Here is a 111,751-nt window from a genome sequence, read left to right as displayed (position 1 = left end):
GAGCTACGAGGTCCTCGAGTACGTCTACGGCTGTCTCGAAAACGGCGCCGACCCCGCTGCCCTTCGCGCGCCCGAGAAGCCGATCGCCTACCACAGCCACTGCCAGCAGCGAACGCTGGGACTCGAGGCGTACACGACGGCCGTCCTCGAGGAGCTCGACGCCGACGTCTTCGAGAGCGACGTCGAGTGTTGCGGAATGGCCGGCAGCTTCGGCTACAAGCAGGAGTACTACGAACTCAGCATGGACGTCGGCGACCGACTGCGCGACCAGTTCGAGAGCCCGACCGCAGCGGATCGACTGGTCCTTGCCAGCGGCACCTCCTGTGAGGATCAGCTCGACGACCTGCTCGAGCGCGAGGCGAGCCATCCCGTCGAAGCGATCGATCCAGGTGGCGGCGTCTAGACCCAACCCATCAGGGCTAGCACAATTAACTGAAATAGATAGGTTCGGTCGGTCGCCGGCGCATGGAATAAACCTATCGAGCCGCTTCTCGGGGACAGATCTCGAACCAGAAGTCGATGATCCTGCCGGTAAATGGTCCCCTACCAGGGCATATCTCTCCTCGAACGATCGTCTTCCGTAGCGTACAAAACTGTATTCGAACGAGAGAGGGACCAAACTATTTGATTTATTCATTCCGATACTATATCATTCCACTCTATACCGGAGACAACTTTCCAATCTGGACAGAACGGGCCGAATGCATTGCCGCGCGAAACAACCAGGTTTCGTCAACCGAACGCTTCCCGTCCCGGGAGCGACTACAGCAGTCGGTCGGCGATGATGTTCTTCTGGATCTCGCTCGTCCCCTCGTAGATCTTCGTAATCCGGGCGTCGCGGTAGTACCGTTCGGCCGGGTAGTCCGTGACGTAGCCAGAGCCGCCGTGGACCTGGATCGCCTCATCGGCGACGTCGACCGCGTGCTCGGAGGCGAACAGCTTCGCCATGCTCGAAAAGCGCGCGGCGACCTCCTGGTTGTCCTGCTCGACCTGGGTCGCGGCGCGGTAGGTCAGCGAGCGGGCGGCCTCGACGTTCGTGGCCATCTCGGCGAGCTTGTGCTCGATCGCCTGGAACTCCGCGATCGGCTGGTCGAACTGTTCGCGTTCCTGGGCGTACTCGAGTGCGGCGTCCAGGGCACCCTGGGCCGCTCCGACGGCCTGGGCGGCGACGCTGGTCCGTCCGGCAGCGAAGAACTCCATCAGCTGGTAGAAGCCCTCGTCGACCTCGCCGATGACGTTGTCTGCGGGGACGCGGAGGTCGTCGACGACGACCTCCGCGAGGTCGGAGGCGCGAATCCCGAGCTTGTTGTCGATCTTCTCGGTCCGGATCCCGTCGGAATCCATCTCAATGAGGAAGGCGGTAATGCCGCGGTGGCCCTCGTCGGGACTCGTCTTGGCCATCAGGACGCCGACGTCGGCGACGGTGCCGTTGGTGATCCACATCTTGTTCCCGTTCAGCACGTACTCCTCACCATCTTTCTCCGCAACCGTCTCGATCCCCGCGACGTTCGAGCCGTGTGCGGGTTCGGAGATCATCGAGCACGACGCCGTCTCGCCGTTGGTAATCTTCGGGAGCCACTCCGCTTTCATCCACTCGTCGCCGAACTCGAGGATCATGTTCGTCCCGAAGCCCGCGGAGCCGACCGCGGAGCCGATTCCGGGGTCGGCCCGCCACAGCTCCTCGGTGACGATCGTCGAGGAGAGCTTGTCCATCCCCGCGCCGTCGTACTCGAGCGGAATCCCGGGAGCGACGAGGTCGTACGTCGCCGCCTCCTTGCGGATCTTCTCGGGATACGTGCAGTTCCGGTCGTATTCCTCGGCGACCGGTTCGATCTCGTGTTCGCCGAACTCGCGGACGGCCTCGCGGATCGCGCGGTGCTCGTCGGACAGGGCGAATACCATACCCGGATGTCGGATCCTACGTACAAAATATCTCCGACTATACTAAACATCGTAAGGGCTTGTAAGATATATAAAACCGTCGTAAGATACTGTCGGTGAGGGAGGTCGCTTGAGCAGCCCCGTGGACTGGACGGACGACCCTGATCACGACGTGTGACAGAATGCGTACCACAATGCCTATTGGCTCGTTGGCGTACTATCCGGTATGCTGGATTTCGTCCAACTCGAGGCCGATCTCGACCAAGAGGAGCGCATGATCCGGGACACGGCCCGGGAGTTCGTCGAAGAACACGTCAAACCCGACATCGGCGATCACTTCGAGGCCGGAACCTTTCCCGAGGAGCTCATCCCGAAGATGGGAGAACTCGGCTTCTACGCGCCGAACCTCGAGGGGTACGGCTCGCCAAACGTCTCGGAGACCGCGTACGGACTGCTGATGCAGGAGCTCGAGGCCGGCGACTCGGGGCTGCGCTCGATGGCCTCGGTGCAGGGTGCGCTCGTGATGTATCCGATCCACGCCTACGGCAGCGAGGCCCAGAAGGAGGAGTGGCTCCCGGCGATGGGACGAGGCGAAGCGATCGGCTGTTTCGGCCTCACCGAACCCGAGCACGGCTCGAACCCCTCGGCGATGGAGACCCACGCCGAGGCTGACGCGGACGGCTACGTCCTGAACGGCTCGAAGACCTGGATCACGAACTCGCCGATCGCCGACGTCGCCGTCGTCTGGGCACGGGACCGCTCGAGCGAGAACGACCCCGTTCGCGGATTTCTCGTCGAGACCGATCGGGACGGCGTCTCGACGAACAAGCTCACCGAAAAGCTCTCCCTGCGAGCATCGATCACGGGCGAGATCGGGCTCAACGACGTTCGGGTTCCCGAGGAGAACGTCCTGCCCGGCGTCTCGGGGATGAAGGGGCCGCTGTCGTGTCTCACGCAGGCTCGGTTCGGGATCGCCTGGGGTGCGGTCGGGGCCGCCCGCGATTGTTTCGAGGAAGCCCGCGCATACGCTACCGAGCGCGAGCAGTTCGGCGGGCCGATCGGTCGCTTCCAGCTCCAACAGGAGAAGCTCGCCGAGATGGCGACCCAGATTACGCTCGCTCAGCTGCTGGCCTACCGCCTGGCGGAGCTCAAGGAACGCGGCGAGATGCAACCGCAGCACGTCTCGATGGCGAAGCGAAACAACGTCCGAACCGCCCGGGACCAGTCGCGAGTCGCCCGCGAGATGCTCGGCGGGAACGGGATCACGACCGACTACTCGCCGATGCGCCACATGGCGAACATGGAGACGGTCTACACCTACGAGGGGACCCACGACATCCACACGCTCGTCCTCGGCGAGGAGCTGACGGGCTTTCAGGCGTTCACGTAGCAGTGGCGATTCGCGACGACTGATCCGCCTATCGCCGAAAAGGGCGTCCGATCGAGCCGAACCGCTAGATCTCGGAGACGACGTCGTGGCTCTGGGCCAGCTGTTCGGCGTCCTCGTCGAGCAGCGCCACGACGAGGTACGGCGCGTACGATTCGAAGTACTCGACCAGCGCCGTGATCCGCTCTGCATCGATCGCCTCGAGGGAGTCGAGCAGCATGAACGGCACCGTCTCGTAGACGTCGTGGACGAGGTACCCTGCCAGTGCGAACACCAGTCCCGTCACCTCGCGTTCGCTCTCGCTTAGGTGTTCGATCGCGTCCTCGTAGGCTGCACCCTCCTCGGTGCTGCGGACGATCTTGAGGTCGAAGGAGGACCGCGAGACCTTCCGACGGCCCTCGCGGACCTCCCGCGTGGTGCGATCGATCCAGATCCGATCGAGGTTGCTGTAGCCCAGCGTCTCGAGCAGGTTCTCCATGTGCTCGTTAAACGCCTCGACAGCGTCCTCCTCGATGCGGTCGATTCGGGTTCGCAGGTCCGTCAGCTCCTCGGTCGTCTCCTCGCGGCGGCTCTCGAGACCCTCGCGGTCGCCGAGTCGGTCCTCGACGTCGGCGATCTCGTCTTCGATCTCGTCGCGCTCGCGCTCCTTGCGCTCGAGTTCGAACTCGAGCTGGTTGACCTCGCGATGCTGTTCGAGGATGTCCTCGGAGCCGTCGCTCTCGAGGTCGTCGATCTCGCTTTCGAGGTCGTCGATCTCCTCGGTGAGCGACTCCCGCTCGTCGGTGAGGTCGTCGATCCGGTCGCGCCGGCGCTCGATCTCGTCGTCGATCGAGTCGAGTCGTCGATCCGCTCGGTTGTACTCCGTTCGGTTCTCGTTTATTTCGGTGAGCGTCGCCCGCTTCTCGTCGAGCTCGTCGTCGATCCCCGAGCGCTCCTCGAGTCGGTCCTGGTGGACCCCGCGAAGCTGCTCGAGCGTGCTCTCGATCTGTTCGGTGGCGACCGACGAACCGCAGGTCCAGCAGGTGACCGTCTCGGAGTCGCTGTCGGCCAGCAGCTGGTCGGTAACGGCGCCGCCGTCGTGTTCGTGGCCATCGTCGTCGAGGAACTCTCCAGCCTCCTCGAGCAGCCGTTCGTTGAACTGCACGGTCCGCTGGAGCTGCGAGATCTCCTCGTTGAGATCGTCCTTCTGGGACTGTAGCGAGTCGATCTCGGCCTCCAGGCGGCCGACGTCCGTTTCCTCGCCCGTCGAGAGCTCCTCCAGCTGCGCTTCGACCTCCTCGCGTTCGTCCTCGAGGGCTGCGATGCTCTCGCGTTCGGTGTCGATCCGGTCGCGGGTGCGCTCGAGGTCGGATCGGGTCCCGCGAAGTTCGTCCAGCTTCGTCTCGAGCTCGGAGCGCTCCTCACGGCGGGTCTCGACGTCGACGTTCGTCGCCTCGAGCTGTGCTTCCGCTTCCTCGAGCTCCTCCCGGAGCGACTCGATCTCGTCGCTCACCCGCGTTCGCTTGGCCTCGAGATCGGGAAGCCGATCCTCGAGTTCGTCGAGTTCGTCGAGTTCGTCATCGATACGCTGCTTTCGCTGTTCGAGCTGCTGGATCTCGGCCTTGATTGCGTCGGTGTCGACCGGACGCATGATCAGATCCCGAAGCTCGTCGCCCCGAGCGACGGCCCGACGCGCTTCGTTGGACTCGAGCAAGAACGCGAACAGATCTGCAACCTCCGGATCCTCGAGGTAGGGATCGCCCTCCGTGACGACAGTCCCGTTCTGACGGTGGAGCGTCCGGCGGTACGTCTCGTCGCCGAACTCAAGGACGGCCTCACCCACCTTCGCGTCGGCCTTGAGACTCGCTCGGTCGCTTCCGAGTGCGGCCATGATGCCCTGGAGCAGCGACGTTCTGTTCGTCGCGTTTCGTCCCGAGAGGACGGTGATCCCCTGCTGGAACGAGACGGTCGTCTCCTCGATGCCGCCGATGTTGCTCACCGAGAGCGTCGTCTGGTCTGGAGTCTCCCGATTCGATACGTTCTGGCTCGTCTTCATACAGCCCGGTAACGCGGCCGGGCAAATAGGTATTGTCCATTCAGCTTCCACCAGGGCCGGATTCAGCTCTCGTTAGGCCGAACAGTCGCAGGCTCGCTCGTCGAGGAGTTCGCGCACCGTATACTGCTGCTGGCACTCCTCGCAGGTCACCGTCACGGAGACGAGCACGTCGAACTTACCGATGTCGACGACGTCGTTGCGTCGCAGTTGGGCGATCGTATCGCCCGTGACCGCCTCGGTCCGGTTCTGAAGCGCACCCAGTTTCTCCTCGGCTCGTTCGAGCCGTTCCTCGTCGCTCGGGGTCGCGAGTTCGGCCTCGAGACACTTGGTGAGGTGGTTGTAGACGGTCTGGTGGGAGACGAAGTTCGATTCGACGTCGTCGACTGGGACGCCGTCGCGCTCGAGTTCGTTGCGCGTCTGGACTCGAGTCCCGCTCGTCACGTCGTCGGCGCTGAGCAGCCGATAGGTGTTCTCGATCTCCCCTTCCTTGTACGAGACGCCGGCCGTCTCGAAGGCCGCCTCGAGGATCCGCTGGTTGACGATCGTCGCCAGCTCTCGCGTGCTGTACTGTTCGTCGCCCGTCCCGGTCCAGTACGAGACCAGATCCTCGTCGAGTCCCGAGAGCGAGTACGTCTCGGCGACTCGGCCGAGCTTGCAACACGTCGCGTCACGGTCAGCCATTAGTACGGCGAACGGCGTACCAAGCAAAAAGGGTTCCGAGACCGCGGTGCGTTTACACAGGTATGTCCGTAATACGGACTGGAAGCTCAGCGACAAGTACCAGATATATATATAATACTAGCTTTCTATATCTATCGACACAAGATCGAACGATACAGCAACGATCCGATCTTCAGATTCGAAATATTCTATGAGAGTTACTCTAATTATTATACCTCTATTGACCCAAGTATCGTCCTTAGGCTCCAGAATGGCTTGTGGCCGATTCATCACCGAAGTGCCCTATTTAGACACCTCGTACTCGAATCCGGCTTTGCATATTTGTTTGTATCCGTAGTATTCTACCTATACATATGAAATCTTATTAGTCTCGGTGCTCGTGATCGAACTGTCCCTTCCGGTTCCACGAATTTATATATCAAACCGAGGCCAACCGAGGTATGACAGATCGAACGAAACTGTCGCGACGAACTGTCCTTCGAACTGCAGGCGCATTCGGAATCGCATCGGTCGCCGGATCGAGTGCGGCCGCTGCGCGATCGGAATCGGCCTCGAGCGAGGGCGTCGACCAGTACATCGGCGTCGTCGATCGGATCGTCGATGGCCGACACGTCGTGATCCTACTCGAGGAGGACAACCGGGTGGTCGACCAGCTCGTCGTCGACGTCGACGAGTTCGCCGAGATCGACGAACGGGACGTTTTACTCGTCGTCGTCGAAGAGAGAGCGCTCCGTAGCTACCAGCACCTTCCGGAAAAACCCGAGAGCACCGGTCAGCCCTGACGCTCTCGGGAGCGGCGTCGTGGATTCACGACGGACCAGCTCGGCAACGAGGCGATTCTCGATCGAAACGATGTCGACCAGCGAGGACACGGGCAGCGACGACAACAGTTCGCGCTCACGCGTCAGTTGGCCGCCCGAACGTCACGACTTCGGGCCACGGTTCGAAGGGGACTGCTCACCGGAGCGTCCGTGGCCCGTTTCGTCGTCACCGCCGAAGCCGGCGCTGATGATCCGCGTCAGCGCGGATTCGGTGGTCTCGTCGAGCTCCGTGATATCGTCGGGGTCGGCCTCGAGTACGAAGCCCGTGGAGATGTTCGGCGCCGTCGGCAGGAACAACAGTATCTGGTCGTCGTCCGTCTGGTGGCCGGTTTTGAACGCCGTCATTCGGACCCCGTGCCAGATCTCGAGTTTGACCGGTCCCTGGACGGAGTCGGAGCCGACCGTTACCTCGGTCGTCGTCTTCGAGGCGTTGTAGACGAGCCGCAACCCCGGGACGCGGTTCGCGGCGCGGTCGAGCCAGGCCTCGAACAGCTCTCCTGCCGTCGTCCGCGCGAGGTGGCCGAGCAGGTACATCAACGCGACGACGATCGAGAGGACGGTAACGACGCGCAACAATCCTGCGGCGACCTCGCGCGCTCGGTCGCCGACGCCGGGGAGGACTGGCTCGAGAGCGGCGCCGTCGAGCAGCATCGTCGGAACGAACGTCGAGACGAACAGGTAGAGCACGTAGACGAGAAACGCCGTGATCATGATCGGAACGATGACGATGAGTCCGCGCCCGAAGTCCCGCTTCCACGTGCTCAGGTCGGTTCGTTCCACACTCACGGGTAACCGCCTCGTCCTATGAATAGGTTTAGATCGCGACCGGTGAGGATCAAACCACCCGCCGGAGTTCCGCGAGCAGGGACGCCGGCAGATCCAGCCCCGCAAGCAGCGTCTCACGCTGGCTTCGGTTACCGTATCCGGCGACGAATCCGTTCAGTCGCGCGACGACCGTCGAGTCGACAAACGAGTCGCCGTACAGCGTCTCGAGTTCGTCCCCGACCGTCGGTCTCGAGCGGAGTTCGTACTTCTGGTGGGACGGCTCGGCCGAGTAGAACGCCGAGAGTCGTTCGATATCGGTCGCCGGCGACCGTCCGGTTCGGTCCGCGATCGCGGCCCGCTCCCGACTCGCGGTTTCGTACTGGTCGTCGTCGTGAGCGAGAACGACGCTGCGGTACTGTCGCTTCGGCGCGCTCGAGTGCCAGTCGTGGTTCGCCCAGAACGTCTCGAGGAGGTCCTCGTAGGACAGCAACTCGGGGTCGTAGACGACCCGGACGACCTCAGTGTGATCACCCAGCGCGAAGTACGTCGGATCGGGCTCGGTCCCGCCCGCGTACCCGACACGCGTTCGGGCGACCCCCTCGAGCGCGCCGAAGCGAGCCTCGGGACCCCAGAAACAGCCCATCCCGAACGTCGCCGTCTCGGTTCCGTTTGGGAGTTCCAGTGAGGCGTCCTCGAGCAGTGCCGGCTCGCCGGCCGCGGACTCCGTCGGTTCCATACCGACTCTTCGGGCCGATGCTGATGGGGATGTCGCCGTCTATCGAACGGCTCTGTGCCGTCGACACGCGCAGCCCCTAGTTTCTTGCTCCTCGTCGGTGGCTCTCCGGACGAACGAGAGTGATTGATATGGCCATCGGTGTCGACGCGGACTGCGTCGCCGGCCGGCTCGATTCGTACGACGGCGAGGACTCCCTTACCGACCTCTCTCGAGGCCTGTCGACAGGGAACGATGGAGGTCCCCGAACGCCCGCGCTGTTCGACGAACAGGACGTCGAGACGCTGGTTACAGGGATTCCGAGATCATCCTGCTGTTCGAGGAGTTCGTCCAGTACGTCAAGCGCCACGAGAACGCGCAGTTCGTCACCCTCGAGACGGTCGCGGAGCGGTTCAGGGACGATCCGTCGGTGTACGAAAGCGAGGGCAACTACGTTTGATCGGCCGAACCGAAGTCGACCTGCGGACGACGACCGTCAGCCGAGTCGCCGGCCGACGGCATCCCCGATCTCGTTGCGAACCTGCCGGACGGTCGGCATCGGATCGTCGCGGTGGAGGAAGTCGAACGACCGATCCTCGACGCACGATTTGGCGATCTCGCCGGCCCGTCCCGCGAGCGATGGCCGTTCGACGAACGGCGACTCCTCGCGGGCGACGCTGACGAGGTGCTCGAGTTCTCCGTAGAGATAGTGCGTGCTGACGCCGGTCTCGTAGGTGGGATCGATCAGCTCGCTGCGACCCGTCGCTGCGAGCCAGTACCAGGCCGGGAAGTCCGCGCCCGCCTTGACCGCACAGGCCAGCGACTGCCACATCCGCGGGTTGATCTCGACGATCGAGAACTCGCCGGTCTCGGCGTCCTCGATGTACTCGATGCAGGCCAGCCCGTGCCACTCGAGCTCGTCAAGGATCGCGCGCCCGGCCTCCTCGAGTTCGGGGATATGGACCGACTCCCGATAGACGCCGCCGCTGCCGGTGTAGGAGTCACCCCGGAGCTGACGGTGCTGGAAGGTGCCAAGCGCCTCGCCGTGTTCGTACATCGCGCCGAAGACGTACTCGTCGGCGCCCTCGACGTACTCCTGGACGATCGGCTCGTGACCCATCTTCTCGATCAGCGCGTCCGTATCGGGCGTCTCGCCGGGTGCGATGTGTTCGACGGATTTGGCGATCTTCGAGTCCTCGAGTTCGAACTCCTCGAGGTAGGCGTCGGTGAGCAGGTTGTAGCGGGACTTGACGATCCGGTTGTCGCTCCAGTCCTGGACCTCGGAGAGCAGTTGCGTCTCCGGGATCGCCACGCCCGCGTCGGTCGCGATCTCGGCGAGGCGCTTGCGGTCGTGGACGTTCCGAAGCATCTCCATCGGCGGGACGACGAGGTCGACGTGGCGGTCGAACGCCTCGTACTCCCGCGAGAGGATGTAGGTGTCGTGCGGGCGGTGGGGGATGATCGTCCGAACGTCGGGACGGGCGGCCAGTCCGAGCAGCGCATCCCGGTAGGCCGGGAGGTCACTCGGCGGCGGCACGAGCGCAGCCTCGTCGCAGTAGCGCGAGGCGGTGACGCTGAGATTCAGATCGTCGACCGCGGCGATCGTGTACACGCCTTTCGACCCCAGCGAGCGGACCGAGGTGTAGCCGTGTGGATACCGGGATGCGGGGATGACGACCGCGTCGCGTTCGTCACTCAACGTCGATCACCCTCGATTGACGGTACCGCGAGGCGTTCGGCTTCGCTCGGTTCGGGTCGGTCGTCTCGGAGTCGGTGAGGTGGGCGGTTACTGGCATGGTCAGGACGGTCAACAGCGTGTACAGCTCTCCGACGCGGTCCTCGTCGTGGCAGTGCGTGTGGTACAGTCTGCGGATCGCATCCGCGTTCGGACCGGGGAACGCGTCGGCCAGGTGACCGCGCTGCTCGAGGACCTCGCCTGTGAAATCGAACGACAGGAGCAGTTCGGCGTCGTCCAACCACGGACCGTCGGTCAGGTACGGCTTCGGCGGCGTCCGCTTGGTCACGTGCTTTCGCCAGAACTCCAGGAAGTGTTCGCCGGCGTACTCAACCGGGAACGATCGAGAGAGCGAGACGCCGGTGCTGGCGTGTGGGATTGCCGCGAGGTCGGGATCGAGCCGAGTAACGGCCTGTCCGATCAGATCCCGACGCAGCTTGTACCGGGGCGGCATCGACAGCGAGAGATCGAGCAGTCGGTTGTCGAGGAACGGCGATCGGTACGGAAGCATCCGGCGGAGATCGCTGTGGAACCGCATATCGTCGTCGTTCGAGAGCGGGTAGCAGTCGCCGTAGTAGACGACGTCCTTGAGCGATTCGTAGGTGACACCGTGGTGGACGACCTGATCGCCATCCCGGTAAATGTTCGACTCGAGGATCGTGCGGAGATCGGTCGGCATCTCGAGGTCGTCGGCTGCGGTCTCCAGCAACAGGTCGATGTACTCGTCGACGGAGTCGACCGGCCGTTCGATCGGGACCGTCATCGAGCCCAGGGGCCCGAGCGAGACGTTCGGCGATGGCACGCCGTACTCGCCGAACAGTGAGTCGCTGTACAGTCCCGATAGCACGCCGTCGACCCGACTGGTGATCTCGGTTTCGAACCCGCTGGTGTACGGCTGACTGAACCAGCCGTTGAACGAGTCGGCCCAGCGGTTCCGTTCGAGCGCACCGATTCGGTAGTCGGCCCCGCGCTCGAGCAGTCGGAACTCGGCGCCGGCCTCGAGGGCCACCCGCTCGGCGATGCGCGCCTCGCGGTTCATCCAGTCGTTCATGTGGAACGCGGTGGCGTTGTCGAGGGCGGCGAGGACGAGCCGGGAGTCACTGCCCCCCGACAGTAACACGCCGTACTCGCAGTCGTCGTGTGTCCACTCGTCGACGACGGTCCGGAACCGGTCGGTGAACTCCTCGACGAACCACTCGAAGGACTCGTCACGTGGTCGGTACCGGGGTCGCCAGTACTGGTCGGCCCGAACCGATCCGTTCTCGAGTCCGATCGACGTGATCGCTCCGGGCTCGAGCTTTTCGACGCCCTCGAGCGGCGTCTTGACACCGAACGTGCGTCGAAACGCGAGATACTCGTGGAGGTATGCCGGATGGAACGCGGTGTCGACGTCGGGGTGGAACGGAATCAGTTGGACGTTCGTCGAGAAGACGATCCTGTCGTCGTCGGTTCGCGTCCAGTAGACCGGAACCGTCCCGAATCGATCCGTACAGAGAGTAAAGTGGCGGTTCTCACGATCGTAGAGCAACAGCGTGTAGTTCCCGTTGAGTCCCTCAAGGAACTCGAGTCCCGTTCGTTCGTACAGAGACAGACAGTACTGTGCGGGGTCGATGTCGGCGGGTCGGGGCTCGTAGCCACCGGATCGACCCACGCCGCCGGCTTCGTAGCCGTAGACGTCACCGAGCAGCCAACAGCGAACGGACTCGTTCCCGGCACCCGCAGACTGACCCGACGAGTGACACTCGTTGGGGTCGGTCGCGATCGCAACGTGGTCGGTCGTGTACTGAATCGCCGGCTCGGACGGAAGCCACTCGTCGAACGCTCCGTCCGACAGCGATCCATCAGCACAGACCACACCGTTCGTACACCTCACGAAATGTCACCTCAGCTCCGGATCGGCGACACCGGTTCGGCCGATCGGTAGCAGTCGGTGTTTACGGACTGGCAACATCACAGTCAGGGAAAATCTATTCTGGCTGTTTATTATAGCGTCGGTAAAGATCACTCGGCGGGAATCGGGATGGCCGAAGATCGATGACACCCACGGTCGCGGACGGATTCGGTTCCAAACCGATCCTCGAAAACCGCTTAATTGACTGTTAACCGTCCAGACTGGAACATGGACGTATCACGGCGAATCGACTCGAACCGCTGCAACGATGGACGAAACGAATTGAAGAAGAAGCTATATTCTACCGGCACGACCACCAACAGTTCCTCACGGGCGGGCCACTCGATCAACCGATGGTCACCACCTCAAGACGCTGTCCGTAGAACGGAGTGACTCGAGCTGTCCGTCCGAGCGGATACCGGCCGGAAGTTCGGGGTCATGTCTTCACAACGGTTCGGTAGGGCCACTCGCGAACTCGGTCGCTACAAACGACGGACACGGTCAGACCGTAGTCAACTCGAACTCATTTCGCTCCCGTCCGCGAATCAGCGGCCAGCACGACAGCGTCTCAAATCTCGAAGCAGCACGTGCTCATCGTTTACGGAAATCAGTTCAGAGCAAGAAGTGCGCCAACTCGGATTTGAACCGAACGAAGACAGTCCTGCTCGCCTCGCTACGCTCGGCTGTCGGGCATGAGACTTCTCTACTTCAAGTCCGAGCTTCGCCACGGATTTCCGGCTCACGGTGTTGTTCGCCGGAAAACCAGTGGGCCAACTCGGATTTGAACCGAGAGCCTCCACCTTATCAGAGTGGCGCTCAACCTAATTGAGCTATTGGCCCGCGTCCGCATCAGTCAGTTGTGCGCTGGGATGGTTAAGTGTTTCTTTCTGGAAGAGGCGTGAGAATCGCTACCGGGCGTAGGGGTCGTCGGGATCCTCGTCGCTCGAGTCGGTACGTTCGTCGCCGAACTCGACCGTGTACGACTCCTCGCTGTCGACGCTGTAGTCGTCCTCGCTGAGGTCGTAGGTGTTGCCCCCGTCGGACCACTGGGCCTGTCCCTCGCTTCCGTTGGCGCTGCCCTCCGGGAAGCCAAACGTCCAGACGTTCCCGCTCGCGAAGCCGCCGGTCTTCTTGTCCGCGTACGGAACGATCACGTAGCGTTTGAGGGCGGTTCGGATCGGGATCCGGGTCAGCGGGACGACCAGCAGGAATCCGATCAGGTCCGTGACCAGCCCCGGGGTGAGCAGGAACGCGCCGGAGGCGATCAGGAAGCCGCCGTCGAGGAGTTCGTCGGTTGGCGGCTTCCCCTCGGCGAGCGAGCGCTGCATCTTTCGGATCGTTCGTCGCCCCTCAGCCCGGACGAGTAACATGCCGACGAGACCGGTCAGGACGACCAGCAGTACCATCGGCACCCAGCCGATGTAGGCGGTCGCGACGAACCCGAGGAGTATCGCATCGAGAAACGGGATCAGCAGTAGTGCGAGGATCCACCGGAGCATGCCCCAACGTAGCCGGCGACGAGTGAAAACCCTTTACACTCCCTCCCGACGGTTCGGAGAGAGCCGAACGAAGCGCTTACCCTGCCGACGGCCCGACGACCGGTATGAACGATTCGACGCGCGTCGAGTGGCGCGAGTGGGGTCAGGACGCCTTCGACGAGGCCGAGACCGCCGACGTCCCGATCCTGTGTGCCCTCACCGCGACGTGGTGCGATCACTGTCACGAGATGGACGCCGAGACCTACGCGGAACCCCGCATCGCGGCCCACATCAACGACGGGTTCGTCCCGATTCGAGTCGACGTTGACGCCCGCCCTCGCGTGCGCGATCGGTACAATATGGGCGGGTTTCCGTCGACGGTCTTTCTGGCTCCCGACGGCACCGTACTGACCGGCGCCGGCTACCTCGGGCCGGACGGAATGCGCCAGGTGCTCGACAGCGTCCGGACGATGTGGGAGACGAAGGGCAGCGGTGCCGGTCGCGTTCCCCGACCGCTTCGGGAAGACGCGCCGCCGGCCGGCAAGCTCTCGAGCGACACCGAGGCGTCGATGCTCGGCCAGCTCACCGAATCCTACGACGAGGTCGCCGGCGGCTGGGGAACCGAGCCGAAGTTTCCCCTACCGGACGCCCTCGAGTTCGCGCTCAAGCGCGACCGCGAGATGGCGTTGCGTTCGTTCGACGCCGTTGGCGCGAACCTGTTAGACGAGTACGAGGGCGGGTTCTACCGGTTCGCCGCCGAGCGCGACTGGGCGGGGCTGCAACACGAGAAGCTACTCGACTCCAACGGCGCCCTCGTGCGTGCGTTCGCGAACGCCTACCTCCACACGGGGAAAGACGAGTACCGCGAACCCGCCGAACGAACCGTCGAGTTCCTGACGACGACCCTGTGGAACGGCGACGCCGAGGCGTTCGCGAACAGCCAGGCGCCCGGTGACCCCGAGAGCCACGGGCTCGAGCCAACCGAGCGCGAGGCGGCCGACGATCCGCCGGTCGACAAACGGGTCTTCGCCGGGCCGAACGCGCTGGCGACCGAGGGGCTACTTACCTACTACGCCTACACCGACGACGAACGGGCGCGGCGATACGCCGAGCGCGCGCTCTCGACGCTTCGGAACGAACTGCTCGAGGACGGCGTCGCCAGGCATCGACTCGAGTCCGACACCGAAGACGGATCCGGCGAGGGAGGGACGTGTCTGCTCTCGAACCAGGCTCGAGCGCTCGCCGCGCTGACGACGGCGGCGAGCACCCTCGACGCCGACGCGGTCACCGAGGCTGAGGCGGTGGCGAACGCGACGATCGATCGGCTCCGTGACGGCGACTCGTTCCTCGATAGTGAGGGGGACGGCGTTGGTCTCTGCGATCGGCCGCTGCGACCGCTGGATACGAACGTCGCTCTCGCCGATGGGTTAGTCGAGCTTGCGGTGCTTTCCGGCGAAGATCGGTATCGGAGGGTCGCCAGAGAGACCCTCGAGGAGTTCGCCGGCGCCAGCGACCGCTTCGGCGTCCAGATCGCTCGGTACGCGACGGTTGCTTCGCGGCTCCTCGAGGGACCGCTGGTGATCCGGGTCGGCGGCGAGCCGGGTTCCGATCTCCACCGCGCGGCGCTGCGACTCGCGGACCACGAAAAGGTCGTCGTGCCCGACGATGGCGGTCTGGAGGTCGGGACCGGACGCGTCAAGCTCGGCGAGAACGTTTCGGCAGTCGCCGAAACTCCGGAGCAGTTGAGCGAGAGGACACAGGAGGTTCTCGACCGACACACGTAGTGAGCCCCCCGAGGGCAAATCGGAGGCAAACCACCACAGCGTTTTTGTTTCTCGGGTGAGCGTCTACGGTATGGCCAGTCTCAGGGATCTCGGGCTCTCCGAGTACGAAGCTCGTGCGTATCGAGCACTGCTGAATACGGGCCCCACAACGGCCAAGGAGTTGTCGCGCGCGAGCGACGTGCCGATGGGGCGAATCTACGACGTCCTCAACAGCATCGAACAGTACAACCTCGTCCGCAGTCAGACCGCGAGCCGGCCGAAAAAGTACGTCGCGGTCGAGCCCTCGACCGCGCTGGACCGCCTGCTCGAGGACAAGAAGCGCGAACTCGACGAGAAGGTCGACCAGTACGAGTCGATCGTCGACGACCTCGCCGACGAACTCGACGCAGCCGACCCCGTCGAGGAGCAGTTCTGGACCGCCGCCGTCGGTCCCGAGGAGACGATCGACCTCCTGCTCGAGCGGCTGGCGGCTGCTGACGACCACATCGTGATGGTCGCCGCCGATCCCGTCCCCGAACGGGATATGCAGGCCGTCAGCGAGGACGTCCTCGCCCAGCTCGAGGACGCCCTGGACCGGGGGGTGTCGGTCGATATCCTGATGACCCGAAAGATGGTCAACTCGCTCTCGGCGAACGTGGGCGAGCGCTACCGGACGGCGTTACAGAGCCGCGATGACTTCCACGTCCGGACGAACGACGACGTCACGGGATCGTTCAACATCATCGACGGCGTCGAGATCTGCATCCAGGTTCCGAATCCGCTTTCGTCGGGCGACGCGTTCGGCATGATCGACCTGAAGGATCCGGAGTTCGCCGCGAACGTCCACGGGGAGTTCGCGCCGCGGTGGGAGGAAGCGGAGCCGCTCGTCTTCTAGTCGTCGACTTCCGATCGGAGCTGGTCCATCTCGACGACGCGCTCGGCGTGGGCGTTGTGCTGGTGGATCGACTCGTCGTTCGATTGTTTCATCGTTACCACGGCGTCGTCCGGGAGCTGGTCGAACTCGTCGACGACGCCCTCGGCCATCGAGCGCACGCAGTCCTCGACGAACTTCGCGTCCGCGTGGGCCGCGTAGGTCATGTGGTCCTCGTCGGGTCGCTTCGCCAGGTTGTAGATCCGGGCGCTCATCGAGTCCCGGGCGATATCGATGACGTCGTTCAGATCGACCTCCGGGTCGCCGCCAGCTTCGACCGTCAGCGTCGCGTGGCCGCGCTGGGAGTGGCCGGGCTGGGGGACCTGTTCCAAGAACTCCGTGATCGTCTCTCCCTCGACGCCCAGATCCTCGAGCGTCTGTTTCGCGCGCGCGGCGGACATCCCCTGCGAGCAGGGACAGACCGTCATGCCGACGACCGTCGCGCCGATCTCCTCGCGGGTGCCGTCCTCGGTCGCCGTCGCCGACGCGATGATGTCGACAGTATGTTGGGTCTCGCGGTCGCTGGCGGGGGTCTGCTCGCGGCGCATGAACTCGGCCTCCATCGAGACCTCCGCACGGGAGGTGTAGTCGTGTTTCCCGAGCAGGCGCTCGGCGACCTCGCCACAGACCTCCTCGACGCGGTAGGCCTCGTCGCGGGTCGCGTCCTCTAAGATCTCGTCGATGACCTCCATGTTGCGGCTCATGTCCGCGCCCTTGCGCCACGATGGGAGGTCGACGAAGACCTCGAACTCGGCCGTGAGCACGATCGGGCGCTTGTCTTCGCGGGCGATCTTGACGAGTTTCTCGACGCCGGTGACGCCGACCTGGCTCAGGCCGACGGTGACGTCGGGCGAGGACGCCTGAACGTCCGGGAGCTGCTGACTCATTGTCCGTATTCAGGGTAGCGTGCGATTCAACCTTTCGGAAGCGGGGACGTTATCCGATCACACGGCGCTCCGACAGCGAGCGTCGCCGTTCGTCGGGATTCGATCGTGTCGCCGGGGCGGCTACGCCGACCGTTCTTTAAGTTCCTCTGGCAACAAGGTAGAGATACGACGGGAGGTCGTCGTTCTCCGAGGACTCCAAATTCGTGGAGCCCCGCGTCCGCCGTCCAGCCGTTTCGAGGGAATCCTCGAGCGCTCGCTCTTTAAGTATCTCTGGACACAAGATGGAGCTATGACGGGAAGCTGTCGGTTCTACGGTCTCCAACTCTACCACAGCCGCGCGTCTCGAGCGGGCTCGAGATTCGAGGCGTCAGGGAGCAACGGACGGTAGCGATGGCATCGGTCCCCCGCTACGTACGCGAGACGGTAGACCGACACCTGAACGAGATCGAGCGTTTCCAGGAGATGTCCGTCGTTCTGGCGGTCGCCCGCGGGAGCCACGCCTGGGGCGCGGCAGGACCCAACAGTGACTACGACGTCGGCTTCGTCTACGCGCCGACGGACCTCAGACGGTACGCCCACCTCGGCGGCGTCGAGGCGGTGTGCCTCGAGGAACGCGGGAACTTCGAGTACCAGGGGTGGGACGTCCGCAAGTTCGCGAGCCTGCTGGCCGACTCGAACGACGGCGCGGTCGACCTTCTCAGGAGCCCGAACCGGTACCGAACGCACTACGATCCCGACCCGCTTGCGGACTACGTCGAGCGGACGTACAACCCGATCGATCTCTATCACGCCTGGCGCGGGATCGCGACGAACAACTACCGGAAGTACCTCTCAGAACATCTGGTTCGGAACGACGACAAGATCTTTCCGATCCTCGAGCACCGCGAAGACGAGTACCTCGTCGAAACCGACGAGGGGACGACAATCGTCGCCGCGGACGACGAGCGATTCACCGAGACGGGGACGCGGCCGACGGTCAAACGGAACCTGACCGTGATGCGTGCCGCGACGGCCGCGCACTACCTGAAGGCAACGGGCGAACGCGGCGACCACGAACTGCCGGCACTCGAGTTCGAGACCTTCCTCGAGGCGCAGGCGCCCGCGGTGTTCGACGACGAACGGATCGACCGTGCTCGCGACCTGCTCGAGCGAAAGCGTGGCGGCGAGGGCGGCGTCCGGATCGGCGACGCCGTCGGTCGCGCGTTCGCCCACCCGCCGAAGCGCATCGATCCGGCAGTGCACGCTCGGGACGGCCCCGATCGGGCACGGCTGAACGACGCCATCGACGAGCTGATCGCGGCGAGTCGGTAGTGTGGGTCGCTCGTTCTTTAAGTGTCTCTGGCTACAAGATGAAGATACGACGAGAGGTCGTCGCTTCTCACGTTCCTCGCTTCGGTAGCCACACGTATTCGACGGGAATCCGACCGTACCGGTCGCCATTTAAGTCCCTCTGGTCACAAGGTGGAGCTACGACGGGAGATCGCCGCTTCTCGTGTTCCAAACTTCGGTAGCTACGGGTATCCGGTGAAAACCGGTAACATCGCTCCTTCTTTAAGTGCTTCTGGCCACAAGGTTGAGCTACGAAGGGCTTTTCGCAGACGGATTCCCAAGCCAAACCTCATCGAGCGGAGGCTCTCGGCCTCGGTAAAACGAGCAAGTCTTTTTCTGTCTCCCGGTCTGAGCGACACACGATGTACGACGGTGTTGACTCCGGGCCAGCCCTCCAGCGGGAATCCGCCCCCGACGGCCTCGAGGAGGACCGTCGCCTCGAGACGCGTCCCGGTTCCGGGGCGCTCTCCCGGGCGGACGTCCAGCGCGACTCGACCGTCCGCCAGTGGGGCGTCGTCACCCCGAGCGCGACCGTCATCGGACGTGCGGATTCACCCGAGGGGGATCTCCCCGAGAGCGTTCGACGGCTCCACGACGAACAACACGGCGCGACGCCGGGGTACAGCAAGCGCGCTCACAGGCTCGACCGACTGCGAACGACCCAGGCACTGTGTAACGCCCTCGATCTCACACCCTGGCAGCGGGACCTCGCGCTCGGCGTGATGGACGAGATCGACCTCACCGAGTTTGGCAGCCAGCGGGCGATCCCCAAGGTTGCTCTCGTGGTGATCCGCCACGTCGTCGACGTCGATCGACGGGCGTACTTCGGGCTCGACGAGGTCGACGTCTCCGCGCTCTCTCCCGATCGGATGGACAAGCTGTTCGGCCAGTACCGCGCCCACGACATCACCGACGAGGAGACGTTCAAGCGTCTCGCCGCCGACCACGGGCTCGATACGACAAGCTTGAACCGCCTCCGGCGCGTGCTGAAGGCCCAGCTCGAGGAGGAGCTGCCCGCCTACGGACGCAACCCCTACCGGGATCCGAACCTGCCGAGTCTCGAGGATCGTGCCGACGAGGAATCGGTGGACACGACCGAAAACGAGACGACCGACGATCCGGACGCCACCGAGTAGGTTCGGCCCGCGTCGCCCGCCCGGAGCCGTCGCCTTTTCCGTCGCGAGGGACTATCGCGATCATGTCAGCGACGAACGGCGCCGATCGACTCACGATCTACGCCGACTACGTCTGTCCGTTCTGTTACCTCGGAAAACGGTCCCTCGAGCGGTACCGCGAGCGGCGAGCAGAGCCGCTCGAGGTCGAGTGGCACCCGTTCGACCTGCGGCGGGACAAACGTCGGGAGGACGGCTCGATCGACCACTCGGTCGACGATGGAAAGGACGACGACTACTTCAAGCAGGCCCGGGAGAACGTCCGTCGGCTCCAGGCGGAGTACGACGTCGAGATGAGCCAGACGCTCGCGATCGAGGTCGACTCGCTGCCGGCACAGCAGGCCTCGTGGCACGTCTTTCAGCACTACCCCGAAGAGTGGCCCGCGTTCGACGCGGCGATCTACGAGGCGCTCTGGCAGGCAGAACGGGACATCGGCGATCCCGACGTGCTGGTCTCGCTCGCGGCGGATACCGGCCTCCCCGCCAACGAGATCCGCGACGCGATCGAGGACGACGGGCTCCGAGCGGAGCTCGAGGACCTGTTCACCGACGCCCACCAGCGGGGGATCACCGGGGTCCCGACGTTCGTCCACGATGGGTACGCCGCCCGCGGTGCGGTCCCGCCGGCACAGCTCGAGCGTCTGCTCGAAGGCGAGTGATCACTCGAGCTTCTCGAGGGCCTCGAAGAAGTCGGCCTGAGGTCCGGCGAGCGTGACCGGATCGACCGCGATCGAGACGTCGACGGTCGCCGGTGGCTCGAGTTCGCGTCTGTTCCGCCCGTCGCTGATCGCGTACGCGGTCTCGGCCTCCGAGACGGCGAGCGTGATCTCCGCACCGCGGTCGACGACCAGCGGAGGCATCGCGTCGCTCGCGGCCATCTGCGTAACCACCAAGGTATCGCCGTCGGGATGGACGAGCGGTCCGCCCTCCCCGAGGTTGTACGCCGTCGATCCCGTCGGCGTCGCGACGAGGACGCCGTCGGCGTGGCTCTTTGCGTACCGGTCGCCGTCGACGCGGATCTCGATCGTCGCGCCGCCGCCGTGACCTCGTCGCGGTCCGTGGACGACGACCTCGTTGAGCGCCGGCTCGAGGGTCCACCCCTCGCCGCCGGCCCGGAGCCGATCGAGTTCTCGACCGTCGACGGCACCCGTCCGCCGGAGTGTCTCGACGGCGTCGGCGACGGCGGCGACGGCCTCGTCGGGAGAAACGGCGTTGAGAAACCCCACCTCGCCGAGGTTAACTCCGAGGATCGGCGTCCCGCCGACCTCCCGGGCGACGAACAGCAGCGTTCCGTCGCCGCCGATACTCACGACGAGGTCCCGATCGGCCATCGATCCGACCGGGACGCCGTCCTCGCCGACCGTGGCGCTCGTCGCGTCGTCGACGACGGTGGAAACGCCGTCCTCGAGGGTATCGACGAGCGTCGCGGCGAGAGTCTGTGCCCGCTCGTTGTCCCGCTGGGCGACGATTCCGACGGCGACGTTCATCGTCACCGCATAGCTGCCCGCGGACAAAAAGGCCACCCGTCTCGCGTCGGTCCGTGCGCCGGTCTATGCAATGTAATCGCAGCCCATAGTTTCTTTTTCGGGCGTCCGTTAGCTGCGGATATGGCCGAACGAACGACCAGCGACGAGGTAATGAGCCGAAGCGAACTCGCGACGTACCTCTCGGAGCTCTCCCAACGGTTCGAGGACGGCGGAGATGGCGTCGATGTCCCGGTCGGCAACAAGACCGTCTCCCTCGGCCGCTCGGACGACGTATCCGTCTCGGTCGACGTCGTCGAGCGCTCGTCCAGACTCCGCGGGAACCGCGAGACGGTGACAGTGACGATGAGCTGGAAGCCCGAGTCGTAACGATCACGGAACAACCGGTGTCGATCCCGTGATGGGCCGGTAGAGATGTCGACGCCGTCGGGAGAGCTCCGGCCACAGCAACGGGTAGATTGATACGGTAGCTCTCACAACTGATCGGAAATGCGTCGTTCGCACGCGGTTGCAGTCGCCCTCGTCGTCGTCGCGGTGCTGTTTATCGGCGGCCCGTCGCTGCTGTTTGCCGACTCAGTGGACGAGCAGGTGACCGAGGATACCCAGGAGACGCCGGAGCTCGTCTCCCTCGAGGACTCCGAGAGCGAGTTCTGGCGGTTCCTGAGTCCCGAGGAGGAGTTCCACGAACGAAGCCCGATCAACGTCATCGTCCGCGGTGAAAGCGAGGACGTCCTGCGGGCGATGAGCGAGCAGGGCGACGGCGACTGGGAGGAGATCGAAGAGGTCGAGGAAGAGGTCGAAGAGGATGCCGAGGACGGTCCCGGGAACGGGACGGTCCTCGAGAACAACACCGTCCTCGAGAACACGACGGTGCTCGAGGAACACCACCGCCACGCGACGGGCATCGCGTGGGGTGAAGCCGATGGGACCACCCGCTACGCCTGGGTCAACCCCGGCGAGGGCGAGGACGGCTACTGGGCCACCGAGTCGCTCCAGCTCGAGGAGGGGGACTACTACGGCCAGCGCTACCACATCCGGCTCTACGAGAGTCCGAACGCCGACGACGAGTGGATCGCCATGCAGGCCCACACCGAGCACTTCGACTGGTTCACGCTTCGCCACCGCGTCGACGGCGTCGAAGCCGCCCAGACGAAAGTCGAGCAGGACTTCATGAACCTCCCCGGCGTCGACGCTGAGACGGACGTCCGCCGGATCCACATCGACAACGCCGGTCCCTCCGACGCCGACGGCTGGACGACCGTCGTCGACCTGACGTCGATGGTCGTCCTTCCCGCCGGCGTCGGTCTCGCGGCGGGCCGTCGCTACCGGCGCTCGGCCGCGGAGAGCGTCGGGAAGGAGCGACCGCATCCCGCCGAGGAGGGCGCCCCCGAGCGCGGGCTCACCGACGTCGATCGACGACGACTCGCGGCCGCCTACGACCGCCTCGAGGCGGGCCACCTCGTGCTCGTCTTCGCCATCCTCGCGCTGTTCCTCGGGGTTCGGATGGGCGGACTCCTGCTCGAGCGACGGGCGAGCTTCCTCACGCCACACATGATCGCGGCGCTGCTGTACCCGGTGATCGCAGTCGGGATCCCCGTCGCGACGTACCTGATCGCACGCGGGCTCACCAGCCGGCTCGATGCCGCGATCGCCGCCGCCGGCTCGCTATCGCTCGCGATCTGGCTCGACTACGGACTGCTCGGCGTCGACGTTATCCGGCTCGACGTCGTGCTCCAGCGGAGCCTCGTCGTCATCGCGCTCGGGCTGATCGCCGCCGGCGCGGCGAAACGCGCGACTCGAGAGAGCCGATTCAACGACCTGCTGCTCGCCGGCGTCGCGATGTGGGTGCTGGTGCTGGTCGGAACGCTGTTCGGCTACCTCTGAGCGCAGCCCGCCGGACTCTTTCGTCTCCCTCCGTGCCGATCGAGAGAGCGCATCTGCGTGCAGTCCGCATACGGAACTCGCCACCGTACCCGTGGTATGGCGATCTGTCCACACTGCGACGACGAACTGGAACTCGAGGTCGAGCCGGATACGGTGACGGTCCACGAGGGCGAAGCGAGTCGGACGATCGAGCCCGACGTGTTCACGTGTTACTCGTGTGATGCGGTGCTGTTCGCGACGGTGAGCCGGGAACTCGCCGGTGACTGACTCGAGGCGGGGCCGAGTCTCCGGCTGCGCTCTACGCTGTGGTCATCGGCTGCTGCTCGAACTCCTCGAGAACCTTACTGTCCCGAATTTTCGCGGTGTGACGAAGGATGCGCGGTCCGGGATTTGAACCCGGGCTAGCTGCGTGGGAGGCAGCTGTCCTACCGCTGGACCAACCGCGCCCTACATCGGGAGATTTCCGGTCTACGAATTTAAACGCTCCGTCTTTCCGAGGGCGATACTCCGTACGGTGAACTCGCTTTCTAACGTCGCGTTCTCCCTTGATACCGCGGCCAAAACTGACCGATTGTCAACATTGTGCCGTTTGGGGGAGCCTATTAGGGCAGTCCCGCCGTACTGCCGGTCGATGCTCGAGCTTCACTTTTCGGACGCGGAGCTGGACGAACGACACGATCACATCACGAACTTCGTTCGCGAACAGGTCGACACAGCGGGTGCCGAGGGGGCCGTTCTCGGGCTCTCGGGCGGCATCGATAGCACGCTCGTCGCACACCTCGCAGTCGACGCGCTCGGCGCCGAGAACGTTCACGGGCTCGTGCTTCCCGCGCGGGTCAGCGGCGACGACAACATGGGCGACGCCGAACGCGTCGCCCGTGATCTCGAGATAAGCTACGACGTGATCGAGATCGAGCCAATCGTCGAGTCGCTGCTCGAGACCTACCCCGAAGCCGAGGGCGACCAGATGGCGGTCGGCAACGCTCGAGCGCGCGTTCGGGGGGTCCTCAACTACCTCGTCGCGAACCACGAGAGCCGGCTCGTACTCGGGACGGGGAACCGAAGCGAGGGCGCCGTCGGCTACTTCACCAAGTACGGCGACGGCGCCGTCGACTGTCACCCGATCGGAAACCTCTACAAGGCACAGGTCCGCCAGCTTGCCCGTCACGTCGGCGTGCCGGAGGACCTCGCGACCAAGCCCGCTACCGCCGAGCTCTGGGAGGACCAGACCGACGAGGACGAGATGGGGATGGACTACGAGACGCTCGACTCGATCCTGGTCACCCATATCGACGGCCCGCTGTCGGCCGACGTGGCCGCTCGAGAGCTCGGCGTCGAGGTCGAAACCGTCGAGAAGGTACGGCGGATGTACGAGCAGAGCATGCACAAGCGTCGGGTGCCGCCGTCGCCCGATCCCCTCGAGTAGTCAGGCCGAGGCCCACTCCTCCTCTAAGAGCCCGTACCGGTGGACGTCGTGGTACTCGCCGTCGACGAACGCGGCGTCGCGGTGGACGCCCTCCTCCGTGAAGCCGACGGACTCGAGGAGGCGCTTCGAGCCGCCGTTGAACGCGAACACGCGGGCCGACAGCCGGTGGAGGCCGAGCTGATCGAACCCGTGCTCGAGCACCAGCTCCGTGGCCTCGGTTCCGTACCCTCGCCCGTGGTGGTCCGGAGCGACCCAGTAGCCGACCTCGCCGCTGCCGGCTCGCCAGTCGATCGCGTCGAGTCCGACCGTCCCGACCGGTGTGGAGTCGACCGCGATCAGAAGGTGGATCGAGTCGTTCGCACAGACGGCCTCCTCGAAGAACTCCCGTTCCTGCTCGGCGTTGAGCGGCATCGAGTTGCCGATCGGTCGCCAGATCGCAGGGTCGTTGACCTGCGTCTGGAGGAATTCGAGATCCTCCTCCTCGATCGTTCGTAGCGCGACGGTTTCACCGGTCAGAAAGGCGGGTCCGGGCATCTACCGGTAGCCTCCACGCCGGAGGGAAAAAGCGATTCGGCCGTCCGAAGGTCACTCGAGCAGTCCCTCGAGCGACCCGGCGTGTGCGTCCACGAGTTCGCCGAACGCCTCCGCCTCCCGTCGCTCCTGGGTCTCTCGGTCGGCATCGTCGCGGATTCGGCGCTTCAGGACGGTGAGTGCGCCCGTCTCGTTCGCGGCGAGCTCCTCGGCAACCGCCCGCGGCTCGGACTCGATCCTCGAGAGCAGCCCCATCCGCAGCGCCTCCTCGGCGTCGACGACCCGACCCGTGCAGGCGAACTCGAGGGCGTCGCCCTCGCCGACGATCCGCGGGAGCCGGACCGTCCCGCCCCAGGCGCCGAACAGGCCAAAGGTGGCGCCGGGTTCGCCGTAGGTCGAGTCGGGCGTGCCGACCCGCACGTCGCAGGCGAGCGCGAGCTCGAGTCCGCCGCCGCGAGCGGGGCCGTCGATCTCGGCGACGACGATCGCGTCGCTGTCTTCGATACGTCGGGCGACCCGCTGGCCCAGCCGAGCGAACGCCTCGGCCTCGTCCCGCTCGAGTTCGGCGACGACGGAGAGATCGGCACCGGCACAGAACGCGGGGCCGGTGCCACGAAGCGCGATGATGGGCTCGTCGGAGCCGGCGATGGCACGCTCGAGCGCCTCGAGTCCCGCCTCGGTCAGCGCGTTCCGCCGGTCCGGCCTGTCGATCGTGACGGTCCGGATCGATCCCTCGCTGTCGACGTCGATCATGGAACGAGTCTACTCGGCGTTTCCAAAGGTCTTTGCCTGCTCCCTCGTAACGGCCCTATGATGGAACAGGCGGACAGCTGTCGGCGTGTGGCCATCGAGGCCGTCACGGACGTCGAACCACCGGCGCTCTACGAGCTCATCGAATCCACGCTCGAGAGCGCGTCGATGCTTCCCGGCGCGCTCACGCTCGAGAGCGCCGGAGCCGTCGCACCGAGTGAAACGACCGCCCGAAACGGGGACGAGCCGGACGACGGGATCATCACCCACGCCGCCGGCGTCCAGCTCATCTACGAGGGACTTCGACTCACGCGATCGCTGGCCCACGAGGAGCCCTGGAGCGACGGCGACGAAACCGACGTCGACGGCGACATGGAGATTCTCGCGGCCGATATCCTCGTCGCCCGCGGCTTCTACCTGCTGGCCCGGACCGACGCTGCGGACAAGGCGGTCCGCACCGTCCAGGCGTTCGGCCGCGAACAGACCCACCGCCTCGACGAGCGCGACGACGGACACGCGGCGACGACCCGCGATGCGACCCTCGAGCGGGACGTCCTCGAGCTGGCCGTTCTGGCCGGCGCCGCGGCCGTCGACGAGAGCCCGTCGCCGTCGCTGCTCGAGCGCGCCGACGAGATCGCCGCAGCCGTGGGGACGTCGTTCCCCCCCGCCGAGCCGTCGACGGCCGGCTCCGAGAGCTGCGTCTCCGAGCGCTCCCTCGAGGAGTCGACGACCGACCGGGCGACCTCCGTGACCGACAGCTGACCGCGCCACGGCCACCCACGCCCGGTGGCGAATCGAAACCCCTAAAATGGACTCGACGCAACCAACGAGTGCGCCTGGGTAGCTTAGCGGTAAAGCGCGTCCTTGGTAAGGACGAGACCCCGGATTCAAATTCCGGCCTAGGCTCTCACAGATTCTCGCGTCGTCGTGATGGTCTCGAGTCGCTGGTACCGGACGGAAGCTGGTAGCTACGCTGGGTTACGTTTTTACGTCGGCTGTGGGTTCGCTCGACCGGTGACTCTCGCGGGACGGGTTTCGAAAGGGATAAATTCGCCTCGAACGAACCACGAACTACGCGCCTGGGTAGCTTAGCGGTAAAGCGCGTCCTTGGTAAGGACGAGAGCCCGGGTTCAAATCCCGGCCTAGGCTTTTTACAGATAACCGCGAGAGGAGTCGCTGATCGTCTGTATGGAAGGCCTCACCCCCCCCCCCCTGAGCCGCTCGAAAGCGACGAAAACTTTCGGCAGGAAGCAACGAGTAGGTCGAGGATGGATACGATGACACAAATGCCTATCCTCGAGCGCCAGACGTCCTGATGGAACGGTGGCTCTTGCCACATCACGGCTGTGAACTGACGTCGTCTCCACAGCCAACCTTTATACCGACTAACCATGTGATGTGGGTTGTTGGCATATGCCAATAGATGTGCTCCTATGCCAGAAACACGATTTAGCGTTGATACGGAACGAGGCCCGGACGAACAGCCCGACAAGACACCACACAATCGATGGCACCCGGACATTCCGGCAACCGTCTCCGTAAAACCGGGAGACACCTTCCGGCTGGAGATGCTCGACTGGACGGGCGGACAGATCCACAATGACGAGAATCCGAACGATATCCGAGACGTCGAACTGGAACAGGTCCACTATCTCAGTGGACCGGTCGAGGTAGAAGGCGCCGAACCCGGCGACTTGCTCAAAGTCGAACTGCTCGATCTCGGACCGCTCCAGGAGATGGAGTGGGGGTTCAACGGTATCTTTTCCCAGCAGAACGGCGGCGGCTTTCTGACGGATCACTTCCCGGACGCCGCGAAAACGATCTGGGACGTCGACGGCACCGTCGTCTCATCGCGACACGTCCCGGACGTTCGGTACGAAGGCAAGATCCACCCCGGACTGATCGGAACTGCCCCGTCACACGAGCTCCTCGAGGAATGGAATACGCGCGAACGGGAGCTGATAGAGAAACACGAGGAAGATCCAGAATCGATTCAAAACCATCCGACCGGTGAGGAAGACCCACCGGTTGCGAATCCACCGACCGAAACGGCTGCACTGATGGGTGAGATGGATTCCGACGAAGCCGAAGAAGCTGCGCGGGAGGGAGCCCGCACCGTTCCCGGCCGTGAAAACGGTGGCAACTGTGATATCAAGGAGCTCTCGCTCGGAACGACGATCTACTTCCCGGTCTACGTCGAGGGTGCCAAGCTTTCGATGGGCGACATGCACGCATCACAGGGCGACGGCGAGATCTCGTTCTGCGGTGGTATCGAAATGGCAGGATACGCCGATCTCCGTGTTGACGTCGTCAAAGACGGAATGGAGAAACACGGCGTCGATCATCCGATCTTCCAGCCGGGTCATCGCGGTCCCGACTTCTCGGATTGGGTCACGTTCGAGGGCTACTCCGTCACTGAAGACGGAGAGCAGCGGTACATGGACGCCCACGTCGCCTATCGAAGAGCCGCACTCGAGGCGATCGATTACCTCGCGAAGTTCGGCTACAGTCGTGAGCAAGCGTACATGTTGCTAAGTACCGTCCCGGTCGAGGGACGGATCAGTGGAATCGTCGACGTCCCGAACGTCTGTGCGACGCTTTCGATTCCGAACGAGGCCTTCGAGTTCGATATTACTCCCGACTCGTTGGGCGAGTCCGAAAATCGAAGCAAGAGTGTCGTTACTGACGATCCTCTCTAGTCTACTTGATTTTGAGAGTCGACTGAGCGTGCTTCGAAGTCGTCTATAGTAGCCACTGAACGTCAGTGCGCACCCGCTCGCACGGCGGCTGTACGATCGGTGTGCAAACCGTTTCAGTTGTTACTATAGAGTTCGGAGCGGTATCGATACGTCATCGCTCGAAATCACGTTCGCTCGAGACGGGATACTCTGACGTCTCGATAGACGGTACCGAATCGAGTATCAAACACCCCCTGTCGACACCAGTGAGTCGGCGTGACGGAGAACTCTGTGCTTGCCTCTAGAGTGGCTTGCTCTTCGACCAGCAAAAATATTGGAACGCGGTCACTGTTTGCGGGCGCTGAGCGAGATGCTCTTGACGCCGTACTTCCCGCAGGCGTTCGCCGCCTGCTCCGAGATGAACTCGTACTGCGTGTTCTCCCGGAGTTCCAGTACCTCGAGGCCGGCGGCTTCGATCGTTCCCGTGTACTCGTCGGTCTGTTCGGCGCCGCCGATACACGCCGCCCAGAGATCCGCGTCGGTCTTGATGCTCTCGGGTAGCTGCCGTTCGCTGATGATGTCGGAGAGGGCCAACCGCCCGCCCGGTTTGAGTACGCGGTTCGCTTCCTCGAAGACCCGGTCTTTCTCCGCGGAGAGGTTGATCACGCCGTTCGAGATCACCGCGTCGAACGACCCGTCCTCGAACGGGAGCTCCTCGATGTACCCCTCGCGGAAGGTGACGTTGTGGAAGCCGTTGTCCGCGGCGAGGCTGGTCGCCTTCTCGACCTGTTCGGGAGTCATGTCGACGCCCGTAACAGACCCGGTTTCGGTGACGTTCATCGCGGCGTAGAAGGAGTCCATCCCCGAACCGCTACCGAGGTCGAGGACCCGCTCGCGCGGTTCGAGAGCCGCCAGGTCGAAGTAGTAGCCGACGCCCGCAAATGAATCGATCGCCTCGTCGGGGACGTAGGTGAGCGTGTCCGGATCGTAGCCGAGGCGTTCGGCGAGGTCCCGTCCCGTCTCGAAGTGGAACTCGGCGTCAGCGGAGACCGCAACCTCCTGATACATCGATTTGACCTCGCGTTCGAGTTTCTTCGTATCGAGTGACTTGCTCATCGTTGCTCACCGTCGGTCGTCGCCCGTCGCCTCGACGGGCGTGTCGATGGGTGTCTCGAGGACTCTGCTGTGCGCGATTTGCTGGTCGTCGGTCATGGTGTTCATCTCCGGCCAGAGACAGTACGAAGCCGAGGATGGTGTAGCTATTTTGTGACAGTTCTGCAGTTCCTACCGTTCGTTCACCCCCTGCAATCGATGCACCAACTGCAAGCCGATCGAGGCCGCTATCGACCGGGTCTCGGTCCACGCTCGACGGCTAGCGCAGGATACGTATCGTGCTGAGGGAACTCAGTCGACGAGCTGGCGGGGCTCGATCGGCCGCGCCTCGGACCGATAGCGCTCGTAGATCGACTGCGCCCACTCGCGAACCGCCGGAACGTCGGTATCGATCATCGCTTGGGTCATCCCGCTGTCCTGCTCGTAACAGCTGATGACGACGCGATCGTCGAGCAGACCGGTGCCGTACGGCGGGAGATCGTCGTGCTGTAGTACCGTGAAGTTGGTCCGTCGCAGCAGTTCGGCGCTGCGCTCCGGGTACGTCGTAAGAAAGTACAGATGGCAGTTCGGGCGGTCGATCAGCGTCACGTCCACACCGCTGTCGACCCGTTCGTGGAGACGGTCGAGGCAGGGGTCCATCAGCGCGACCTCGGGCCGAACGAAACGCAGCGTGGTCGTCCGCTCGAGAAGCGACTCAAAGCGGTTTACCGGCCGGTACGGGAGTTCGGGGTCGGCGACGGTGACGGTCAGCTCCGACCACGTCTCGGTTGGGAGTTCGCCCACAACGTCGGGAAGCCGGTGCCAGACGTCGCGCAACTCCCGTTCGGTTTCGACTCGATCGATCGCGTCTTGCATCACGGATACGATCTCTTCTCCCGGCGGGGTTGCCACGTACTGGTGGCCGTCCTTACGGATCCAGCCCCGATCTTCGAACTCGTTCACCGTCCGCCGTATCGTAGAGGAGGAAACGCCGGTCTCCTCGCAGAGTTCGGACCGCCTCCGAGGGCGTTCCGTCAGCGCAGCGAGAGCCGGAATACGGTGTTCCGACCGGGCGAGATACGCGATGTCACCGATCGGCGAGTCTGCTGTCCGGCCCCAACCGGTATTGGGTACCATGGTATACGTACGCAAGGATCCACGAAAACCGTTGGGACTGTCCTTCAGCGTGGATCGTTTGGGACGAATCGGACTCGTCCTCGCTATCGTTCACCCGGCTTCCGGCAGTGATCGGACAGTTCTGGCGAGCGTCGCGTACGTCGTGCGTCAATCCATCTCTCCACAGGTGTCTTTGTCTCCTCCCAGCGTTCGAGAACCGACGGCTCCCTATATGGGCTGTGCAGTCGAACGATGTTGCATGAGGATTCTCGTTCCGCTCGACGACTCCGAACCGGCACGGGCAGCACTCGAGCACGCGTTCGAAACGTTTCCGGAGGCCGACGTCACGGCGTTGCACGTCGTCAACCCGTCCGTCTCCGCGTACCGAAACGACGCACCCTACAACTTTCCGCGAGCCGTCGAGCTCGAGGAAGAGAAAGCCGAGGGGCTGTTCGAGATGGCCCACGAAGTCGCCGATGAGCACGGTCGGTCGGTCGAGACCGAAACCGTCGTCGGCTCGCCGCCTCGAGGGATCGTCGAGTTTGCCGAGGAGCACGACGTCGACGGCATCGTCCTCGGTAGCCACGGTCGGTCGGGCGTCTCGCGCGTCCTGCTGGGAAGCGTCGCGGAACAGGTCGTGCGACGCGCACAGGTTCCGGTGACGGTCGTCCGGTAGCCACGCGGCGATCGATCGGACCGCTCGAGAACGCGTCGACCATCGCCACGAACGACGCGTCGGTCACCGTTCGTATCGCTATCGACGATTCCAGAGAATCGAGAATCGGGTTGCAGTTCACTACCGACGGTCCCCTCACTCTCGACTGATGGAAACGAACGAATTCCTCGACGGCGAGGCACTCACTGGAAAGCACGCGGCGATCGTTTTCGGACTGTGGATCGGACTCGTGGTCGTCGGCGCCTTCGTCCTGACGTTCGTGGTGTAGCGAACCGTCGCTCTCGGAGAGACCGAGACGGCTCTTCTTACAGTAATGTGACGGAACAGCAGAGAAGCGGCCGGTCCTAGCGCTGGAAGAAGTCGGGCACGGGACCGGTTCAGCAAACTCTACCCGAGATCCGTTGGTGCAAAAGGCGAGAATCTTGGGACGGTCTCGAGACGAGGCGAGTTCAGTCGCCGCCGCCAAGTCGTCTGAAGAGGACGTAGAGAACGGCGAACATCACGAGGAACGTGAGTAGTCCCTGTGTGGCCTTCGCGAACGCGCTCTTCCCGTCGGCCTCGGTTTCGGCTTCGGTCTCGTCGTCCTCATCAGCCGGACGCTCGTCCTCGCCGCCCTCGCCGCCCTCGTCGATCTCGAACTCGTCCTCGCTGCCCTCGAGCGCATCGTCGGCCGTCGGGGCTGACTCGTCGACCGAACCCTCGACGGCCTCGAGGATCGGCTCCTGTAGCGGCGTCTCCATTGCCGCGCGGACCGCCTCGTGGGCGAGTAGCTGAACCAGTTCGTGCTGCAGGTCGAGTTCCTCTATCGTCGGTCTCATCGTGACGAAGGCTTGAACGTACAGTCGGATAACTGTTGCAACTTGCGAGACGCCGGTCAGGCCTGCTCGAGAGCGTAGGCCGCGTTCAGCGCCGTGGCGTCGTCGAACCTCGAGGAGACGAGCATCAGTCCGACCGGAAGCCCGTCGACCTCGCCGGCGGGGACGCTGACACCGGGGTGACCGGTTCGGTTGAACGGCGTCGCGTTGTGGACGATGTCGCTCTCCCGCAGGCGCTCGTGTTGGTCCCGTTCGGGCTGGTGTTCGGGCGGTTTCGTCACCGCCGTCGGCATCGCCAGCAGGTCGTACTCCTCGAGGGCCGCGTCGTACCGTTCGGTGAGATCGACGACGAGGTTCATCGCGCGGGCGTAGTACCGGGAGTGGTACTCGGTGTTGGTGTACGACCCCATCAGCAACAGGAGCTTGAGCCGTGGCGGGAAGTCGTCGCTCTGAGCCCGTCGGTACTTGCCGAACGATTCGATCCACGAGCGGTTGTACCACGCCTTCCAGCCGTGACCGAGCCCCTCCCCGGAGATGGCGTCGAGCAGTCCCTCGGAGGTACAGACGTCGTGGATGTCCTTCGCGTCGAGGTGCATCGGTATCGAGACCTCCTCGACGGAGGCGCCCTCGGCCTCGAGTCGATCGATCGCGTCCCGCGTGGTGTCGAGAACCTTCTCGTTGGCGCCCTCGCGGTCGAACCCTTCCTCGAGCACGCCGATCGAGAGGTCGGAGACGTCGCCGTTCAGTTGCTCTTCGTACTGTTCGACGGGGACGGGGCTGTGGTTCCGGAGATCCCGTTCGTTGCTCCCCGCGATCACCGTGAGGGTTCGTGCGACGCTCTCGACGTCGGGCCCCATCGGCCCCGGATGGTCGATCGCGTGCTCGATCCCGATGCAGCCGGTGTAGGGAACCAGGCCGTAGGTGGGCTTGTGACCGACGATCCCGCAGAAGGCCGCTGGGACGCGGACGCTGCCGCCCTGATCGGAGCCGATCGCGACGTCGACCTGGTTTCTCGCGACGGCGACCGCGCTCCCGCCGCTCGAGCCCCCCGCGAGGTAGTCGTCGTCGTCGGGATGGAAGACGGGACCGAACGCGCTGTGACCGGTCGAGGTCATCGCCATGTCGTCCATGTTCGTCTTCCCGACGATGTCGGCGCCCGCCTCCAGCAGGCGCGTGGTGACCGTCGCGTCCCGGTTCGGGACGTAACCCTCGACGACGTAGGAGCCACAGGTCATCTCGACGCCCGCGACGGAGACGTTGTCCTTGATGCCGATCTCCCAGCCGTCGAGGTCGCCGTCGTCGTCGCCGCCGACGAAACACTGGGTCACCCAGGCGTTGTGTGGGTCCTCCTCGCTGGTTACGCGCCGGCCCGCGTTTCGTGTTCGGTTCTCGTCGCCGCCCAGCCGCGGCTTCGGATCGTACGACATGACCGTCTCGTACGAACCCATCTTCTCCTCGGCCATCTCGACGAAGAACTCTAACTCCTCGTCGGTGAGATCGAGAAACAGATCCTCCCCCAGCTCCGCGAAAACGTCTTCCGTCGGTACCCGCAGTGGCATGCTCGAACAGTGGGCCGTCCGGTGGAAATGAACGGCGGTGGCACGCGCAAGCAGCAGGTTCCGAACTCAGGAAGAGCGAGTGGCGGCGAAAGCGGTTCGTCGGCCGATCGGATTCGGTGTCCGACCGGAACTAGGTTCGTTTCAAGCGGATCTCCCGATCGGTAACCGCCTTTACGTTGTTGTTGTCGATCGGATACGACTTCTCGTCGTCCGCGTCACCCCAGCCGAGCTGGGATTTGAGCGTGTCCGTCATACCCGGGTCCGGGTTCACGTAGGCGGTTCCCGCATCGACCTCGCTGACGATTCCGATCTGGTCGCCGTTGGCGTTGACGACGTCCTTACCTTCGTCCTCCTGGGTGAACGTTGCACACATGCGTCGAAACCATCGGATGCTGTGTGGGAATAGCCACCGCAGGAGACTGCAGGGAGCCGTGACTCTCTCCGATCGGCGACAGTCGTAACTCCCGATCGATCCGAGGGGAACGCTTTCCTCGCTCGAGTTCGCATCGCTACCGATGACACGACTGGTCGAACTCGAGGCGAACGGGCCGCGAAAGCTCGAGCCGTCGGATATCGACGACGAAAAGGGCGACGTCGCGGTCTGCCAGTGCGGACTCTCGGCGTCGTTTCCGTTCTGTGACGGCAGCCACCGTCGGACGGGCGACGAGGAAGAAGCGACGACGTACGTCTACGACGACGACGGCGAGCGGTCGGTCGTCGAGCGGGTCGTAACCCGCGAGGACGCCGACGGAAGCGACGAGTAATCAGAGCGAGCGAGCCGAGTTCAGGACGACGAGCAGACTGCTCGTCGCCATCGCGACAGCGGCAAACAACGGGTTGAGCAGCCCGGTGATCGCCAGGGGGATCGCGACAGCGTTGTAGACGAACGCCCAGCCGAGGTTCTGGCGAATGCGCTGGTTGGTGGCGGCCGCGACGTCGAACGTCTCCGCGACCCGCTCGAGGTCATCGTCGACGACGACGGCGTCGGCGGCGTCCGTCGCCAGTTCGGTACCGCTACCCAGTGCGATACCGACGTCGGCGGCGGCGAGCGCCGGCGCATCGTTGCTCCCGTCGCCGACCATCGCGACCGACCCTCTCGAGCGGAGCCGTCGAACCGTCTCGGCTTTCGCCTCGGGCGGGACGCCAGCGAAGACCTCGCCGACGCCGTCGACGTCCCGAAACTGGTCCGCCGCGGCGCCCTCGTCGCCGGTGAGGACGACGACCTCCCGGCTGTCGGCGAGGGTCGCGACCGCCTCCTGCCACTCCTCACGGGGCGCGTCGCCGACAGCGATCACGCCGCGAGCGCGGCCGTTCCAGGCGACGACGACCGGGACGGCGCCACTCTCGCGAATCGAGTCGATCCGGGACTCGAGTTGGGACGGGATCGACTCCTCGAGGTCCCGACAGCAGTCGGGGTGGCCGGCGACGACGCGGTCGCCGTCGACGCGAGCGCTCACGCCTCGAGAGTGGCGTTCGAAGCCGTCGACGGCGGCGGGTACGAGCCCGGATTCGCCGTCGGCTTCGACCGCGTCGACGACGGCGGCACCGATCGGATGCTCCGAGAGCGACTCGACGGCCGCGGCCCGTCGGAGGAGGTCGTCAGCGTCGATCCCGCCGACGGTGTGGACGGCGTCGACCGACATCGTTCCCTCCGTGAGGGTGCCCGTCTTGTCGAGGACGACGACGTCGATCTCGGGCGCCTCCTCGAAGATGGTCTCCGCAGCGACGACGATCCCGCGTCGGGCCGCGTTCTGGACCCCAGAGGCGATCGCCAGCGGCGTCGCGAGCCCGAGCGCGCAGGGACAGGAGACGATCACGACCGTCAGGCCGACGAGAAATGCCGTCGAGACCGCCGAGCCGGTCGCAAGCAAGAGGACGGTGGCAACGGTCGCGAGGGCGAGGACCAGCGGCACGAAGATCGTCGCGAGTTTGTCGGCGAGTCGCTGGGCTCCCGGCCTCGAGCTCTGGATCGACCAGAGCAGCGAGACGAGTCGATCGTGGGTGCTCTCGGCATCGTCGCCGACCTCGAGGACGAGCGGAGTGTCGGTAACGACGGTTCCCCCACGGAGGGGATCGCCGGTCTCCTTCTCGACGGGGAGGGATTCGCCCGTGACCAACGACTCGTCGACGGCGGCCCGACCCTCGCGGACGGTGCCGTCGAGCGGAACGCGCTCGCCCGGACGAACGAGCAGGCGATCGCCTGGATCGACGGCGGAGATCGGCACGGTGTCGCCGGTGTCGGCGCGGCGGGCCTCGTCGACCTGCGACTCGGTGAGATCCGAGAGCAGGCCGGCCGCGCGGCGCTTGATCCGTCCCTCGTAGTAGCTTCCAGCGGTGACCGCGAGGACGACCGCGACCGAGACGTCGAAGTAGAGGTCGGTTCGACCGAGCCCCATCGCGAGGGTGCTGTAGGCGTAGGCACCGAGGGCGGCCAGCGAGACCAGCAGGTCCATGTTCGGCATCCCTGCCCTGAGGCTGACGTAGGCGCCCCGAAGGATCGGCAGGCCGGTGTAGAAGAGGACGAACGTCGTCATGAGCCAGATGTTGACGGCGACGTAGTAGCCGTCGTAGCTCCCGAAGTCGGCGAGTGCCTCGTAGCCGAAGTAGGTGGGGTAGAGGAAGACCGCGTACCAGATCATCACCATCATACCGAACATCCCGCCGCCGATCAGGAACTTCACGAGGGCGGCGTCGCGAGGCTCCTCGTCCCGACCCTCGCCCCGCTCCCGGGCCTCGTAGCCGTAGCCCGAGACGGCCTCGGGCAGGTGTTCTGGCTCGACCGCGTCAGGATCGTAGACAAGTCGAAGCGTGTCCGTGGCGTAGCTCGCTTCCGCCCCACGGATACCCTCGGCGTCGGTCGCCCGGGATTCGAGAAAAGCCTCACAGGTCCCACAGTGCATCCCCTCGACCGCGAGAAAGGCGTCTTCACCCTCGAGGTCGTCGAGCGACGGCGACTCGCGCTCGAGGCGGTCGCGAACGGACTCGGGGTCCGTGTCGTCGACCGCCCCGAGCGCTCGGTGGACGTCGAGACAGCCTCGACAGCAGAAGGCGCCATCGACGTCGGCGTCGGTAACGGGATCGGCCGGCGTCGGTAGCTCACAGAGCGTACACGCACCACTCTCGAGAGAACTACCGGCGGGATCGCGAACTGAATCGGCTCCGACCGCGTCGGAGCGGGCGTGTGAGGAAGTCATGGGGGCGGGAAACGATATCGCGTGGGGTACGGGGAGTGACACGGCTCGAGTCACAGGAACACGGACTCGACGGAAACCGGGAGCGAGCTACGACGTCTCGCTCGAGTCGTGGCCGTGACCGCCCGGAACCGGCGTGAACGCCACGTAGAGACAGGCGATGATGATCACGACGTTGATCGCGGAGACGACGCCGGCCGAGAGCGAACTGCCGAGACCATACCAGGTGACCGGCAGGAGCGCGAGCAAGCCGACGACGAGCGCGGCCCGCGGAGAGAGCGCCTCGAGATCCATACCCGCACTCGGGGACAGCTCAGGTTAATAATAACCCCCGTTCCTACGGGATGAGAATCGGCGCGGTCGATTATATAACGGCCTCCTTATCCGAGCGCATGTGTGCGATGACGGATGAGTCAGAACAACGGCGGGAGATCGGCCACGACGAGTACGATCCCGTCGGAACGCTGGCGCTGATAACGGTGTACTTTCTCATCATCGCGTTGCTGTGGGTGTTCATGTACTTCGTCGAGTTCCTCGGAAACGAGCCGACCGTCGTCGGGACGTTTCTGACGGTGGTGGGGCTCGCATGAACGTCCACACCTACGAAAAGGTGTGGCTGATCGGAGCGATGGTCCTGATCGTCGGCTTCATCGTGACGATTACCTACGGCTCCGTCGGCCTCGGCATCGCGATGGTCGACGACAGCGAGGAGACCATCGAGCCGAGCGAGCTGGACGAGGACGAGCGCTTCGCGGATCCGCGTGTCGAGCAGGTCGGCGAGAACGAGTACGAGGCCTACGTCGTCGCCCAGACGTTCATCTTCCAGCCCGATCCGATCGAGGTGCCGGCCGGTAGCGAAGTGACCTTTTACGTGACGAGCCCGGACGTGATCCACAGCTTCAGCATCGTCGGAACGAACGTCAACACGATGGTCATTCCCGGCGAGGTGGCGGCGATGACCGTCGAGTTCGACGAGCCCGGCGAGTACGGCGTTGTCTGTAACGAGTACTGCGGCTCCGGCCACCACACGATGGAGGGAGAACTCCACGTCGTCCCCGACGAGGAGTTCGACATGACCGAACTCTCCGTCGAGGCCGACGACGAGGTCGAAACCGGCGACGAGGCGACGATCGAGGTCGAGGTCGAGAACCGCATGCTCGAGGCCCTCGAGACGACCGTCGCGCTCGAGATCGGCGACGAGACGCTCGAGGAGGACGTTACGATCGACGGCGGCGAGGCCGAGACGACGACGTTTACGATCGACTCCGCGGACCTCGGCGAGGGTGACCACGACTGGACCGTTACCGTCGACGACTACGAGGACAGCGGGACGCTGACCGTGGCCGACGAGCTCGAGGAGGATGACGATGAGTAACGCGTACATCGACGACTTCCCGGCAGAGGCGAAGCTGGTCCGGACGGCCTTCTACAGTTCGTTCCTCGCGCTCGCGCTGGGCGGCGTGTTCGGGATCATCCAGACACTTCACCGGACCGGCTACTACCGGTTTATCGATTCAGCGGACTACTACACCGTCCTGACCGCCCACGGCGTCTTCCTCGTAATTTCGTTTACGATCTTCTTCCTCGTCGGCGTGTTCACGTGGGCGATAACGACCAGTCTCGACCGGGGTGTCGAGGACCTCCGATTTAGCTGGGGCTGGTACGGACTGATGGCGACTGGGATCACGCTGAGCGGCGTCGCGATTCTGGCCGGCTTCACCGACGCGACCGATATCAGCGCGTCCGTCCTCTTTACGTTCTACGCGCCGCTGCAGGCACACCCGATGTTCTATCTTGGGCTCGTCCTGTTCGTCGTCGGCACCTGGCTCGCGGGCGCCGACTGGTTCCGCTCGTGGTGGGCCTGGAAACAGGAAAATCCCGATTCGCGAATCCCGCTGCCGACGTTCATGGTGCTGACGACGATGTTGATGTGGTACATCGCGACCCTGGGGGTCGCTGCGGCGATCCTGCTGTTCTTGCTGCCGTGGTCGCTCGGACTGGTCGACTCCGTCAACCCGCTGCTGACCAGAACGCTGTTCTGGTTCTTCGGCCACCCGGTCGTCTACTTCTGGCTGATGCCGGCGTACATGATGTGGTACGTTTTGCTACCGAAGGTCTCGGGCGGGAAACTGTTCAGCGACCCCCTCGCACGGGTCGTCTTCGTCCTGTTTCTGATTCTCTCGGTGCCGACGGGAATCCACCACCAGTATCTCGATCCCGGCATCGCGGAGGGCTTCAAGTTCATTGCGATGACGAACACGATGTTCCTGTTGTTACCAAGTCTGCTGACCGCCTTTACCGTCGTCGCCAGCATGGAACACGGCGCTCGCCAGCGCGGCGGCGAGGGCTACTTCGGCTGGCTGACGGCGCTGCCGTGGCGCGACCCCGTCTTTACCGGGATGGCGCTGGCTGGACTGATGTTCGCCGCCGCCGGCTTCTCGGGGATGATCAACGCGGGGATGAACATCAACTACCTCGTGCACAACACGTTCTGGGTCGTCGGCCACTTCCACCTCACCGTGGGTACGGCCGTCGCGCTGACGTTCATGGCGGTCACCTACTGGTTCCTCCCGCAGATAACCGGGCGGGCGCTGTGGAGTCGTTCCGTTGCACTGGGACAGGTCGTGCTCTGGTTCGTCGGCATGACGTTCATGTCGAACGCGATGCACCGCGGTGGTCTGCTGGGCGTCCCTCGCCGAACGGCCGAACCCCAGTACGACGGGTTCGAGTTCGAGGCCGCCGTCGGAAGCATGGGCGAGCTCCAGGCCCAGATCGCGCTGGGCGGGATCCTGCTGACGCTCTCGCTCGTCCTGTTCTTCGCGAACGTCTTCGGAACTGCCCTCAACGGGCGCAGCGACGAGCTTCCGGCCAACGAGTACGCCGGCACGCTCTCGGGTCCCGAGGACGCCCCGCTCGTGCTCGACAACCTCAAGCTGTGGACCGCCATCGCAGTCGTGCTCGTGATCTTCGCGTACACGTTCCCGCTGCTGTCGATCGTCGACCGCGGCGGGCTGTTCGGTCCCGATATCAACCCGCTCCCGGTTAGCCTCGAGACCGTCCACCTCCTCGCGTTCGTCCTCGAGTCCCACGTCACCGGGACGCTCGAGTCGATCGCCTGGCTGGGGGTGAACCGGTAGTGCGAATCTCGAAGGCCGGGCTGTTAGTCGTCCTGGCGCTGCTCGCCCCACTGCTCGTCGAGCTACGGACGGTGCTGTCCTGGGTGAACGTCGAGCTGACCGTTCTCGAGACCGCGGTCGTCGGCGCCGTCCTCGTCGTCGTGATCCTCGTCTGGGCGTTTCTCCCCGAGAACGGAGACGGGAAGACGACCGAGGGGGACGTCTCGAGCGAAAACTGAACGGTTCTCCCCTACCAGGTCTCGATTCGACCCTCGCGAACGTCCTCAACGCAGCCCTCGCAGTCGGGATGGCCGGCCTCGTAGCAGGCCGGGCGGTACTCCTCGTCGAGTAGCGCAGCCCGTCGCTCGGCGTAACGTCGACAGACGATTTTCGCGCGGTCCCGCTCGTCGGTCGGCAGCCCGCGGGCGTTTCTGGCCGACTGGTAGGCCTCGCGGGCCTCTCCCAGCTGACCGTCCGTCGAGTCCCGGAGCTCCTCGTACTGCTCGCCGGCCTCCCGGAGCTTCGTCCGGAGGAACCGCTCGAGTCGACGGCGATCCGACATCGTCGTTCGGTTAGGTGGGCGGACACATAGTCCCGTCGCCGGTATCCACCGTCGAACCGACTCCGGTCTCGAATCAGGGGGAACCGTTTTTTCGATTCGTGTCGCACGGAAGCTATGGGCACGGAACAGTCTCGAGCGAGCCGTCACGACGAGATCGACGCGATCCTCGAGCGGAAGGGCGGCGCCGAGGAAGCCAGAGACGACGCCGACAAGTACACCGTCGTCGGCGCGGCGAACAGGAAGACGTACGCGAACTGGCTGACGCCGATCGAGGAGCACTTCGTCTGCCACCGCAACGACATGCCGGAGGCCGACGGGGACGGCGAGTGGACGGTCTCGCTGACGGGCTATCTCGAGAACACGTACTCGGTCGCCGAGATCAGAGAGGAGTTCCCGACGGTCGCGGTCGCACACACGATGGAGTGTGCGGGTAACGGTCGCGGCCAGCACCGCCCGGAGACCGGCAGCGTCCAGTGGGGGTACGAGGCCGCTGGGACCGCGGTCTGGTCGGGAACGCCGCTGAGCGCCGTGCTTCGCGGGGACCTCGAGGACGTTCCCGACGACGCGTGGCTCACGGCGGTCGGCGGCGACCCATCGGACGGAGAGGACGTCTTCGCGCGTTCGATCCCGCTCTCGAAGGCGGTCGACGACTGCATCCTCGCCTACGAGATGAACGGGCAGGTGCTGCCCCGCGAGCACGGCTTTCCGATCCGGCTGATCGTTCCCGGCTGGTACGGCGTCAACAGCGTCAAGTGGCTCGACGAGCTCCGCGTGATGGACGAGATGGTTACCGCGGACTCGCTGGATCGCCCCGGCGACCACGCCTACTGGCAACAGGAGGCCTACCGGATCCACCCCGAAGGGGTCGAGCCAGCGGTCAACGAGACCGTCGAGACGGGCGACACCTGGGACCAGCTCGAGGACGGCGAGCCCGCCCACCCTTACACCTTCGATCAGACCGTAATGTCGGTCATCGGCGAACCCGACGGCGAGTCGGCCGTCACCGTCCCCGAGGACGGAACGGTCGAGATTACGGGCGTCGCGTGGGCCGGCGACGACGACGTCGCGAGCGTCGAGGTGTCGACCGACGGCGGCGACAGCTGGGCGGAGGCGGAGCTGTTCGGCCCCGACTACGCTGGCGCGTGGCGGCTGTTCCGGTACGACTGGGCGGCGACGCCCGGCGAGTACGTGCTGGCTTCCCGCGCGACCGACGACCGAGGGCGACGCCAGCCGATGCGGATCTCGAACCCCGACGCGTGGCGCGACGCGCTCGACGACGACGAGTTCCCCTGGAACGAGGGCGGGTACGCCGCAAACGCCGTCCTGCCGAACGCCCTCGAGCTCGAGGTCCGATCGCCGTAACCGCCCGACGAGAACACTTTCGCTCCGGTGCCGGCAGTTTAAATACGATCGGGAGCGAACGTCGGTATGCCTCCCAGTGAAACAAAGAGGAGGCGTGACACAATGAGCGACGTACGACAGCACGCGGACGACATACACGACCAGTTTTCGGACCACATCGACGTCTCGGTCGACGACGTCGAGGATCGATTGACGACCCTCGTCGACGAGTACAAGGTCCCGATCGACGAGGCGCGCCGGAGCGTCACCAACCACTACCTCGAGGAGGCCGGCCTCGACCGCGATGATCTCGCGGGCGGCTCGAGCGAGGCGGCCAAGATCGAGGACGTCGACGAGCCCGAGCAGTGGATCGACATCACAGCCAAGGTCATCGAGCTGTGGGAGCCCCGCAGCGATTCGGTCGCACAGGTCGGCCTGCTCGGCGACCCGACGGGGACGATCAAGTTCACCAAGTGGGCCAAATCCGAGCTTCCCACCCTCGACGAGGGCGGCGTCTACGAACTTCGCAACGTCGTCACCGACGAGTACGAGGGCCGCTACTCCGTCAAGCTCAACTCGACGACCGTCATCGAGGAGCTCGACGAGGAGCTCGAGGTCGGCGACGACACGAGCGTGATCGAAGGCGCGCTCGTTGACATGCAAAGCGGCAGCGGGCTGATCAAGCGCTGTCCGAAGGAGGACTGCACCCGCGTCCTCCAGAACGGCCGCTGTAACGAACACGGCGAGGTCGAAGGGGAGTTCGACCTGCGAATCAAGGCCGTCGTCGACGACGGAATCGACGCCCACGAGGTCATCTTCGACAAGGACGCCACCGAGAACCTGACCGGGATCAGCTTAGAGGAAGCCAAGGACATGGCGATGGATGCGCTCGACACGACCGTCGTCGCCGACGAGATCCGCGACCTGGTCGTCGGTACCTACTACCGCATTGAGGGGCCGACGTTCGGGCGCTACGTCCTGGCCGACGACGTCGAGGAGCTCGACGGGCCAGCCGATGCCGAACAGCTGCTGATCAAAGCGAGGTCGATGTAAATGTCTCAGGCAGAACTCACCCGCGAAGTCGCGCGTCGCGTCTTCGCCTCCGAATTCAACGACTCGACGTACACGTTCAAAGAAAGCGACGACGAGCGCGCCCCCAACTACGCCCTGTTGCCGACGGGCGACCGGGCCAACCGCGTGTTCGCCGTCGGGACGCTGACCGAAACCGAGGACGTCGGCGAGGACAGCGAGTACTGGCGCGGTCGCGTCGTCGATCCGACGGGAACGTTCTTCGTCTACGCCGGCCAGTACCAGCCCGAGGCCGCCTCCGTCCTCCGGGACACGGAGCCGCCGGCGTACGTCTCGGTCGTCGGCAAACCACGAACGTACGAGACCGAGGACGGCACGGTCAACGTCTCGGTTCGCCCGGAGACGATCTCGATCGTCGACGAGGCGACCCGCGACCGCTGGGTCGTCGAGACCGCCGAGCGCACCCTCGATCGCATCGAGGAGTTCGAGGCCTGGCAGGACGAGCAGGAAGCCCCCGAGAGCGGCTCGACGGCGCCGACCAACGAGTACGCCCAGATGGCCCGCGAGCGCTACGACTCGCCAGTCGAGAACTACCGCCGCGACGTGATCCAAGCCCTAGAGAGCCTCGAGAACGTCGAGGACGCCGAAGCGACGGCCTGATCGGTTCGTAGCCGTCTCCGGTTTTTACGACGACAGCGACTCGAGCAGCGCGCCGACCGCCTCGAACTCGTCGTCGGTGACCTCGTGTCCCACCCCGGAGTAGCGTCGCTCGGTGACCTCGGCGCCAGCGTCCTCGAGCGCACGCCCCGTTTCGACGACGCGGTCGAGGTCGATCCGGGAGTCGTCCGCGCCGTAGCCGACGAACGCGGACATTCCCTCGAGTTGCCCCGCCACCGCCAGCTCGTCCTCCGGGCCACCCGGCATCCCGCCCGAGAGGAGGAACACGCCGCCGTACCGCCCCGGCCGACGGCGGACGAACTCCGCGACGACCGAGGCTCCCTGGGAGAATCCGACGAGCACCGACCGCTCGTCGGGGATTCCGATCTCGCGGGCCGACTCGAGGGCGGCACCGACCGACTCGACGCTCGAGGAGAGCGCCGGCTCGTTGGCCGCTCGCGGCGCGGTCGCGGGCCGCGGATACCAGCTGTTGTGGCGAGCCTGCGGCGCGAGGAAGGCGACGCCGTGGCGGTAGACCGGCTCGAGCAGGTTCACCATCCCCTGTGCCGTCGCGCCGCGGCCGTGGCAGGCGACGACGGCGACGTCGGCCGCCGCGGCCGGTGCTCCCGCGGTAACCAGCGGTTGATCCGCGTGCGGACCCGGTCCGTGGGGGTTCGGTTCCGTCATCGGTCGCTCGAGTCGGTCCCGATCGGTTCCGGTTCGGGCCCCGTCAGCGCCGGCAGCTGGCTCTCGATCAGGTCGCGGTCCGGCTCGAACCAGTCGGGCAGGTACAGCGACGGCTCCGAGGGGGAGTCCTCGACGGCGACGCCGTCGGTCTCCGTCGCCAGCTCGAACAGGAGTCCGCCCGGTTCGCGGACGTACAGCGAGTGAAAGAGGTGTCTGTCCTTCACCCGGGAGACGTCGTGGTTCCGGTCGGCGAAGAGCTCGCGCCACTCGTGGAGCTGTTCCTCGTCGGGAACCCGGACCGCGACGTGGTGGATCGTCCCCGGACCCTCGCGGCCGAACGGAGCGTCTCGAGCGAGCACGTCGACGACGGTCGCTCGCGACCCCGACGCACGGTAGCGCACGCGGTCGCCCTCCTCGCCGACGGCGTCGAAGCCGAGCGTCTCGAGCGTGCCCGCCGTCGCGTACGGGTTGACCGACAGCAGCGAGACGCCGTGGAGTTCCCGGATCGCAGCAACGTCGGGGATCGTCGCCTCGAGTCGCGAGCGCTCGCCGGTCGACGCTATCGCTTTTCGGCCGTCGCCGTCGGAGCCCGCGACCAGCTCGAGCCGCGTTCCCGACGGATCCCGAAACTCGAGCGCCCGCTCACCGAATCGTTTCGACGGCCCCTCGACCGCGACGTCGTAGCTCTCGAGTCGCCCCTGCCAGTACTCGAGGCTGCCCTCGGAAACGGCGAACGCGACCGAGGCAACCTGGGGCGTCCCGATCCGTCCCGAATCGGCGTGGGAGTCGGGGAAGCAGGTGAACACCGTTCCGGGCGAGCCCCGCTCGTCGCCGAAGTAGAGGTGGTGCTGGAGGATGTCCTCGAAGTTCACCGTCACCGCCGAGAGCTCGAGTCCGAGCACCCCGGCGTAGAAGTCGATCGACGCCTGTCCGTCGCCGACGATTCCGGTCACGTGGTGGAGCCCGGGCGTGTCGGTGAGCATCGCTCGAGGGTTCGAGGGCGGTGCTGATAGCCCTCGCGGTCGTTCGCCCCTGCGTCAGCGGTGTGCCCAGTACTGGCAAACCGATCGCTCGTCTGACGAATCGTTAAGTATCGCGGCCGACAAGTATGGAGCGATGGGCAACAAGAACAAAACGATCTCGTTTCGCGTGAGCGAGGACGCCTTCGAGTCGCTCCAGGAGATCGCCGAGGAGCGCGACATCTCGTTGTCCGCCGTCTTCCGGGACTACGTCGACCAGCTCGTCGACCACGACGGCCAGGTCGCCGTCGTTCCCGAGGCCGACCTCGAGGACCGCGCCGAGGGAGACGAGGAGCTCGCCTTTCCCCCGACCGTCGAGGTGCCCAAAAGCTTCATCCGCGAACACGAACGCCTCGAGCTCGAGGCCGATCACCTCCGCGAACAGCTAGATGAGTACAAGTCCTACGTCACCGAGCTGCAGGACCGCCTCGAAGGCGAGGACGAGGTGCTCCTGCTGGACGATCTGGACGACGCCGACGAACCCTCGCAGCTGCGCTGATACGGCCTACTGTAACTCATGCCGGTGCAACCGCGACTGCCCTGCGGTTACATCGGTACAGTGGTACAGCAGACCGTCTGACTACCTCGCGAGATCCCGCTTCGATCGCCGGATCTTCTCCTGGGTCTCCTGCGTTCCCTCGACCTCCGCGAGTCCTTCCGCGGCCTCGAGGGTTCGGATGCCGCTGTCCAGAAACGAGAGGACGTCGCCGGAGTACGCATAGACCATGTAGTCGTCGGTCATCACGTCAACGATGGCGTCGGGACCGAGCCCCTGGGCACGAAGCTCGAGCAGGTAGCGGACGAACTTCCGCTCGGGACAGCCACAGTAGGGGTTGTTGTCGCAACCGCAGTCGAGGAAGTCACTCGAGAAGTCGAGGACTCGCTCTTGGGTGGCCTCGTCGAGTTTCTCGAGGCCCTCACCCTGAAAGAGGATGTCCAGCGTCGCGCCCTTGAACGCCCCCTTCGGGATGTTCGTCTCGAGCTGAGAGGCGAGTTGGCGGTGGTTCTTGACGTAGATCTTGTCGGTGATAGCCACGGCGTTGCTCGAGGTAGGGGCGGTCGGCCGAAAAGCGTCTCGGTTGCGCGGTTCGGAGCGAGCGCGGTTCGGAGCGAGCGCGGTTCGGAGCGAGCGCGGTTCGGAGCGAGCGCGGTTCGGAGCGAGCGCGGTTCGGAACAAACGGAGTGAGTGGGAACCGCAGAACACGAACGGGGAACGAACGTGACCCGTGAGTGAACGGAGTGAGTGAGAACCGCGGAACACGAACGGGGAACGAACGTGACCCGTGAGTGAACGGAGTGAGTGGGAACCGCGAACGGCGAGTGGCGCGGGACCAACGGTCCCGCGGACCGTGCGAGCGGGCGCTTGGCGCCCGCGAGCAGACAGGGAACGAAGTGGCCCGCGAGCGTGCGCGGGGAGAACTAAGAAGACGAAACCGAACAGGACGAAGCCGAACCGCAATCCGAAGCGTGGTGGTCGAAAACGCACGACACGGAGTCGCACGTTCCCGTCCTCGAGTCGTAACGTATTTCAGGCCAACCGCGTGTAGGAATAGGTGTAAGCGTGTCCGGGTTGGGGTAGTGGTTATCCTTCAGCCTTGTGGAGGCTGAGACGCGGGTTCGATTCTCGCACCCGGACTTTTTCGCGACGAACGGACGTGAGGAGCGAAAATTCCCAGGAGAGAATCGAACTAGACGAGTCGCGCGCAGCGAGCGAGCACGTCTCGGCGGATTTCGATTCTCGCACCCGAATCTTGTGATGACAAAGCGGGCAAGGACTAGGCAAGTCCTCGGAGCTTCGATCGAAGCTGGTGTCTCCTTCGAGAACAGCGGAAAACCGCTATTGGTCTCGGGATTCCGGAAGAATATCGTTCGCTCTCTCCCTCGAGCCGAACACACGGGATCGCCACGCCCTCCCCAGCCGACTCGTTCGTTCGCGGTCTTCGACCGCTTACTCACTCCTCCCTCGCGCGGGTTCGAACCGCAGTTCGTCGTCGGCTCACTGCAGTTCAGCACGCGCCACCGCAATCACCAGCAAAACGGAACTCGTTCAGGGATCTGCCAGGCGGCCGTCTCACGACGTTACAGTGGCGCGCCGGCCAGCACGAGCGTCGCTCGCTCGTCCCCGCTGTTGTGGATCTGGCGCGTTTCCTCGGAGCCGAGGCGGATCGCGTCACCACCCTCGAGGGACATCGTTTCGCCGTCTACCTCGACGTTGATGCTGCCCTCGACGACGTAGTACACCTCTTCCTGTCCGGTGTGTGTCTCGTCGTGTTCTTTGCCCTTCCCACCCGGCTCGAGTTCGAGCACCGTCAAGCCAAGTTCGTCGGTTTCGAGGGCGTCCTTGAAGAACCACATACCGCCGTACTCCTCGGGAACGACCGACTCGACGTCCGTCTTCGACGCGGTATCATAGCCCATGCGCGTGTCGTCTATCATCGGAGAGCAAAAAGATACCGAGGGGCGGTTACTCGAGGTCCGTAACTCGGGCGACCTCGTCGCCGGACAGCGAGAGCTGCGATGCCCGGAGGTTGGACTCGAGGTGGTCGGGATCGGAGGTGCCCGGAATCGGGAGGATCACCTCGGATCGCTCGAGCAGCCACGCCAGCGCGACCTGACGACGGGTCGCGTCGTGGTTCTCGGCGATCTCGTCGAGCGTCTCGCCGTGGGTTGCGAGGTCGTCGCCGTTGATCGGTGCCCACGGGATGAAGCCGATCCCGTACTCCTCGCAGGCCTCGAGCACGTCGGCCTCCGAACGATCGCCGACGTTGAACCGGTTCTGGACCGTCGCGACGTCGACGTGCTCGCGGGCCGTCTCGAGTTGGTCGACGGAGACGTTGCTCACCCCAACCTGTTCGACGAGCCCCTCGTCTTTCAACTCGGCAAACGCCTGGACGGAATCCTCGAACGGTGTGTCGGGATCGGGACTATGGAACTGATAGAGATCGATCGTGTCGGCCCGGAGCCGATCGAGCGAACAGAGGACCTGGTTGCGGATGTAGTCGGGCTCGCCGTGGCGGAGCCACTCGCCCTCGCGGTTGCGCAGCAGGCCCGCCTTCGAGGCGACGAGGACGTCGTCGGAATCGTCGAGCGCTTCACCGATGAGCCGTTCGCTGACGCCCGGGCCGTAGGAGTCTGCGGTGTCGATGAAGTCGATCCCCTGCTCGACGGCGGTCCGAACCAGTTCGCGGGCGCCGTCTTCGTCCTCGGGCGGGCCGATGATCTCCTCGCCGCAGAGGCGCATCGCGCCGAATCCGAGTCGATGGACAGTCCTCGAGCCGATCTCGAACGTATCGCTTTCGTTCTGGGTCACGGATTTCAGTATCGGAACCGAGCGGTTAATTATTGAGGGCGCGCCTGCCGGTCGGGGGCATCGGTTACGAGCCGAAATCGAACGGCGCTCAGAGTTCGGGAAACTCCCGCTGATACTCCGTGCCGTCGAGTCGGTCCTCCCGCAGCGGCCAGAAAGCGAGCAGCGTCGCCGTCTCTCCCTCGAGCGCCCGCGACGTGTGGGGAATCTCGGGCGGGATCGCCAGCGTGTCGTAGGGCTCGAGTTCGACCCGCTCGCCGTCGACGAGGAAGTCGAGCCGGCCCTCGACGAGCATGTTCATCTGCTCGTAGGGATGGGTGTGTGGCTTGCCGTCGGGCTTTTCCGGGCCGATCTGCGAGAAGCCGATCAGCTGGTCGATGCCGCGAAAGACCACCTGCTGGAAGCCGGGCTCGTCGCGGTAGGGTTCGATACTCTCGAGATTGTACACCGACGGAATCTCCGATCGGTCGTAGTCGCGTGGCATGCGAATTGATCTCGTTCATCCGGAAATAAGCGTATATGTTTCTGTTCAGGGCGGACGGTACCAGAGCTCCGGGATGCTCGCCCGCATCGTCGCGGTCCGGAGCTCGGAGGCAGCGAGCGCGGGCTACGCCGGGTTCCGTCAGATTTTGTCGGATACGGATCGACGCTTCGGGTCAGAACTCCTCGGCGGTGTCGATACCGACGACGACGCCGCAGTCGTCGTCCGCAAAGCGCTCGTCGACGTCGACGGCGTCGGCGAAGACGAGCTGTGCCTGTTCGGTGTGAGCGGACTCGAGTGCCGTCGCGACCTCGTCGTCGAACTCGAACTCCGCGAGCAGTTCGTCCCAGACGGCCGCCGGAACGCGGTACGCTCGCGTTCCGTCGACGGTAGCATAGTCGTGCTCTCGCTCGAGCTCGGCGTGGCGGCCGATCAGCGTCGAGTGGAGAACGACGAGCCCGTCGGCGATCGCGGTCTCGTCGGCGTCCGAACGGTCCGCGACCCGTGCGAGTACGTCGTCGTCGATGGCCGGTTCGCCGGCTTCGGGTGACTGATCGTTGGACACGAGTCCGCCGACGTCCGCAGCGGCGACCAGTGTTGGGCTTGCAGCCGTGTCGGTGCTCGAGCGCGAACGAGTTGGTCCAACGGAAGCAACACCTACGTGAGAGTGGCGCATAGTCGATGTCGATGCCCGGTTCCGACGACAGCCTCGAGTGTTCGAGCTGTACCACCGCGATCGACCGTGAGGACGCGATCCGAACGGAGACGATGGGCGGTCTCGATCCGATGCGGTGGCAGACGCTCTGCTGTCCGAACTGCGGGACTCGTCTGAAGACGGTGTTCGTCGAGGAGTAGCCAGCTACGCCACGGTCGGAGCTCGAATCAGAGTCTACACGGGACCGTTCTCGAATCATCGACGTGGGCGATTGATGCGCGTTTGCACGTCGATCGCGCGGACGCGGGAACCGCCGGTTGGTGTGAACCGACTCGTTTGCGTCGAACGATCCTCGAACGGAGAGTCAGCGGGGCAAAGCTACTTGCATGAGTATTGCCAACACGATTATCGTGAACGGTATCCACGACATGGGTGGGATGCACGGCTTCGGCCGCGTCCCCGTCGAGGACGACGTCCAGTTTCATGCGGAGTGGGAACGGATCGTCTTCGGGTTGGTTCGGACGGTACGCCCACAAGGTGTGTATAACATCGACGAGAGTCGATACGGAATCGAGCGAATGCCTCCGGCCGAGTATCTATCGGCCTCGTACTTCGAGCGGTGGCTGACCAGTCTCGAGCGCAATCTCGTCGAAGCGGAGGTCCTCACCGAGGCGGAGATCGAAGCTGCTTATGAGCGTGCCCGCGACCTCGAGAAGCCGGGCGACCTCGTCCCCGAAGGCGAGGACCCCGAACTCGCCGCCCGCATCCGCGACGCGTTCGCGCAGCCGGCGTCGTTCGACCGGTCGGGAGGGGAGCCATCGTTCGCCGAGGGAGACCGCGTCCGGGTCCGGAACGCTCACCCGGAGGGGCACACGCGCTGTCCGCGGTACGTTCGGCGTACGTCCGGCGTGGTACGGGAGGTCCACGACCGACACGTCTTCCCCGACGCGAGGGTCGAGGGAAAGGACCGCGCCGAACCGCTGTACACCGTCGCGTTCGAGGCGACCGAGCTGTGGGGCCCCGACGCCGAGAGCCCCGACGACACGGTCAACGTCGACCTCTGGGAACCGTACCTGCGACCCGTCGGGGGTGGCATGGATGAGTGACGGTCACGATCACGGCCACGACGACGAGACGGCCACGGACCCGCGTCCTCGTGTCCGGGCCATCCAGTCGTTGCTCGTCGAGAAGGGGATCGTCTCGACGGACGCGATCGACGAGGCCATCTCCGCGTACGAGCGGGACGTCGGTCCACAGAACGGCGCACGCGTCGTCACCCGGGCCTGGACCGACGCCGAGTTCAAGCGTCGCTTGCTCGCCGACGCGGAGGCCGCACTCGACTCGTTTGATTTCGACGTCGGGATGCAACACATCGAGGTAAAGGAGAACACCGACAACGTACACAACTCGGTCGTCTGTACGCTCTGTTCCTGCTATCCGTGGTCGCTGCTCGGCCTGCCGCCGACGTGGTACAAGACGCCGTCGTACCGATCACGGATGGTCCGGGAGCCGCGATCCGTCCTCACCGAGTTCGGGCTCGAACTCGACGAGGACGTCACCGTCGACGTCTGGGACTCGAGTTCGGAGATCCGGTACATGGTGCTCCCACAACGTCCAGACGGGACTGCGGGGTACGACGAGGCCGACCTCATCGACCTCGTCACTCGCGACGCGATGATCGGCGTCGAGCGACTCGACGCGTCCTCGTCGGCGTCCACCGAGCGGGTGACCGACGGCGGCAGCGACGAGGGCGACGCGCCGTTCGCGGAGCTGCTCGGCCTCGAGACGGAGCCGACGTTCGCCGCTCCGTGGCAGGCACGCGCATTCGGGGTGACGGTCGCCCTGTACGAGAACGATTCGGGGTTCGACTGGTCGGCGTTTCAGGAGCGATTGATCGACGAGGTCGAGGCGACGCCCACCGATGCCGACGGCGTCGACTGGGGGGACGCCGACGCGACCGAACGGACGTACTACAAGCAGTGGCAGGCAGCACTGGAGCGGCTGCTAGTCACCCAGACCGACCTCGACACGGAAACGGTCGATGCGCGAGCGATCGAGTTCGCGTCCGGCGAGCGAACCGCCGAGGAGTTCGTCGGCGGTAGCCGCGTGCACTGAGTGGAAACGAACCGATCGGACCCTGCTCGCGGCAAAGAGTCTCTCTGGTCTGTGAAACAAAGAAAGCGATTGTCTCCCTCCGGTCACAGGTCGGGGACCGCTCGGTCGTCAGTCGAGGACACTCGAGCCAGCTGACGGGACGTCACTCGACCGGGAATCGAAGGAGTGCAGCCACGCCGTTGAAGGCTTCCTGAAGCTGTTCGGCGCGATCGAGTCCCGTCGGGACGATGATCGTGCTCGCTCCCTCTTCTTCGGCCCGAGCCTCGAGGGTCTGGGCCTCCTCCGCAGAGAGTGACTCCGCGAGCAACAGCGTTTCGACGGCGCCGTACTCGAGGGCTTCCTCGACGTCTTCGACCCCGCCCGCCGCGGGCTCGTCCTCGTCGTCGAGCGCGTCGAAGAATCGGTTGAGCGCCTCGCGTGCGTCGGTCGCCTCGAGTTTACCCGCCGCCTCGGCCGCGTCCACGAGCTGACGAAGTCCCGTCTCGGCGGCGTACTCTACGTTGAACGGGCCGAGAACCTCGTCAGCGAGGGTCTCGGGCAGGTGATCGCCGTCGTGGAACGGTTCGGCGGTGACCTCGCTCCCGCCGAGCAATAGCCCTTCGAGATCGTGACTGGCAGGCTCTTCCCCTTCGGGAGGGGAGTCGAGGAACACCCGCTCGACCGCGTCGCCGACCGAGTCGAAGAACTCCGTTCGGCGCTCTTCGCTCCGGCCCTGGAACCGATCCTCGTCGCGGCCCGTGGCGTCCTGCTTGCTCGGGACGTCGCTTTCGATCGACTCGACCTGTTCGATCGTCTCCCCGTCGTAGCGACCGAGCGTCGCGCTCTCGCGTGCGACGATCAACAGTCCGTGAGTCGCCGTGCCGCTCGCACTGGGCTCGAGCGGCGTCGTATCGAACTCGTTAGCATAGCCGTAGGTTCGGTCACCGATCGGAGCCGGCGGGTCGTCGAAGACGACCTCGACGAGGTCGTCACCGACAGTACCGACGTAGACTGCGAGGCCGTTCTCGGGCGTCTCGTCGTACTCGTGGAGAATTCGCCGTGTCTCTTCAAGTGCCTGTTTGAGGGGCTTTCGGACCTCTTCGCGGTCGTTCAGGTACTCCGCCTCGGCGTGGTCCTCTTCGACTCGCTGGCGCATTTCGTCGACCGGTTCCGTCGGCGGGACCGAAACCGAAACGAGCTGTTCGCCGTCGGCATCCACATTGGATATCGTTTCGAACCGCTCAGAAAACGTGGTATCGTCGGATATCAAGGGGCCCGATCCTATCCGTGGCCGGAGTAAGTATCTTGGCCATGAACGGACTCACGAGGCCACAGCCCCATGGTTTGGTAGCAACGGGCAGTCTCGATCGGTCCAGTGGTGGCGGGTGGCTCGACTTTCGCTCAAGCCGACAGCTGTACTGACGTTCTCCCACGGCTGAAGTCGTGGGCTTTCTCCTCAAGTTTCAAACGTAACACCTGCTCGAGCGAGAATCGCGTGAAATCGGGACGCCGCCTCCCGGATTGTGAACTACGCCTGAGAACCTGCTCGCGTTGCTCGCAGAACCTCAGTCTAGTTCAAATCCGTTCGGCGCCAGTTTCCGCACCCGCTCGCTACGCTCGCGGTTTTGAAACATGCCGCCTCCCGGATTTGAACCGGGGACAGCTCGATCTTCAGTCGAGTGCTCTCCCAGTCTGAGCTAAGGCGGCTTACCCCTATCTCCGCCCATGATATAAAAAAGGATTTCGAATCGACTTGAGCGAGGTCGGTCGTCGATCTCGTCTACCCGATTCTATCCGAGAGAAAAGAACAAACAGTAATGGAGAGAATAATACCGAGTATACCATCCGTTTACCACTGAGTATTGGTTTTTCGGATATTCAAGACACCCTTTTCCGCTCCGGCGGGTAACAGTGTGTTATGGAAGCGCTTGGCTCGGATCGGGACGCTCAAGAACTGTCAGCAGACACGATTCTCGAGTTGCTGGCAAACCGTCGGCGACGATACCTCCTGTACGCGCTCCGTGGTCGGGAGGGACCGATCGAGCTCTCGAGAGTCGCCGAGCAGGTCGCCGGCTGGGAGCACGACGTTCCCCCGGACGAGGTCGCCAAAAACGAGTACAAGAGCGTGTACGTCTCCTCGGTACAGTGTCACGTGCCGAAGCTGGCCGACTCGGGTGTCGTCGATCACGACGAGGATAACCACACCGTCGTCCTCTCGGACAACTTCGAACAGCTCGAGCCGTACCTCCGGGTCGTCGTCAAGGACGAGCCGGAAGATTCGACGCTCTACGCGGCCCTCGACGCCGACTCCGGCGAGGGAATCCTGAATCAGATCCGGGAGAACGTCGCCCGACTCAAGCACTGACTTCTCGATCCTATGCTCGCGCTACTCCGGCCAACCCTCGGCTAGGGGCGACGGAGACCGCGTTCCGATCCCGCAGCCTGACTGTTTTCCTCGTTTCGGATCCGGCGTTCCCGCTCGAGTTTCGACGATGGGAGAGTTGGTTTCGACACTCTCTCGGCGGCCGACAGTTGTTCGAGTCGCCGGCTCGGGACGGGCAAATCCAGTATGTGCGACCACCCACTGTGGAAACGGCACATCGGAAATGGTCCTCGAGCACCAGGCATGGGCTCGAGCAGGTTCGAACTACGCCAAGACGTGCTCGCTTCGCTGCGCGCGTCTCGTCTCATTCGAACCGCCCTCGTATACATTTCTCTGGCTCACGGATTGTTCGCCAGAGAAATGGGCTCGGGCGGGTTCGAACCACGGTCGCAGCAACGCTGCTCCCTGATTAGAACCCGCCTCGCGCTACGATTCACTCCTCACGTTTGTTCGTCGCAGAATCGTAGTGGGCTCGGGCGGGTTCGAACCACCGACCTCGGCCTTGTAAAGGCCGCGTCATAACCAGCTAGACCACGAGCCCGTATCCGAAATCAGTGGCCCCGTCCGAATAACCTTTACTTTCTCGAGTCGGATCCCCAGTATGGCTCTCGAGCGAGTCTGGAAGGGGCTGCTCGTCGTTGCAGCAGTGGGCGTCGTCGCGCTGTTGCTCGTCCAGCTCGGCGTGGTCGGGGCGCCCTGGAGCGACGACCGGACCGAAGTCCGGGTGCTCGACGACGACGGCGAGCCGAAGGCGACGATCGACGCCGAGATCGCGGATACGCCGGGCGAGCGCTACACCGGCCTGAGCGATCACGACGCGCTCGAGGACGGCGAGGGGATGCTGTTCGTCCACGACAGCGAGGGCGAGCGCACGTACGTGATGCGGGACATGGACTTCGGCATCGACATCGTCTTCATCGGTGCCGATCGCGAGATCACGACGATCCACAGCGCCCCCGAACCCGGCCCCGACGAGGACGGCGCGGATCAGGAGTACACCGGCGATGCACAGTGGGTCCTCGAGGTCCCGATCGGGTACGCCGACGAGAACGGGATCGAACCCGGCGACGAGGTCGAGATCGGGTCCGACGACTGAGCGACGTATTTCGATTCGTAGGGAACGCTTATTGGCGACGGTCACGGAGACGAAGCAATGAGTAGCGTCGACTGGGAGAAAGACGACCCCTTCGAGGAGCAACGGGAGCAGGTCGAGAGCCCGATGCGCCGGTTGATCTTCGATTTCGGTCGTCCCTACTGGTTCTCGGTGACGATCGGCCTCATCTCGAGCGTCTTCGCCCGGGCGCTGGATCTGCTGCCTGCCCTGATGCTGGCGGTCGCGATCGACGCGATCTTTAACGACGCCGTCTTCTCCGAGCAGGTTCCGCTGTCGGTGCTCCCGGACGCGTGGCTCCCCACGTCCCCCGAGGAGCAGTTCTGGTTCGTCGTCGTGGTCATCGCGGGCTCGTTCGCGCTAGGGGCGCTGTTTCACTGGCTGCGAAACTGGGGATTCAACGCCTTCTCCCAGCACGTCCAACACGATGTCCGGACCGCAACCTACGACAAGATGCAGCGCCTAGATATGGAGTTCTTCGCGAACAAGCAGACCGGCGAGATGATGTCGGTACTGAGCAACGACGTCAACCAGCTCGAACGGTTTCTCAACGAGGGGATGAACTCGGCGACCCGGCTGATCGTGATGGTCGTCGGAATCACGTTCCTGCTGTTCTGGCTTAACCCGCAGCTGGCGCTGGTCTCGCTGACCCCGGTTCCGTTGATCGCGATCTTCACTTACGTGTTCGTCAAGAAGATCCAGCCGAAGTACGCCGCTGTGCGATCGTCGGTCGGCAAGGTCAACTCCCGCTTGGAGAACAACCTCGGCGGAATCGGGGTCATCAAGTCCTCGAACACCGAGGAGTTCGAGTCCGACCGCGTCGAGGACGTCTCGGAGAAGTACTACGACACGAACTGGGAGGCGATCGACCTGCGGATCAAGTTCTTCCCCAGCCTGCAGCTGATCTCGGGGATCGGCTTCGTCCTTACCTTCCTCATCGGCGGCTACTGGGTCTTTACCGGAACTGGGCCCGGGCCGCTTACGGGAACGCTCCAGACTGGAACCTTCGTCGCCTTCATCCTCTACACCCAGCAGCTGGTCTGGCCGATGGCGCAGTTCGGCCAGGTGATCAACATGTACCAGCGCGCCGAAGCCTCGAGCGAGCGCATCTTCGGGCTGATGGACGAGGAGGGCCGCATCGAGCGCGACGAGGACGCCGACGAACTCGAGGTGCGGGAGGGCAGCGTCGAGTACGACGACGTCGTCTTCGGCTACGACGACAGCGAGCGCATCATCGACGAGATCAGCATCGACGTCGAGGGCGGCGAGACCGTCGCGCTGGTCGGACCGACGGGGGCCGGAAAGTCGACCGTGCTCAAACTGCTGCTCCGGCTGTACGACGTCGACGACGGCGCGATCCGGGTCGACGATCAGGACGTCAGGGCCGTCTCTCTGGCGAGTCTGCGCCGATCGATGGGGTACGTCGGCCAGGACTCGTTCCTGTTCTACGGGAGCGTCGAGGAGAACATCACCTACGGCACGTTCGAGGCCGACCGCGAGGAGATCGTCGCGGCCGCGAAGGCCGCCGAGGCCCACGAGTTCATTCAGAACCTTCCCGACGGCTATGACACGATGGTCGGCGAACGAGGCGTCAAGCTCTCGGGTGGCCAGCGCCAGCGGGTCGCCATCGCTCGATCGATCCTGAAGGATCCGGAGATCCTGATCCTCGACGAGGCGACCAGCGACGTCGACACCGAGACCGAGATGCTCATCCAGCGCTCGCTCGACGAGCTGACGGAAGAACGGACCACGTTCGCCATCGCCCACCGCCTCTCGACGATCAAGGACGCCGACCAGATCGTCGTCCTGGAGGACGGCCAGATCGTCGAGCGCGGCACGCACGAGGAGCTGCTCGCGAGCGACGGTCTGTACGCACACCTCTGGGGCGTACAGGCCGGCGAGATAGACGAACTACCGCAAGAATTTATCGAACGGGCCCAGCGTCGGCAGGCCCGTACCGAGGTCGACGTCGACGCGGACGACGACTAGAACGACTCCTGCTCGCTCTGCCCGTCCTGATCGGGGCCACCTTCCTCCTGGCGCTGTTCGCCCGCCGCCGGAGGCGTTCGGTCGCTGTAGTTCTTCCGGCCGATCGCGTCGTCGCCGACCATGTTCATGATCGCCTGCTCGACCTCGTCGTAGGAGCCGTACTCGTCCTCGTTGAGCGGCTCGAGCAGCTCCTCGAGCGTCGCGGATTCCTCGCCCATGTCGATCTCCTCCTCGCCGTACTCCTCGAGAAGTTCGTCCTGTTCGATCGGGTAGTCGAGGTCCTCGAGATCCTCTTCGACGTCGCTCAGGTCGACTCCGAGTTCGCGGCTTTCATCGGTCATACTCGAACAGTACGCCACGCGCTGCAAACAAGTTGACCCTGCGTACGCCACGGCAGTTTGCCGGGCGTCACCGCGTTCGAGACCGGCTCCGCGCTTCCGTCACCGGGAGTTTCATGGCCGCACGCTCGGTTCGGTTCGGTATGCATCTCTCGGAGGCGACGTGGACGGAGGTACGGGAGCTCGAGACCGATCTCGCGGTCGTTCCCGTCGGCAGCACCGAACAGCACGGCCCGCACGCCCCGCTCGGAACCGACGTACTGACCGCCGAAGCGGTCGCCGACGCGGCGCTCGAGCGAAGCGATCGCGAAGTGGTCCGGGCGCCTGCGATCCCCGTCGGGATCGCCGAGGAACACCGGCAGTTTCCGGGAACGATGTGGGTCTCCGAGGATACCTTTCGAAGCTACGTCCGGGAGTCAGTCGAGAGTCTCGCACATCACGGCTTCGATCGCGTCGTCCTCGTCAACGGACACGGCGGAAACATCGACGCGCTTCGGGAGGTCGGCGGTCGGCTGACGCGAAGCGGCGAGGCCTACGCCGTTCCGTTCACCTGGTTCGGGGCCGTCGGCGACCACTCGAGCGACATGGGTCACGGCGGTCCCCTCGAGACGGCACTGGTTCGTCACGTCAACCCGGATCTCGTTCACGAGGACCGACTCGAGGATGCTCGCGACGGTGGCGCCGATGGCTGGGGGGAGTGGACCAGCTACGCGAATCTGGCGTACGACTCGGCGGAGTTTACGGACAACGGCGTCGTCGGTGATCCGACCGACGGCGACGAACGGCGGGGCGAAGAACTGCTCGAGCTAGCTGCCGACGCCCTTGATCGACTCCTCGAGGCCGTCGCCGAGCGGGACGTCTCGCGCCCGGAGCGGCGATAGGACAGCGACCTGCGATATCGATTACTCCTCGCTTTCGTCGTCGTCTGCAGCCGTCTCGTCGGCATCGTCCTCACCGTCCTCGTCGTCCGTCTCGTCGCTCGCCTCGTCCGCCTCCGCTTCGGACTCGGTTTCGGCCTCCTGGAGCGCGCCGCGAAGCGCCGGGATCGTCGAGGCGAGATCACCGACCTGTTCGCCGGCCGCAGAGACGTCGGCGATCGTCTCCTCGAGTTCCTCGATCTCGGCCTCGAGATCGTCGGCGTCCTCGAAGGCGTCGGCGCGCTGGCCCATCGTGTACCACTTCTTCGCATCCCGGAGGTGGGCCTCGGCGTCGCCGGCGTCGAGTGCGGACTTGAGTCCGTTGAGCACGCCGAGCGCGTTGTCGGCGTCGGTCTCCCAGACGTCGTCGGCCGCCGGCAGCTCGCTCCAGGCCTGCTCGAGCGAGGACTCGACGTCCTCGCGCATCTCGCTGGCCGCTTCGCCGAACAGTTCCTCGTCGTCACCGAGCGTCGCTTGACTCATGTCGTCCACTTCACCGGCGTCGCGTTTAAAAGGTAGCCCGAAAGTGAAAGTGAAAACGGGGGCTGGTAGGCCGGTACCGACGAAACGGCGGCCGAATTTCGAAAGGAAGGTCCTCCGAACGTGGCGGGATCAGGTGGTGTCGCGAACCGACTCGAGTTTCATCAGCGGATAGCCGTCTTCCATCGCCATCCGGGTGACGACCTCGCGACCCTCGTAGTCGACGACGATCTCGACCTCGAGGAATCGTCCCGTCAGCTCCGTGTAGTCGGCAGACGATTCGGCGAGCTCGGCCTCGAGGTCCTCGCGCTGGATCTCGACGGTCACCTCCGCGCAGTGCGGTTGGTTCTCGATCGACTCCTCGATAGCCGTCTCGAGGCTGGCTGCGCTCTCGAGCGACAGCGGCGTTCCCGCGAACTGGTGGTACAGCGAACCGAACTTGATGCCGGCCTCGAAACACGCGGCCTCCGCGTCCGTCGGCGTCGAGTCTGCCATACGGGACGGGTCGAGCGCGGGCGAGAAGGGGGTTGCGATCGATCCGTCGGTGCGGAGTGAACCGCACGTTACTTATCGACGCTTTCCCTCACACCGAACGAATGGCACAGTCGGTCCTGCTGACGGGGGCTGCGGGGCGAGTCGGACAGGCCGTCCTAGGAGACCTCGCCGACGAGCACGAGTGGCGGCTGATGGATCGCGATCCGCCGACGGACGACCATCCCGGTGAGTTCGTCGTCGGAGACGTCACCGACGAGAAGACGGTCCGAGAGGCGATGGAGGGGATCGACGTCGTGATCCATCTCGCGGGCGACCCACGCCCGGAGGCGCCGTGGGACAGCGTACTGACGAACAACATCGACGGCACCCAGACCGTACTCGAGGCCGCGGCGAACGCGGGCGTCGAGAAGGTCGCGTTCGCCTCGTCGAACCACGCCGTCGGGGCGTACGAAACCGAGGACCGCACGCCCGAGATGTACCAACCCCACGACGACTACCTGCTCGACGGCACCGAGCTGCCGCGGCCGGGTAACCTCTACGGCGTCTCGAAGGCCGCCGGCGAATCCCTCGGCCGATACTACCACGACGAGCACGGGCTCTCGGTCGTCTGCGTTCGGATCGGAAACCTCACGCAGGGTCACCCGCCGATCGACTACGAGCGCGGCCAGGCGATGTGGCTCTCCTACCGCGACTGTGCGCACCTGTTCGACCGCTGTATCCGGGCCGAGTACGACTACGAGATCGTCTACGGCATCTCCGACAACGACCGCAAGTACTATTCGATCGACCGCGCCCGCGAGGTCCTCGGCTACGAGCCGCGGGACAACTCCGCACACCACGACGACGATCCGTCGGCGTAGCTACTCAAACAGTCCGTCGACGTCCGCTTCTCGAGCTTGCCGTCGCTCGGCGTGTTGAGACAACCGTCGGTAGACGAGTCCGCGGTGGTCGTCCTCGCGCACGAAGTCGAACAGCAGCGAAATAAATCGGCTGTCGTCGTCGCCCGCTTCCAGGTCCCGTCGTGCGTACGTCCGGGCCCGGTCGACCGGTTCCGGATCGAAGCCGAGTTCTTCGGCGAGGACGACTGCCGCGACCGCCGTCGCGTCGAGATCCAACGCAGCGAGTTTCGGCGCGCTCCCCTCGTGTTCGATCGGCGGCGGCGACCGACGCTCGAGGATGGACGGATCGTCGGCGAGCATCTCCAGGGCGCGTCGAATCGGCTCGAGGCGAACGTCCCGGTAGTCGGCCGGCAGTCCGGACAGGTACTCGAGGGCGCTCTCGGCGAGTCCGACCGCTCCCTCCCAGTTGCGGTTGCGGGCGTGGTAGACGGCGGCGGTATACTGGATCAGCCCGTGAAGCAGCAACTCGTCGTCGGTTCCGTCCTCGAGTTCGAGCCAGCGCTCTTCCCAGGCGTCGTGTGCCGCGTGGTAGTAGCCGTCGTTGTAGATCGCGGCGCCGGCTCGGAGCCGATCGCGCATAACTCCAGTAGGGACTCGAAGGGTGTCAACGTCACGAAAGCGGTGAGTGGCCGGATACGTTCCGCCTCCGGCGGGGCGGGCAGACAACTGTGACAAGCGGAGATCGGGACGTGCAGCGATCGCCCCAACCGGTTACTGCCGCCACCGGTTATGGCGGTACTCGAATCGAACGACAGCGGAGATATTTATTATGCGGTTGCTTCTGGTCCGATCTGACGGAAGTAACGATGCTAATGGATACCTAACGGCCGATAATAGGGAGTTATACCCGCACTACCGACGTTCCTCGAATCCGTCCTCCCAGCGGAAGCTGCCGTTCCGCTGGACGACCTCGCCGTCGATCTCGAGTCGGGACTCCTCGCCGACGTCGGTGATCAGATCGACGTGGACGGCCGAGTCGTTGCCCGACTCGCCGTCGGGGAGACAGGCGTCGTAAGCCCGCCCAACGGCGAGGTGAACCGTCTCACCCATCTTCTCGTCGAAGAGGATGTTGTCCGTGTAACGGTCGATTCCGCGGTTCATCCCGACGCCGAGTTCGCCTAGTCGCCGAGCGCCGCCGTCGGTCTCGAGGACCTCTTCGATTACCGCCGCTCCCTGCTCGGCGTCGTGGTCGACAACCTCGCCGTCGGCGAACTCGAGACGGACGTTCCTGACCGGTTCCCCGCGAATCGTCATCGGAACGTCGAAGGTGACCTCTCCCTGGGTACCGTACGGCGCAGTAAATACCTCGCCGCTGGGGAGGTTGTGCGAGTCGTAGGCGACGGAGGCCGCGCTGTTGACGGCGGTTCGGCCATCGATCCGCATCGTGAGGTCGGTCCCCGGCGAAACCAGTCGGACCTCGGATCCGTCGTCGAACAACTCCTTGAGCCGATCCATCTCCTCGGCCAGCGACTCCCAGTCCCGGAGAATCGCGTCGTAGGCGAATTCGCGGTACTCCTCGTAGCTCATGTTGGCCTGCTGGGCGAGCGATCGGGTCGGATGTACGGTCGACACCCAGCGCGTGTCGTATCGCGCCTCGCGAACGGCCGTCCGTGCGCTGCGATAGGCCTGGCGGGTCTCTCCGGGGACGTCGGCTGTCGCGCTCGTGTTTCGTCCGCCGCCCAGCGAGAGGTAGACGTCGGTCTCCTCGAGCAGTGCCCGCTCGTGGGCCGGCTCCTCGAACTCGGCGTCGTGAGCCCGGAGATACGCCCGCGTGACCTCTCCGGAGTCATACGTTGCGAGCAGGTTCGCGTCGCGTTCGCCCAGCTCCTCGGCGACCGCGACCGCCAGCTCGTGGGCGTCCGGGCCGACCGAGAGCACGACGTCGTCGTCGGCCTCGACGCGGGCGCTCCACTCGACCAGCACCGCGGCGTGTTCGCGGATGCGTTCGTCCATATTCCGAGGCTGGATCGCGGGCTACTAAATCCCCTTCGTTCCGGGCGATCAGACTACGTGTGAGTCCTCGGCGTCGTGGGACTCCCGTGATCGAACGAGCGCGACGACGGCGTAGACGATCGGCGTATCGAGCACCGCGATCGCGAGCTTGAGCAGGTACTGACCGACCGCGAGCGCGGCCAACACCTCGAGCGGGAGCACCTCGCCGACGCCGAGAGCGGCGGGCGCGATCGCGAAGGCGATCGAGACGAAGATGACGGTGTCGATGGCCTGGCTGGTTCCGGTCGAGACGAGGTTGCGCAGCCAGAGCTTCTGGCGGCCCGTCCGATCCCGAATCCGGTGGAAGAGCCAGACGTCCCAGTTCTGGCTGACGAGGTAGGCGAGCAGGCTGCCGAGCACGACGTTGGTCGAGGCGCCGAGCGCCGTTGCGAACGCGTCGGGGTCGACGCTCGTTTCGGCCGCCGGCGCCGCGATGGTCGACCAGACCAGCGCCAGCACGACGAAGTTGAGCGCGAACGCGACGTTGACGACGATCTGAGCCGCGCGGCGACCGTACAGCTCGGTGTAGCAGTCGCTTGCGAGAAAGGTAAGCGCGTAGGCGAGAGCCGCACCGGGGAGGACGAGTTCCGCACCCGTCACGGGAAAGGCGACGGGAAGGTCGAACGCGAGCACCTTCGATGCCGTCAGCTGAGCGGTAACGAGTGCCGCGACGAACAGCCCGATCAGCGAAACCTGGGCGATCGACGGCGCTCCACGACGGTCGTCCATACGTGACACCTCTCGAGTCGGAACGCTAAACGGTACCGTCTCGTCGTCCGCGTTCCGCGGTTCGATCCTCGCGGGAGCCGAACATCATCGAGATACCAAATATATTCGGTATCGTTCGATTTACGCAAACAGTCTCGAGTGTCGAACCATCTGCAACAGCGATAAAACATTGCTAAGTGACTGTTTCGAAGTCCAAGGTACCGTATTTGGGTGTATTGAGGAATATATAGCGCAATTCGTCAAGAGAAGGGACGTGACGGAAACGTTCGGTGTATCGTCCGATTACGGAGCGTATAGCCACCATCACGCCAGTTGCAAACGGCCTAGTGCATCACCAACCGCTGCAACGGACGTAATACGTGATTGATAACAAATAGAGTGTTTCTGGTAGGGGTTGATAGGTAACCTATGGACGATTTGACCGGCTTCCAGCGTGATCTCCTGTACGTCATCGCAGGGGCGGACCAGCCATCCGGCCAGGACATCAAAGAAGAGATCGAGACGTACTACAGTAGCGACATCAATCACGGACGATTGTATCCGAACCTCGACACCCTTGTCAACAAGGAACTCGTCGAGAAGGGAGAACTCGATCGCCGAACGAACTACTACGCGATCAGCGACGAGGGCTACGAGGCGATCGAGAACCGACGCGATTGGGAATCACAGTACGTCGATACCTGATGCGATCGGTGCCGGCGGCTTCGGAGGGATCCTAGAGGGGTCACTCTCTCGTCGACTGATAGCCGACCTCGAGCAGGCCCAGCGGTTGTAACGGCCGACGCTTGTAGCGTTCGCATCCTCGCTACGTCCGGAGAAGGACTCTACTGATCCCCGACGGACCGAGGTCGAAATCTTTCGTCACCGGAAGGCAGCGAAGGACGAGTTCGCCGAACCGCCGCCACCGATGCAGCGGGACGGTCGAGCAACTCGACTCGGACTTCGAGCGGTTCTGCGAGACAGTTCTCGAGAAACTCTCGGAGGGAAAGCGACTCACTCGAGACGAGATCCGAGTAGCGATTCGGACGGATCCCTTGGCGAGCCGGGCTCGGACAGCAGTGTGTTCGTGAATCCCAGCGATACTTGTCGGCTATCACACCGACTACCGATGTGGTATCCGATCGCGTCCTAATTCGCGATCCCAATGGGTGGTCTCGAGATGGGACGGGATCGGGGTATCGAACGAGACTACTAGTCGTTGGCGTCGCTACAGTCGTACTCTCCGCTCCCGATTACGGTAGAGCTACCGCCGTCGGTCGAAGCCGTGACGCTGACCGTCCCAGTTCCATCTAGATTGCCGTCGCCGCATGTGAGCGTAACAGCGTCGCCGGCCCCATCTACTTCGATCGGGTCGTCCTCAACATCACCGACAACCTCCCACTCGTCCGCGTTCCCTTCGGAGACGAGCGAGACCGTCATCGCGCCCTCGTCCGCGTCGAAATCGAACGACGCCGCGCCGGTGGCCTCCAGCGAGTCCTCCATCCCGTCGCCCATCTCCATCACGAATCCCGCGATCACTGCCGAGAGGACGACTGTCACCGCGACCATGAGCACGACCCCGATGACCGGCGAGACCGCTCGTTCGTCTTCGATACCGCGTTCGCTCCGTGTAGATGCGTTCGAATCCATAGCTGTGTCCCGCGCCGGCGACCGCGGCGCGAGCAAACGCGGTGGAAGCGTTCCCACCCGTCGTCGCACCGTTAGCCATCGAACGCGGTCTCGCCGACATTACTGCCGTTATGAGTTATATAGTTCAGCGATAGTGGCTACAGCGACGGCGAGCGAAGCGAGCCGTCGTCCGATTCGAATCCACCAGTGATCCCGTACTCGCGGCTCACGGACTGTTCGCCACGAGGTAGATGGGCCCTGACAGATTCGTACCTCGCCCGAGAACCTGCTCGCGTTACTCGCAGAACCTCAGTCTGGTTCGAATCTGCAGGAATCATCTCACGCCGTTCACATCGCTCACGGCGTTCAATGGGCCCTGACGGATTCGAACCATCGACCACTCGGTTATGAGCCGAGCGCTCTAACCAGACTGAGCTAAGGGCCCTCGAGTCGAACGAACCCGGTCACAATAGTTAACGCTTGCTGTCTGTTTTGTCTGCGAAAAGCAGCGGTTGGACTACGCGGTCAGCGCCTCGAGTTCAGCCTCGCTCAGCTCCGCTTCGAGTTCCTCGTCGGTGTGGGACTCGAGCACGTCCGTCCGTTCCTCGGCGTCGAGTTCGTCGACGGATTCGAAGTGATGGCACATAGCATCGAATACTGGGATCCGAGCGTCAATAAGGGCTATTCAGGCGTTCCGACGACTGCTAGCGAACGCGCTCGAAATAACAACATCGGGATGGGAGGCGCTACTCCTCGTAGTCGTCGAGCGTCTGCTCGGTCGTCCCCGCGCGGTGGCGCGTCGCCAGCCCCGCGAGGTGGGGCGTTTCGGGAACGATCAGTTCCTCGCAGGCCGTACTACAGGCGCCCGTACTCCCGGGAAGACAGAAGACGGGCGTGTCGACGGCGATCCCCGCGGTCGCCCGCGAGGCCATCGCTCGAGTGCCGACTTCGTCCCAGGACAGCGAGCGGAACAGTTCGCCGAAGCCCGGCAGTTCGCGCTCGAACAGCGACGACGTCGCCTCGGGCGAGACGTCGTCGGCCGTGACACCGGTGCCGCCAGTCGTACAGACGACGTCGATATCCTGGCGAGCGACGAGGCCCCGAACCGCGGTACGGATCGCGGAGTAGTCGTCGCGGACCAGCACGCGCTCTTGGACCTCGTGACCCTCGCTCTCGAAACACTCTTGAATCGTGTCACCGCCCGGGTCGTCGGGGTCGGCATCGGCCTCCGCAGCGCGGGAACTCGAGACCGTGACGATCCCAACGTACAGTGGATCGATAACGTCGTGGCCGTGGTCGTCGGTGCTCCGTCGGTCGCTTCGGTCGACTGTCATGGGTAGGTGTCTACAGTCGAGTTCAATAAGCTGTCGCGTTAGGGCCGCCGCCGGAACGTTTTACTGGTCGTTGTCCTACCTCTATCGCAGATGGTCGTTCGCGACGTCACCGACGGAGTTCCGTCGGCCGTCCGGTTTCTGCCGATCCTCCTGGCCAATCTGATACCGCTCGTCGGCGTCCTCGCCTACGGCTGGGAAGCGTCGACGGTGGTGGTCATCTACGCGCTCGAGGTGATACTCGCGCTCCCTCTGGCGGCAGCGAAGGCGCTGTTCGCCGGACGGCCACCACGGATCGAGGAGCTGGAGGACGACGAGAGCGGCGGTGACTCGAGCGTGATCGACGTCGCGAACCTCGACCTCGCCCGAAAACGCGGGAGCGTCAGGCTCGTCTCGTGGCTCCCACCGGTGTATCCGCGGAACCTGCCGTTCGTCGGCTCGATCTTCTTTGTGACCGTCTGGGTCGTCCTGTTCGTCGTGGCTGCTCTGGCCGAACTCGCGGTCGGCGAGGCACTCGCACGCCCGGAGGTCTGGCTCGGGGTCACGGGCTTGGTCGTCGGACAGGGCGTCGAGACCTGGCGCGACTACGTCCGCGACGGGCGCTACGAGACGACCTCGCCGTACGCAGTGGTCGAGACGCCGGCGCGACAGGCGTTCTTTCTGCTGTTCGTCCTGATAGCCGTCGCGGAGACGACCGGTGTGATCGTACTCGGCGCGTTCGTCGCGGTCAAACTACTCGTCGACTGGTCGGCGTTCCGTGCGACCAGCGGCGACGGCGGACGACTCAGCGGCTGGTTCACCGGACCGGACGACGATGGAGAGGTGCCGGATCCGCCGCCGGTTCCAGACGGCGATCCGGATACCACGTTCGAGACGCACGCGCCCACGGTGGTACTCACTGGAGCCCTCCACACGCTAGTGAAGCCGGCGCCGTTCTACGCCCTGATCGTGCTCCTCGCGTGGGTCGTCACCCTCGGCGTGGTCGGCGGCAACGACGGGGTCGGCCTCGCGCTGACGGCCGTCAGCACCGTCGGCGCGGTTCTGGCATTCGTGGGGTTTCTGGCCGTCAAGACCGCTGAGCACGTCCTTGAGTACGGCCTGCTCGAGTACCGCCGGTACGACGACCGCCTCGTCGCCTACGATACGTGGGTCGAAACGGCCCAGTGGAACGTTCCGCTCGCCGAGATTCGTGACGCGACGCTCGTCACTGACCGACTGCCGGATCGGGTGTTCGGCACCCGGACGTTCAAGGCACAGACGGGATGGGGTGGCTCGAAGACGAGGCGCGAACTCGGTCCCGTCCGTGACGCCGACGCGTTCGTCGGGGCCATCGATCTGCCCGTCCGGACGACCGAACTGGGGCCGATCGACCGACGGACCGGTGTGCTCGTGGCCGCGGCGGCGCCCGTCGGCGTCGTCGTCGCGGTCGCGGTTGGACCGTGGCCGCCGGTCCTCACCGCCCTCTACATCGGGTTCGGACTGGCGTTCGTCGTACCCATCCTGTGCGAGGCCTGGAAGCGGGCGTATCCCGACCCCCACTAGCTGCCGGGTCAGCTCGACGCCTCCGGATCGGAGACACTCGAGATCGCCACCGTCTCGCCCATTCCCGTCGGGGCGGGGTTCTCGTACTTGCTCCAGTCCGTGCCCATCTCCTCGTCGGTCAGCAGACAGTCGTCGAGCCGGGACTCGAGGGCCGTCCAGTCGACGTCGCGACCGATGAGTGCCAGCCGGATCTCCCGGTCGCCGTGTTCGTCGTCCCACGCGAGGTCGGGCTGGCCCTGGCGGTACGTCTCCTGGCGCTCTTCGGAGAAGCTGGCGATCCAGCGCCCGGTCACCTCGAGCGTGGTCTCGGTGCCAGCGGTGCTCGTCGTGATCGCCTGCTTCTCGCGGCCGGCGATCCACGTGAGCCCCTTCGCGCGAACCAGTCCGTCGGGTAGCGACCGCAGTAGCTCGGCGAACCGCTCGGGGTGGAACGGCCGACGGCGGTGGTAGCCCTCGACCTCGATCCCGTACCGTTCTGGGGGGTGGGCGTGGTCGTGAGCGGGGTCGTTTTCGTCGCCGTCTTCGCCGTCGTGATTGTGGGCGTGTTTCTCATCATGACCATCGTGGTCTTGCTCGCCCGTCTCCGCGTCGGCCTCGATCTGGCGCTTCCAGCCCGCCGAGTCACGGACCGTCTCGAGCTCGAAGCGCTCGCTTCCGAGTAACGTTTCGGGCTCGAGATCGCCGTACTCGCTCATCATGATCTCGGCACGCGGCTGAAGCGTCTCGAGCAGGGCGACGACCCGGTCGCGTTCCTCGCCGCTGACGAGGTCGCACTTGTTGACGACTAGCAGGTCACAGAACTCCACCTGCTCGAGGACCAGATCCGAGAGGGGACGCGTGCCCTCCTCGTCGGCTCCCTGCTGGACTGGCACGTCGTCGCCGTCGGCGAACCGGTCGTGGAACCGTCGCGCGTCGACGACGGTGACGACGGCCTCGAGGTCGTAGGGACCGCCCGCTGGACCGCGGACGAACTGGCGGGCGATCGGTTCGGGCTCGCCGACGCCCGACGCCTCGACGACGAGGTGGTCGAACTCGTGTTCCTTCCAGAGCCGGATGACGGCACGGGAGAGCTCGCCCCCCAGGCTACAGCAGATGCAGCCGTTCTCGAGGGCGACGACCTCGTCGCCGGTTTCGAGATCGGTGCGCGCTTCCACGAGATTGGCGTCGACGTTGACCTCGCCGACGTCGTTGACCAGGACGGCAATCTCGCTGTCCGCGGTCTCGAGCAGCCTCGAGAGCAGCGTCGTTTTCCCGGCGCCGAGCTCGCCACAGAGGATGGTAACCGGAACGGCCATTACTCGTTCGCGAGCGCGAGCTCACGTCGTTCTTCCGGTTCGAACGGATCGGTGTACGTCGACCAGTCGTCGTCCATCTCTGCGTCAGTTAGCAGACAGTCGTCGAGTCGCTCGATCAGCGTCTCGCCGTCGAACTCCCGACCGATGAAGACGAGGCGGGTCATCCGGTCGCCCCACTCCTCGTCCCAGTCTTCCTCGAGGCCGGGTCGGGCGGCGAAGTACTGTTCGCGTTCGGCCTCGGGGAGGTTCGCGAGCCACTGTCCCGACGGTCCCGCGCGAACGGAGGTACCGGCCTTGTCGACACCCATCGCGACGTCCTCCCGGCCGGCGCTCCAGAAAAAGCCCTTCGCGCGGATCAACTCGTCGGGCAGCTCCGAGAGTAGCTGTGCGATCCGTTCGGGGTGGAACGGCCGATCGCGCTCGTAGACGAAGGAGGTGACGCCGTGTTCCTCCTGGGGGTCGTGGTGGTGGTCGTGCTGGAGCTCGTGTTTCCAGCCCGCCGAGTTCGAGGCGTTCTGAAAGTCGAACCGCTCGGTGCCGAGAATCTCGTCGGGGTCGACGTTACCGAACTCGGTGCGGACGATCTTCGCGCGCGGCTGCAGCCGTTCGAGGACGGCCTCGATCTCCTCGAGGGCGTCGTCGGGGACGAGATGGCACTTGTTCAACAGGAGGACGTCACAGAACTCGATCTGATCGAGGAGCACCGTCTCCGGAACCCGACCCGACTCCCCAGTAGGAACCTCCGCCGCCAGCGCCTCCCCGGAGTCGAACGACTCCCAGAAGCTGTGAGCGTTCGCGACCGTCACCATCGTGTCGAGTTCGTAGGTGTCAGTCGGATCGAATTCCGCGTCCTCGAACCCCATGGCGAACGTCTGAGCCACCGGAATTGGCTCCGAGATTCCCGAAGACTCGACCAGCAGGTAGTCGAACTCCCGTCGATCCGCGAGCCGCCCGACCTCGTCGAGCATGTCCCCGCGAAGCCGACAGCAGATGCAGCCGTTGGACATCTCGATGATCTCCTCCTCGCCCCCCAGGTCCGACTGCTGGGTGACGTGTTCAGCGTCGACGTTGACGTCGCCCATATCGTTGACGACGACGGCGACCTCGAGGCCGTGGTCCGCGGTTAGCACGTGGTTGAGTACGGTCGTCTTGCCGGCACCGAGGCTGCCGCTCAGCACGGTCACCGGGATGCGTTCGTTGCTCATAGACGCGTTGTGAATACGGTCCGGTGTCTTGTTAATGTTAGTTATTATATCCCTGCCCGAGTCTGGATAACAAATAATATTAATTTAATCCTGTATTTTAATATATAGCCGTCGTCAGCCTCTCGATGCCCGAGGAACTGCTCGAGCGACTCGACGACCACGCGTCGGATCACGAGTACTCGGGTCGAAGCGAGGTCGTCCGGGAGGGGACGCGGTCGTTACTCGAGGCGTTCGAGGACGACCGGTTCGAGGAGGGAGCCCTCGCGGGAACCGTCACCGTGCGCTACGACTTCGGAACGCAGCGTATCGAGCGCCGCGTCGCGGCGCTTCGCCACGAGTTCGACGACGTGATCGCGGCCACCGATCACAGCCACGTTGCCGACTACTGTCTCGATCTGTTCGTACTCGAGGCCGAGACCGACGCGATCGCCTCGTTCATCGAGAAGCTGCGGGCGATCGAGGGCGTCGAACACGTCCACCACTCGCTCGTCCCGCTGGGCAGACACGATCGCTCGGCCGGTAGGTGAGATCGGACCGGGAGAAACACGGGTTCGGCAAATGCGAGCAGTCAACGTGGCTCGGTCGCCGACGGAGAGGTGTCTCGGCTCCGGTTTCTTTCCCCGCCGGCGCGTGGGTTCATGTAGGAAACCAAGGAATCGAACCTATGTCAACGTCCACTCCCCCATCCGCCGACGCCGATCCGGAGCTTCCCGGCCCTTCCTCCGCGATCGGGACCTACAATACGCAGGACGACGAGACCGTCATCTACGACGAGAACCGCACCGAGGCGTGGATCAGTTCGACGTACGCCCTCTCGCTCGGCGAGGTCGAGTGACGATCCGGACCTCGGATACCGGCTTCGGCGGTACGCCTACGTCCTCGAGCCTCGGTCGATGCCTGACGTATCGGACGGACTCAGAACCGTACTTCGCCCATCGCGAACGTGACCATCCCGCCCTCGACGTAGTACGTACAGCTTCGACAGTACCCCTCGAGGAGGAGCCGAGCGCTCAGTTCGTCGTCGTAGCGAACCTTGAGTCGACTCTCGAGTCGTTCCCGACAGCGAGGACAGCGTCCCCCGAGGTTCCTCGAGCCCGTCGGCGGCTCGCTCGCGTCCTCGGTTCGACCCCTGGAGAGCGACGGGTCCGCCGCGTCGGTCGCGGATCGACGGGACCGAGCCGGCGTACCGGGGTCCGGCTCCCCAACTCGCCGGCTCTCGGTTCCGGCTCGACCGTCAGCGCTCACGTCAGCCCACCCCCGTGATCGTGTCGTCGAATCGGATCATCTACTCTTCCTACTCGCTCCGGCCACTTTAGCTCTCCACCGACGCCGTTCGATCGGCAGAACCGACGGACGTCAGTCGTAGTCGACCGGGACCGATCTAGTCCGGTACCGAGACGGTACCCTCTTCGTCGGCGTCTAGACGTCGAGCGTCACCCGCTTGGTCTCGGTCGTAGTCTGCTCGAAGTAGTCGGTGACCGTGATCGTGACCTCGTGCTCCCGGCCCGCACCGTCGTCGGTTCCGGTGAGGCGGTGGTCTCCGGCGTCTTCCTCCCCTCTGGCCATCGAACTCGCGTCGTCGAGCACCTCCTCGTCGTCCGCGAGGCGCAACTCGAGCTCGAGGTCCCAGAGCTCGCCGCCCTCGTCCGAGACTTCCCACTCGACATCGGCGGCGGGCGTTCCGAGGAAGTCCGTCGCCTCGACCTCGAAGGAGTCGATCGAGGGCGCCGGAGACCGCTCGTCGAGCATGACCTCCTCGCTCGCGTCGACCGCGTTGTCCTCGTGGTCGGTCGCCCTGATCGCGATCTCGTACTCCTCGCCGGCCCCCTCGATCCGGTCGGTGTTTCTGAGGGTGTGCGTTCCGCTCTCCTCGCCGCCCTCGAGCTCCGAGGTCGCGCTGTGGAGCACCTCCTCGTCGTCGGCGTACCGGAGTTCGGAGGTGATCTCAGACAGGTCGCCGTCCCGGTCGGTGACCGTCCACTGAACCGACGCCCCGACCGAGTTCTGCGAGCTGTTGTCCGACACCTCGAACGCCTCGAGTTCGGGGACCCCGGGCTCGGGCTCGGTCTCGACGGAGACAGCGTCGCCCGTCGCGGTCTCGTCGTCGTCCACCACGACGGCGCGAACCTCGTAGACGGTCTCGGGCTCGAGCCCTGACAGCTCCTCCTCGAACTCGCCGATGCCGGCCCGTTCGGATCGCTCAGTATCGGTCCAGGAGTCGTCGTCGCCGTCGGCCGCCCGCCGCTGGAACCCCGCCTCGACGGCGTCGGCGTCGGCGACCCCCTCGAGGGAGCCGACGCAGTGCAGCGAGCCGTGATCGACGGGACTCGCGTCGTCGGTTTCGACCGCCAGCGAGTCGGCGCCGGTGGTAAACGCCGCGGCCTCACCGGTTTCGTTTCCGGAGTCCGACTCGACGACGGCCCGGAACTCGTACTCGGTCTCGGCCTCGAGGTCCTCGACGGTCGCCTCGAACGTCTCGTCCTCTTCGACAGCCTGCGAGTCGGTCTCGGACCAGTCGTCTCCGTCCGCCGGTCGCCACTCGAAGAACCCGTCGGCGGTCCCGTCGTCCTCGAGCGACCGGACCGCTCCGGTGAGCGTCGCCCTCGAGGCCCGCACCGCCGTCGCCCCCTCCGTGGCGACGGCCTCGATCGCTTCGGCCGCGCTCGCGGCGTCGACCAGTCCGTACCCCTGTTCGGTCTCGTCGACGCCCAGGTCCTCGGCGGTCTTCCGAAGGATACCGCGGACCCCACCCGGATCGTCCGGATCGCCCGTATTCTCGGCGTGGGGAACGCCGGCCTCGAGCAGTCGCGCCGCGAGCCCCGCGACGTGGGGCACGGCCATCGACGTCCCGTCCATAGTCTCGTAGTCGTCGCCCGGCGTCGTCGACACGACGTCGACGCCGGGGGCGACCAGCTCGAGACCCGCCCCGCGAGCGGAGAAGTCCGCGATCTCGTCGCGGGAGTCGGTCGCCCCGACGGCGATGCAGGTGTCGTACGCGGCGGGGTAGTCGACGGTGCCCTCGTCGGGCCCGGCGTTGCCCGCGGCCGCGAAAACGAGGGTGCCGTTCTCGTAGGCGTATTCGATGGCGTCCTCGAGGATCGGCCCCGGCTCGGGCCCGCCCAGACTCAGCGTGAGGATCTCGAGCCCCTCGTCGGCACACCACTCGATGGCCGCGGCGATCTCGGAGTCACGTCCCCCGCCGTCGCCGTCGAGCACCTTGACGGCGCACAGTTCGGCGTCGGGAGTGACCCCGACGACGCCGACGTCGTTGTCCGCGGCCGCCGCCGTCCCGGCAATGTGGGTGCCGTGGGTACCGTCGTCCTCCCAGTCGTCGTCACAGCCGTCCTCGCAGTCGACGAACGAGGCGCCGTCGTCGACCTCGAGGCTCTCGTGGTCCGGGTCGATCCCGGTGTCCAGAACGGCAATGGTCGACTCGCGACTCGAGTCGGTTTTCGACGGGAGCGAGTCGACGCCGAGCCGCTCGATTCCCCAGGGGACGACCTGGTCGTCGCCCGGACCGGGCTCGAGCGCGGTACTCGCTCGCCCGCTCGAGACCGCGGCGGGACCGATCGCGTGTCTGCGGTAGTCGGGAACGACGTACCGTACGTCGCTTCGCGTCTCGTACTTGGCGGCGACGTCGTCGGTACACGTACAGACCGTCGCACCGCCGGCCGAACCGAACGAAAGCGTTCGGTGGACCGCGACGGCGTCGCTCGAGATCGATCTCGTCGAAGCGTCAGGCGACGTTCCGACGACGTACCGGTGGCAGTCGTCGTCGGAGTCGTCTCCCGCGGCCGCTCCGATACCGGAGCCGGCGACCGGGGTGCTTGCCATCGTCTTGAGCACGTCTCGACGCGAAAAGTTGGTGGGGATCATCGTTCAGTGTGAAGTGGAGTGGAAACGGAGCCGGTCCCGAGACGCCCCGGAACCGCGACGATACAGACGGCCGCGGTCAGGATCGCGTTGCTTGAGGCCGTCCGCGCTGATGCGATCGTGGCGAGCGGGGGCTCGAGCGCCGGGGGTGGCCATCACTCGGTGGTCGTGGGGCCGACGCGTCGCTTGGTTCGATAGTCTCATGGGCGCTGGTCTCCGTCGATCGCTCCCGGCGATCGAACCGTCGGCCGATCCGACGGGTCCGCTCGCACGGGGCGATCGTCGTCGTTTCTTCGACATCCGACCCGATTCGTCGCTATTCGGTGCATTTGGAGCGACCCACAAAGCGGTGGTAGCTGTTTGGATAGCCCCTGCTCGAGGGCAGGGCTATCCGTATCGGCCCCGGGCTCGAGCAACCGAGGGTTATCGAACGGAAACACTCCGTTTCGACCGATTTGGGCGGTAAGATGGCGGTTATCGGTTTCGCTCGAGGGGACCGAGCACGGCCCATCAGCGCCCACACTGGCCGTAGACGGGTGGGTGAAGTGCGATGCTGTACGTGGTAACGCAGCGAGTGACCACAGGCTGCGATCGGTGAGGAATCGGCTCTGAAGTGCAAAGACCGGTCGAGCTACATGTAGAGCGTTATTACGCTTCGGGTCGCGAATCAGCGGCCACCACGACCGATCTGGCCACTCGAGTGCAGTCGGTGAGCGAATCGTTTCAACGGTTCTACTATGTTCCACGAAGAGCCCAGTTCTCGAGACAAAGACGCCAACCCTAGAATGAGACGAGTGTAGTACCGGTATCGAAGTGGAGAGGTCATCATCGAGACGAGAACACCGTAATCGAAGTAAGCTAACCCACGGCTAAAGCCGTGGGCTTTCACCATGGACTCCCGCTCTAACCGAATCAGGTACGGATTTGACCCCGTTCGCGTTCAACATCCCGGTGTTCAAGCGCACGCCTACGGGTGCGCCTCCCCCAGCCCCAGTTTGGTTCTGGAGGAGTCGATAGCCGACGTTCTTCGCAGCGTTGTAGTCCGCGTGATTCGCGTAGCCACACGACTGACACTCAAAGGAGTCCTGTGTCGGCCGGTTGTCCTTAGCCGTATGACCACATGAGGAACATCGCTGCGACGTGTTCGCTGGGTTGACCTGTTTAACGACGATCCCGCGCTCTTCAGCCTTATATTCGACATACTCATAGAGACGGCGAAACGCCCATGCGTGGAGACGCTTCGCACCGGGCATCCGCTCGCGGATATCGGTCAAGTCTTCGAAAGCGATGTACGAACACCCCCGGTCGTCAGCCTCGTCGAGAATCTCATTCGCGATGCAGTGAAACACCTGCTCGAACCGACCCGTCTCGGTTTCGCCGACGCGCTGGATCGCCTCGTGGGCGTACCGCGTTCCGCGTTGGTGCATGGACGCGCGGCGCTTCTCATACTCGCGATGCCAGTGATCGAGCTCATCAGCAGCCCAGAATACGCCGGTCGACGTGACGGCGATGTTCTCGACCCCGAGGTCCACACCGAGAACCGTTCCGTTCTCGGGCGGTTCGGGATCGCCCACGTCCGCCTTTGTTCGGACGTGAAGGTAGAACTCGTCAGTAGTTTCGCGATAGTGAACCGTTGCGCCAGTCGTCTCGTAGTCGTCGGAAAACAGGTACTTGGAGTGGGGCGTATCGCGGTTTTCGTCGGGCAATACGTACTCGGCGGTGATGCGCCCATCGACAGTCGAGAGCGTCGCGTGATCGTCGTGGAATGTCGCGTTCCGTTGGTTGTACTCGACGAACGGCGAGGTAAACGTCGGCAACGACGCTTCTTTATCCCGCTCCCACTTCGCGACGGTGGACTTGAGCGCGTCCACCGCACGATCACGGGCGGACTGAACGTGGTTGCTATGCAACTCCGTTCGGTCGCGCACGTCGTCGTACGTTTTGTCGTTCAATACTGACTTCCGCGTCTCGATCCACTCACCGTCGTACGCAGCATCGACGACGTAGTTAGCAGCGTCGAGGAACTGTTGAACCGTTTCGTGAAGAAGGTCCGCGTCGCTGTCGGTCACGTCGAGCTTGACCGGGATCGTTCGGCGGGCCCCCATACACATAATGACAACACACATATACTTAAACGTTAATGTACGGTGAGGAAGTCAGTTTGCCACCGTCGCCAGTAGCATAGTCAACCGAACGCGCTTCCTCCCACGACTAACGTCGTGGGCTTCCGCGCTGCTCAACCTATGAAAAGTCGGGCCACACTCCGTCGAAATGAAATGGAGAAACGGAGGGGAGAAGTCGTTCCGTCGCCGCTCGAGGGTACGATGTCTGGCCGAAACCGGTCCAGCGAGACACCAGAATCGAAATGATTTCGGAGGGAGTTTTGTGTTTACACTCCTCTCATTTATTCCCAGGCTTATATACTCACTCACGGGTAGCTGACGACGAGTCGTCGCTCCGGACCGGCTTCTCGACCTCGAGGATCTCGAGTTCGAAGTCGGGGAACGTTTCCTCGGTCCGCAGCGACCAGCTCCCGCGGACGTCGACGCCGTTCCGACACGCCTCCGAGACGAGTCGCTGGGCCGACGCGGCGAACGCCGAGCGCGAGCGCACCGCCGCCTCGTTTCGGGCCGGGGCCGAGAGCGAGTCCACGGAACAGAGGAAGACGACGCCGGGTACGGGCTCCGAGAGCGGAACCGCTTCCTCGAGACGGGGCACACGTCCGCCGAGATCCGATAGCTGGTCGGCGGGGTCGACGGGAGCCGGGAGCCCGCTCGAACCGCCCGACACGGCGGTCCGTGCCTCGGTAAACTCCCGAATTACTGCGGCGATCGCAGTCGGCAGTTCGTCCGCTCCGGCAACCGGGTTCGCGTCGGTGTGGCGATCTGTCGTCATCCTCAGGCTCTACTCGGTAGTAGCGCCGCGAACGGGAAAACGGGATAACTGAATGAGTAGCCCCCCGCATGCGGCGCCATCGACCAGTAGTACGGCACGTACGTCGGTAGCGCGTCGGCGGGTAGCGCGTTGGCGACGGTAGCTGCCGTCGCGACTACCGAGTACCCCATTCGGCCCAACCCTCGCGGGTTCGTCAGGGTTGGCGACCGATCCTCGGTATCGGTCGGTGGCAGCCAGGCTAGCCACATCGGTCCCGCCGTTCAACGATCGAAGGCCCTCCTTTCTCGAGCCTGCCGGTGAAATCCACGTCTAGTACAGACTCCGTTCCGAGGAGTTCGGACGGTTCCGGCTCGAGCCAACGTCCGCGGATCGTCGTTCGCTCGCGGGGAATGTCAGTCCCGTTCTCGCGAAACGGCCGATCGCGCCGAGAGTCCTCGAGCAAGGAGCGCCCGCGCTACGAAAAACCAATGGCACCGCACACGAGCCCGCAGTCGAGTCGCCCCGTTCGGTTGCTCTACGTCGATCCGGACCGCGAGGCGGCTGCCACGATGGCGAGCGCGCTCGAGGCGAGCGGGCCGATAGACGTGACGATGGCGACGGGGGCGGGTGACGCGCTCGAGCGGCTCACCGACGGCGGGTTCGACTGTCTCGTGACCGACACCGACCTCCCCGGACGGGACGGCGTCGACCTGCTCGAGGCCGTCCGCGAGCGTCGGTCCGATCTCCCCGTCGTCTTGCTCGTCCGCACGGCGGACGACGCGACCGTCGACCGGGCGCGGACGGCGGGCGCGACCGACGTCCTGCGAAAGGAGGACGCGACGCGGGGACGATGGCTTGCGTCGCGTATCGCGTCGCTGGTCGACGAGCGGGACCTCGGGATCGCGCCCGGCGGCGACAGCACGGACGAAGGGTCCCTTCCGGCGGCGGGCGGGAGCTGCCTGTTCGACGACCGACTTCGCGTGATCGAGGTCAGCGAGCTGTTTGCGAACCTGTACGGCTACGAGCCGGACGCGCTGCTCGGCGAACCCTGGACCGTGCTGTTTCCGGCCGATCGGGGTCCGCAGACGGCCGAGACCGTCCGCGCGACGATCGACCGCCGAGGGTCGACGATCGACGACGCGCTCGGCGTACGGACGGACGGCCGCGCGATCCCCGTACAGCGGTCGGTGACGGCGACCGACTCGGAAACGTACCTGTGTAGCGTGCTGGATCTCAGCGGAACCGACAGGGGGAGCGTTCCGATCGAACGGGACGCGCGCCGACAGCGCGCGCTCGCGGCACTCTCGAGGGAACTCCGCGAGGAGTCCGATTCGGCGGCGTTCTTCGGGAGCGTCGCGACCGCGGTCGCGGACGCGGTCGGTGCCGACTACTGTGGGCTGTTCGAATCGCACCCGGATGCGGTCGTTCTCCGGGCCGGCACGGGCTGGCGGGACGGTGTCGACCGACTCGTCGGTCGGCCGACGACTCAACCGCACCCGAGTCGAAAGGCGCGAGCCGGCGACTCCGTGGCGTTCTTCGATTGGGAAGCCGACGACCGCTCCGCGCTGTCCTCGCTGTTGCGCGAGCACGGGATCGAGGACGGTTTCGAGGTTCCCGTTGGAACCATCGCCGACCGACCGTGGGGGTTCCTCGGGGTCTACACGGCGGTGCGCCGGGACTTCTCGGCCGCCGAAATCGCATTCGTCCGGGGCGTAACGTCGCTGCTCGGCGCCCGCACCGAGCGCGATCGGACGGACGCGGCGTGGGAAATCGTCGTCGCACTCCAGACCGAGGCTCGCCGCGGCGAGTCGTCCCTCGACATTGCCCGCCGAACCGTCGACGCGCTTGCCGAGATCCCCGGCGTCTCGGCCGCGACGGGCTACCTGTACGACGAGTGCGAGGACGCGCTCGAGCGCTCTGCCCGCGCCGGAACGTTCACCGAGGCCGACGGTCAGCCAGCGTCAACGCTCGAGGGAGGGCCGGCTTGGCGAGCGTTCGTTGACCGAGAGCGGACGCTCGTCCGCGAAGTCGCGCCGGAGCCCGGCGGGGCGGTCTCGGAGCCGGGACTCGGTCGTGGCGTCGTCCTCCCGCTCGGGGAACACGGGGTTCTCGTCGCGGCGGTCGACGGCGTCAACGAGCTCCTCGAGCCGCTCGCAACCGCCACCTCGATCGCACGGGCAGCGCTGGAACGGCGCGAAGGCGAGCGGTTGCTGGCGGCTCGCGAGGAGACGATCGGCGCTCAGGCGAAACGCCTCGAGCGGTTCGGGGCGAGCGTCGCCCTCGAGCGCCGGATCGACGGGGCGGTCGCCACCGCCGCCTCGCGCGCGGAGCTCGAAGCGGCAGCGTGCGATCGACTGGTCGACCACGAGCGGATCGCGTTCGCCTGGGTCGGCGCGTACGACGCCGTCGGGGAGACGATCGAGCCTCGGGCGTGGGCCGGCGCCGAGCGAAGCTACCTCAACAGCGTCTCGATCGACACGACCGCTCCGCCGGACGAACAGGAGCCGACTGGCGCTACAGTTCGGACGGGGAAGCCGCAGTGCCGCGAGCGGCTCCTGGCCGGCGACCGTCCGGAACGCTGGCGACGCGAGGCAGCCAGACGGGGCTACCGGTCGGCTCTGAGCGTGCCGATCGGGTACGCGGAGCTCCGGTACGGCGGACTGACGGTCTACGCCGACCGCCACGACGCGTTCGGTGCCGAGGAACGGCGCGCGCTCGAGGCGATCGGCGAGCGGCTCGGCCACGCGATTCACGCCCTCGAAGTGGCCCGCTCGCTGCTGGAGACGACCGACGTCGTCGAGCTGGAGTTCCAACTGCGGGACGCCGACCTCGCCTTCGTTCGGTGGGCCGCCGAGGCGGACGCCCGGCTCGAACTCGAGAGCGTCGTCGCTCGGAGCGACGGCTCGATCCGTGGACTGTTCACGGCCGAGGGAACGTCGGTCGAGCGCGTTCTCGAACTCGCGGGCCGGGCACCGGAGGTAACCGAGACCTCGTTCGTCACCGAGCGCGACGACACGCGACTGTTCGCGTGTCTGTTCACCCGGGACAGTATCGTCTCGCGACTGCTCGAGTACGGCGCCGCCGTCCGGTCGATGGAGAGCGATCCGGACGGTTCGACGGTCGTCGCCGAACTGCCAGGCGATGCCGACGTCCGACGGGTCGTCGACGCGATTTCGGCATCGTTTCCCGGCGCGAAGCTCGCCCGTCGCCGCCACGAGGACCGCCGCTCCCGGACGCGGTTCGAGTTCCTGGCGGAAGTCGAGCGTCGGCTCACTGACAGACAGTACGAGGTGTTGCGAACCGCGTACGCCAGCGGCTACTACGAGACACCCCGCGAGAGCAGCGGCGCGGAGGTCGCCGCGCTGCTGGACATCGCCCAGCCGACGTTCAACCACCACCTCCACGCCGCACAGCGGAAGCTCCTGACGGTGCTGTTCGCCGACGACTGACCGGCGCTCCGAGTGGTCACGGATACCGACGATGGGTAGAGGGTGACGACCGACAACGGATGGGACGCCGACCGACAACAGTACCGAAGGGTGTCGGTTGGGGAACGTCCGACTACATAGGCCGTCCGTTCTTTGCCGTTCGGGGCGTTCGAGTACTCGGTGATCGGACGAGCGGGCACTCCCGACCGCCCCGTTCCGAGCCACCAACCGAGGCGGCTCAGCGGTCAGTCGACCCACCGATCGAACGCGAAAGGAGAGACCGATGACATCACACATCAAACTGTACGGATCGAAGAGCGACCGATTCGAGGAGATCAAACACCGAATGGAGGAACAGCTCGGCTACGAGCCATCGAACCCGGAGGTCGTCGGGCTAATGATGGCAACGTACGAGTCCGATGGCACCGACGGACTGCAGGTGAACAGGCACAGTCCCCGGATGTAGCGAGCAGGTTTTTGATCGCGGTTCGATCGAGGAGTTCCGGCTAGCGCAGCCGCCAGAACTCCTTCTCACCCTCCCACTCCGGCGGCTCGAGCAGCCAGTAGAGCTCCTCCCGGTCGCGCTCGAGGTGGTAGGCCATCGCCCCGTCGTACTGCTCGCCGTCGGCGAGGGAGACCGTCTCGTCGAAGCGCTCGAGCGACGACAGCGCGTCGGGGTCAGCGGGATAGCTCCAGCCGGTTTCGTCCTTGAGTCGCGTCCGGTCGCCGAGTTCGAACTCCCGATCTCCGCCAGCGTCGTTCCTCACGGTGACGCCGACGACGACGTACTCGTGGTCCGCCTCGGGCTCGAAAAACGGGCCGAGATCGTTCCCGGAGCCCAGTCGATCGACACTGATCTCGACCCCGTCGCGGTCGATCCCGGACCCGAACTCGGCGATCGGAACCCGAAGCTCCTGCTCGAGAGTCGCGACCTCGTCGGCTTCGGTCTCGAGGTCGACGACGACACCGTCGGCTTCGAACGCCCCCGCAGCCTCGCCGTCGATCGCCAGCGACGAGACGGCCCGGCCGCGCGGGAGTTCGTAGGCGAACTCGCCGCGTTCGACCTCGCCGGGAGCAAGCGAGCCGTCCGCGAGTGCGGTCTCGCTCACCGACCGAGCCTGTGAGTACGTCCGCTCTTGGGCGTCCTCGAGCACCAGGTCGAACGCGTCGCCCGTGAAGACGAACTCGTCGCCCGCGTTCTTGAGGGCGAACTCGACGACGAGGAACTCCTCATCCGCGCTCGCCCGCCGTCGCTCGTCGTCGTCCAGCAGCGGTCGATCCGCCTCGTCCACGACGAGTCCGTCGAAGGAGCGCCGACGGCTGACGTCGCTGACGACGAACTCCAGCTCCTCGCCCTCGACGAGTTCGCCGACCGCGGCCGTCCGCTCGCCCGTTTCGTCGTCACCGTCCCCGTCATCGTCGTCCGTGTCATCATCGTCATCACTCGTGTCGTCCGACCCCGAACCGTCGCGTTCGTCCGTCGGTGCCGTCGAGTCGGTCGTCCGACTCGAGTCGTCGCTTCCGTCGGCATCCGAACCCGTCTCCGTGCGGGTCCCCGTACAGCCCGCGAACGCGAGGAGGCTTCCTCCGGCGAGGCCGACGAACGTCCGTCGTTTCATTGGCCGTACGGACGGCTGCGAGGAGCCTATAGGGTCGGTGAAAGATGGGGTCGAATCGGGGTTCGCCGACCCGGGACGGCGGCGAACTTGCTCGCCGACCCGGGCGCCCGCTGGTAGGGTGGTCAGCTCGAAGAAAGAAGGAAACGAGTGGTCGGTTCGCGTCCGTTACGGGACGGTGTCAGTTCGCCGCTGCAGCCGCGAGTGCTGCGGTGGCCATCGCGGGCATCATCGAGGCGTTGAGATCCGAGTCGAAGTAGTCGCAGTCGTCCTCGGAGCCCGAGGAGGAACTCGACTCCTCGGTCGTCGACTGGGAGCTCTCCCGGTCGCTCTCGACGTCGCTGCTGGTTCTGGTCGTCTCGCTCTCGTCGCGGTCGGTGTCGCTCTCGCTCTCGTCGAGTTCGCTCTCGGCGTCGCTCGAGTCGTCGCTCTCGCTTTCGGTCCGGTCGCTGGCGCTCGACTCGCTCTCGCTGTCGGAGCTGCTCTCGCTGTCGGAGCTGGAGCGTTCGATCTCGTCGACGCCGGTGTCGCTCTCGCTGTCGGTGTCGAGTTCGGACTCGGAGCTCTCGCTACGGTCGCTCTCGCTCGTGTCGGCGTCGGCGGTGTGGGTGCTGCCGTCGCGTTCCGTGGTGAGGCTGGAGCTGCTGCGCTCGCTCTCGTCCGATTCGCTCGAGTCGCGCTCGGCGTCGCTGTCCGACGTCTCGAGTTCGCTCTCGGCGTTGTCGTTGTTCGTCTCGCTCACGCTGCGGTCGCTCTCGTCGCTGCTGCTCGCGGCGCTGTCGCGCTCGGCGTCGCTCTCGCTGGCGTCGCGGTCGCTCTCCTCGCTTTCGCTCTCGGAGCCCTGGTCGCTGGACTCGCTGACGTCGCGTTCGCTCTCGTCGCTCGCGGCGCTGTCGCGCTCGCTGGCGCTCTCGCGGTCGTCGAGCTCGCTCTCGTCCGATTCGCTCTCGTCGCTCGCGACGTCGCTGGACTCGCTGACGCTCTCGCTGCTGTCGCTGGCGCTCTCCGTGCGGTCGCTCGAGCTGGACTCGCTCTCCTCGCTCTCGCTCTCGCTGTCGATGACGTCGAAGCTGTCGCGGTCGGCGTCGTTGCGCTCGACGAGGTCGCGCTCGTCGTGCTCGGAGTCGCTCTCGCTGACGTCGCGCTCGCTCTCGTCGCTCTCGGTCAGCTCGGAGTCGCTCTCGTCGCTCTCGGAGTCGCTTTCCGTGGACTCGCTGTCGCTGGCGTCGCGGTCGCTCTCCTCGCGGTCGAAGGAGCTCGAGGCGGCGTCGCGCTCGGAGTCGCTCTCGTCGCTGGCGTCGCGGTCGCTCTCCTCGCGGTCGAGGCTGTCGCTGTCGACGTCGCGGTCGGAGCTGTCGCGCTCGCTCTCGCTCGACTCGCGGTCGCTCGAGCTCGCGCTTTCGTCGCTGTCGCTCGCCGTGACCTCCGTCTCGTCGAGGCTGCTGTCGTTGTTTGAGCTCTCGCGCTCGCTGTGCGTGCTGTCGCTCTCGCTCTCGCTGTCGGAGGCGTCGCTGGCGTCGCGCTCGCTGTCGCGGTCGTCCTGGACGTTCTCGACGTCGGTCTCGTCGGTCTCGCTCTCGCTTTCCTCGCGGTCGCTCTCGTCGCTCTCGCTGACGTCGCGCTCGCTCGAGCTGTCGCGCTGTTCGTCGCGGTCGTTCAGCTCGGAGTCGGTCTCCTCGCTGTCGCTGTCGCTGTCGCTGTCGCTCGCGCTGTCGCTCTCGTCGCTCTCGCTGACCTCACGGTCGCTCGAACTGTCGCTCGAGCTGTCGCGCTCGGAGACGTCTCGCGTGCTATCGCTCTCGCTGACGTCGCTACTGGATCGATCTGACTCGCTCTCGCTGTCGCTCTCGCTCTCGTCCGATTCGTCGGCGGAGCTGCTCTCTTCGTCGTCGTGTTCGCTCGAATCACATCGGTCGGTGTCCTGTGCGCTGAGTGCGGCCGGGCTGGCGTCGCCGCCGAGGACGCCTCCCGCTCCGACCGCACCGGCTAACACGAGAAGACCGACGAATGTGATAACAATGATTTTTCGACTCATCTGTTCGGTCTCTGTACCTAGCTGTCCATCCCGACTGATCGGCCGCTAGGCTACTCGAACATCCGCGCAACGGCTACAAAAACCGGCGACGAAGGGCGACGAAGGATCGGGCCGATCGACGCCGTATGGGTTCGCTCCGACACCGACGGAGCCGCCGGCCCGCGCCGGAACGGCCGCAACGATCCGAGGTCGTCTCCGGCGACCCGTGGCGTTTCGCCGACGACCGACCCGATTCCGCGCCGTTGGCGGTCAGGATCCACCCACGGCTCAAGAGCGCGCTCCGCCTTCGGTTCGCTCGATGAACCGGCGCGAGTTTCTCGGGACGACGGGAGCGCTCGGAATAGCTGGGCTCTCGGGCGGCGCGCTCTCGACGGCGGCGAGCCAGGATCGGGACCAGCGTTCGGACTCGGATCCGGACCCGGACGACGAGGCACTTCTCGAGGTCACCGACCACGAGCTCGTCGCCGCGGACGACGCAACCTATCTCGCGGCGACCGTCGAGAACGGCGGCGACGTCGCCGCGGGCTGGATCACCCTCGAGGTCGACTGGATCGACGCCCGCGACGAACGCCTCGAGACCGACCTCGCCCACCTCGGTACCCTCGGTCCGGGGCAGAGCTGGCGGGCGCGCGCGTACTACAGCGGGTCCGAACCGGAACTGATCGCGGACTACACCCTCGAGGGACGGGCCAACTTCGAGCCGCTCCCCGTCCCCTCCGGCCTCGAGGTACTCGAGAGCGACGTCGACCTCGAGAGCGACGTCGACCTCGAGGGCGAGGAGGTCGTCGTGACGGGCCGCTTCGGGAACGGAACGGGCGAAGAGCAGCCGAACGTCGACGTGATCGCACTACTGTCCGACGACGCCGAGATCGTTCTAGGCGACGTCTGGACGAACGAAGCGGACGTTCCGAACGGGGAGTCGCGCTCGTTCGAGGGGCGCTGGAACGGACGCGACCGGGCGGACGACGTCGCCGATCACGACGTGATCGTGACGAGTTCGGCGTTCTAAAAGTATCGGTGAGGAAGCCACGAAAACGATTCAGACGCGCCTTCACGTAGCGTCTGGTGGACGGTTGGGGCTTCACAATGCCCGCCTCGCCTCACGCGAGATATTCAACGACACCATCCGCCTCAAACAACAAGGGTACACCCGCACCGAGATACAACGAGAAGTTGGCCGCGACGACTTTTTGCGAAACAACAAGTGCGCGGTCGTCGGCAAAGCCCTCCAAACATGGGACTCCTACCAATCGCTCAAAGAGTAGTGGGAGAATCAAGACGAGCCTGATTGCGGCAAACCGACGCCACCGAGTACGGACAAATCTGGTGGTACCCGCTCGTGATGGCACACAGCGGAGTCTACCTTCATCACCTCTCCCGAGGATTCCAACCTCGGGCAGAGGTAGTGGACTCCAAACCGTAATATCCCAACTTCGGTCGGGATTCCTCCGCCTTCAGGCGGAGGAGGATGTCAACTCTGTACACTGGTCCAATCACTCTTCAGAGCGACGACCGCTCCGTACACGTGAAGCAGATATCACGGCCAGCATCCGCGAGTAGCGCGGAACGATCCGTTCCGCGGACCGTTCGCGCGGCTACGCCGCGCGAAGACGAAGCGAGCGGTTCCCCGCCGAAGCGGGCGAAGCCCGCGGAGGCGGCTTTTTAGCGTAGATTTTTGAAGCCGAGTAGGACCGGTGGTCCCACTGACCATGCGAATAGTGCGAGACCAACGGTCTCGCATGCCGTGTGAACGGACGCTGCGCGTCCGTGAACAGAGGGCGCTTCGCGCCCGTGAGCAGAGAGTGGTGAGCGACCAACGCGAGCGAATCCGACGACAAAAAGGGACGTTCGCACGCTCTACGTAACGAATCAGCTGATTTCGACTCACGATTCACACTACACTACTGGGAGCCATTGATTCGCGGGAGAAGACCGATCTCGAGGACGGAACCGAGAACGGGGTCGAAAACGGACGATCAGTTCACGAACTCGATCGCGTCGCCGAACTCGAGCGGGACCGACCCCTTCCGGTAACCCTCGACGTGGCCGTTCGGGCGGGCGCGGTAGACGACTGCGGGGCGGTGTCGCAGATCCGGTTGTTCACCTCGAACTGCGGCCCAGGCGTCGTCCCGGAAGCTCGAGCAGTCGACGAACAGGACGGCGCCGCCGCCGTGTTCGGCGAGCTGGCCGTCAGTCTTCGTCTCGGCGGTGTCGCGTACGGCGGCGACGGGACCAGCCGCGGCCCGGTTCGCAGGGGGCTGGGGCCGGGTCACCTCGACGAGGCGGTTCGTCCTCCCGTCCTCGGCCCGGTAATCGAGCGAGTGGCCGGTCGTCACCTCGATCTCCGGGGTGACCTCGTAGCCCGCGTCGGTGAGGATCTTCGCGGCGATGAACTCGCCCATCGCGGCGCTCATCCGGACGCGGTCGACGTGGTTGCTGGTGCCCAGCTTCCCGGCCATGGTCGGCCGGTAGTCGTCGAGCACGCCGCTCTCGAGGAAGTCCTCGAAGTAGCGGGTCGCCTCGCGGCGACCGGTGTCGGGAAAGCCGGCGGCGTGCTCGCGGAAGAAGGCTCGCGTGGAGTCCCGGCCGTCCTTGGACATGAAGACGGGCAGGAAGAACCACGAGAGGTAGGGGTAGTCCGCGAGCCAGGGGTCGGTTTCGTGCAGCGTCGCGAGCAGCTCCCGCTGGTTCCAGCGGGCGACGTGGTAGGGAACCTCCTCCCAGCCGAACTTGTCGGTCTTCCACAGCGAGGAGGGGGTCTCGGTGTTGCCCATCCAGTAGGCTTCCTCGCCGTTGCGGGCAAAGAGCGCGAGGTCGCCGTTTTGCATCTCGAACCGGTGTGTCTCCCAGTCTGCGCCGATGTCGAATCGAGGGGTCGCGGCTCGAGCGCCGATGTTCGAGCGCAGCGGCCCCAGTATCTCCTGTCGGACTCGCTGCTCGCTCCAGCGGGCGGGCGAGTAACGAAAGCGAAGCGGCCGTGCCACGCCCACAGATTGTGTCCGGGTGGGTATATACTGTTCGCTGACGCGACGGCAGGAGTGTGGGTCACCGTTACATTGATAAGCATCAGCTCCCTACAATGTGTATACTTACCATGTCAATGGGTGCCTATGACGAAGACGAACACGAGCGGCGCGAGGCCCAGGCCTCGCGGGTGGATGCGGATTTCGACGACGAGCGGACGATCTACCACGGCAAGGTCGAGTACGACGCCGGCGAGTCGGCCGAGGAGCTGCTGAGCCAGTTTGAGGAGATGAAGTCGGATTAGGGGATCGTCCCTCCGGATTCTTTCTGGGATCGTCGCTGCAACAGTACCGACAGCGTCGCCACCGCGATAACGGCGATCACGTGGCCGACGAGCGCGCCAACCAGGATCGGATGATCGAGCACGAACGGAACGAACAGCAGTTGGACGCCCGCGAACGCGACGTTGAGTCCGTCTGTTCGGGCGTACTCCCGGGTCGTTTTCGGTTCGAACTCGTAGACGATCGATCGCCAAAGCCCGGCGACGGTCGCCCACCAGCAGGTGCCGATCCGGTAGACGACGTCCCAGAGGATCAGCAGTAACAGGGCAACCGCCAGCGCCGGCGGCTCGGGGCCGAGGATCTCCGTCAGCAACGGCACGTCGCTGGTCCGGGGATCGGTGACGAACAGGTACGTGACCAGGAGGACGAACGCCATCACCCCGAGGACGACCTCGATGTTCGAGCCGAACAGCACGCGTCGGTAGCCGTCGGGCGAGCGAAGCGCCCGAACCGAGCGACTGTACCGGAGCATGAGCCAGCTGCCGACCGCCGCGACGAAGACGGCGACGGTTCCCGGAACGACCGCCTCCCACAGTCCGTAGACGGCCGCAACCGCGAGCAGCGCCGCCTCGAAGACCGCGAACTGGATCCCAATGGCGAGCCGATCCGAGAGGTCGAACCCCGGCAGCGCGCCGACGATGCTCTCGTAGACCCACGTCTCGCCGTACTCCGGAGTCCGGGTCATTCCTCGAGCGGGCGTCCCTCGTCGGGTAGCCCGCTCTCGAGGGTGTCCCCATCGAGGGTTACCTTCTCGGCGAGCGCGCTGCGGACGGCGTCCTCGAACGGCGTCGGATCGACGCCGACGAGCTCCCGCAGGCGGTCGTCCTCGACGACCACCGGGTTGACCATCCCCTCGATCAGCCGGTGGGCAACCCGCGAGTCGACGTCGGTGACGAGGTCGACCCAGTACGCCGACAGCGTCGGCGTCAACACCGGAACCGGAACGATAACCGGCTCCCAGCCCCGCATGATCCTTGCGGTCGTCCGGAGCATCTCGCCGTAGGTGAGCACGTCCGGTCCGCCGATCTCGTAGGTTTCGCCCGCGGTCTCGGGTCGCTCGAGGACCGCGAGCAGGTACGCGATCACGTCGTCGATGGCGATCGGCTGGCAGTTGACGTGGACCCATCGCGGGGTCACCATTACGGGAAGTCGCTTCGAGAGCTGGCGGACGATCTGAAAGCTCGCGCTCTCGCCGCCGATGATGATCGCCGCCCGGAGCACCGTCACCTCGGCGCTGCCGGCCTGCAGCTCGGACTCGACGAGCCGACGCGAGGCCAGGTGCTCCGATAGCTCCTCGTCCTCGTCGCCGAGTCCGCTGAGGTAGACGATCCGCCCGACGTCGGCGTCGGTCGCCGCCCGCTCGAAGTTCCGCGCGGCGCGTCGGTCCTGGGCAATCAGGTCCTCCTCGCCGCTGCCCATCGTGTGGATCAGATAGTACGCGACGTCGATCCCCTCCAACGCGTCCTCGAAACTTCCCTCCTCGAGGACGTCGCCCTCTGCGACGGTGATCCCATCGTCGGGCGGCTCGTAGTCGTCGGCGTCCCGAACGAGCACCGTCACGTCGTGGTCGGTCGTCGCACGCAGCGCGGCGACGAGGCGACTCCCGACGAAGCCGGTTGCACCCGTCACGAGTACGTTCATACGATAGGTACGGACGATCGGTTCTTAACGAGTCGCGTTGCAGCGGCTCTATCCTCGAGTCACTCCCAGCCCGGGGTGTCGGGGGCACCGCGTCGATCTTCGATCGCCGCCGCGAGTCCGGGATCCGGAACCGCCTCCTCGGTCCGAGTTCGATCCCGACGTCGGTACCAGTCCTCGATCGCGGGACCGATCCACCCGTCGTCCCCGTTCGTTTCGTCGGCCTCGAGTCGCTCGAGCGCTTGCTCGTAGTGGGGCTCCGAGACGGCGACGGTGCCGGGACTCGAGGCCGCGGCGACGGCGATACACTCGGCTCGGTCGGCCGACGACGGCTCGCCCCGTTCGACCCGGTCGAGCAGCCCCTCGAGTTCGTCGGGGCGGGGGTGACAGAACAGCTTCGCGCCCAGCGCCTGCGGACCGAACAGCAGCCCGTCCGGATCGTCGTGGTCGCGCTCGAGCAGGCGTTCTCCGCCGAACCGACCCTCCACGCGCTCGCACTCGGTTTCGGCGCCCAGTGCGATGGTCTGTTCGGGATAGGTTCCGCACTCGTCGGGGAAGCGGTCGCTCTCGTGGATCCGACACTGTAGCGTCGTCGGGTCGAGGAAGACGCAGGTCGGCAGCCACGTCGCCTCCTCGCGGCCGAAGGGGGCAACGGGTTTCGGCGGTTTTCGAAGCCCGACGAAGAAGACAGGTCGACCGGCGACGGCAGCCACGCGACGGCTGCCGATCTCGACGCCCTCGCGTTCGTCCTCTACCGTCCAGAATCGCGGCGTCAGCGCCGTGGCCGCGCCTCGCTCGAGGAAGCTCCGGATTTCGTCGCGGGTCAGCGCGACGAAGTTGTAACTGCCGCCCAGCGGCACGCGCTCGGAGAACGCCTGCTCGCGCTCGGCATCGCCGTCGCGTAGTGTGGATCGGGCGTGCTGGCCTCCCTTCGGCTCCTCGTTGCCCTCGAGCAGCGGCCGCCAGTCGAGACAGCAACCTGCACATCCCTGGCAGTTCACCTCCATATCCGTCGGGTACCTCAGTCGTGGCCATAACCGCTGTGCCGCGGGGGAACGACTTTCATGGCTCGAGACGGATACCCGCACATGGCGCGGGACACCTGCGACGGCTGCGGCCGAACGGTGACGGTCGCCGGCGGCATCGCCAACCTCTGGACGTTCGGCGAGGACGACGGCAGCCAGGGCTCCGCGATGACCCTGGAGTTCGAGAACGGCTCGGACCACCTGCTGTGTTACCCCTGTATCGCCGCCCTGCCCGACGAGCCGACAGATGCGGACGTCGCTCGGCTCGAGAAGGTCGACGGGGAAACGTCGCGACTCGAGCCGAGTTGAGGCGGCGCCGGAGGACGAGGGGAAGAGATCGTGTGACACACCACCACGACCGCAGTCGTTCGAGCCGGCGCCGCGAGCGGAAGGGGTGGGATTTGAACGCCACGAGGCACGATGGCCGCCGCGGGCCTGACGGCACCGCGGTGCTCTACCGCTGAGCGACCCTTCCGTACTCGAACCCGAGGACGGGAAACGTATTCGTAATCGACCTGCTACCCGGATCGTATCGACCGCTTACGATCCGATAGGTGCTGATTTCTCGAGTTGCAAGGAGCGAAACGGACGACGGGAGTCGCACGCGGCGTAACGGTTCGCAGCCTTTAGGACGCGACCGCCCCGTGGATCGAACGGTGAACCCCGAGCGGATCTTCGACGCCTTCCCCGCGCCGAGCTACCGCGGGGCACAGGAGCAGGCCCTCCGCGACGTTCGCGACGCGTTCGCGGCCGGTAACGACGTCGTGTTGGTGCGCGCGCCGACGGGTAGCGGGAAGTCCCTGCTCGCCCGCGCGGTCGCCGGCTGCGCGCGGACCGTCGAGGAGGCCGAGCCCAGCGAGGCCACGGGCGCCTACTACACGACCCCGCAAGTCTCCCAACTCGACGACGTCGCGGCCGACGACCTGCTCGCCGATCTGAACGTCATCCGCGGGAAGTCGAACTACACCTGCATCCTTCCCGACGAACGCGACACGCCCGTCAACCAGGCCCCATGCGTCCGCGAACGGGGGTACGACTGCTCGGTCAAACACCGCTGTCCGTACTTCTCCGACCGGGCGATCGCCTCGAACCGGTCTATCGCGGCGATGACGCTGGCCTACTTCATGCAGACGGCCGGCAGCGAGGTCTTTCGAAAGCGCGACGTCGTCGTGATCGACGAGGCCCACGGGCTGGCGGAGTGGGCCGAGATGTACGCGACGATCCAGCTCGGGCCGCGGACGGTGCCGTTCTGGGACGACCTCCGTGTCCCGGAGGTCGGCGGTCTGGATCGGGCAGTCCGGTACGCGGAAAACGTCGCCCAGATCTGTACCCGCCGGAAGGACGAGCTACTGTCACAGGAGTCGCTCACGCCCCGCGAGGTCCGCCAGCGCGACCGCCTCCAGGAGCTAATCGGCGAGCTCGACTGGTTCGTCTCGGACTACCGGGATCCACAGAGCGCGACGACGTGGTTAGTCGACCAGTCCGATCCGCGCTCCAGCGGAAGCGAGGGTGACAGCGGTGATTCCGAGGAGGAAGGCGAAAAGCTCGGCGGGCCGCTGACGATCAAGCCGATGGACCCCGAGCGCTACCTCCGCCACACGGTCTGGGACCGGGGGAACAAGTTCGCGCTGCTGTCGGCGACGATCCTGAACAAGGCCGCCTTCTGTCGGCAGGTCGGACTCGACCCCGCCGACGTCGCGCTGGTCGACGTCGAGCACACGTTCCCCGTCGAGCACCGCCCGCTGTACGACGTCACGCAGGGGAAGATGACCTACGAACACCGCTCGGAGACGACGCCGAAGCTCGCCCGCACGATCGTCCGAGTCATGCAGGAACACCCCGACGAGAAGGGGCTGGTCCACGCCCACTCCTACGACATCCAGGAGCGACTGGCCGACCTCCTGCGGGACTTCGGCGTCGGCGATCGAATCCGCGTCCACGACCGAGACAGTCGTGACGCTGCCCTGGAGGAGTGGAAAGCGACCGACGATCCCGACGTCTTTCTCTCGGTGAAGATGGAGGAGGCACTTGACCTCAAGGGCGACCTCTGTCGCTGGCAGGTGCTCTGCAAGGCGCCGTTTCTCAACACTGGCGACTCGAGGGTCGCCCACCGCCTTGAGGAGGGCCAGTGGGCGTGGTACTACCGGACCGCCCTGCGGACGATCATCCAGGCCTGCGGCCGGGTCGTCCGCGCACCCGACGACTACGGCGCGACCTACCTCGCGGACTCGAGCCTGCTCGACGTCTTCGACCGCGCCCGCTCGGACATGCCCGACTGGTTCGCAGCGCAGGTCGATCGGATGGAGCGCCCGGAGCTGCCGGCGTTCGAACCGAGCGCGGCGGTAAGTGAGGGCTCGAGTTCGGGCGGTCGCTCCCGGAACGGCTCGGGTCGAAACTCGAGCAGCGCCCGCGGTAGTTCCGGTTCCCGGTCGCGGCGCTCGTCGGGCTCGAGTCCGCTAGCGGACGTCTGGGATACGGACGGGTAGCGGTGGTCGTGTCGGACCGGTCCAAACAGCGGGACGAGAGCGGAGAGCGTCGTTTTGACGAGCTTCTGCTTTCGCTTCCCGGCCCATGTCTCTTGGTATCCCGGAGCAAGCATCGGTATGAGCATCGTTGCGGAGTTTTCGGTGAGGTCCGACGACTTTGCGCTGTGCCATTCGCTCACGGAAGCCCCGCACATGATCGTCGAAATCGAGCAGGTCGTGGCGACGATGGAAAACAAAGTGATGCCGTACTTCTGGGTGAGCGGCGGCGATCACGCGGAGTTCGAGGAAGCACTTCAAAACGACGGTTCGGTGACCGGCGTCGCTCGTATCGATCGGGCGGACGACGCCATCCTGTACCGCGCCGAGTGGACGAAAAACGTCGAAACGATCGTGTATGCGTACGTCGAGCTCGGAGCGACGATAATGGACGCGGTCGGAAGGGATCGATACTGGGAGCTGCGGATGCGATTCGACGACCGAGAGGCGCTCTCGCAGTTCGAAGACTACTGCAAGGAGAACCGTATTTCGTTCGAACTCAACCAGCTACAAGAGCAAGAACAGCCGATGGCGAGCGCACAGTACGATCTCACGACGAAACAGCGCGAAACCTTGGTGACTGCGCTCGAGGAAGGGTACTACGAGGTTCCGCAGCGGATCTCGATGAGCGAACTGGCGGACGACATGGGAGTCTCTCAGCAGGCCCTCTCGAAGCGCTTCCACGCCGCACACAGGAATCTTATCACGAGTACGTTGACGTTCACTCATCCGGACGATCAATAGCCTCTCTGTGGTTTGAGAACGATGTGGTGTATACAACCCACTATGCTTTCCGCCAAGCGATTCGCCGTGTTCGTGTGACAACTCCCTCAAAAACTCAGGAAAACGACGTTGAACGGACCGAGGGTCGGACGCAAGTAGCCGCGCAGTGTCGCGAGTGCGGTAGCGTCTACTCGGCATGGGTGTTTTCTGACAACACGGTTCAACCCATCGGTCTGCCGAGAGGCTGCAAGTGCGGCGGCTCCGAGTTTGAGCCTATTTCGAAGTGAGACCTACGACTGTCCGTATCTGATGGGATTCCCGCCTCTTGTGGGGTGTGTTTCGAGAGGGGCCGGTTGGATCAGTACACTCTCCCGTTCATCCGCACTGGCCGAGAGTTTCACCCATTGCTGAACATCGAGCCGTACTATCGTCCGAGAGCGGTTCACCGTGAACCGCTCCGTTGGTTCGATCCTCACTGGAAGAAATCCACGGCGGTACCGCACGCCGACGTCAGAACGCTGCCGTCGCGCCCCAGGCGACCATCGAGGTCACCATGAGGACGACGAACAGGAGTGCGATGATCTGGTTTCGGTCCATACGTACGCGCAGTCAACCCGACAATAAGAATGTCACGCCCGACTCACGCCTCGAACTGTGTCGATTCACGCTTCGTCGCCGAAGCGGGCGTCGACGACAACGTGGGCGATACCCGCGCTGTGGCTCTTGACACGTCGCCTTTCGAGGACCTCGAGCTCCCGGCCCGCGTCCTCGGCGCCCGCCTCGAGCCGTTCGAGCGGGCGATCCCACAGTCGCGACTCGGGGACGGCCTCGTGGTAGTGAACGACCCCGCCGGGCTCGAGGGTCTCGAGGGCGTCGGGGAGGAACTCGTGGCCCTCGTCGGTTCTGGCGTTGTGGGCGTCCTCGGCGTCAGCGTCGTCCTCCGCGCCGTCGGCGCGACCGTAGTAGCCCATCACCACCCTGTCGACCTCGAGTCCGCCGGCGACGTCCCGGCAGTCGGTCATGTAGGCGTCGACTCGGTCTGCAACGTCGTTGAGGACGGCGTTCTCGAGCAGGTAGCGAAAGGCGGTCGGATTCAGCTCGGTCGCGGTGACGGTTGCGCCCGCCCGAGCCATCGGGAGGGTGAAGTAGCCGATACCGGCGAACATGTCGAACACCCGTTCGCCGGATTCGACGACCTCGCCCATCCGCGCCCGCTCGGCCTGGTTGCCCGGCGAGAACATCACCCTCGAGGGATCGAGCCCGTACCGGGTCCCGTGTTCGGTGTGGATCGTCTCGGTGTCCGTCTCGCCCGCGAGCAGGCGGGTGCGGGGTTCGCGGTAGGCGCCCGCCGTCCCCTCGTTGGCAATCCCCTCGTCGGCCAGCACGCTGTCGGCCCCGCCGTGGAGCTCGAGCAAGGCCTCGGCGACGTCGGTTTCGTCGGGGCACTCGGTCGGAATCGTCACGAGCACGACGGAGCCGATCACGGCCCACGAACCGGGCGCCCGCTCGAGGTCGTCGTCGCTCCAACCCCGTTCGGCCAGCAGGTCCTCGAGGTCACGACTCCGGAGTTCGGGCTCGAGCTGGCGGACGACCTCGAGGACGCGCGTTTCGGCCGGGGGCTCGGTGATCGGGAGCGCGATTCGCTCGGGATCGTCCTCGCGAGTCGCGTCACCCTCCGTTGAAGCCGTTTCGCTCACAGCCCGGTCCGCCTCGAGCGCGTCGTCGACTCGCCCGTCGTGATCGCGAACCACATCGCTGACCGCCTGTACGCGCCGCGAGTCGTCGTAGACGCCCTCGGCGCGAAGCGACTCGATGGCGGTTTCCGTTCGCGCTCTCTCGACGATGGCCGCCAGCGGCGCGTCGGCGCGCTCGAGCGAGTCCATCGCCGTCGCGTTCGGTTCGGGATCGGATTCGGACCCCTCAGCCATCGTTCTCGTAGGGATCGTAGTAGCCGTCGTCGTCCTCGTCGCCGGTGTCGGGGTCGGAATCGGGCAGGACGTGGACCCCGGCGCGGCTCTTCAGCACGGGTACCGTCTGGGCGTCGGGATCGAAGTAGTCCGGCCGAGCGACCGTCTTGGCCTGGAACGTCTCGGGGTCGAGCACCTGGACGGCGTTCTCGTCCTCGACGGTGACGACCGTCGTCTCGACGGCGTCATCGAGGTCGCCGAGTCTGCGGGCCTCCGGCGAGTTCCCCTCCTCGTAGTCCGCCTCGTAGCGCTCGCCGGTCGTCACGCGGGTCCCCTTGAGGTTGCCTCGGGCACTGCGGACGAGGACCGGCCCGCCGTCGTCGTCCGCCAGGTCGATGACTTCGCCGGGGGTGTACGGCGGGAGCCGAACGGCGAACGTTACTCGATACACTTCGTTGCCGTCCTGGTCCTCCGTGACGAGCGTCTCGGCGTCGTTGACAGTCCCGCCGAACTCCTCGACCATCTTGTTCGAGATCTTCTTCCCGATCTTGTTGGTCGAGACCTTGATGTCGAGTCCATCGTCGGTCTCGCTCGTCTCGGTGACGAAGGCGTTGCGGTCGCCCGTCGCCTCCATGTCGGCGACGACCTGGTTCGCGATCTCCTTTGCGCGGTCGACCTCCTCGCTCGTCGGCGTTCGGTCCTCCGCGCGGATCTGGACGATGCTGGCGTAGTAGTCGCCCGCGATTCGACCACACCGGGTACAGGTCTGGCGGGCGATCTTTACCGGCACCATCACCTGTTCCTCGACGGGCGTGTCGCGGACGACGCCCGTGAAGTAGGCGTGCATCCGGATCGTGTTCTCGCCGACCTGTTCGGGCTCGACCTGCCAGGCGACGTCCTCGACGTCGACGTGGACCGCCAGGGCCTCGCTTACCTCCTCGATGGCGATGTCGGTGTAGTCCTGTGCGCCGACGTCGACCCACCGGTTCCCCCGGTGGACGGCGCCACAGCGGGCACAGACCTGGACGTCGATCCGATCCGGCGCGTCGATGAAGTCGAAGTCGTCGAAGTAACAGCTGTCACAGAGTTCGACCTCCGTCCCGGGTCGGAGCGGATCCGCGGCCGCGTCCGCGTCGCTCGCCGATCGGTCGGGTACCGGATCCCCACACCGGGGACAGAACGCACGCGACTCACTCATTGTCCCCGATTGGGCCGTGGCGGTGTTAAACGGCCCGCTCTCGGCTCGTCGCTTGCACGCCCGAACTCGAGCGCGCCACCCGGACGCGGGTCCATTTCAACTGCACGCTCACTCCGACTCCGATTCCGCGGGTTCGACGCCCGCGTTTCGACGGAGCCACTCGAGCGCCACGGCGCCGCCGAGCAGCCCAGCGCCCGTGGTAAAGCCGGGTATTCCCTCGTCTTCGCCGTCGTCGTCCCCGAGGACCTCGTCGGCCGATTCGGTGTCGCCGTCGTCGGACTCGTTGTCGTTCCCGTTGTCGGAGTCGTCAGAGTCCTCCCCGACGTCCTCCGGATCCTCGGCCTCGAACGTGTCGTTTCCGTTCTCTGGTTGGGTGACGTTGTCGCCGTCGGTCTCGTTGGCGTCGATGTCGTCGAACGCCGACTCGGCCCGGATCGCGAGCAACTCGTCGGCGACGGCGTAGAGCGTGTTGTCGGCGATGGCGAGATCGCCGGGCTGAGCGTCGGTTTCGATCGACCACTCGAGGGTGCCGTCTTCGAGGTCGAACGCGACGATCCCGGGACCCTGGTTCGAACTCTCGATGCCGACGTACAGCTTCTCGCCGTCGGCGATCGGCGGGCCGTACGTCGCCGCCTCGAGCCCGGGACGCCACTGTTCGTCGCCGCTCTCGCGGTCGTAGCCGACAACGTCGGATCCGGTCAGCGCGTAGATGCGGTCGCCGGTCGCGAGCGCCGAGGCGTACCCCTCGCCGGTCCAGCGGAGGTCGCCGCTTCCAGTCTCGTAGACGGCGATCTTGTCGAGACCGCCGGCCTGCACCGAGACGGTGTCGTCGGTCGCGACGACGACCTGCTTGCGGAACCCGCCGTCGTGGTTCGCCCACCGGCGGCTCCCGTCGTCGGCTTCCAGCGCATACAGGGTTCGACCGTCGGTCACGAAGACGGCACCGTCGGCGACGGCGACGGCCTGTTCGTGCAGCTTTCGGCCGTCCTCCTCGGACCGCCACCGCTCGGTCCCCTCGGCGGCGTCGATCGCGTAGAGGATGCCGTCGACGACGACGAACGCGCTTCCGTCCGTGACGATCGGCTCGGGAACGTCCTCCTCGAACCCGATCGTCCACTCGATCCCCTCGAGGTCGTCGTCGAGGGCCGCCAGTCGGTCGCCGCCGACGTAGATCCGTCCGTCGGCGACCGTCGGCGCGCCGTCCGCGCCGACGTCGGAGCTCGCTTCGATTCGGTCCCCGTCGTCGGCGTCGAAGGCGTGGACTGCACCGTCGTCCGTCTGATAAACGACGCCGTCGACGACCGTCACGGGACCGGTAGCGTCGTGTCTCCACTCGACGACGGCCGGATCGTCCGGCCCGCTCGCCTCGGGAGCGTATCCGGTGTTGCCCGGATTCCCGCGGCGGGACGTCCAACCCTGTGTGTCGGACTGGACCGCCGACCCGGCGCTTGCGCCGTCAGTGAGCGCCCGCCCGTCGGCGACCGCGGCATTTGCCGCGAGGGTGCTACCGATCGCGACGACACCGGTCCGTTTCAGCACCTGCCGCCTGCCGTACCCCGTCATATCACGTTCTTGGACTGATCACTCTTCCCTATCGACTTCGTAGTATCGTTCCGACGGTCCGATCGATCGTTCCGAAACCGAAACGGTTCCTGTCGATTTGGGGCGATCGCTGTCGCGTGGCGCTCTCGCTTCCGGTCTCGCCGAAACCGGGACCGTAGCGGATTGCCAGGAGCGACCGGCAGACGCGCGTCAGACGCCGCTCGAGCAACGGTGTCCCGGTCCAGGGGTTTCCACGCGAAACAGGGGGGTTGAGACGGCGGCCCGTGAGGGCTGTCCCCGTCTGCCACAGACCATACTTATCTCGCCGGAGTCCCTCGTTCCGGGTATGGACTGGCAGCCGGACTGGGGACTTCGCGCGCGGATGTTCGTCACGATGTTTCTACTGTTCGCGCTGTACATCGTCTTCGCCGGAGTGCTCACGGCGTATCTCACGGGAGGAGCGAACCTCCTCGTTTTTGGCATGATCTTCGGCGGGTTCTCACTCGGACAGTACTACTTCAGCGACACCCTCACGCTCAAGAGCATGGGTGCGAAGACGGTGTCGGCCGAGGAGTACCCGCAACTGCACTCGTCGGTCGAACGGCTCTCTCAGCAGGCCGACCTGCCGAAACCCAAGGTCGCCGTCGTCGATTCGAAGGTGCCGAACGCCTTCGCGACCGGGCGCAACCAGAAGAACGCCGCCGTCGCGGTAACGACGGGACTGATGCGGACGCTCAACCAGGAGGAACTCGACGGCGTCATCGCCCACGAACTCGCCCACGTCAAGAACCGCGACATGATGGTGATGACGATCGCCTCGCTCCTCTCGACGATCGCCTTCATGATCGTTCGCTGGGGTGCGTTCTTCGGCGGCGGACGAAACAAGAACCAAGGCGGCATCATGGTCGCCATCCTCGTCTCGCTGGTCGTCTGGATCATCAGCTACCTGTTGATCCGCGCGCTCTCGCGGTATCGCGAGTTCGCCGCCGACCGCGGGGCCGCGGCGATCACGGGCAAACCGTCGGCGCTCGCCTCCGCGCTGATGAAGATCTCCGGCGAGGTCGACAAGGTTCCCGACAACGACCTGCGCGAGGAGGCCGAGATGAACGCCTTCTTCATCATCCCGATCAAGTCCGGAATCGTCGGAAAGCTGTTTAGCACCCATCCCTCGACCGAGCGACGGGTCGAACAGCTTCGGGACCTCGAGCGCGAGATGGAGGGCTTCTAAGGGGACCCATCCCTCACTCCGAGTATGGGACTACTGGACGGGCTTCGCTCCATTCTCGGCACGCGCGCCGAGTCCGACGCGAAACGCGACGCCGATCCCGACGACCTCTTCGGGATGAGCACCGCCTACCTCACGATGGAGGCCGATCTGGGCTACGAGTCCGCCGACGTCGGTGCGCTCTGTTTCTCCGGCGTCGACTCGAGCAGCTTCCGCGAGGCCGTCGACGAGGTCGAGGCGATCCTCGAGGCCGGCCGGGAGGACACCGGCACCGAGTTCTCGGTCTCGGAAGACGACCACGGCTACCACTGGGTCGTCCTCGAGGACAGCGATCCAGAGGATCTGATCACCAGTCTGCATTTCGCCGCGGACACGTTTATCGAGCACGGCTACGGCTCGCGGCTGCTCGCAGCCCTCTTTGCCTACCGGAACGATCGGGGCCCGGCCTACTGGATCTACTCGTTCCGTCGCGGGCGGTACTACCCGTTCGCACCCCGCTCCGGTCGGGAGCGCGATTCGAACGCCGAGTTCAAGCTCGAGGCGACACTGGACGGCGAACTCGAGATCGAGCGCGACAAGGAGTACTGGTACCCGCTGTGGCCGAGCGAGGGCGGTACTCACCCCTGGGAGTGAGCGAGGCTCCAGTCCGACCGACGAGATCCAAATATGTTTGGAGTTAGCCGTAATGCGTCCACTCCTGTAGAAGTGGATACGGCAGGACGCCACATCAGCTGCGCCATACACCAGCTGTCCTGTCGCATCCCCTTCCCCACCCCCTCTTCCGCTTCCGTTTTCGCTTCTCCCCCGTAGCGACTGCTGTCGAACCAGTTATCCGGTCGGCATCGGTACGCCCGAACAGTGACCGACTGGAATCAGTTCAAACGGGATCCACAGCACTCGGGCGTTCGTCGCAACCTCGAGGGACCCGACCGCCCCGAGTCGGCCTGGACGGTCGAACTTGCCGGTACGGCGGGATCGCCGGTTCTCGACCGCGACACCGTCTACGTCGGGACGACGCGTGGGAACCTGTACGCGCTCGACCGTGAAACGGGCCGGCGCAGGTGGGTTTTCGAGTCAACCGACGGGATCGACGCGACCCCGGTTGCCACCTACGACGGCGTCTACGCCGCAACTGACGCCGGGACCGTCCACGCGATCGACCCGGGAACCGGGGACACCCTGTGGCGGACCGAGCTTCCGGCTCCCCTCGAGTCCGACCTCGCGTTTGCGGACGGCCGACTGTACGCCGGCCACACGGCGGGCCTGTCGGCGCTCGAGGCGGGGTCGGGCGAGATCGACTGGACCCACGAGACCGACGCGTCGGTCGCCGGCTCCCCGGCGGTCGCCGCAGATCGCCCTCGAGTGTACGTCGGTACCGCCGACGAGCAGGTTCGCTGTCTCGAGGACGGATCTGATGGGGTCGAGGAAACATGGAGTGCGCCGACCGACGGAGTCGTCGCGGCGCCGCTCACGATCGCCGACGGCCGGGTTTACGTCGGCGATGACGACGGCACGCTGCTCGCGCTCGACACCGAGACCGGTCAGACCTGGTTCAGCTACGAGATCCGCGGCGCGTTCACCTCGTCGGCGACGGTGCTCCCCGAGGAAGGGACCACCTTCGTCGGCGCCGACGACGGCTACCTCCACGTCACCGACACCCGTTTCGGCCGGCGCAAGGTCCGGGGATGGCTGTTCTCGAAGAAGGGGATCGCGCTGGACGGCGAGGTCGACGCGAGCCCCGTCGTCGCCGGCGACGTCGTCTGCGTCGGCGATTCGACCGGCTCGCTCTACGGCGTCGACGCGACCGACTACGACCTGCGCTGGCACGTCGACCTCGGCGCTCCCGTCTCGAGGACGCCCGCGCTCGCGCCCGGACGGCTGTACGTTGCCGCCGCCGATGAACTCTCCTCGCTCGAGTGGGCGACCGACGAGCAGACCGTCTGACTATCTCGAGCCGCGACGACACGCCCTCCCGTCTACGCGGCCTCGGCCGCGCCTTGACTCCTAAACTTTCGTTCCCCGTCTCCGATCACCCAGGCGCCCTCCGGCACTTTCACTTTCACTCTCCTGTTAACGAGGCTTTATGGGGCGTCCGCTGCTACGAGTGAGTAATGCCAGACGCAGACCTAGAATCCCTCCCTGGTGTCGGACCGGCAACCGCAGACAAACTCCACGACGCCGGCTTCGACTCGTTCCAGAGCCTGGCCGTCGCGTCGCCCTCCGAGCTCTCGAACACGGCCGACGTCGGCGAATCGACGTCGGCGGACATCGTCCGCGCGGCCCGCGACGCCGCCGACGTCGGCGGCTTCGAGACCGGCTCCACGGTGCTCGAGCGGCGAAACGAGATCGGCAAGATGAGCTGGCACATCGACGAGGTCGACGACCTGCTCGGCGGCGGGATCGAGACCCAGTCGATCACCGAGGTGTACGGCGAGTTCGGCTCCGGCAAATCGCAGGTCACCCACCAGATGGCCGTCAACGTCCAGCTTCCCAAGGAAGTCGGCGGCCTCCACGGTCGCGCGATGTTCATCGACAGCGAGGACACGTTCCGACCCGAACGGATCGACGACATGGTCCGGGGACTTCCGGACGAGGTCATCGAGGCCACCCTCGAGGACCGCGAGATCGAGGGAACGCCGAGTAACGAGGCGACGATGGACGAACTCATCGAGGACATCCTCGACAAGATCCACGTCGCGAAGGCGTTCAACTCCAACCACCAGATGCTGCTGGCGGAGAAAGCCAAGGAGCTCGCCGGCGAGCACGAGGAAGGGGAGTATCCCGTTCGCCTGCTCGCGGTCGACTCGCTAACCGCCCACTTCCGCGCCGAGTACGTCGGCCGTGGCGAGCTCGCCGAGCGCCAGCAGAAGCTCAACAAGCACCTCCACGACATCGACAAGGTCGGCAACCTCTACAACACCGCCGTCATCGTCACCAACCAGGTCGCCTCGAACCCCGACTCGTTCTTCGGCGACCCGACCCAGCCGATCGGCGGGAACATCCTCGGCCACAAGTCGACGTTCCGGATCTACCTCCGAAAGTCCAAGGGGAACAAGCGGATCGTCCGCCTGGTCGACGCGCCGAACCTCGCCGACGGCGAGGCCGTCATGCGTGTCGAGGACGGCGGTCTGAAACCCGAATAACGCGCCTCGGCGTCACGGTTTTCGCGTTTCGTTCTCGCGTTCGTTTGATCGTCCGGCGATAGCCGCGTTCGGCTCGAGCGGTACGCGTCGCTCTCGACTCTCGCTACCGACGGTACACCGATCTCTGGCCCGAATGAGGTAAAAGGGGAGGCGGACCGGACTCAGCTACTCCTCGGTCGAGGTCTTTTCCTTGTCGAGTTCGCCCCGGTAGATCTCCGCGCCGTCCTGGGCGACCTTCTCGGCGAGCACCGCACACTTGACTCGCATCGGCGAGATGTCGACGCCGAGCATGTCGATAACGTCGTCGCGATCCATCTCGAGGAGTTCGTCAACGGACTTGCCCTGGAGCTCGCCTGAGAGCATGCTCGCGGAGGCCTGGCTGATCGCACAGCCGTCTCCGGAGAAGGCGACGAACTCGATCGTCTCGTCGTCGTCCTCGAGTTTGACGTCCATCCTGATCTCGTCGCCACACATCGGGTTCTCGCCGATGTGGGTGAAGGTCGGATCCTCGAGCTCCCCGTAGTTACGGGGGTTCTTGTAGTGGTCGAGGATCTGCTGTCGGTACATATCGGAGCCGAGTCCCATCGTTGGAGACGCGTACGGCTGTGCGTTGTAAAAGGGTTCCGGGGAGTCGGGAGCTGGCGCTACAGGACTCGATGCCGTCGAAAACCGGATCGGATGCACGGGCATCCGGATCGCGTGATCAATCTGCAGCCGTTCGATCGTCGGTTCTATCCGTCGATCCCTGGTCGACCGGCGGGTTCAGGTAACAGACGTCGGCGATGACGCCGATACCGACGATCGCCGCAGCCGCGAACGCGTACGGCGCCGGAACGCCAAACGCACTCGCAGCAACCAGCGCGATCACGAACGCGATCGGAATCACACCGAGCGCGAGGTCGTACCGGTTCACCGCGGCGAGAACGTCGACCAGGGCATCGAACGGGTCCTGTCCGCGGCGTCCGATTGTATTCTCATGCATACGTTCTCACCTCGGCACGCAACCGTAGGGGCTCCGTCTTAAAAACTTTTTCTGGGTTTATTATTGATCCACGAGGTTACGCTTCGCCGGCTGCCTCTGCCTCGAAGCGCTCGAGGTACTCGCGGGCGAACGTCGCACGGTCCGCCGCGAGATCCCGGCCGGCGTCGGTGTACATTCGCTCGGGCAGCTCGAGGATCTTCTTGTAGAAGTGGTTGTACTGCGATCGGCCGGCTACCGTCTCGTCCTCGGCGGGCGGCACGTCGGGATCGTACAGCGGGCTCCCGATGACCGAACCGTGAGCGAACGCGCGAGCGATCCCGACCGCGCCGAGGGCGTCGAGGTTGTCCGCGTCACAGACGATCTCGGCCTCGAGCGTCTCGGGCTCGACGTCGTTCGAGTAGCGGTGGGCGCCGATACAGTGTCGGACGTGCTCGATCGTCTCCTCGCTGGCCCCGACGTCGGCGAGGATTCGACTGCCTTCTCGAGCGCCCCAGGCGGCGTGGTCGTCGATCTCGCCGCGGTCCTCCCGCTCGCGGCCGATGTCGTGAAGCGCGACGGCAAGCTGGACGATCCGCTCGTCGGCGGATCCCGTCTGTTTCGCGACGAGGGTGTCGGCCAGCGCCGCGACCCGCCGGACGTGGTGCCAGTCGTGGGCCGGTGGCGCGTCCTCGAAGTACGGGCGAGCGCGGTCGCGGACGGTCTCGAGCATACGGCCGCGTTTCGGCGACCGGCTGATAAGGACTCCGTACTTACCCCGGTGCGCGGAACGCTTTCCGCCGGAACTGCAGGACGATCGGCTCGACGGCATCGGGTCGGCCGGTCCACACTACTGTCACTTCGGTTAGTCGGTACGACGGACCCACCGGAACCTTCTCCGCCGAGAGCTGGACCAACCAGCCGTCTCCTTCGACTTCGTTCTCCCCGACTCGCTCGCCGCCGAGCGCCTCGAGGTAGCCGGCCGCCTGCTCGAGCGTGAGCCCGCGGAACTGTCGCACGAGCCGAAGCTCGCCGTTCTCGATCGAACGCTCGATCGGTGGAATCGCCTCCAGAGCCGCCTGCTGCTTTCGCATTCGCGGCGTGAGCGTGGTCGCCGTCACTGTGAGATTCCTCACGTGCTACTCGGTCGGCGGCGAGCATAACCGCTTGTTCCGGCCGAACGGAGTGTCCGGGATGCGTTGTGATGGTTCAAGGCGCGAGCCCGCGACACCGTCTGCGATCGGAGCTCCCGCTACCGTGGCCCGTCCGGTTCGCGGCTGCGAATCATACGGCTTCGGCCGTGGCGTCGAACTACGACGTTTTCGGCCGCGGGTTCTCGAGGGGGTAGTCGACGTCGTCGGGGTAGGCGCTCTCGTCGGTCGGCTGGAGCTCGAGGGCGATACAGAACCGATCGAGGCCCACCTCGAGGCTGGCAAACAACAGGAGCTCGACGACCTCCTGCTCGGTGAACTCCTCGCCCAGTTCCGCGAAGAAGTCGTCGGAGAGCCTGTGCGGATCGGTCGAGAGCGCCTCGGCCAGCGAGACGGCGAGATACTCCCGACGTGAGAGCTCGTCCTCGTCGACGTCGCCGAAGACGGCGTCCTCCTTCGGCGCGACCGCCTCGCGCACCTCGAGGGTGCGGACCGTCGCGCAGTAGGCACACTGGTGGGTTTCGGCGACCTTAATCCGCATCAGCTCCAGCAGCTCGGTGTCGACGTTCGCTCCCCGGCCGAACGACTCGAACGCCGCCACGATGTGCTCGAACAACTCCGGGCAGTGGGCCATCGCGCCGAAGAACGCGCTGTCGCCGTACCAGCCGGTTTCGGCCTCCTCGAGCAGCTCTCGGATCTGCCCATCGTCTACGTCCTCGGGATCGCGTGGCTCCGGTCGTGGTGACATAGCTCGCCGTTTACCACGTGCAGTGTTATACTTTGCCATGCGTGGGCCCGGACAACGGCTCCCGTCGCAACCGACAAAAGATAAGACGGTAGCGCCGGTTTCGTCTACCCATGACACCCTCGAGGTCCGATAGTTCGACCGACGACGACGCGCTCGCACCGGCCGAGATCACGGACCGCCTCGACGGGCTGGACGTCGGGGACACCGTGACGATGAACGATCGGGAGCAGCCCTACGAGGTGATCGAGACGGACGCCTACTCCGTCATCGCGGCGGCTCCGAACGGCCATCGGGTGACGATCTCTCAGAACCTTCAGTCCGGCGGCTGGACGATCAACGAACCCGTCTTCGACGTCGAACCGCTCGAGGAGTAGTTACTCCCGCTCGAGGAAGAGCCGAAACTCCAGGTCGTTCTTGTCGTCGCCGACGACGTCGGTGGACTCCTTCTGGAACGGCCTCGAGAGATCCGTTTCGTTCGCCACGGCGGGCTCACAGAGCCGATCCGCGAGCCGCTGGACGGCGTTGGCGCGCTCGCCCGGCGACCGGAGGACGATCCCGTTGTACTCCTCGAGCGGAACCCCCTCGAGGCGGTCGAGGATCCCTTCGAGCTCCGCTCGCTCGCCGACGGCGACGCTCGCGAACCGCCTCGAGTCGTGGGCCAGCGCCCGCACGCCGTCTGTATCTCCCGTTCCCTGAGTCGTCCGTTCCGTGGCTGCCGTTCGGATCCGTTCGGCCCGCTCGCTCGCGTTCGCTCGCCACGCGCGCTCGGGCTCGTCGGGTTCGACTCGAACCGTGTAGGCGTCGCCGTCGAACTCGAGCAGTCCGTAGGCGACGGCCAGCTCGAGCAGTCCTGTGGACGGTGTGCCGGCAAGCTCTCGCTTCGCCCTGGCAGCCGTAAACGGCTCCGACCCGTACCGTTCGACGGCCGCGGCGTACAGTTCGAGACAGTCCTCGAGCCGGGGAAGTTCGGTTTCGGTCATCTCAGTGCCCCATCGAGTGACCGACGGCCCAGGGGTATCCCTCGGTGCTCCGGATCAGCCCGTCGGGACCGTGATCGTGGTCGTGATCGTGACCCGCCCCCTCGCCTCGCGGGGCCATCGGGACGTTGTCGTCGATGCGGACGATCATGCTCGCGGCCTCCCCCGCGCTGGTGATCGCCTGGCGCTTGACGTACAGCGGCTCGAGCACGCCGGCCTCGGCCGCGTCGACGATCGATCCGGTCTCGAGGTCCAGTCCGGCGGTGTGGTCGCCGTCGTGGTGGGCGTTCCGCAACGCCAGCAGGGCGTCGGTCGGCCCGAACCCGCTGCTTTCGGCCAGCGTCCGCGGGATCGTCTCGAGAGCGTCGGCGAACGCCTCGACGGCCAGCTGTTCGGACCCCGATCGGCCGGTCGCCGTCGACCGGAGCTCGCGGGCGAGCGCTACCTCGGTCGCACCCCCACCGGGGACGACCGCCTCGTCCTCGATCGCAAGCTTCAGCGCGTAGAAGCAGGTGTCGAGCATCCGTTTGGTCTCATCGGCGACGTGTTGAGTTCCGCCCCGGAACACGACCGACACCTGCTCGAGCTCCTCGAGTCCCGAGACGACCGTCACGTCAGTGGGGCCGACCGACCGTCGTTCGACGGTCGCGGCGGTCCCCGTCGTCGCTCGCGTCAGGGCCTCTACCGGGACTGGTTTGCCCCCGGTCGCGCGGGCCAGCCTGTGGAGCTCGTCCCGCTGCGTTCGTTCGATCGGGAGGATCCCTCGCTCGGCGAGCAGATAGCGAACCGGGTCGTCGATCGACTGTTGACAGAAGACGACATCGGCCCCGACCCCGGCGATCGCGTCGGCGTACGCCTCGTAGACGTCTCGCTCGTACTCCCTGAGCGCTTCGAACTCCTCGACCGTCTCGAGGTCGACGCTTCCGATCCCTCGGGCGGTGTCGATCGACAGTTCCTCGTCGACGAGCGCGACCATCGCGTCCCGGTAGCGGTTCGGGAGCGTCGCGTCGGGCGAGACGACATCCGTCGGTGACTCCCCCATGTCAATGACGAGACCCTCAATCACCGCAGAGTCGTAGAACGAGCCCCCCGGGATCGTCTTCCTGGTGAGGCGCTCGAACGCGACGCGGTCGTCGCGCTCGATCGCCCGCACGGCCTCGACGGCCCGGTCGGCGAGAAAGTCGGTTCCCGACTCGTCCCACTTCCCGGTCACGACCGTTCGCGCGATCTCCCGCAGTCGCTCGTCGTCCGCGAGGTCGACCGGGACGGTCAACTCCGGGAGGGACCCGACCGCCTGCGAGACGGCGAGGTGGTACCCCTCGGTTATCTTCGCCGGCGGAACCCCCTTCTCGAGCAACGATTCGGCCTCGCCGAGCAGTTCGCCGGCGAGCAACACTGCGCTCGTCGTCCCGTCGCCGACCGTCGTTTCCTGTCCCTCGGCGACCTCGAGGACGAGGGTCGCGACCGGGTGGGAGAGCTTCATCCGCTCGAGGATGCTCGCACCGTCGTTCGTGATCGCTACCTTCCCATCGTCGGTGATGAGCATCTTGTCTAGCCCCTTGGGCCCGAGCGTCGTTCGGACGGTCTCCGCGAGGCGCTTCCCGGCCTCGAAGTTCCTGGCTCGACTCGGAACGTCGTCGGTGTCGCCGACCTCGAGCCGATCGTGTGGTTCGACAGTGCCTGACATGTCGTGTTCTCCCACGACTACCGAACGGATCGTCATAAAAGGCGCTGCCCACGGCTGTGCCGGTCGGGTTTCGAGCCTCAGACGTATCACATATGCTGAATCAGCTATAACTTCGGCCGGGGTGAGTGTGAACGTGAACCATGCCGGAAACCGTCTTCGAGGTCGATACCGAGTCTCCGCCCGACGAACAACCCGATCCGATCGTCAACCGCTGGCACCCCGACGTGCCGCCAGTGTCGTCGATCGAACCCGGCGAGAAGGTACGGATCGAGTGTCTCGACTGGACCGGGGGGCAGGTGAACAACGACGACAGCGCGAACGACATCCGCGACATGGAGCTGGACCCGAACCACCACCTGAGCGGCCCCTTCGAGGTAAAGGGGGCCGAGCCGGGCGACATGCTCGTCGTCGACATCCTCGATCTGGGCGCCTTCCCCGACCACGAGTGGGGGTTCAACGCGATCTTCGACCAGGAGAACGGCGGCGGCTTTCTGACCGATCACTTCCCCGAGGCCCGCAAGAGCATCTGGGAACTCGACGGCGTCATGGCCAGCACGCGCCACATCGAGGACGTCCGATTCCCCGGCTGTGCCCATCCGGGGATCCTCGGAACGGCACCCTCCCAGGAACTGCTCGAGGAGTGGAACGAGCGCGAGCGCGCGCTCATCGAGCGCGGTCCCGACGACCCCACCGCGGTCAACCACGAGACCGGCGAGGCCGAACCGCCGCTTGCACTCCCGCCCGAGCCCAATGACGTTCTGCTCGGCGACATGGACGAGGAGCAGGTCGACGACGCGGCGGAGGAGGCCGCGCGCACGATCCCGCCCCGCGAGAACGCGGGCAACTGTGACATCAAGAACCTCGGTCGCGGCTCGCGAGTGTATCTGCCGGTGTTCGTCGATGGGGCGAACTTCATCGTCGGCGACCTGCACTTCTCGCAGGGCGACGGCGAGATCTCCTTCTGTGGCGCGATCGAGTTCCCCGGCTGGATCGATCTCAAGGTCGACGTCATCAAGGACGGAATGGAGAAGATGGGCACCGACTACGCCATGTTCAAACCCGGCTACATGGACCCCGACTTCTCGAACTACGTCGTCTTCGAGGGCTACTCCGTCGACGAGGACGGCACCCAACACTACAAAAACGCGAACATCGGGATGCGCCGGGCCTGCCTCGACGCCATCGACTACATGACGAACTTCGGCTACTCCGCCGAGCAGGCCTACATGCTACTGAGCACGGCGCCCGTCGAGAGCCGGATCGCGGGTATCGTCGACCTTCCGAACACCTGCGTCACGGTGTCGGTCCCCCAGGAGATCTTCGAGTTCGATATCGATCCCGATCGGCTGGCCGACGGCGGTCCCGACGAGAGCCGCGGCGACGTCGCGAAGACGTCGTAGCTGCACCGACTCCGCCGCTTCGATCGACTCAGAGAGGTCGGACGGTGGATATCGCCAGTCTGTGATTGCGCACTCGAGTCCTCGGAACCCGTCCGGCAGCGACGACCGAGCGTCCCCATTTAAACGGAGGACACGTGCAGCCGAGGATCCGTAACCGTCCCGACGGACGTTCCGAACGGCCGGCGGTGATCGACGCACCTTCCGTGACACCGGACCCAGTGTGAGTCGATCACTCCGGCTCCGACGACTACCGTCGTCGTGTTACCAGAGTTGCGGGTTGGGTCCTCTACCCTACTCGCTTTCCGATGTGCAGAGAACTGTTCTCTCGTCTCGAGACGTCGTCGAACCGTTCGCCTACGCAACAACTGCCGCGCCAAGCGAGACGCTTCGCGTCTCGCTGGTCTTCGCTCGTTTACGTCGTTCACCCGCGAAAACGCCGTCGAGGGCCGCGACCAGCTCGTCGACCTCCTCGCGGGTGTCACAGGATCACCCTTTTTGTTCTCGAGTTCGCCCTCACTCCGCTCGGCCGAACCGGTCGAGCAAGAATCCGGAGCGGAAACCGCTCGCATTTTCTGCGGTTCTCGGCCTTCGGCCTCCGAACCGCGCCCCGCTCGCGGCGATCCTACGCGAACAGCTGTCGGGCGTCTTCGAGGGCCGCGACCAGCTCGTCGACCTCCTCGCGGGTGTTGTAGACGTAGAACGAGGCTCGAGTCGACGCCGGGACGCCCAGCTTGTCGTGGAGCGGCTGGGTACAGTGGTCGCCGGCCCGAACCGCGATCGTGTGGTCGTTCATGATCGAGGTCAGGTCGTGGGCGTGGACGCCCTCGAGGTTGAAGCTGACGAGGCCGCCGCGATCCTCGCCGGGTTCGGGGCCGTAGATCTCGACGTCACCCTCGTCCTCGAGCTGCTCGTAGGCGTAGCGCGCGAGTTCCTGCTCGTGATCCTGGATCTGCTCCATGCCGATCTCCTCGAGCCAGTCGACGGCGGCGTGGAGGCCGACGGCCTCGGCGATCGGCGGCGTTCCGGGCTCGAACTTCCAGGGGAGGTCGCCCCAAGTCGACTCCTCGAAGGTGACCTTGCGGATCATCCCGCCGCCGTAGAGGTAGGGCTCCATCGCCTCGAGCAGCTCCCGTTTGCCGTAGAGAACGCCGATTCCGGTGGGCCCGGCCATCTTGTGGCCCGAGAAGGCGTAGAAGTCGGCGTCGATCTCCTTCACGTCGACGGGGTGGTTCGGGACCGCCTGGGCGCCGTCGATAAACGAGAGGGCATCGTGTTCGTGGGCCAGCTCGGTCAGTTTGCCGACGGGGTTGATCGTCCCGAGCGTGTTCGAGATGTGGACCGCCGAAACGATCTCGGTGTCGTCGGTGATTAGCTCGCGAGCGTGGTCCATGTCGAGACGGCCGTCCTCGTCGACGCGGATGTACTCGACGCTGGCGCCGGTCCGCTTGGCGATCTGCTGCCAGGTCACCAGCGAGGCGTGGTGTTCCATCTCGGTGAGGACGACCTCGTCGCCGGGGCCGAGCTCGTTCAGCCCCCACGAGTACGCGAGCAGGTTCTCGCTCTCGGTCGTGTTCTTCGTGAAGATAACCTCCTCGCGGCCGTCGGCGCCGATGAACTCGGCGACGCGGTCGTGGGCGACCTCGTAGGCCTCGGAGGCCTCCTGGCTCAGGTGGTGGATGCCGCGGTGGACGTTCGCGTTGGACTCGCGGTAGTAGTCGCTCATCGCGTCGACGACCGGGTCCGGGGTCTGGGTCGTCGCCGCGTTGTCGAGGTAGACGACCTGCTGGCCGTCGAACTCCCGCTGGAGGATGGGGAACTCGTCGCGGATGGCCCCGACGTCGAGTGCGAGGTTCTGGGAACTCATTGAATAGTGAGTGGGCTCCCAGACAAAACACTCCTTCGGTCCCAGCGAACGGCGCGGCCGCTCATCGGGGAGTTTTCGGAAAGGGAAGGGTGGGTGGTGTGTCACGACAGGGGTATCGAACGACTCTGGTGTGATGGGTGGTGGTAGGGCCCTGTCGTACTCTACTGTAGCCCCGCTGTATAGATACCGTTGACTCCAACACAGTTTGGTATCATCGGGAGCCGACCTTGCATCAATCGAAGCTCATCCGTATTCCGCCGCCGGCGAGCGCTCTTACATCCACAACAGCTGGGCGTGTTTGGTGTCGCCGACCTCGAGGACGTTCGCCTCGTCGACGAACCCCTCCTCGATCGCGAGGTCGACGGCTCGCGTCCCGACGATGTTGGCGACGGTCGCCCGCGCGAGACTGTCGACGACGGCCGCCTCGTCGACGGCTTCGCCGCCGTAGAACTTCTCGGTGACCTCGAGGGTGATGCCGTCGCCCTCGAAGCGCTCGCCGAGGACGTCGTCGTCACAGACGGCGACGAGCAGCCCCTCCGGCGTCTCGCGTTCGTTGACGATCATACCTCACTCGAGTTGCCACTCGTCGTCGGATTCGGGCTCCGGCGCTCGTCCGGGATCCGTAATCTCGCCATCCTCCCGGTTCGGCGGACGGCCGCCACCTGCCTGCTGACCCGCCATCTCCTCGCGTTCTTCCATCACGCGCTGTTCGGCTCGCTCGCGCATCGCGTTTGCCTCCTCGGCGATCTCCTCGGCCTCGTCGTACTCGCCGAGCTCCTCGAGAATTTCGGCCTTTTCTTCTAACACCTGGGAGTTACGCATCCCCAGCCGGATCGCGTTGTCGACGCAGTGAAGCGCCTCCTCGGCCAGCCCGCGCTCGGAGAGGAAGAAGGCGCGGTTGAACCAGCCCTCGGCGAACCGTTCGTCGATCTCGACGGCCCGTTCGGCGTGCTCTAAGGCCTGAGCGGTCTCGCCGAACT

At 65.2% G+C, this 111,751-nt stretch carries 111 protein-coding genes, 9 tRNA genes and 2 pseudogenes (2 of these 122 running past the window's edge); 54 read left to right on the top strand and 68 right to left on the bottom strand.

The annotated features are described in order from the left end of the window. Positions 1-403, top strand: partial view of an LUD domain-containing protein gene (locus QA600_RS01440; RefSeq protein WP_278290185.1) — the final stretch only. The gene continues 1,817 nt to the left of window position 1, outside the view; 403 of the gene's 2,220 nt are visible here — the last part of the coding sequence; its start codon lies off the left edge, out of view; it ends in the stop codon at positions 401-403. A gap of 359 nt (positions 404-762) precedes the next feature. Here QA600_RS01440 and QA600_RS01435 read toward each other — a convergent pair whose 3' ends face one another. Then, the gene (locus QA600_RS01435; RefSeq protein ID WP_278290184.1) at positions 763-1,902 is read right to left on the bottom strand and encodes an acyl-CoA dehydrogenase family protein; all 1,140 of its coding nucleotides are present in this window, start codon (positions 1,900-1,902) and stop codon (positions 763-765) included. A gap of 205 nt (positions 1,903-2,107) precedes the next feature. Here QA600_RS01435 and QA600_RS01430 point away from each other — a divergent pair, with 205 nt between their 5' ends. Next, positions 2,108-3,271: an acyl-CoA dehydrogenase family protein gene (locus QA600_RS01430; protein WP_278290183.1), complete on the top strand. Its 1,164-nt coding sequence runs from the start codon at positions 2,108-2,110 to the stop codon at positions 3,269-3,271. A 64-nt stretch (positions 3,272-3,335) separates the two neighbouring features. Here QA600_RS01430 and QA600_RS01425 read toward each other — a convergent pair whose 3' ends face one another. Both QA600_RS01425 and rdfA read right to left on the bottom strand, forming a co-directional pair. Next, complete coding sequence (locus tag QA600_RS01425; RefSeq protein WP_278290182.1) at positions 3,336-5,303, bottom strand: archaea-specific SMC-related protein; 1,968 nt, start codon at positions 5,301-5,303, stop codon at positions 3,336-3,338. 72 nt (positions 5,304-5,375) lie between these two features. Then, positions 5,376-5,984, bottom strand: coding sequence for a rod-determining factor RdfA (gene rdfA / locus QA600_RS01420; protein WP_278290181.1), 609 nt, complete (start codon positions 5,982-5,984; stop codon positions 5,376-5,378). A 440-nt stretch (positions 5,985-6,424) separates the two neighbouring features. On the opposite strand from rdfA, the gene QA600_RS01415 reads away from it, so the two are divergent. After that, on the top strand, positions 6,425-6,766 hold the full coding sequence (locus QA600_RS01415) for a hypothetical protein (RefSeq protein ID WP_278290180.1): 342 nt from the start codon (positions 6,425-6,427) through the stop codon (positions 6,764-6,766). Positions 6,767-6,907: 141 nt separating this feature from the next. Here QA600_RS01415 and QA600_RS01410 read toward each other — a convergent pair whose 3' ends face one another. Next, a complete protein-coding gene (locus QA600_RS01410; RefSeq protein ID WP_278290179.1) occupies positions 6,908-7,585 on the bottom strand; it encodes a DUF502 domain-containing protein in 678 nt (225 codons plus the stop codon). 55 nt (positions 7,586-7,640) lie between these two features. Then, positions 7,641-8,306, bottom strand: coding sequence for a peptide-methionine (S)-S-oxide reductase (locus QA600_RS01405; RefSeq protein WP_278290178.1), 666 nt, complete (start codon positions 8,304-8,306; stop codon positions 7,641-7,643). 128 nt (positions 8,307-8,434) lie between these two features. Between QA600_RS01405 and QA600_RS22785 the strand changes: the two are divergent. Then, positions 8,435-8,587, top strand: a pseudogene (locus tag QA600_RS22785) (polysaccharide deacetylase); the annotation flags it as partial. A gap of 191 nt (positions 8,588-8,778) precedes the next feature. On the opposite strand, the gene QA600_RS01400 reads toward QA600_RS22785, so the two are convergent. The 4 genes from QA600_RS01400 to QA600_RS01385 all read right to left on the bottom strand — a co-directional run bounded on the left by QA600_RS01400 (position 8,779) and on the right by QA600_RS01385 (position 13,407). Then, complete coding sequence (locus tag QA600_RS01400; RefSeq protein WP_278290177.1) at positions 8,779-9,981, bottom strand: carboxylate--amine ligase; 1,203 nt, start codon at positions 9,979-9,981, stop codon at positions 8,779-8,781. Continuing rightward, on the bottom strand, positions 9,974-11,872 hold the full coding sequence (locus QA600_RS01395) for an asparagine synthase-related protein (RefSeq protein ID WP_278290175.1): 1,899 nt from the start codon (positions 11,870-11,872) through the stop codon (positions 9,974-9,976). Before QA600_RS01395 ends, QA600_RS01400 begins: the two co-directional genes overlap by 8 nt. An 802-nt stretch (positions 11,873-12,674) precedes the next feature. Beyond that, positions 12,675-12,748, bottom strand: a tRNA-Ile gene (locus QA600_RS01390). Positions 12,749-12,816: 68 nt separating this feature from the next. Further along, the gene (locus QA600_RS01385; RefSeq protein ID WP_005554347.1) at positions 12,817-13,407 is read right to left on the bottom strand and encodes an FxsA family protein; all 591 of its coding nucleotides are present in this window, start codon (positions 13,405-13,407) and stop codon (positions 12,817-12,819) included. 104 nt (positions 13,408-13,511) lie between these two features. Between QA600_RS01385 and QA600_RS01380 the strand changes: the two genes are divergently transcribed. Beyond that, positions 13,512-15,170: a DUF255 domain-containing protein gene (locus QA600_RS01380; protein WP_278290174.1), complete on the top strand. Its 1,659-nt coding sequence runs from the start codon at positions 13,512-13,514 to the stop codon at positions 15,168-15,170. 70 nt (positions 15,171-15,240) lie between these two features. Then, positions 15,241-16,044, top strand: a complete 804-nt coding sequence (locus QA600_RS01375; protein WP_278290173.1) for a helix-turn-helix domain-containing protein — start codon at positions 15,241-15,243, stop codon at positions 16,042-16,044. Here the strand turns inward: QA600_RS01375 and mptA are convergent. Beyond that, positions 16,041-16,967: a GTP cyclohydrolase MptA gene (gene mptA, locus QA600_RS01370; protein ID WP_278290172.1), complete on the bottom strand. Its 927-nt coding sequence runs from the start codon at positions 16,965-16,967 to the stop codon at positions 16,041-16,043. The genes QA600_RS01375 and mptA overlap by 4 nt on opposite strands. 390 nt (positions 16,968-17,357) lie before the next feature. Here mptA and QA600_RS01365 point away from each other — a divergent pair, with 390 nt between their 5' ends. The 3 genes from QA600_RS01365 to QA600_RS01355 all read left to right on the top strand — a co-directional run bounded on the left by QA600_RS01365 (position 17,358) and on the right by QA600_RS01355 (position 20,127). After that, positions 17,358-18,278 carry a nucleotidyltransferase domain-containing protein gene (locus QA600_RS01365; protein ID WP_278290171.1) on the top strand — a complete coding sequence of 307 codons (921 nt, stop codon included), beginning with the start codon at positions 17,358-17,360 and terminating at the stop codon, positions 18,276-18,278. 380 nt (positions 18,279-18,658) lie between these two features. After that, positions 18,659-19,432: a DNA-directed RNA polymerase subunit epsilon gene (locus QA600_RS01360; protein ID WP_278290170.1), complete on the top strand. Its 774-nt coding sequence runs from the start codon at positions 18,659-18,661 to the stop codon at positions 19,430-19,432. Between the two features lie 62 nt (positions 19,433-19,494). Next, on the top strand, positions 19,495-20,127 hold the full coding sequence (locus QA600_RS01355; protein ID WP_278290169.1) for a DsbA family oxidoreductase: 633 nt from the start codon (positions 19,495-19,497) through the stop codon (positions 20,125-20,127). Here the strand turns inward: QA600_RS01355 and QA600_RS01350 are convergent, their stop codons facing one another. Then, complete coding sequence (locus QA600_RS01350) at positions 20,128-20,955, bottom strand: NAD(+)/NADH kinase (RefSeq protein ID WP_278290168.1); 828 nt, start codon at positions 20,953-20,955, stop codon at positions 20,128-20,130. A gap of 120 nt (positions 20,956-21,075) precedes the next feature. On the opposite strand from QA600_RS01350, the gene QA600_RS01345 reads away from it, so the two are divergent. The 3 genes from QA600_RS01345 (at position 21,076) to QA600_RS01335 (ending at position 23,103) form a co-directional block, all read left to right on the top strand. Next, positions 21,076-21,321, top strand: coding sequence for an amphi-Trp domain-containing protein (locus QA600_RS01345; protein WP_278290167.1), 246 nt, complete (start codon positions 21,076-21,078; stop codon positions 21,319-21,321). Between the two features lie 120 nt (positions 21,322-21,441). Then, the gene (locus QA600_RS01340; protein WP_278290166.1) at positions 21,442-22,836 is read left to right on the top strand and encodes a hypothetical protein; all 1,395 of its coding nucleotides are present in this window, start codon (positions 21,442-21,444) and stop codon (positions 22,834-22,836) included. Between the two features lie 96 nt (positions 22,837-22,932). Beyond that, complete coding sequence (locus QA600_RS01335) at positions 22,933-23,103, top strand: hypothetical protein (RefSeq protein WP_169331729.1); 171 nt, start codon at positions 22,933-22,935, stop codon at positions 23,101-23,103. 108 nt (positions 23,104-23,211) lie between these two features. Here the strand turns inward: QA600_RS01335 and QA600_RS01330 are convergent. Next, positions 23,212-23,282, bottom strand: a tRNA-Gly gene (locus tag QA600_RS01330). A 185-nt stretch (positions 23,283-23,467) separates the two neighbouring features. Here QA600_RS01330 and QA600_RS01325 point away from each other — a divergent pair. Continuing rightward, positions 23,468-24,262, top strand: coding sequence for an NAD+ synthase (locus QA600_RS01325; RefSeq protein WP_278290165.1), 795 nt, complete (start codon positions 23,468-23,470; stop codon positions 24,260-24,262). Here the strand turns inward: QA600_RS01325 and QA600_RS01320 are convergent, their stop codons facing one another. Continuing rightward, positions 24,263-24,796, bottom strand: coding sequence for a GNAT family protein (locus tag QA600_RS01320; RefSeq protein WP_278290164.1), 534 nt, complete (start codon positions 24,794-24,796; stop codon positions 24,263-24,265). Between the two features lie 51 nt (positions 24,797-24,847). Further along, on the bottom strand, positions 24,848-25,546 hold the full coding sequence (locus QA600_RS01315) for an enoyl-CoA hydratase/isomerase family protein (RefSeq protein ID WP_278290163.1): 699 nt from the start codon (positions 25,544-25,546) through the stop codon (positions 24,848-24,850). A gap of 60 nt (positions 25,547-25,606) precedes the next feature. On the opposite strand from QA600_RS01315, the gene QA600_RS01310 reads away from it, so the two are divergent. The 4 genes from QA600_RS01310 (at position 25,607) to fmdA (QA600_RS01295) (ending at position 28,242) form a co-directional block, all read left to right on the top strand. Then, positions 25,607-26,305, top strand: a complete 699-nt coding sequence (locus QA600_RS01310; protein WP_278290162.1) for a hypothetical protein — start codon at positions 25,607-25,609, stop codon at positions 26,303-26,305. 72 nt (positions 26,306-26,377) lie between these two features. Continuing rightward, positions 26,378-26,449 (top strand) — tRNA-Thr (locus tag QA600_RS01305). A gap of 171 nt (positions 26,450-26,620) precedes the next feature. Beyond that, positions 26,621-26,692: transfer RNA gene (locus QA600_RS01300), tRNA-Thr, on the top strand. A gap of 284 nt (positions 26,693-26,976) precedes the next feature. Beyond that, a complete protein-coding gene (fmdA, locus tag QA600_RS01295; RefSeq protein WP_278290161.1) occupies positions 26,977-28,242 on the top strand; it encodes a formamidase in 1,266 nt (421 codons plus the stop codon). Between the two features lie 324 nt (positions 28,243-28,566). On the opposite strand, the gene QA600_RS01290 is transcribed toward fmdA (QA600_RS01295), so the two are convergent. Both QA600_RS01290 and QA600_RS01285 read right to left on the bottom strand, forming a co-directional pair. Beyond that, on the bottom strand, positions 28,567-29,337 hold the full coding sequence (locus QA600_RS01290) for a methyltransferase domain-containing protein (protein ID WP_278290160.1): 771 nt from the start codon (positions 29,335-29,337) through the stop codon (positions 28,567-28,569). A 288-nt stretch (positions 29,338-29,625) separates the two neighbouring features. Continuing rightward, a complete protein-coding gene (locus tag QA600_RS01285; RefSeq protein WP_278290159.1) occupies positions 29,626-30,450 on the bottom strand; it encodes a MarR family transcriptional regulator in 825 nt (274 codons plus the stop codon). Between the two features lie 238 nt (positions 30,451-30,688). Here QA600_RS01285 and QA600_RS01280 point away from each other — a divergent pair, with 238 nt between their 5' ends. Beyond that, a complete protein-coding gene (locus tag QA600_RS01280; RefSeq protein WP_278290158.1) occupies positions 30,689-31,105 on the top strand; it encodes a universal stress protein in 417 nt (138 codons plus the stop codon). A 449-nt stretch (positions 31,106-31,554) separates the two neighbouring features. Here the strand turns inward: QA600_RS01280 and QA600_RS01275 are convergent, their stop codons facing one another. From QA600_RS01275 to QA600_RS01265, 3 genes are all read right to left on the bottom strand, one after another. Beyond that, positions 31,555-31,923, bottom strand: coding sequence for a hypothetical protein (locus tag QA600_RS01275; RefSeq protein WP_278290157.1), 369 nt, complete (start codon positions 31,921-31,923; stop codon positions 31,555-31,557). A 56-nt stretch (positions 31,924-31,979) separates the two neighbouring features. Continuing rightward, the gene (locus QA600_RS01270; RefSeq protein WP_278290156.1) at positions 31,980-33,479 is read right to left on the bottom strand and encodes an amidase; all 1,500 of its coding nucleotides are present in this window, start codon (positions 33,477-33,479) and stop codon (positions 31,980-31,982) included. A 130-nt stretch (positions 33,480-33,609) separates the two neighbouring features. Continuing rightward, positions 33,610-33,852 (bottom strand): PRC-barrel domain-containing protein, encoded by a 243-nt coding sequence (locus tag QA600_RS01265; RefSeq protein WP_278290155.1) that lies wholly within the window; start codon positions 33,850-33,852, stop codon positions 33,610-33,612. Positions 33,853-33,994: 142 nt separating this feature from the next. Between QA600_RS01265 and QA600_RS01260 the strand changes: the two genes are divergently transcribed. Then, entirely contained in the window at positions 33,995-34,243 is a 249-nt protein-coding gene (locus QA600_RS01260) for a CDGSH iron-sulfur domain-containing protein (protein WP_278290154.1), read from the top strand. On the opposite strand, the gene QA600_RS01255 is transcribed toward QA600_RS01260, so the two are convergent. Both QA600_RS01255 and QA600_RS01250 read right to left on the bottom strand, forming a co-directional pair. After that, complete coding sequence (locus tag QA600_RS01255; RefSeq protein ID WP_278290153.1) at positions 34,244-36,673, bottom strand: cation-translocating P-type ATPase; 2,430 nt, start codon at positions 36,671-36,673, stop codon at positions 34,244-34,246. Positions 36,674-36,760: 87 nt separating this feature from the next. Beyond that, on the bottom strand, positions 36,761-36,964 hold the full coding sequence (locus QA600_RS01250; protein WP_278290152.1) for a cytochrome-ba3 oxidase subunit: 204 nt from the start codon (positions 36,962-36,964) through the stop codon (positions 36,761-36,763). 98 nt (positions 36,965-37,062) lie between these two features. Here QA600_RS01250 and QA600_RS01245 point away from each other — a divergent pair, with 98 nt between their 5' ends. From QA600_RS01245 to QA600_RS01230, 4 genes are read left to right on the top strand one after another with little or no spacing between them, the layout of a single operon-like run. Then, positions 37,063-37,260, top strand: a complete 198-nt coding sequence (locus tag QA600_RS01245) for a hypothetical protein (protein ID WP_278290151.1) — start codon at positions 37,063-37,065, stop codon at positions 37,258-37,260. Then, a complete protein-coding gene (locus tag QA600_RS01240; protein ID WP_278290150.1) occupies positions 37,257-38,045 on the top strand; it encodes a cytochrome c oxidase subunit II in 789 nt (262 codons plus the stop codon). Before QA600_RS01245 ends, QA600_RS01240 begins: the two co-directional genes overlap by 4 nt. Then, positions 38,038-39,807, top strand: a complete 1,770-nt coding sequence (locus QA600_RS01235) for a b(o/a)3-type cytochrome-c oxidase subunit 1 (RefSeq protein WP_278290149.1) — start codon at positions 38,038-38,040, stop codon at positions 39,805-39,807. The genes QA600_RS01240 and QA600_RS01235 overlap by 8 nt, the downstream gene beginning before the upstream one ends. Next, entirely contained in the window at positions 39,807-40,025 is a 219-nt protein-coding gene (locus QA600_RS01230) for a CbaC protein (protein WP_278290148.1), read from the top strand. Before QA600_RS01235 ends, QA600_RS01230 begins: the two co-directional genes overlap by 1 nt. A gap of 11 nt (positions 40,026-40,036) precedes the next feature. On the opposite strand, the gene QA600_RS01225 is transcribed toward QA600_RS01230, so the two are convergent. Next, on the bottom strand, positions 40,037-40,348 hold the full coding sequence (locus tag QA600_RS01225; RefSeq protein ID WP_278290147.1) for a hypothetical protein: 312 nt from the start codon (positions 40,346-40,348) through the stop codon (positions 40,037-40,039). Positions 40,349-40,462: 114 nt separating this feature from the next. On the opposite strand from QA600_RS01225, the gene QA600_RS01220 reads away from it, so the two are divergent. The 3 genes from QA600_RS01220 to QA600_RS01210 all read left to right on the top strand — a co-directional run bounded on the left by QA600_RS01220 (position 40,463) and on the right by QA600_RS01210 (position 43,378). Continuing rightward, positions 40,463-41,710 (top strand): sulfite oxidase, encoded by a 1,248-nt coding sequence (locus QA600_RS01220; protein ID WP_278290146.1) that lies wholly within the window; start codon positions 40,463-40,465, stop codon positions 41,708-41,710. 102 nt (positions 41,711-41,812) lie between these two features. Then, positions 41,813-42,742 (top strand): replication factor A, encoded by a 930-nt coding sequence (locus QA600_RS01215; protein WP_278290145.1) that lies wholly within the window; start codon positions 41,813-41,815, stop codon positions 42,740-42,742. Continuing rightward, positions 42,743-43,378, top strand: a complete 636-nt coding sequence (locus QA600_RS01210) for a DNA-binding protein (protein ID WP_278290144.1) — start codon at positions 42,743-42,745, stop codon at positions 43,376-43,378. It abuts the gene before it with no gap. A 24-nt stretch (positions 43,379-43,402) separates the two neighbouring features. On the opposite strand, the gene QA600_RS01205 is transcribed toward QA600_RS01210, so the two are convergent. Beyond that, the gene (locus QA600_RS01205) at positions 43,403-44,062 is read right to left on the bottom strand and encodes a phospholipase (protein WP_278290143.1); all 660 of its coding nucleotides are present in this window, start codon (positions 44,060-44,062) and stop codon (positions 43,403-43,405) included. Beyond that, the gene (locus tag QA600_RS01200) at positions 44,059-45,045 is read right to left on the bottom strand and encodes a VOC family protein (RefSeq protein ID WP_278290142.1); all 987 of its coding nucleotides are present in this window, start codon (positions 45,043-45,045) and stop codon (positions 44,059-44,061) included. The genes QA600_RS01205 and QA600_RS01200 overlap by 4 nt, the downstream gene beginning before the upstream one ends. 133 nt (positions 45,046-45,178) lie before the next feature. On the opposite strand from QA600_RS01200, the gene QA600_RS01195 reads away from it, so the two are divergent. Beyond that, a complete protein-coding gene (locus tag QA600_RS01195) occupies positions 45,179-45,580 on the top strand; it encodes a ribbon-helix-helix protein, CopG family (RefSeq protein WP_278290141.1) in 402 nt (133 codons plus the stop codon). 81 nt (positions 45,581-45,661) lie between these two features. Here the strand turns inward: QA600_RS01195 and QA600_RS01190 are convergent, their stop codons facing one another. Next, complete coding sequence (locus QA600_RS01190; RefSeq protein ID WP_005554401.1) at positions 45,662-46,117, bottom strand: DUF5814 domain-containing protein; 456 nt, start codon at positions 46,115-46,117, stop codon at positions 45,662-45,664. A 528-nt stretch (positions 46,118-46,645) separates the two neighbouring features. On the opposite strand from QA600_RS01190, the gene QA600_RS01185 reads away from it, so the two are divergent. After that, a tRNA-His gene (locus QA600_RS01185) sits at positions 46,646-46,717 on the top strand. 443 nt (positions 46,718-47,160) lie between these two features. Here QA600_RS01185 and QA600_RS01180 read toward each other — a convergent pair. The 4 genes from QA600_RS01180 to QA600_RS01165 all read right to left on the bottom strand — a co-directional run bounded on the left by QA600_RS01180 (position 47,161) and on the right by QA600_RS01165 (position 49,434). Continuing rightward, positions 47,161-47,499 (bottom strand): cupin domain-containing protein, encoded by a 339-nt coding sequence (locus QA600_RS01180; RefSeq protein WP_278290140.1) that lies wholly within the window; start codon positions 47,497-47,499, stop codon positions 47,161-47,163. Positions 47,500-47,545: 46 nt separating this feature from the next. Then, on the bottom strand, positions 47,546-48,391 hold the full coding sequence (locus QA600_RS01175; protein WP_278290139.1) for an aldo/keto reductase: 846 nt from the start codon (positions 48,389-48,391) through the stop codon (positions 47,546-47,548). Between the two features lie 88 nt (positions 48,392-48,479). Further along, positions 48,480-48,872 (bottom strand): cupin domain-containing protein, encoded by a 393-nt coding sequence (locus QA600_RS01170; RefSeq protein ID WP_278290138.1) that lies wholly within the window; start codon positions 48,870-48,872, stop codon positions 48,480-48,482. A 172-nt stretch (positions 48,873-49,044) separates the two neighbouring features. Then, entirely contained in the window at positions 49,045-49,434 is a 390-nt protein-coding gene (locus QA600_RS01165; RefSeq protein ID WP_278290137.1) for a hypothetical protein, read from the bottom strand. Between the two features lie 122 nt (positions 49,435-49,556). Here QA600_RS01165 and QA600_RS01160 point away from each other — a divergent pair, with 122 nt between their 5' ends. From QA600_RS01160 to nthA, 3 genes are all read left to right on the top strand, one after another. Then, entirely contained in the window at positions 49,557-49,724 is a 168-nt protein-coding gene (locus QA600_RS01160; RefSeq protein WP_278290136.1) for a hypothetical protein, read from the top strand. Between the two features lie 210 nt (positions 49,725-49,934). Beyond that, on the top strand, positions 49,935-50,630 hold the full coding sequence (gene nthB / locus QA600_RS01155) for a nitrile hydratase subunit beta (protein ID WP_278290135.1): 696 nt from the start codon (positions 49,935-49,937) through the stop codon (positions 50,628-50,630). Further along, positions 50,623-51,639, top strand: coding sequence for a nitrile hydratase subunit alpha (gene nthA, locus QA600_RS01150; RefSeq protein WP_278290134.1), 1,017 nt, complete (start codon positions 50,623-50,625; stop codon positions 51,637-51,639). The genes nthB and nthA overlap by 8 nt, the downstream gene beginning before the upstream one ends. Before the next feature lie 142 nt (positions 51,640-51,781). Here the strand turns inward: nthA and QA600_RS01145 are convergent, their stop codons facing one another. Then, a complete protein-coding gene (locus tag QA600_RS01145) occupies positions 51,782-52,837 on the bottom strand; it encodes a Vms1/Ankzf1 family peptidyl-tRNA hydrolase (protein WP_278290133.1) in 1,056 nt (351 codons plus the stop codon). A gap of 414 nt (positions 52,838-53,251) precedes the next feature. Beyond that, positions 53,252-53,325: transfer RNA gene (locus QA600_RS01140), tRNA-Phe, on the bottom strand. Positions 53,326-53,536: 211 nt separating this feature from the next. On the opposite strand from QA600_RS01140, the gene QA600_RS01135 reads away from it, so the two are divergent. Further along, positions 53,537-53,983: a hypothetical protein gene (locus QA600_RS01135; protein WP_005554411.1), complete on the top strand. Its 447-nt coding sequence runs from the start codon at positions 53,537-53,539 to the stop codon at positions 53,981-53,983. A gap of 485 nt (positions 53,984-54,468) precedes the next feature. Here the strand turns inward: QA600_RS01135 and QA600_RS01130 are convergent. Further along, positions 54,469-54,542, bottom strand: a tRNA-Val gene (locus tag QA600_RS01130). Between the two features lie 60 nt (positions 54,543-54,602). Between QA600_RS01130 and QA600_RS01125 the strand changes: the two genes are divergently transcribed. Together QA600_RS01125 and QA600_RS01120 are read left to right on the top strand one after the other, a co-directional pair. Continuing rightward, positions 54,603-55,097, top strand: coding sequence for a DUF192 domain-containing protein (locus QA600_RS01125; protein WP_278290132.1), 495 nt, complete (start codon positions 54,603-54,605; stop codon positions 55,095-55,097). 57 nt (positions 55,098-55,154) lie between these two features. Further along, positions 55,155-57,101, top strand: a complete 1,947-nt coding sequence (locus tag QA600_RS01120; protein ID WP_278290131.1) for an ABC transporter ATP-binding protein — start codon at positions 55,155-55,157, stop codon at positions 57,099-57,101. On the opposite strand, the gene QA600_RS01115 is transcribed toward QA600_RS01120, so the two are convergent. Further along, complete coding sequence (locus QA600_RS01115; protein ID WP_278290130.1) at positions 57,098-57,442, bottom strand: hypothetical protein; 345 nt, start codon at positions 57,440-57,442, stop codon at positions 57,098-57,100. The two genes, QA600_RS01120 and QA600_RS01115, sit on opposite strands and share 4 nt — an antisense overlap. A 140-nt stretch (positions 57,443-57,582) precedes the next feature. Here QA600_RS01115 and QA600_RS01110 point away from each other — a divergent pair, with 140 nt between their 5' ends. Next, on the top strand, positions 57,583-58,320 hold the full coding sequence (locus QA600_RS01110; RefSeq protein ID WP_278290129.1) for a creatininase family protein: 738 nt from the start codon (positions 57,583-57,585) through the stop codon (positions 58,318-58,320). Between the two features lie 21 nt (positions 58,321-58,341). On the opposite strand, the gene QA600_RS01105 is transcribed toward QA600_RS01110, so the two are convergent. Both QA600_RS01105 and QA600_RS01100 read right to left on the bottom strand, forming a co-directional pair. After that, positions 58,342-58,839, bottom strand: a complete 498-nt coding sequence (locus QA600_RS01105; protein ID WP_278290128.1) for a DUF5790 family protein — start codon at positions 58,837-58,839, stop codon at positions 58,342-58,344. A gap of 129 nt (positions 58,840-58,968) precedes the next feature. Next, entirely contained in the window at positions 58,969-59,331 is a 363-nt protein-coding gene (locus QA600_RS01100; RefSeq protein ID WP_278290127.1) for a dihydroneopterin aldolase family protein, read from the bottom strand. Positions 59,332-59,432: 101 nt separating this feature from the next. Between QA600_RS01100 and azf the strand changes: the two genes are divergently transcribed. Further along, complete coding sequence (azf, locus tag QA600_RS01095; protein ID WP_278290126.1) at positions 59,433-60,191, top strand: NAD-dependent glucose-6-phosphate dehydrogenase Azf; 759 nt, start codon at positions 59,433-59,435, stop codon at positions 60,189-60,191. Here azf and QA600_RS01090 read toward each other — a convergent pair whose 3' ends face one another. The 3 genes from QA600_RS01090 to QA600_RS01080 form a co-directional block, all read right to left on the bottom strand. Continuing rightward, on the bottom strand, positions 60,192-60,809 hold the full coding sequence (locus QA600_RS01090) for a DUF309 domain-containing protein (RefSeq protein WP_278290125.1): 618 nt from the start codon (positions 60,807-60,809) through the stop codon (positions 60,192-60,194). A gap of 273 nt (positions 60,810-61,082) precedes the next feature. Then, complete coding sequence (locus QA600_RS01085; RefSeq protein WP_278290124.1) at positions 61,083-62,183, bottom strand: aminopeptidase; 1,101 nt, start codon at positions 62,181-62,183, stop codon at positions 61,083-61,085. Positions 62,184-62,231: 48 nt separating this feature from the next. Continuing rightward, positions 62,232-62,951, bottom strand: coding sequence for a queuosine precursor transporter (locus QA600_RS01080; protein WP_278290123.1), 720 nt, complete (start codon positions 62,949-62,951; stop codon positions 62,232-62,234). Positions 62,952-63,359: 408 nt separating this feature from the next. On the opposite strand from QA600_RS01080, the gene QA600_RS01075 reads away from it, so the two are divergent. After that, entirely contained in the window at positions 63,360-63,635 is a 276-nt protein-coding gene (locus QA600_RS01075; protein ID WP_278290122.1) for a PadR family transcriptional regulator, read from the top strand. 507 nt (positions 63,636-64,142) lie between these two features. Here the strand turns inward: QA600_RS01075 and QA600_RS01070 are convergent. The 4 genes from QA600_RS01070 to QA600_RS01055 all read right to left on the bottom strand — a co-directional run bounded on the left by QA600_RS01070 (position 64,143) and on the right by QA600_RS01055 (position 65,893). Further along, complete coding sequence (locus QA600_RS01070) at positions 64,143-64,580, bottom strand: type IV pilin (protein WP_278290121.1); 438 nt, start codon at positions 64,578-64,580, stop codon at positions 64,143-64,145. Positions 64,581-64,929: 349 nt separating this feature from the next. Beyond that, positions 64,930-65,004: transfer RNA gene (locus tag QA600_RS01065), tRNA-Ile, on the bottom strand. A 72-nt stretch (positions 65,005-65,076) separates the two neighbouring features. Then, entirely contained in the window at positions 65,077-65,205 is a 129-nt protein-coding gene (locus QA600_RS01060; protein ID WP_278290120.1) for a hypothetical protein, read from the bottom strand. Between the two features lie 100 nt (positions 65,206-65,305). Then, complete coding sequence (locus QA600_RS01055) at positions 65,306-65,893, bottom strand: MogA/MoaB family molybdenum cofactor biosynthesis protein (RefSeq protein ID WP_278290119.1); 588 nt, start codon at positions 65,891-65,893, stop codon at positions 65,306-65,308. 90 nt (positions 65,894-65,983) lie between these two features. Between QA600_RS01055 and QA600_RS01050 the strand changes: the two genes are divergently transcribed. Beyond that, positions 65,984-67,432 carry a DUF6498-containing protein gene (locus tag QA600_RS01050; protein WP_278290118.1) on the top strand — a complete coding sequence of 483 codons (1,449 nt, stop codon included), beginning with the start codon at positions 65,984-65,986 and terminating at the stop codon, positions 67,430-67,432. Positions 67,433-67,440: 8 nt separating this feature from the next. On the opposite strand, the gene QA600_RS01045 is transcribed toward QA600_RS01050, so the two are convergent. Together QA600_RS01045 and QA600_RS01040 are read right to left on the bottom strand one after the other, a co-directional pair. Beyond that, positions 67,441-68,727, bottom strand: a complete 1,287-nt coding sequence (locus QA600_RS01045) for a GTP-binding protein (protein WP_278290117.1) — start codon at positions 68,725-68,727, stop codon at positions 67,441-67,443. Further along, positions 68,727-69,932: a GTP-binding protein gene (locus QA600_RS01040; RefSeq protein WP_278290116.1), complete on the bottom strand. Its 1,206-nt coding sequence runs from the start codon at positions 69,930-69,932 to the stop codon at positions 68,727-68,729. Before QA600_RS01040 ends, QA600_RS01045 begins: the two co-directional genes overlap by 1 nt. A gap of 104 nt (positions 69,933-70,036) precedes the next feature. On the opposite strand from QA600_RS01040, the gene QA600_RS01035 reads away from it, so the two are divergent. Beyond that, positions 70,037-70,459: a CopG family ribbon-helix-helix protein gene (locus QA600_RS01035; RefSeq protein WP_278290409.1), complete on the top strand. Its 423-nt coding sequence runs from the start codon at positions 70,037-70,039 to the stop codon at positions 70,457-70,459. A gap of 137 nt (positions 70,460-70,596) precedes the next feature. After that, positions 70,597-70,767 (top strand): hypothetical protein, encoded by a 171-nt coding sequence (locus tag QA600_RS01030; RefSeq protein ID WP_278290115.1) that lies wholly within the window; start codon positions 70,597-70,599, stop codon positions 70,765-70,767. 80 nt (positions 70,768-70,847) lie between these two features. On the opposite strand, the gene QA600_RS01025 is transcribed toward QA600_RS01030, so the two are convergent. From QA600_RS01025 to QA600_RS01010, 4 genes are all read right to left on the bottom strand, one after another. After that, positions 70,848-71,177 carry a hypothetical protein gene (locus tag QA600_RS01025; protein ID WP_278290114.1) on the bottom strand — a complete coding sequence of 110 codons (330 nt, stop codon included), beginning with the start codon at positions 71,175-71,177 and terminating at the stop codon, positions 70,848-70,850. A 174-nt stretch (positions 71,178-71,351) separates the two neighbouring features. Beyond that, the gene (locus tag QA600_RS01020) at positions 71,352-73,766 is read right to left on the bottom strand and encodes a S8 family serine peptidase (protein ID WP_278290113.1); all 2,415 of its coding nucleotides are present in this window, start codon (positions 73,764-73,766) and stop codon (positions 71,352-71,354) included. A gap of 908 nt (positions 73,767-74,674) precedes the next feature. Next, entirely contained in the window at positions 74,675-75,910 is a 1,236-nt protein-coding gene (locus tag QA600_RS01015) for a transposase (RefSeq protein WP_278290112.1), read from the bottom strand. A gap of 319 nt (positions 75,911-76,229) precedes the next feature. Then, positions 76,230-76,700 (bottom strand): hypothetical protein, encoded by a 471-nt coding sequence (locus tag QA600_RS01010; protein WP_278290111.1) that lies wholly within the window; start codon positions 76,698-76,700, stop codon positions 76,230-76,232. Positions 76,701-77,167: 467 nt separating this feature from the next. On the opposite strand from QA600_RS01010, the gene QA600_RS01005 reads away from it, so the two are divergent. After that, positions 77,168-80,128, top strand: a complete 2,961-nt coding sequence (locus tag QA600_RS01005; protein WP_278290110.1) for a bacterio-opsin activator domain-containing protein — start codon at positions 77,168-77,170, stop codon at positions 80,126-80,128. A gap of 262 nt (positions 80,129-80,390) precedes the next feature. After that, positions 80,391-80,573 (top strand): hypothetical protein, encoded by a 183-nt coding sequence (locus QA600_RS01000; RefSeq protein WP_005554448.1) that lies wholly within the window; start codon positions 80,391-80,393, stop codon positions 80,571-80,573. A 40-nt stretch (positions 80,574-80,613) separates the two neighbouring features. Here QA600_RS01000 and QA600_RS00995 read toward each other — a convergent pair whose 3' ends face one another. Together QA600_RS00995 and QA600_RS00990 are read right to left on the bottom strand one after the other, a co-directional pair. Next, positions 80,614-81,726: a DUF4352 domain-containing protein gene (locus QA600_RS00995; protein WP_278290109.1), complete on the bottom strand. Its 1,113-nt coding sequence runs from the start codon at positions 81,724-81,726 to the stop codon at positions 80,614-80,616. Positions 81,727-81,904: 178 nt separating this feature from the next. Beyond that, positions 81,905-83,716, bottom strand: a complete 1,812-nt coding sequence (locus QA600_RS00990) for a hypothetical protein (protein ID WP_278290108.1) — start codon at positions 83,714-83,716, stop codon at positions 81,905-81,907. A 340-nt stretch (positions 83,717-84,056) separates the two neighbouring features. Between QA600_RS00990 and QA600_RS00985 the strand changes: the two genes are divergently transcribed. Next, a complete protein-coding gene (locus QA600_RS00985) occupies positions 84,057-84,767 on the top strand; it encodes an FxLYD domain-containing protein (RefSeq protein WP_278290107.1) in 711 nt (236 codons plus the stop codon). 4 nt (positions 84,768-84,771) lie between these two features. Further along, positions 84,772-85,112, top strand: a pseudogene (locus QA600_RS22780) (RNA-guided endonuclease TnpB family protein); the annotation flags it as partial. A 622-nt stretch (positions 85,113-85,734) separates the two neighbouring features. Here QA600_RS22780 and QA600_RS00975 read toward each other — a convergent pair. Continuing rightward, positions 85,735-86,742 carry a DUF5784 family protein gene (locus QA600_RS00975; RefSeq protein WP_278290105.1) on the bottom strand — a complete coding sequence of 336 codons (1,008 nt, stop codon included), beginning with the start codon at positions 86,740-86,742 and terminating at the stop codon, positions 85,735-85,737. Positions 86,743-86,852: 110 nt separating this feature from the next. Here QA600_RS00975 and QA600_RS00970 point away from each other — a divergent pair, with 110 nt between their 5' ends. Then, positions 86,853-87,026, top strand: coding sequence for a DUF5786 family protein (locus QA600_RS00970; protein WP_278290408.1), 174 nt, complete (start codon positions 86,853-86,855; stop codon positions 87,024-87,026). On the opposite strand, the gene QA600_RS00965 is transcribed toward QA600_RS00970, so the two are convergent. Genes QA600_RS00965 through QA600_RS00955 form a run of 3 tightly spaced genes read right to left on the bottom strand, consistent with a single transcriptional unit; the run spans position 87,023 to position 89,708 of the window. Further along, positions 87,023-87,748 carry a hypothetical protein gene (locus QA600_RS00965; RefSeq protein ID WP_278290104.1) on the bottom strand — a complete coding sequence of 242 codons (726 nt, stop codon included), beginning with the start codon at positions 87,746-87,748 and terminating at the stop codon, positions 87,023-87,025. The genes QA600_RS00970 and QA600_RS00965 overlap by 4 nt on opposite strands. Further along, positions 87,745-88,704, bottom strand: a complete 960-nt coding sequence (locus tag QA600_RS00960) for an NAD(P)H-binding protein (protein ID WP_278290103.1) — start codon at positions 88,702-88,704, stop codon at positions 87,745-87,747. The genes QA600_RS00965 and QA600_RS00960 overlap by 4 nt, the downstream gene beginning before the upstream one ends. Before the next feature lie 59 nt (positions 88,705-88,763). After that, a complete protein-coding gene (locus QA600_RS00955) occupies positions 88,764-89,708 on the bottom strand; it encodes a YkgJ family cysteine cluster protein (RefSeq protein ID WP_278290102.1) in 945 nt (314 codons plus the stop codon). 81 nt (positions 89,709-89,789) lie between these two features. Here QA600_RS00955 and QA600_RS00950 point away from each other — a divergent pair, with 81 nt between their 5' ends. Then, positions 89,790-90,035 (top strand): hypothetical protein, encoded by a 246-nt coding sequence (locus tag QA600_RS00950; protein WP_278290101.1) that lies wholly within the window; start codon positions 89,790-89,792, stop codon positions 90,033-90,035. Positions 90,036-90,112: 77 nt separating this feature from the next. Here the strand turns inward: QA600_RS00950 and QA600_RS00945 are convergent. Further along, positions 90,113-90,201, bottom strand: a tRNA-Gly gene (locus QA600_RS00945). A gap of 181 nt (positions 90,202-90,382) precedes the next feature. On the opposite strand from QA600_RS00945, the gene QA600_RS00940 reads away from it, so the two are divergent. Continuing rightward, positions 90,383-92,212 carry an ATP-dependent DNA helicase gene (locus tag QA600_RS00940; RefSeq protein ID WP_278290407.1) on the top strand — a complete coding sequence of 610 codons (1,830 nt, stop codon included), beginning with the start codon at positions 90,383-90,385 and terminating at the stop codon, positions 92,210-92,212. A 117-nt stretch (positions 92,213-92,329) separates the two neighbouring features. Then, complete coding sequence (locus QA600_RS00935; RefSeq protein WP_278290100.1) at positions 92,330-92,992, top strand: bacterio-opsin activator domain-containing protein; 663 nt, start codon at positions 92,330-92,332, stop codon at positions 92,990-92,992. Between the two features lie 641 nt (positions 92,993-93,633). On the opposite strand, the gene QA600_RS00930 is transcribed toward QA600_RS00935, so the two are convergent. The 3 genes from QA600_RS00930 to QA600_RS00920 form a co-directional block, all read right to left on the bottom strand. After that, positions 93,634-94,899: a class I SAM-dependent methyltransferase family protein gene (locus QA600_RS00930; RefSeq protein WP_278290099.1), complete on the bottom strand. Its 1,266-nt coding sequence runs from the start codon at positions 94,897-94,899 to the stop codon at positions 93,634-93,636. Continuing rightward, positions 94,892-96,076 carry a 60S ribosomal export protein NMD3 gene (locus tag QA600_RS00925; protein WP_278290098.1) on the bottom strand — a complete coding sequence of 395 codons (1,185 nt, stop codon included), beginning with the start codon at positions 96,074-96,076 and terminating at the stop codon, positions 94,892-94,894. The genes QA600_RS00930 and QA600_RS00925 overlap by 8 nt, the downstream gene beginning before the upstream one ends. Positions 96,077-96,184: 108 nt before the next feature. Next, positions 96,185-97,639: a PQQ-binding-like beta-propeller repeat protein gene (locus QA600_RS00920; protein WP_278290097.1), complete on the bottom strand. Its 1,455-nt coding sequence runs from the start codon at positions 97,637-97,639 to the stop codon at positions 96,185-96,187. Between the two features lie 325 nt (positions 97,640-97,964). On the opposite strand from QA600_RS00920, the gene htpX reads away from it, so the two are divergent. From htpX to radA, 4 genes are all read left to right on the top strand, one after another. Next, positions 97,965-98,846 (top strand): zinc metalloprotease HtpX, encoded by an 882-nt coding sequence (gene htpX / locus QA600_RS00915; protein ID WP_278290096.1) that lies wholly within the window; start codon positions 97,965-97,967, stop codon positions 98,844-98,846. Positions 98,847-98,870: 24 nt separating this feature from the next. After that, on the top strand, positions 98,871-99,476 hold the full coding sequence (locus tag QA600_RS00910) for a hypothetical protein (protein ID WP_005554699.1): 606 nt from the start codon (positions 98,871-98,873) through the stop codon (positions 99,474-99,476). A 225-nt stretch (positions 99,477-99,701) separates the two neighbouring features. Continuing rightward, the gene (locus QA600_RS00905; RefSeq protein ID WP_278290095.1) at positions 99,702-100,787 is read left to right on the top strand and encodes a PQQ-binding-like beta-propeller repeat protein; all 1,086 of its coding nucleotides are present in this window, start codon (positions 99,702-99,704) and stop codon (positions 100,785-100,787) included. 167 nt (positions 100,788-100,954) lie between these two features. After that, positions 100,955-101,986, top strand: coding sequence for a DNA repair and recombination protein RadA (gene radA, locus QA600_RS00900; RefSeq protein WP_278290094.1), 1,032 nt, complete (start codon positions 100,955-100,957; stop codon positions 101,984-101,986). Between the two features lie 165 nt (positions 101,987-102,151). Here the strand turns inward: radA and sufU are convergent, their stop codons facing one another. The 5 genes from sufU to QA600_RS00875 form a co-directional block, all read right to left on the bottom strand. Further along, on the bottom strand, positions 102,152-102,571 hold the full coding sequence (gene sufU, locus QA600_RS00895; protein ID WP_278290093.1) for a Fe-S cluster assembly sulfur transfer protein SufU: 420 nt from the start codon (positions 102,569-102,571) through the stop codon (positions 102,152-102,154). 118 nt (positions 102,572-102,689) lie between these two features. Next, on the bottom strand, positions 102,690-102,968 hold the full coding sequence (locus tag QA600_RS00890) for a hypothetical protein (protein ID WP_278290092.1): 279 nt from the start codon (positions 102,966-102,968) through the stop codon (positions 102,690-102,692). Between the two features lie 76 nt (positions 102,969-103,044). Next, entirely contained in the window at positions 103,045-103,677 is a 633-nt protein-coding gene (locus tag QA600_RS00885; protein ID WP_278290091.1) for an HD domain-containing protein, read from the bottom strand. Positions 103,678-103,717: 40 nt separating this feature from the next. Next, the gene (locus tag QA600_RS00880; protein ID WP_345782003.1) at positions 103,718-104,017 is read right to left on the bottom strand and encodes a hypothetical protein; all 300 of its coding nucleotides are present in this window, start codon (positions 104,015-104,017) and stop codon (positions 103,718-103,720) included. Positions 104,018-104,255: 238 nt separating this feature from the next. After that, complete coding sequence (locus QA600_RS00875; RefSeq protein WP_278290089.1) at positions 104,256-104,843, bottom strand: carboxymuconolactone decarboxylase family protein; 588 nt, start codon at positions 104,841-104,843, stop codon at positions 104,256-104,258. Positions 104,844-104,953: 110 nt separating this feature from the next. Here QA600_RS00875 and QA600_RS00870 point away from each other — a divergent pair, with 110 nt between their 5' ends. Next, entirely contained in the window at positions 104,954-105,217 is a 264-nt protein-coding gene (locus QA600_RS00870; RefSeq protein WP_278290088.1) for a transcriptional regulator, read from the top strand. On the opposite strand, the gene QA600_RS00865 is transcribed toward QA600_RS00870, so the two are convergent. Further along, positions 105,218-105,823 carry a hypothetical protein gene (locus QA600_RS00865; RefSeq protein WP_278290087.1) on the bottom strand — a complete coding sequence of 202 codons (606 nt, stop codon included), beginning with the start codon at positions 105,821-105,823 and terminating at the stop codon, positions 105,218-105,220. A gap of 1 nt (position 105,824) precedes the next feature. Beyond that, on the bottom strand, positions 105,825-107,507 hold the full coding sequence (gene thsA / locus QA600_RS00860; protein WP_278290086.1) for a thermosome subunit alpha: 1,683 nt from the start codon (positions 107,505-107,507) through the stop codon (positions 105,825-105,827). A gap of 140 nt (positions 107,508-107,647) precedes the next feature. On the opposite strand from thsA, the gene fmdA (QA600_RS00855) reads away from it, so the two are divergent. Continuing rightward, a complete protein-coding gene (gene fmdA / locus QA600_RS00855) occupies positions 107,648-108,907 on the top strand; it encodes a formamidase (protein ID WP_278290085.1) in 1,260 nt (419 codons plus the stop codon). Between the two features lie 622 nt (positions 108,908-109,529). On the opposite strand, the gene QA600_RS00850 is transcribed toward fmdA (QA600_RS00855), so the two are convergent. The 3 genes from QA600_RS00850 to QA600_RS00840 all read right to left on the bottom strand — a co-directional run. Next, positions 109,530-110,771: a cysteine desulfurase gene (locus QA600_RS00850; protein ID WP_278290084.1), complete on the bottom strand. Its 1,242-nt coding sequence runs from the start codon at positions 110,769-110,771 to the stop codon at positions 109,530-109,532. 273 nt (positions 110,772-111,044) lie between these two features. Then, positions 111,045-111,335 carry a DUF424 family protein gene (locus QA600_RS00845; RefSeq protein ID WP_278290083.1) on the bottom strand — a complete coding sequence of 97 codons (291 nt, stop codon included), beginning with the start codon at positions 111,333-111,335 and terminating at the stop codon, positions 111,045-111,047. A 3-nt stretch (positions 111,336-111,338) separates the two neighbouring features. Further along, a protein-coding gene (locus tag QA600_RS00840) for a tetratricopeptide repeat protein (RefSeq protein ID WP_278290082.1) crosses the window boundary here: on the bottom strand, positions 111,339-111,751 show its 3' end. Its footprint extends 445 nt past the window's final position; only the last 413 of its 858 coding nucleotides appear in the window; the start codon falls outside the window, past its right edge; its stop codon occupies positions 111,339-111,341.

It is taken from the genome of Natronococcus sp. A-GB1 (assembly GCF_029688845.1).
Classification (GTDB): Archaea; Halobacteriota; Halobacteria; order Halobacteriales; family Natrialbaceae; genus Natronococcus.
Note: the sequence above shows the minus strand (reverse complement) of the source record. Positions and strands in the feature narration are given on the sequence as shown.

Coding starts and splice junctions, on each gene's coding strand:
- QA600_RS01435 (WP_278290184.1), bottom strand. CDS start 1,902: ATGGTATTCGCCCTGTCCGACGAGCACCGCGCGATCCGCGAGGCCGTC.
- QA600_RS01430 (WP_278290183.1), top strand. CDS start 2,108: ATGCTGGATTTCGTCCAACTCGAGGCCGATCTCGACCAAGAGGAGCGC.
- QA600_RS01425 (WP_278290182.1), bottom strand. CDS start 5,303: ATGAAGACGAGCCAGAACGTATCGAATCGGGAGACTCCAGACCAGACG.
- rdfA (WP_278290181.1), bottom strand. CDS start 5,984: ATGGCTGACCGTGACGCGACGTGTTGCAAGCTCGGCCGAGTCGCCGAG.
- QA600_RS01415 (WP_278290180.1), top strand. CDS start 6,425: ATGACAGATCGAACGAAACTGTCGCGACGAACTGTCCTTCGAACTGCA.
- QA600_RS01405 (WP_278290178.1), bottom strand. CDS start 8,306: ATGGAACCGACGGAGTCCGCGGCCGGCGAGCCGGCACTGCTCGAGGAC.
- QA600_RS01385 (WP_005554347.1), bottom strand. CDS start 13,407: ATGCTCCGGTGGATCCTCGCACTACTGCTGATCCCGTTTCTCGATGCG.
- QA600_RS01380 (WP_278290174.1), top strand. CDS start 13,512: ATGAACGATTCGACGCGCGTCGAGTGGCGCGAGTGGGGTCAGGACGCC.
- QA600_RS01375 (WP_278290173.1), top strand. CDS start 15,241: ATGGCCAGTCTCAGGGATCTCGGGCTCTCCGAGTACGAAGCTCGTGCG.
- mptA (WP_278290172.1), bottom strand. CDS start 16,967: ATGAGTCAGCAGCTCCCGGACGTTCAGGCGTCCTCGCCCGACGTCACC.
- QA600_RS01365 (WP_278290171.1), top strand. CDS start 17,358: ATGGCATCGGTCCCCCGCTACGTACGCGAGACGGTAGACCGACACCTG.
- QA600_RS01360 (WP_278290170.1), top strand. CDS start 18,659: ATGTACGACGGTGTTGACTCCGGGCCAGCCCTCCAGCGGGAATCCGCC.
- QA600_RS01355 (WP_278290169.1), top strand. CDS start 19,495: ATGTCAGCGACGAACGGCGCCGATCGACTCACGATCTACGCCGACTAC.
- QA600_RS01350 (WP_278290168.1), bottom strand. CDS start 20,955: ATGAACGTCGCCGTCGGAATCGTCGCCCAGCGGGACAACGAGCGGGCA.
- QA600_RS01345 (WP_278290167.1), top strand. CDS start 21,076: ATGGCCGAACGAACGACCAGCGACGAGGTAATGAGCCGAAGCGAACTC.
- QA600_RS01340 (WP_278290166.1), top strand. CDS start 21,442: ATGCGTCGTTCGCACGCGGTTGCAGTCGCCCTCGTCGTCGTCGCGGTG.
- QA600_RS01335 (WP_169331729.1), top strand. CDS start 22,933: ATGGCGATCTGTCCACACTGCGACGACGAACTGGAACTCGAGGTCGAG.
- QA600_RS01325 (WP_278290165.1), top strand. CDS start 23,468: ATGCTCGAGCTTCACTTTTCGGACGCGGAGCTGGACGAACGACACGAT.
- QA600_RS01320 (WP_278290164.1), bottom strand. CDS start 24,796: ATGCCCGGACCCGCCTTTCTGACCGGTGAAACCGTCGCGCTACGAACG.
- QA600_RS01315 (WP_278290163.1), bottom strand. CDS start 25,546: ATGATCGACGTCGACAGCGAGGGATCGATCCGGACCGTCACGATCGAC.
- QA600_RS01310 (WP_278290162.1), top strand. CDS start 25,607: ATGGAACAGGCGGACAGCTGTCGGCGTGTGGCCATCGAGGCCGTCACG.
- fmdA (WP_278290161.1), top strand. CDS start 26,977: ATGCCAGAAACACGATTTAGCGTTGATACGGAACGAGGCCCGGACGAA.
- QA600_RS01290 (WP_278290160.1), bottom strand. CDS start 29,337: ATGAGCAAGTCACTCGATACGAAGAAACTCGAACGCGAGGTCAAATCG.
- QA600_RS01285 (WP_278290159.1), bottom strand. CDS start 30,450: ATGGTACCCAATACCGGTTGGGGCCGGACAGCAGACTCGCCGATCGGT.
- QA600_RS01280 (WP_278290158.1), top strand. CDS start 30,689: ATGAGGATTCTCGTTCCGCTCGACGACTCCGAACCGGCACGGGCAGCA.
- QA600_RS01275 (WP_278290157.1), bottom strand. CDS start 31,923: ATGAGACCGACGATAGAGGAACTCGACCTGCAGCACGAACTGGTTCAG.
- QA600_RS01270 (WP_278290156.1), bottom strand. CDS start 33,479: ATGCCACTGCGGGTACCGACGGAAGACGTTTTCGCGGAGCTGGGGGAG.
- QA600_RS01265 (WP_278290155.1), bottom strand. CDS start 33,852: ATGTGTGCAACGTTCACCCAGGAGGACGAAGGTAAGGACGTCGTCAAC.
- QA600_RS01260 (WP_278290154.1), top strand. CDS start 33,995: ATGACACGACTGGTCGAACTCGAGGCGAACGGGCCGCGAAAGCTCGAG.
- QA600_RS01255 (WP_278290153.1), bottom strand. CDS start 36,673: ATGACTTCCTCACACGCCCGCTCCGACGCGGTCGGAGCCGATTCAGTT.
- QA600_RS01250 (WP_278290152.1), bottom strand. CDS start 36,964: ATGGATCTCGAGGCGCTCTCTCCGCGGGCCGCGCTCGTCGTCGGCTTG.
- QA600_RS01245 (WP_278290151.1), top strand. CDS start 37,063: ATGTGTGCGATGACGGATGAGTCAGAACAACGGCGGGAGATCGGCCAC.
- QA600_RS01240 (WP_278290150.1), top strand. CDS start 37,257: ATGAACGTCCACACCTACGAAAAGGTGTGGCTGATCGGAGCGATGGTC.
- QA600_RS01235 (WP_278290149.1), top strand. CDS start 38,038: ATGAGTAACGCGTACATCGACGACTTCCCGGCAGAGGCGAAGCTGGTC.
- QA600_RS01225 (WP_278290147.1), bottom strand. CDS start 40,348: ATGTCGGATCGCCGTCGACTCGAGCGGTTCCTCCGGACGAAGCTCCGG.
- QA600_RS01220 (WP_278290146.1), top strand. CDS start 40,463: ATGGGCACGGAACAGTCTCGAGCGAGCCGTCACGACGAGATCGACGCG.
- QA600_RS01215 (WP_278290145.1), top strand. CDS start 41,813: ATGAGCGACGTACGACAGCACGCGGACGACATACACGACCAGTTTTCG.
- QA600_RS01210 (WP_278290144.1), top strand. CDS start 42,743: ATGTCTCAGGCAGAACTCACCCGCGAAGTCGCGCGTCGCGTCTTCGCC.
- QA600_RS01205 (WP_278290143.1), bottom strand. CDS start 44,062: ATGACGGAACCGAACCCCCACGGACCGGGTCCGCACGCGGATCAACCG.
- QA600_RS01200 (WP_278290142.1), bottom strand. CDS start 45,045: ATGCTCACCGACACGCCCGGGCTCCACCACGTGACCGGAATCGTCGGC.
- QA600_RS01195 (WP_278290141.1), top strand. CDS start 45,179: ATGGGCAACAAGAACAAAACGATCTCGTTTCGCGTGAGCGAGGACGCC.
- QA600_RS01180 (WP_278290140.1), bottom strand. CDS start 47,499: ATGGGCTATGATACCGCGTCGAAGACGGACGTCGAGTCGGTCGTTCCC.
- QA600_RS01170 (WP_278290138.1), bottom strand. CDS start 48,872: ATGCCACGCGACTACGACCGATCGGAGATTCCGTCGGTGTACAATCTC.
- QA600_RS01160 (WP_278290136.1), top strand. CDS start 49,557: ATGCCCGGTTCCGACGACAGCCTCGAGTGTTCGAGCTGTACCACCGCG.
- nthA (WP_278290134.1), top strand. CDS start 50,623: ATGAGTGACGGTCACGATCACGGCCACGACGACGAGACGGCCACGGAC.
- QA600_RS01135 (WP_005554411.1), top strand. CDS start 53,537: ATGGAAGCGCTTGGCTCGGATCGGGACGCTCAAGAACTGTCAGCAGAC.
- QA600_RS01125 (WP_278290132.1), top strand. CDS start 54,603: ATGGCTCTCGAGCGAGTCTGGAAGGGGCTGCTCGTCGTTGCAGCAGTG.
- QA600_RS01120 (WP_278290131.1), top strand. CDS start 55,155: ATGAGTAGCGTCGACTGGGAGAAAGACGACCCCTTCGAGGAGCAACGG.
- QA600_RS01115 (WP_278290130.1), bottom strand. CDS start 57,442: ATGACCGATGAAAGCCGCGAACTCGGAGTCGACCTGAGCGACGTCGAA.
- QA600_RS01110 (WP_278290129.1), top strand. CDS start 57,583: ATGCATCTCTCGGAGGCGACGTGGACGGAGGTACGGGAGCTCGAGACC.
- QA600_RS01105 (WP_278290128.1), bottom strand. CDS start 58,839: ATGAGTCAAGCGACGCTCGGTGACGACGAGGAACTGTTCGGCGAAGCG.
- QA600_RS01100 (WP_278290127.1), bottom strand. CDS start 59,331: ATGGCAGACTCGACGCCGACGGACGCGGAGGCCGCGTGTTTCGAGGCC.
- azf (WP_278290126.1), top strand. CDS start 59,433: ATGGCACAGTCGGTCCTGCTGACGGGGGCTGCGGGGCGAGTCGGACAG.
- QA600_RS01090 (WP_278290125.1), bottom strand. CDS start 60,809: ATGCGCGATCGGCTCCGAGCCGGCGCCGCGATCTACAACGACGGCTAC.
- QA600_RS01085 (WP_278290124.1), bottom strand. CDS start 62,183: ATGGACGAACGCATCCGCGAACACGCCGCGGTGCTGGTCGAGTGGAGC.
- QA600_RS01080 (WP_278290123.1), bottom strand. CDS start 62,951: ATGGACGACCGTCGTGGAGCGCCGTCGATCGCCCAGGTTTCGCTGATC.
- QA600_RS01075 (WP_278290122.1), top strand. CDS start 63,360: ATGGACGATTTGACCGGCTTCCAGCGTGATCTCCTGTACGTCATCGCA.
- QA600_RS01070 (WP_278290121.1), bottom strand. CDS start 64,580: ATGGATTCGAACGCATCTACACGGAGCGAACGCGGTATCGAAGACGAA.
- QA600_RS01060 (WP_278290120.1), bottom strand. CDS start 65,205: ATGTGCCATCACTTCGAATCCGTCGACGAACTCGACGCCGAGGAACGG.
- QA600_RS01055 (WP_278290119.1), bottom strand. CDS start 65,893: ATGACAGTCGACCGAAGCGACCGACGGAGCACCGACGACCACGGCCAC.
- QA600_RS01050 (WP_278290118.1), top strand. CDS start 65,984: ATGGTCGTTCGCGACGTCACCGACGGAGTTCCGTCGGCCGTCCGGTTT.
- QA600_RS01045 (WP_278290117.1), bottom strand. CDS start 68,727: ATGGCCGTTCCGGTTACCATCCTCTGTGGCGAGCTCGGCGCCGGGAAA.
- QA600_RS01040 (WP_278290116.1), bottom strand. CDS start 69,932: ATGAGCAACGAACGCATCCCGGTGACCGTGCTGAGCGGCAGCCTCGGT.
- QA600_RS01030 (WP_278290115.1), top strand. CDS start 70,597: ATGTCAACGTCCACTCCCCCATCCGCCGACGCCGATCCGGAGCTTCCC.
- QA600_RS01020 (WP_278290113.1), bottom strand. CDS start 73,766: ATGGCAAGCACCCCGGTCGCCGGCTCCGGTATCGGAGCGGCCGCGGGA.
- QA600_RS01015 (WP_278290112.1), bottom strand. CDS start 75,910: ATGGGGGCCCGCCGAACGATCCCGGTCAAGCTCGACGTGACCGACAGC.
- QA600_RS01010 (WP_278290111.1), bottom strand. CDS start 76,700: ATGACGACAGATCGCCACACCGACGCGAACCCGGTTGCCGGAGCGGAC.
- QA600_RS01005 (WP_278290110.1), top strand. CDS start 77,168: ATGGCACCGCACACGAGCCCGCAGTCGAGTCGCCCCGTTCGGTTGCTC.
- QA600_RS01000 (WP_005554448.1), top strand. CDS start 80,391: ATGACATCACACATCAAACTGTACGGATCGAAGAGCGACCGATTCGAG.
- QA600_RS00995 (WP_278290109.1), bottom strand. CDS start 81,726: ATGAAACGACGGACGTTCGTCGGCCTCGCCGGAGGAAGCCTCCTCGCG.
- QA600_RS00985 (WP_278290107.1), top strand. CDS start 84,057: ATGAACCGGCGCGAGTTTCTCGGGACGACGGGAGCGCTCGGAATAGCT.
- QA600_RS00970 (WP_278290408.1), top strand. CDS start 86,853: ATGTCAATGGGTGCCTATGACGAAGACGAACACGAGCGGCGCGAGGCC.
- QA600_RS00965 (WP_278290104.1), bottom strand. CDS start 87,748: ATGACCCGGACTCCGGAGTACGGCGAGACGTGGGTCTACGAGAGCATC.
- QA600_RS00960 (WP_278290103.1), bottom strand. CDS start 88,704: ATGAACGTACTCGTGACGGGTGCAACCGGCTTCGTCGGGAGTCGCCTC.
- QA600_RS00955 (WP_278290102.1), bottom strand. CDS start 89,708: ATGGAGGTGAACTGCCAGGGATGTGCAGGTTGCTGTCTCGACTGGCGG.
- QA600_RS00950 (WP_278290101.1), top strand. CDS start 89,790: ATGGCGCGGGACACCTGCGACGGCTGCGGCCGAACGGTGACGGTCGCC.
- QA600_RS00935 (WP_278290100.1), top strand. CDS start 92,330: ATGAGCATCGTTGCGGAGTTTTCGGTGAGGTCCGACGACTTTGCGCTG.
- QA600_RS00930 (WP_278290099.1), bottom strand. CDS start 94,899: ATGGCTGAGGGGTCCGAATCCGATCCCGAACCGAACGCGACGGCGATG.
- QA600_RS00925 (WP_278290098.1), bottom strand. CDS start 96,076: ATGAGTGAGTCGCGTGCGTTCTGTCCCCGGTGTGGGGATCCGGTACCC.
- QA600_RS00920 (WP_278290097.1), bottom strand. CDS start 97,639: ATGACGGGGTACGGCAGGCGGCAGGTGCTGAAACGGACCGGTGTCGTC.
- htpX (WP_278290096.1), top strand. CDS start 97,965: ATGGACTGGCAGCCGGACTGGGGACTTCGCGCGCGGATGTTCGTCACG.
- QA600_RS00910 (WP_005554699.1), top strand. CDS start 98,871: ATGGGACTACTGGACGGGCTTCGCTCCATTCTCGGCACGCGCGCCGAG.
- radA (WP_278290094.1), top strand. CDS start 100,955: ATGCCAGACGCAGACCTAGAATCCCTCCCTGGTGTCGGACCGGCAACC.
- sufU (WP_278290093.1), bottom strand. CDS start 102,571: ATGGGACTCGGCTCCGATATGTACCGACAGCAGATCCTCGACCACTAC.
- QA600_RS00890 (WP_278290092.1), bottom strand. CDS start 102,968: ATGCATGAGAATACAATCGGACGCCGCGGACAGGACCCGTTCGATGCC.
- QA600_RS00885 (WP_278290091.1), bottom strand. CDS start 103,677: ATGCTCGAGACCGTCCGCGACCGCGCTCGCCCGTACTTCGAGGACGCG.
- QA600_RS00875 (WP_278290089.1), bottom strand. CDS start 104,843: ATGTCACCACGACCGGAGCCACGCGATCCCGAGGACGTAGACGATGGG.
- QA600_RS00870 (WP_278290088.1), top strand. CDS start 104,954: ATGACACCCTCGAGGTCCGATAGTTCGACCGACGACGACGCGCTCGCA.
- QA600_RS00865 (WP_278290087.1), bottom strand. CDS start 105,823: ATGACCGAAACCGAACTTCCCCGGCTCGAGGACTGTCTCGAACTGTAC.
- thsA (WP_278290086.1), bottom strand. CDS start 107,507: ATGTCAGGCACTGTCGAACCACACGATCGGCTCGAGGTCGGCGACACC.
- fmdA (WP_278290085.1), top strand. CDS start 107,648: ATGCCGGAAACCGTCTTCGAGGTCGATACCGAGTCTCCGCCCGACGAA.
- QA600_RS00850 (WP_278290084.1), bottom strand. CDS start 110,771: ATGAGTTCCCAGAACCTCGCACTCGACGTCGGGGCCATCCGCGACGAG.
- QA600_RS00845 (WP_278290083.1), bottom strand. CDS start 111,335: ATGATCGTCAACGAACGCGAGACGCCGGAGGGGCTGCTCGTCGCCGTC.